Source organism: Mesorhizobium sp. M6A.T.Cr.TU.016.01.1.1 (assembly GCF_003952585.1).
GTDB lineage: Bacteria > Pseudomonadota > Alphaproteobacteria > Rhizobiales > Rhizobiaceae > Mesorhizobium > Mesorhizobium mediterraneum.
In genome coordinates this window covers 3,305,440-3,420,782 of sequence record NZ_CP034452.1, presented here as the reverse complement: position 1 = coordinate 3,420,782, position 115,343 = coordinate 3,305,440, and the positions used below count along the sequence as shown (strand labels likewise).

At 58.6% G+C, this 115,343-nt stretch carries 91 protein-coding genes and 26 pseudogenes (2 of these 117 only partly in view); 45 read left to right on the top strand and 72 right to left on the bottom strand.

From position 1 onward, the window contains the following. The 7 genes and pseudogenes from EJ075_RS34020 to EJ075_RS16490 all read left to right on the top strand — a co-directional run. Positions 1–510, top strand: a pseudogene (locus EJ075_RS34020) (transposase); its annotated part reaches 147 nt to the left of the window's first position; the annotation flags it as partial. Continuing rightward, a complete protein-coding gene (locus EJ075_RS34015) occupies positions 458–652 on the top strand; it encodes a transposase (protein ID WP_281033424.1) in 195 nt (64 codons plus the stop codon). The pseudogene EJ075_RS34020 and the gene EJ075_RS34015, both read left to right, overlap by 53 nt. An 82-nt stretch (positions 653–734) precedes the next feature. Further along, on the top strand, positions 735–1,001 hold the full coding sequence (locus tag EJ075_RS33685; RefSeq protein WP_245457936.1) for a helix-turn-helix domain-containing protein: 267 nt from the start codon (positions 735–737) through the stop codon (positions 999–1,001). After that, a complete protein-coding gene (gene istA / locus EJ075_RS16505) occupies positions 965–2,269 on the top strand; it encodes an IS21 family transposase (protein ID WP_348627378.1) in 1,305 nt (434 codons plus the stop codon). The genes EJ075_RS33685 and istA overlap by 37 nt, the downstream gene beginning before the upstream one ends. A gap of 15 nt (positions 2,270–2,284) precedes the next feature. Then, positions 2,285–3,040 carry an IS21-like element helper ATPase IstB gene (gene istB, locus EJ075_RS16500; protein WP_126105014.1) on the top strand — a complete coding sequence of 252 codons (756 nt, stop codon included), beginning with the start codon at positions 2,285–2,287 and terminating at the stop codon, positions 3,038–3,040. 149 nt (positions 3,041–3,189) lie between these two features. Then, a pseudogene (locus tag EJ075_RS33680) lies at positions 3,190–3,374 on the top strand (IS256 family transposase); the annotation flags it as partial. Positions 3,375–3,649: 275 nt separating this feature from the next. Beyond that, the gene (locus EJ075_RS16490; protein WP_126105013.1) at positions 3,650–4,033 is read left to right on the top strand and encodes a transposase; all 384 of its coding nucleotides are present in this window, start codon (positions 3,650–3,652) and stop codon (positions 4,031–4,033) included. An 816-nt stretch (positions 4,034–4,849) separates the two neighbouring features. Here EJ075_RS16490 and EJ075_RS16485 read toward each other — a convergent pair. After that, positions 4,850–6,076: an acetyl-CoA carboxylase biotin carboxylase subunit family protein gene (locus EJ075_RS16485; protein ID WP_126105012.1), complete on the bottom strand. Its 1,227-nt coding sequence runs from the start codon at positions 6,074–6,076 to the stop codon at positions 4,850–4,852. A 339-nt stretch (positions 6,077–6,415) separates the two neighbouring features. Continuing rightward, positions 6,416–6,856: a transposase gene (locus EJ075_RS33675; RefSeq protein ID WP_245457935.1), complete on the bottom strand. Its 441-nt coding sequence runs from the start codon at positions 6,854–6,856 to the stop codon at positions 6,416–6,418. 23 nt (positions 6,857–6,879) lie between these two features. Between EJ075_RS33675 and EJ075_RS33670 the strand changes: the two are divergent. The 3 genes and pseudogenes from EJ075_RS33670 to EJ075_RS16475 form a co-directional block, all read left to right on the top strand. Next, positions 6,880–7,101, top strand: a pseudogene (locus EJ075_RS33670) (transposase); the annotation flags it as partial. 58 nt (positions 7,102–7,159) lie between these two features. After that, on the top strand, positions 7,160–7,318 hold the full coding sequence (locus EJ075_RS33665) for a transposase (protein ID WP_245457934.1): 159 nt from the start codon (positions 7,160–7,162) through the stop codon (positions 7,316–7,318). Positions 7,319–8,413: 1,095 nt separating this feature from the next. Then, a pseudogene (locus EJ075_RS16475) lies at positions 8,414–8,566 on the top strand (IS110 family transposase); the annotation flags it as partial. A 327-nt stretch (positions 8,567–8,893) separates the two neighbouring features. Here the strand turns inward: EJ075_RS16475 and EJ075_RS16470 are convergent. From EJ075_RS16470 to EJ075_RS16455, 4 genes are all read right to left on the bottom strand, one after another. Next, on the bottom strand, positions 8,894–9,892 hold the full coding sequence (locus EJ075_RS16470) for a succinylglutamate desuccinylase/aspartoacylase family protein (RefSeq protein ID WP_126105011.1): 999 nt from the start codon (positions 9,890–9,892) through the stop codon (positions 8,894–8,896). A gap of 575 nt (positions 9,893–10,467) precedes the next feature. Beyond that, positions 10,468–12,219 (bottom strand): ABC transporter permease subunit, encoded by a 1,752-nt coding sequence (locus tag EJ075_RS16465; RefSeq protein ID WP_348627323.1) that lies wholly within the window; start codon positions 12,217–12,219, stop codon positions 10,468–10,470. Positions 12,220–12,265: 46 nt separating this feature from the next. Beyond that, positions 12,266–13,264: an ABC transporter ATP-binding protein gene (locus EJ075_RS16460; protein WP_126107352.1), complete on the bottom strand. Its 999-nt coding sequence runs from the start codon at positions 13,262–13,264 to the stop codon at positions 12,266–12,268. A gap of 256 nt (positions 13,265–13,520) precedes the next feature. Further along, entirely contained in the window at positions 13,521–14,624 is a 1,104-nt protein-coding gene (locus EJ075_RS16455) for an ABC transporter substrate-binding protein (RefSeq protein ID WP_126105009.1), read from the bottom strand. A 406-nt stretch (positions 14,625–15,030) separates the two neighbouring features. On the opposite strand from EJ075_RS16455, the pseudogene EJ075_RS16450 reads away from it, so the two are divergent. Then, positions 15,031–15,417 (top strand): annotated as a pseudogene (locus EJ075_RS16450) (IS481 family transposase); the annotation flags it as partial. Here the strand turns inward: EJ075_RS16450 and EJ075_RS34155 are convergent. From EJ075_RS34155 to EJ075_RS16440, 3 genes are all read right to left on the bottom strand, one after another. Continuing rightward, the gene (locus tag EJ075_RS34155; RefSeq protein WP_348627377.1) at positions 15,348–15,623 is read right to left on the bottom strand and encodes a hypothetical protein; all 276 of its coding nucleotides are present in this window, start codon (positions 15,621–15,623) and stop codon (positions 15,348–15,350) included. The pseudogene EJ075_RS16450 and the gene EJ075_RS34155 sit on opposite strands and share 70 nt — an antisense overlap. A 166-nt stretch (positions 15,624–15,789) precedes the next feature. Further along, positions 15,790–16,131 (bottom strand): ATP-binding cassette domain-containing protein, encoded by a 342-nt coding sequence (locus EJ075_RS34005; protein WP_281033423.1) that lies wholly within the window; start codon positions 16,129–16,131, stop codon positions 15,790–15,792. Further along, positions 16,124–16,453, bottom strand: coding sequence for an oligopeptide/dipeptide ABC transporter ATP-binding protein (locus EJ075_RS16440; RefSeq protein WP_245457933.1), 330 nt, complete (start codon positions 16,451–16,453; stop codon positions 16,124–16,126). The genes EJ075_RS34005 and EJ075_RS16440 overlap by 8 nt, the downstream gene beginning before the upstream one ends. Positions 16,454–17,379: 926 nt before the next feature. On the opposite strand from EJ075_RS16440, the gene EJ075_RS33370 reads away from it, so the two are divergent. Then, the gene (locus EJ075_RS33370; protein ID WP_206437492.1) at positions 17,380–17,739 is read left to right on the top strand and encodes a hypothetical protein; all 360 of its coding nucleotides are present in this window, start codon (positions 17,380–17,382) and stop codon (positions 17,737–17,739) included. Between the two features lie 173 nt (positions 17,740–17,912). Here the strand turns inward: EJ075_RS33370 and EJ075_RS16430 are convergent. From EJ075_RS16430 to EJ075_RS16370, 12 genes and pseudogenes are all read right to left on the bottom strand, one after another. After that, positions 17,913–18,232: pseudogene (locus EJ075_RS16430) on the bottom strand (transposase); the annotation flags it as partial. 47 nt (positions 18,233–18,279) lie between these two features. Further along, entirely contained in the window at positions 18,280–19,305 is a 1,026-nt protein-coding gene (locus EJ075_RS16425) for an NAD(P)-dependent oxidoreductase (protein WP_126105008.1), read from the bottom strand. An 852-nt stretch (positions 19,306–20,157) separates the two neighbouring features. Then, positions 20,158–20,846, bottom strand: a pseudogene (locus EJ075_RS16415) (IS6 family transposase). A gap of 178 nt (positions 20,847–21,024) precedes the next feature. Next, positions 21,025–21,269 (bottom strand): annotated as a pseudogene (locus EJ075_RS33660) (IS5/IS1182 family transposase); the annotation flags it as partial. A gap of 279 nt (positions 21,270–21,548) precedes the next feature. Further along, a complete protein-coding gene (locus EJ075_RS16405) occupies positions 21,549–22,169 on the bottom strand; it encodes a class II aldolase/adducin family protein (RefSeq protein ID WP_126105007.1) in 621 nt (206 codons plus the stop codon). Positions 22,170–22,351: 182 nt separating this feature from the next. Continuing rightward, positions 22,352–23,488, bottom strand: coding sequence for a serine hydrolase (locus EJ075_RS16400; protein WP_126105006.1), 1,137 nt, complete (start codon positions 23,486–23,488; stop codon positions 22,352–22,354). Positions 23,489–23,587: 99 nt separating this feature from the next. Then, entirely contained in the window at positions 23,588–24,631 is a 1,044-nt protein-coding gene (locus tag EJ075_RS16395) for an ABC transporter ATP-binding protein (RefSeq protein ID WP_126105005.1), read from the bottom strand. Next, positions 24,628–25,644, bottom strand: a complete 1,017-nt coding sequence (locus EJ075_RS16390) for an ABC transporter ATP-binding protein (RefSeq protein WP_126105004.1) — start codon at positions 25,642–25,644, stop codon at positions 24,628–24,630. The genes EJ075_RS16395 and EJ075_RS16390 overlap by 4 nt, the downstream gene beginning before the upstream one ends. Beyond that, positions 25,641–26,534, bottom strand: a complete 894-nt coding sequence (locus EJ075_RS16385; protein WP_126105003.1) for an ABC transporter permease — start codon at positions 26,532–26,534, stop codon at positions 25,641–25,643. The genes EJ075_RS16390 and EJ075_RS16385 overlap by 4 nt, the downstream gene beginning before the upstream one ends. Position 26,535: 1 nt before the next feature. Continuing rightward, positions 26,536–27,474 carry an ABC transporter permease gene (locus EJ075_RS16380; RefSeq protein WP_126105002.1) on the bottom strand — a complete coding sequence of 313 codons (939 nt, stop codon included), beginning with the start codon at positions 27,472–27,474 and terminating at the stop codon, positions 26,536–26,538. A 24-nt stretch (positions 27,475–27,498) separates the two neighbouring features. After that, positions 27,499–29,082, bottom strand: coding sequence for an ABC transporter substrate-binding protein (locus tag EJ075_RS16375; protein WP_126105001.1), 1,584 nt, complete (start codon positions 29,080–29,082; stop codon positions 27,499–27,501). A 234-nt stretch (positions 29,083–29,316) separates the two neighbouring features. Beyond that, positions 29,317–30,555, bottom strand: coding sequence for a RidA family protein (locus EJ075_RS16370; protein WP_126105000.1), 1,239 nt, complete (start codon positions 30,553–30,555; stop codon positions 29,317–29,319). 250 nt (positions 30,556–30,805) lie between these two features. On the opposite strand from EJ075_RS16370, the pseudogene EJ075_RS16365 reads away from it, so the two are divergent. Both EJ075_RS16365 and EJ075_RS33155 read left to right on the top strand, forming a co-directional pair. Then, positions 30,806–31,010, top strand: a pseudogene (locus EJ075_RS16365) (helix-turn-helix domain-containing protein); the annotation flags it as partial. A 23-nt stretch (positions 31,011–31,033) separates the two neighbouring features. Next, positions 31,034–31,276 (top strand): hypothetical protein, encoded by a 243-nt coding sequence (locus tag EJ075_RS33155; protein ID WP_164547118.1) that lies wholly within the window; start codon positions 31,034–31,036, stop codon positions 31,274–31,276. A 414-nt stretch (positions 31,277–31,690) separates the two neighbouring features. Here EJ075_RS33155 and EJ075_RS16355 read toward each other — a convergent pair. Beyond that, a pseudogene (locus EJ075_RS16355) lies at positions 31,691–32,045 on the bottom strand (IS66 family transposase zinc-finger binding domain-containing protein); the annotation flags it as partial. A gap of 348 nt (positions 32,046–32,393) precedes the next feature. On the opposite strand from EJ075_RS16355, the pseudogene EJ075_RS33655 reads away from it, so the two are divergent. Next, a pseudogene (locus EJ075_RS33655) lies at positions 32,394–32,666 on the top strand (tyrosine-type recombinase/integrase); the annotation flags it as partial. Between the two features lie 229 nt (positions 32,667–32,895). Further along, positions 32,896–33,657 (top strand): tyrosine-type recombinase/integrase, encoded by a 762-nt coding sequence (locus EJ075_RS16340; RefSeq protein WP_245458172.1) that lies wholly within the window; start codon positions 32,896–32,898, stop codon positions 33,655–33,657. A gap of 415 nt (positions 33,658–34,072) precedes the next feature. Here EJ075_RS16340 and EJ075_RS33650 read toward each other — a convergent pair whose 3' ends face one another. Further along, on the bottom strand, positions 34,073–34,255 hold the full coding sequence (locus EJ075_RS33650) for a hypothetical protein (protein ID WP_245458171.1): 183 nt from the start codon (positions 34,253–34,255) through the stop codon (positions 34,073–34,075). 469 nt (positions 34,256–34,724) lie between these two features. Between EJ075_RS33650 and EJ075_RS16325 the strand changes: the two are divergent. Next, positions 34,725–35,924, top strand: a pseudogene (locus tag EJ075_RS16325) (IS256 family transposase). A 37-nt stretch (positions 35,925–35,961) separates the two neighbouring features. On the opposite strand, the pseudogene EJ075_RS33645 reads toward EJ075_RS16325, so the two are convergent. From EJ075_RS33645 to EJ075_RS16305, 4 genes and pseudogenes are all read right to left on the bottom strand, one after another. Then, a pseudogene (locus EJ075_RS33645) lies at positions 35,962–36,195 on the bottom strand (IS110 family transposase); the annotation flags it as partial. A gap of 234 nt (positions 36,196–36,429) precedes the next feature. After that, positions 36,430–36,699 (bottom strand): annotated as a pseudogene (locus EJ075_RS16315) (transposase); the annotation flags it as partial. A 52-nt stretch (positions 36,700–36,751) separates the two neighbouring features. After that, positions 36,752–38,107, bottom strand: coding sequence for an LLM class flavin-dependent oxidoreductase (locus tag EJ075_RS16310; RefSeq protein WP_126104999.1), 1,356 nt, complete (start codon positions 38,105–38,107; stop codon positions 36,752–36,754). Between the two features lie 58 nt (positions 38,108–38,165). Next, a pseudogene (locus EJ075_RS16305) lies at positions 38,166–38,796 on the bottom strand (DDE-type integrase/transposase/recombinase). A 143-nt stretch (positions 38,797–38,939) separates the two neighbouring features. Here EJ075_RS16305 and EJ075_RS16300 point away from each other — a divergent pair. From EJ075_RS16300 to EJ075_RS16275, 5 genes and pseudogenes are all read left to right on the top strand, one after another. Continuing rightward, positions 38,940–39,746 (top strand): annotated as a pseudogene (locus tag EJ075_RS16300) (IS256 family transposase); the annotation flags it as partial. Positions 39,747–39,861: 115 nt separating this feature from the next. Beyond that, positions 39,862–40,872 (top strand): annotated as a pseudogene (locus EJ075_RS16295) (IS110 family transposase). A gap of 498 nt (positions 40,873–41,370) precedes the next feature. Then, positions 41,371–41,576 (top strand): annotated as a pseudogene (locus EJ075_RS16290) (IS481 family transposase); the annotation flags it as partial. A 1,428-nt stretch (positions 41,577–43,004) separates the two neighbouring features. After that, entirely contained in the window at positions 43,005–43,670 is a 666-nt protein-coding gene (locus EJ075_RS16280) for an SET domain-containing protein-lysine N-methyltransferase (protein WP_126104998.1), read from the top strand. A gap of 184 nt (positions 43,671–43,854) precedes the next feature. Next, positions 43,855–44,501 (top strand): annotated as a pseudogene (locus tag EJ075_RS16275) (helix-turn-helix domain-containing protein); the annotation flags it as partial. 1,214 nt (positions 44,502–45,715) lie between these two features. On the opposite strand, the gene EJ075_RS33145 reads toward EJ075_RS16275, so the two are convergent. The 6 genes and pseudogenes from EJ075_RS33145 to EJ075_RS16240 form a co-directional block, all read right to left on the bottom strand. Continuing rightward, entirely contained in the window at positions 45,716–46,342 is a 627-nt protein-coding gene (locus EJ075_RS33145) for a hypothetical protein (protein ID WP_348627375.1), read from the bottom strand. A gap of 214 nt (positions 46,343–46,556) precedes the next feature. Beyond that, positions 46,557–47,732, bottom strand: coding sequence for a Xaa-Pro peptidase family protein (locus EJ075_RS16260; protein WP_126104997.1), 1,176 nt, complete (start codon positions 47,730–47,732; stop codon positions 46,557–46,559). A gap of 359 nt (positions 47,733–48,091) precedes the next feature. After that, positions 48,092–48,353 (bottom strand): annotated as a pseudogene (locus EJ075_RS16255) (transposase); the annotation flags it as partial. A gap of 981 nt (positions 48,354–49,334) precedes the next feature. After that, positions 49,335–50,174: a hypothetical protein gene (locus tag EJ075_RS16250; RefSeq protein WP_126104996.1), complete on the bottom strand. Its 840-nt coding sequence runs from the start codon at positions 50,172–50,174 to the stop codon at positions 49,335–49,337. After that, positions 50,167–51,423 (bottom strand): diaminobutyrate--2-oxoglutarate transaminase, encoded by a 1,257-nt coding sequence (gene ectB, locus EJ075_RS16245; RefSeq protein ID WP_126104995.1) that lies wholly within the window; start codon positions 51,421–51,423, stop codon positions 50,167–50,169. Before ectB ends, EJ075_RS16250 begins: the two co-directional genes overlap by 8 nt. A 1,051-nt stretch (positions 51,424–52,474) precedes the next feature. Continuing rightward, positions 52,475–53,191: an SPASM domain-containing protein gene (locus EJ075_RS16240; RefSeq protein WP_245458170.1), complete on the bottom strand. Its 717-nt coding sequence runs from the start codon at positions 53,189–53,191 to the stop codon at positions 52,475–52,477. A 719-nt stretch (positions 53,192–53,910) separates the two neighbouring features. On the opposite strand from EJ075_RS16240, the pseudogene EJ075_RS16235 reads away from it, so the two are divergent. Next, positions 53,911–54,146, top strand: a pseudogene (locus EJ075_RS16235) (transposase); the annotation flags it as partial. Positions 54,147–54,162: 16 nt separating this feature from the next. On the opposite strand, the gene EJ075_RS16230 reads toward EJ075_RS16235, so the two are convergent. Continuing rightward, entirely contained in the window at positions 54,163–54,906 is a 744-nt protein-coding gene (locus tag EJ075_RS16230; RefSeq protein WP_126104993.1) for a LuxR family transcriptional regulator, read from the bottom strand. A 636-nt stretch (positions 54,907–55,542) separates the two neighbouring features. On the opposite strand from EJ075_RS16230, the gene EJ075_RS16225 reads away from it, so the two are divergent. Further along, on the top strand, positions 55,543–57,342 hold the full coding sequence (locus tag EJ075_RS16225; protein ID WP_126107350.1) for an ABC transporter ATP-binding protein: 1,800 nt from the start codon (positions 55,543–55,545) through the stop codon (positions 57,340–57,342). A 598-nt stretch (positions 57,343–57,940) separates the two neighbouring features. Here EJ075_RS16225 and EJ075_RS16220 read toward each other — a convergent pair. From EJ075_RS16220 to nifH, 22 genes are all read right to left on the bottom strand, one after another. Further along, positions 57,941–58,147 (bottom strand): exopolysaccharide production repressor protein, encoded by a 207-nt coding sequence (locus tag EJ075_RS16220; protein WP_095489408.1) that lies wholly within the window; start codon positions 58,145–58,147, stop codon positions 57,941–57,943. Continuing rightward, on the bottom strand, positions 58,144–58,461 hold the full coding sequence (gene fdxB / locus EJ075_RS16215; RefSeq protein WP_174800308.1) for a ferredoxin III, nif-specific: 318 nt from the start codon (positions 58,459–58,461) through the stop codon (positions 58,144–58,146). Before fdxB (EJ075_RS16215) ends, EJ075_RS16220 begins: the two co-directional genes overlap by 4 nt. Next, positions 58,458–58,661 carry a CCE_0567 family metalloprotein gene (locus EJ075_RS16210; RefSeq protein ID WP_029356497.1) on the bottom strand — a complete coding sequence of 68 codons (204 nt, stop codon included), beginning with the start codon at positions 58,659–58,661 and terminating at the stop codon, positions 58,458–58,460. The genes fdxB (EJ075_RS16215) and EJ075_RS16210 overlap by 4 nt, the downstream gene beginning before the upstream one ends. Before the next feature lie 46 nt (positions 58,662–58,707). Beyond that, a complete protein-coding gene (locus EJ075_RS16205; protein ID WP_126104992.1) occupies positions 58,708–59,145 on the bottom strand; it encodes a DUF269 domain-containing protein in 438 nt (145 codons plus the stop codon). A gap of 323 nt (positions 59,146–59,468) precedes the next feature. Beyond that, complete coding sequence (locus tag EJ075_RS16200) at positions 59,469–60,626, bottom strand: TlpA disulfide reductase family protein (RefSeq protein ID WP_126107349.1); 1,158 nt, start codon at positions 60,624–60,626, stop codon at positions 59,469–59,471. A gap of 599 nt (positions 60,627–61,225) precedes the next feature. Further along, positions 61,226–62,239, bottom strand: coding sequence for a 1-aminocyclopropane-1-carboxylate deaminase (locus EJ075_RS16195; protein ID WP_024505903.1), 1,014 nt, complete (start codon positions 62,237–62,239; stop codon positions 61,226–61,228). Between the two features lie 401 nt (positions 62,240–62,640). Then, complete coding sequence (locus EJ075_RS33635) at positions 62,641–62,832, bottom strand: exopolysaccharide production repressor protein (protein ID WP_127230899.1); 192 nt, start codon at positions 62,830–62,832, stop codon at positions 62,641–62,643. A gap of 79 nt (positions 62,833–62,911) precedes the next feature. Continuing rightward, entirely contained in the window at positions 62,912–63,235 is a 324-nt protein-coding gene (gene fdxB / locus EJ075_RS16185; protein WP_126104990.1) for a ferredoxin III, nif-specific, read from the bottom strand. Further along, positions 63,232–63,390, bottom strand: a complete 159-nt coding sequence (locus tag EJ075_RS16180) for a CCE_0567 family metalloprotein (protein WP_224571204.1) — start codon at positions 63,388–63,390, stop codon at positions 63,232–63,234. Before EJ075_RS16180 ends, fdxB (EJ075_RS16185) begins: the two co-directional genes overlap by 4 nt. Positions 63,391–63,480: 90 nt before the next feature. Beyond that, positions 63,481–63,924 carry a DUF269 domain-containing protein gene (locus EJ075_RS16175; protein WP_245458169.1) on the bottom strand — a complete coding sequence of 148 codons (444 nt, stop codon included), beginning with the start codon at positions 63,922–63,924 and terminating at the stop codon, positions 63,481–63,483. 320 nt (positions 63,925–64,244) lie between these two features. Continuing rightward, positions 64,245–65,390 carry a TlpA disulfide reductase family protein gene (locus EJ075_RS16170; RefSeq protein WP_126104988.1) on the bottom strand — a complete coding sequence of 382 codons (1,146 nt, stop codon included), beginning with the start codon at positions 65,388–65,390 and terminating at the stop codon, positions 64,245–64,247. A gap of 272 nt (positions 65,391–65,662) precedes the next feature. Further along, positions 65,663–66,043, bottom strand: coding sequence for a hypothetical protein (locus EJ075_RS16165; RefSeq protein ID WP_126080606.1), 381 nt, complete (start codon positions 66,041–66,043; stop codon positions 65,663–65,665). A gap of 10 nt (positions 66,044–66,053) precedes the next feature. Next, on the bottom strand, positions 66,054–67,352 hold the full coding sequence (locus EJ075_RS16160; protein WP_126104987.1) for a SidA/IucD/PvdA family monooxygenase: 1,299 nt from the start codon (positions 67,350–67,352) through the stop codon (positions 66,054–66,056). Positions 67,353–68,194: 842 nt separating this feature from the next. After that, on the bottom strand, positions 68,195–69,067 hold the full coding sequence (locus EJ075_RS16155) for a universal stress protein (RefSeq protein ID WP_063169369.1): 873 nt from the start codon (positions 69,065–69,067) through the stop codon (positions 68,195–68,197). A gap of 95 nt (positions 69,068–69,162) precedes the next feature. Next, a complete protein-coding gene (locus tag EJ075_RS16150; RefSeq protein ID WP_224571202.1) occupies positions 69,163–69,867 on the bottom strand; it encodes a response regulator transcription factor in 705 nt (234 codons plus the stop codon). A gap of 107 nt (positions 69,868–69,974) precedes the next feature. Beyond that, positions 69,975–70,454, bottom strand: coding sequence for a NifX-associated nitrogen fixation protein (locus EJ075_RS16145; protein WP_024505267.1), 480 nt, complete (start codon positions 70,452–70,454; stop codon positions 69,975–69,977). 16 nt (positions 70,455–70,470) lie between these two features. Next, a complete protein-coding gene (nifX, locus tag EJ075_RS16140; RefSeq protein WP_126097324.1) occupies positions 70,471–70,968 on the bottom strand; it encodes a nitrogen fixation protein NifX in 498 nt (165 codons plus the stop codon). Beyond that, complete coding sequence (gene nifN / locus EJ075_RS16135; protein ID WP_126104986.1) at positions 70,965–72,317, bottom strand: nitrogenase iron-molybdenum cofactor biosynthesis protein NifN; 1,353 nt, start codon at positions 72,315–72,317, stop codon at positions 70,965–70,967. Before nifN ends, nifX begins: the two co-directional genes overlap by 4 nt. An 8-nt stretch (positions 72,318–72,325) precedes the next feature. Further along, positions 72,326–73,801 (bottom strand): nitrogenase iron-molybdenum cofactor biosynthesis protein NifE, encoded by a 1,476-nt coding sequence (gene nifE, locus EJ075_RS16130; protein ID WP_095489376.1) that lies wholly within the window; start codon positions 73,799–73,801, stop codon positions 72,326–72,328. Positions 73,802–73,862: 61 nt separating this feature from the next. After that, positions 73,863–75,404 (bottom strand): nitrogenase molybdenum-iron protein subunit beta, encoded by a 1,542-nt coding sequence (gene nifK, locus EJ075_RS16125; RefSeq protein WP_024505263.1) that lies wholly within the window; start codon positions 75,402–75,404, stop codon positions 73,863–73,865. A gap of 129 nt (positions 75,405–75,533) precedes the next feature. Continuing rightward, positions 75,534–77,036 (bottom strand): nitrogenase molybdenum-iron protein alpha chain, encoded by a 1,503-nt coding sequence (nifD, locus tag EJ075_RS16120; protein ID WP_024505262.1) that lies wholly within the window; start codon positions 77,034–77,036, stop codon positions 75,534–75,536. Between the two features lie 86 nt (positions 77,037–77,122). After that, complete coding sequence (nifH, locus tag EJ075_RS16115; RefSeq protein WP_024505261.1) at positions 77,123–78,016, bottom strand: nitrogenase iron protein; 894 nt, start codon at positions 78,014–78,016, stop codon at positions 77,123–77,125. Positions 78,017–78,595: 579 nt separating this feature from the next. Between nifH and EJ075_RS16110 the strand changes: the two genes are divergently transcribed. Both EJ075_RS16110 and EJ075_RS16105 read left to right on the top strand, forming a co-directional pair. After that, positions 78,596–79,159: a type II toxin-antitoxin system prevent-host-death family antitoxin gene (locus EJ075_RS16110; RefSeq protein ID WP_240992587.1), complete on the top strand. Its 564-nt coding sequence runs from the start codon at positions 78,596–78,598 to the stop codon at positions 79,157–79,159. Then, positions 79,141–79,569 (top strand): hypothetical protein, encoded by a 429-nt coding sequence (locus EJ075_RS16105; RefSeq protein WP_029356531.1) that lies wholly within the window; start codon positions 79,141–79,143, stop codon positions 79,567–79,569. The genes EJ075_RS16110 and EJ075_RS16105 overlap by 19 nt, the downstream gene beginning before the upstream one ends. A gap of 575 nt (positions 79,570–80,144) precedes the next feature. Here EJ075_RS16105 and queE read toward each other — a convergent pair. The 3 genes from queE to queC are packed head-to-tail and all read right to left on the bottom strand — an operon-like array spanning position 80,145 to position 81,930. After that, positions 80,145–80,870, bottom strand: a complete 726-nt coding sequence (gene queE / locus EJ075_RS16100) for a 7-carboxy-7-deazaguanine synthase QueE (protein ID WP_164547284.1) — start codon at positions 80,868–80,870, stop codon at positions 80,145–80,147. A 5-nt stretch (positions 80,871–80,875) separates the two neighbouring features. After that, positions 80,876–81,232 carry a 6-carboxytetrahydropterin synthase QueD gene (queD, locus tag EJ075_RS16095; RefSeq protein WP_126104984.1) on the bottom strand — a complete coding sequence of 119 codons (357 nt, stop codon included), beginning with the start codon at positions 81,230–81,232 and terminating at the stop codon, positions 80,876–80,878. Next, positions 81,232–81,930 carry a 7-cyano-7-deazaguanine synthase QueC gene (gene queC, locus EJ075_RS16090; protein WP_126107348.1) on the bottom strand — a complete coding sequence of 233 codons (699 nt, stop codon included), beginning with the start codon at positions 81,928–81,930 and terminating at the stop codon, positions 81,232–81,234. Before queC ends, queD begins: the two co-directional genes overlap by 1 nt. 399 nt (positions 81,931–82,329) lie before the next feature. Here queC and EJ075_RS16085 point away from each other — a divergent pair. Beyond that, a pseudogene (locus EJ075_RS16085) lies at positions 82,330–82,648 on the top strand (transposase); the annotation flags it as partial. Positions 82,649–82,725: 77 nt separating this feature from the next. Here EJ075_RS16085 and EJ075_RS16080 read toward each other — a convergent pair. The 3 genes from EJ075_RS16080 to EJ075_RS16070 all read right to left on the bottom strand — a co-directional run bounded on the left by EJ075_RS16080 (position 82,726) and on the right by EJ075_RS16070 (position 86,106). Beyond that, entirely contained in the window at positions 82,726–83,760 is a 1,035-nt protein-coding gene (locus EJ075_RS16080; protein WP_126104983.1) for an LLM class flavin-dependent oxidoreductase, read from the bottom strand. 78 nt (positions 83,761–83,838) lie between these two features. Beyond that, positions 83,839–84,969, bottom strand: a complete 1,131-nt coding sequence (hisC, locus tag EJ075_RS16075; RefSeq protein WP_126104982.1) for a histidinol-phosphate transaminase — start codon at positions 84,967–84,969, stop codon at positions 83,839–83,841. Between the two features lie 825 nt (positions 84,970–85,794). Further along, the gene (locus EJ075_RS16070; RefSeq protein WP_206437555.1) at positions 85,795–86,106 is read right to left on the bottom strand and encodes a hypothetical protein; all 312 of its coding nucleotides are present in this window, start codon (positions 86,104–86,106) and stop codon (positions 85,795–85,797) included. Positions 86,107–87,280: 1,174 nt separating this feature from the next. On the opposite strand from EJ075_RS16070, the gene EJ075_RS16065 reads away from it, so the two are divergent. Both EJ075_RS16065 and rpoN read left to right on the top strand, forming a co-directional pair. Continuing rightward, a complete protein-coding gene (locus EJ075_RS16065; RefSeq protein WP_126104981.1) occupies positions 87,281–87,814 on the top strand; it encodes a peroxiredoxin in 534 nt (177 codons plus the stop codon). A 68-nt stretch (positions 87,815–87,882) separates the two neighbouring features. Next, positions 87,883–89,316, top strand: a complete 1,434-nt coding sequence (gene rpoN / locus EJ075_RS16060) for an RNA polymerase factor sigma-54 (protein ID WP_126104980.1) — start codon at positions 87,883–87,885, stop codon at positions 89,314–89,316. On the opposite strand, the gene EJ075_RS16055 is transcribed toward rpoN, so the two are convergent. The 6 genes and pseudogenes from EJ075_RS16055 to EJ075_RS16035 form a co-directional block, all read right to left on the bottom strand. After that, complete coding sequence (locus tag EJ075_RS16055) at positions 89,313–89,939, bottom strand: nitrogen fixation protein NifQ (protein WP_126104979.1); 627 nt, start codon at positions 89,937–89,939, stop codon at positions 89,313–89,315. The genes rpoN and EJ075_RS16055 overlap by 4 nt on opposite strands. Then, on the bottom strand, positions 89,926–90,978 hold the full coding sequence (locus tag EJ075_RS16050) for an LLM class flavin-dependent oxidoreductase (RefSeq protein ID WP_126104978.1): 1,053 nt from the start codon (positions 90,976–90,978) through the stop codon (positions 89,926–89,928). Before EJ075_RS16050 ends, EJ075_RS16055 begins: the two co-directional genes overlap by 14 nt. Before the next feature lie 137 nt (positions 90,979–91,115). After that, a complete protein-coding gene (locus tag EJ075_RS16045; protein WP_126104977.1) occupies positions 91,116–92,717 on the bottom strand; it encodes an SDR family oxidoreductase in 1,602 nt (533 codons plus the stop codon). A gap of 148 nt (positions 92,718–92,865) precedes the next feature. Next, a complete protein-coding gene (locus tag EJ075_RS16040; protein ID WP_050580531.1) occupies positions 92,866–93,453 on the bottom strand; it encodes a nuclear transport factor 2 family protein in 588 nt (195 codons plus the stop codon). A 138-nt stretch (positions 93,454–93,591) separates the two neighbouring features. Beyond that, positions 93,592–93,714, bottom strand: a pseudogene (locus EJ075_RS33630) (ferredoxin); the annotation flags it as partial. A 29-nt stretch (positions 93,715–93,743) separates the two neighbouring features. Beyond that, positions 93,744–94,922: a cytochrome P450 gene (locus EJ075_RS16035; RefSeq protein WP_164547283.1), complete on the bottom strand. Its 1,179-nt coding sequence runs from the start codon at positions 94,920–94,922 to the stop codon at positions 93,744–93,746. Positions 94,923–96,410: 1,488 nt separating this feature from the next. Between EJ075_RS16035 and EJ075_RS16030 the strand changes: the two genes are divergently transcribed. Continuing rightward, positions 96,411–97,643, top strand: a complete 1,233-nt coding sequence (locus EJ075_RS16030) for an MFS transporter (RefSeq protein ID WP_126104975.1) — start codon at positions 96,411–96,413, stop codon at positions 97,641–97,643. Between the two features lie 261 nt (positions 97,644–97,904). On the opposite strand, the pseudogene EJ075_RS16025 reads toward EJ075_RS16030, so the two are convergent. Continuing rightward, positions 97,905–98,936 (bottom strand): annotated as a pseudogene (locus EJ075_RS16025) (ChuX/HutX family heme-like substrate-binding protein); the annotation flags it as partial. Positions 98,937–99,522: 586 nt separating this feature from the next. On the opposite strand from EJ075_RS16025, the gene EJ075_RS16020 reads away from it, so the two are divergent. From EJ075_RS16020 to EJ075_RS15950, 15 genes and pseudogenes are all read left to right on the top strand, one after another. After that, positions 99,523–99,843: an iron-sulfur cluster assembly accessory protein gene (locus EJ075_RS16020; RefSeq protein WP_029356570.1), complete on the top strand. Its 321-nt coding sequence runs from the start codon at positions 99,523–99,525 to the stop codon at positions 99,841–99,843. Positions 99,844–99,860: 17 nt separating this feature from the next. Continuing rightward, positions 99,861–100,178: a hypothetical protein gene (locus EJ075_RS16015; RefSeq protein ID WP_126038026.1), complete on the top strand. Its 318-nt coding sequence runs from the start codon at positions 99,861–99,863 to the stop codon at positions 100,176–100,178. Between the two features lie 12 nt (positions 100,179–100,190). Then, complete coding sequence (nifS, locus tag EJ075_RS16010) at positions 100,191–101,402, top strand: cysteine desulfurase NifS (protein WP_126104973.1); 1,212 nt, start codon at positions 100,191–100,193, stop codon at positions 101,400–101,402. Between the two features lie 181 nt (positions 101,403–101,583). Continuing rightward, on the top strand, positions 101,584–101,961 hold the full coding sequence (gene nifW / locus EJ075_RS16005) for a nitrogenase stabilizing/protective protein NifW (protein ID WP_095484277.1): 378 nt from the start codon (positions 101,584–101,586) through the stop codon (positions 101,959–101,961). A gap of 186 nt (positions 101,962–102,147) precedes the next feature. Continuing rightward, a complete protein-coding gene (locus EJ075_RS16000) occupies positions 102,148–102,999 on the top strand; it encodes an electron transfer flavoprotein subunit beta/FixA family protein (RefSeq protein WP_095484276.1) in 852 nt (283 codons plus the stop codon). A gap of 16 nt (positions 103,000–103,015) precedes the next feature. Continuing rightward, complete coding sequence (locus tag EJ075_RS15995) at positions 103,016–104,125, top strand: electron transfer flavoprotein subunit alpha/FixB family protein (RefSeq protein WP_024505237.1); 1,110 nt, start codon at positions 103,016–103,018, stop codon at positions 104,123–104,125. 10 nt (positions 104,126–104,135) lie between these two features. Next, positions 104,136–105,440, top strand: coding sequence for an FAD-binding protein (locus EJ075_RS15990; protein ID WP_126104972.1), 1,305 nt, complete (start codon positions 104,136–104,138; stop codon positions 105,438–105,440). Between the two features lie 12 nt (positions 105,441–105,452). Beyond that, positions 105,453–105,752, top strand: a complete 300-nt coding sequence (locus EJ075_RS15985) for a ferredoxin family protein (protein WP_024505235.1) — start codon at positions 105,453–105,455, stop codon at positions 105,750–105,752. Positions 105,753–106,018: 266 nt separating this feature from the next. Continuing rightward, positions 106,019–106,735: an alpha/beta fold hydrolase gene (locus EJ075_RS15980; RefSeq protein ID WP_126104971.1), complete on the top strand. Its 717-nt coding sequence runs from the start codon at positions 106,019–106,021 to the stop codon at positions 106,733–106,735. A 446-nt stretch (positions 106,736–107,181) separates the two neighbouring features. After that, a pseudogene (locus EJ075_RS15975) lies at positions 107,182–107,538 on the top strand (helix-turn-helix domain-containing protein); the annotation flags it as partial. Positions 107,539–107,811: 273 nt separating this feature from the next. Beyond that, positions 107,812–109,293, top strand: a complete 1,482-nt coding sequence (gene nifB / locus EJ075_RS15970) for a nitrogenase cofactor biosynthesis protein NifB (RefSeq protein ID WP_126104970.1) — start codon at positions 107,812–107,814, stop codon at positions 109,291–109,293. 29 nt (positions 109,294–109,322) lie between these two features. Continuing rightward, entirely contained in the window at positions 109,323–109,517 is a 195-nt protein-coding gene (locus EJ075_RS15965) for a 4Fe-4S dicluster domain-containing protein (RefSeq protein WP_126104969.1), read from the top strand. Positions 109,518–109,602: 85 nt separating this feature from the next. Continuing rightward, positions 109,603–109,923, top strand: coding sequence for a nitrogen fixation protein NifZ (locus EJ075_RS15960; protein ID WP_024505231.1), 321 nt, complete (start codon positions 109,603–109,605; stop codon positions 109,921–109,923). Then, entirely contained in the window at positions 109,920–110,132 is a 213-nt protein-coding gene (gene nifT, locus EJ075_RS15955; protein WP_024505230.1) for a putative nitrogen fixation protein NifT, read from the top strand. Before EJ075_RS15960 ends, nifT begins: the two co-directional genes overlap by 4 nt. Before the next feature lie 34 nt (positions 110,133–110,166). Next, positions 110,167–111,060, top strand: a complete 894-nt coding sequence (locus EJ075_RS15950; protein ID WP_126104968.1) for an SIR2 family protein — start codon at positions 110,167–110,169, stop codon at positions 111,058–111,060. 307 nt (positions 111,061–111,367) lie between these two features. Here EJ075_RS15950 and EJ075_RS15945 read toward each other — a convergent pair whose 3' ends face one another. From EJ075_RS15945 to EJ075_RS15935, 3 genes and pseudogenes are all read right to left on the bottom strand, one after another. Beyond that, positions 111,368–111,934: a sugar O-acetyltransferase gene (locus EJ075_RS15945; protein WP_029356595.1), complete on the bottom strand. Its 567-nt coding sequence runs from the start codon at positions 111,932–111,934 to the stop codon at positions 111,368–111,370. A gap of 586 nt (positions 111,935–112,520) precedes the next feature. Next, a pseudogene (gene nifA, locus EJ075_RS15940) lies at positions 112,521–113,564 on the bottom strand (nif-specific transcriptional activator NifA); the annotation flags it as partial. Between the two features lie 761 nt (positions 113,565–114,325). Beyond that, positions 114,326–115,343: the 3' portion of a beta-ketoacyl-[acyl-carrier-protein] synthase family protein gene (locus tag EJ075_RS15935; RefSeq protein ID WP_126097316.1), read on the bottom strand. Its footprint extends 191 nt past the window's final position; only the last 1,018 of its 1,209 coding nucleotides appear in the window; the start codon falls outside the window, past its right edge; its stop codon occupies positions 114,326–114,328.

Here is a 115,343-nt window from a genome sequence, read left to right as displayed (position 1 = left end):
CGGCAAGGTCAAAGCGTCCTTCAAAGCCCCATCGAGGGCGACTCGCCCTACCTATGGATCCACGCTACCTACCTGAAGGCGCGCCGCGGCGGTCGGATCGTCTCAGTCGCCGTGTTCATCGCTGTCGGCGTCAATGCAGACGCCCGGCGCGAGGTGCTGGGCATGAAGGCCGGCACCTCTGAGGCCGAGCCGATCTGGACGGAGTTTCTGCGCAAGCTGACCCGTCGCGGCCTGCGCGGCGTCAAGCTCGTTGTCTCCGATGCCTATGAAGTCATCAAGGCGGCCGTGCCAAGGTGCTGTGCGCGACGTGGCAGAGGTTGCCGCGTCCACTTCAGTGAGGAACGTGTTGGCCATGCGGGTAGAGCGGGCGCCGCGTCGTCGCCACGCCTTCGCCTAGGAAGCGCCCGAGGCCGCAAGCACGCAGTGGCGAGCCTTCGCCGACCAGATCCGACCGAAGGTGCCGCGAAGGTGCCGAAGCTGGCGACAATCATGGACGACACCTTTCCCTAAGGAGCACCGCGCCAAGCTGCTTTCGACCAACCCGATCGAGCGCCTCAATGGCGAGATTGCGGATTCCGATGATTTACCGGACGGCATTCCGATCAAAAACCGGACGCGATTCCGAGAATTAGCCGGACGCGATTCCGATTAAATACCGGACAGTTTTGAAGCCTGGATAGTGCCTTTGGGTCAGCAACCTGGGCATGCATTTCCTCACGGTAGAGGAGAGACGCATGCCGAAGAGAAGAAGGCTGACCATGAGACAATTGAGACAACTGCTTCGACTAAGCGCGGACGGCATAAGCGTTCGCGACATTGCCACCATGCTTGGGATTGCCCGCACCACGGTGCAGGACAACATAGAGCGAGCGACTGCCGCTGGCCTTTCCTGGCCGTTGCCGGCGGAGCTGACTGAGATGTTCTCGAACATCGGCTCTTCTCCCGTCAGGGCGTCAAGCAAGGGATACGCCGACGCATCGAGCCTGACTGGGGCGCGCTGACCGTCGAACTGAAGAAGCCGGGCGTGACGCTGTCGATCCTGTGGGAGGAGTATCGGGCCGTTCATCCCGATGGTTACGCTTATAGCAAATTCTGTGATCTCTTTAGAGGCTTCGAGCGGCGGCTGACGCCGACGATGCGCCAGGTGCATGTCGCCGGAGACAAGGTGTTCGTCGACTATTCCGGCAAGAAGCTGCCGATCGTGGACCGCAAGACCGGCGAGATCCGCGAGGCCGAGATCTTTCTCAGGGTGCTCGGCGCGTCGAGCTACACCTTTGCCGAGGCGACCTGGAGCCAGACCCTGCCGGACTGGATTGGCTCGCATGTGCGCATGTTCCGCTTCTTTGGCGGCGTCCCGCGCCTGATTGTTCCCGACAACCTGAAGTCCGGTGTGAACCGAGCAAGCTTTTACGATCCGGAGATCAACCGCAGCTTCGGCATGATGGCTTCTCACTACGGTGTCGGCGTTCTGCCGGCGCGACCGAAGCGACCGAAGGATAAAGCCAAGGTCGAAAGTGGAGTCCGTTTCGCGCAGAGCTGCATTCTAGGCCGGCTGCGGAACCAGACCTTCTTTTCCCTGGACGAAGCCAATGCCGCTGTCCGAGAGGCTGTCGAGCGGATCAACACCCACGTCATGCGCCGACTGGACCAGTGCCGTCGCGACCTGTTCGAGACGATGGAACGGCCAGCGCTCGCCGCACTACCAGCCGAGGAATACGAGTTCGCCGAGTGGCGGCTGGCGCGAGTATCGACAGACTATCATGTTGAGTTCGAACGCTATTTCTACTCCGTGCCACACAGCCTCATCCGAGAGCAGGTGGATGTCCGGGCAACGAGCCGAACGATCGAGGTCTTCTTCAAGGGCAAACGCGTCGCTGTCCATCAGCGGCGCTATGGCGGGGCCCGTTTTGGAACCGATCCGGACCACATGCCCAGTTCGCACCGCCGCTACGCGGAATGGTCGCCCGAGCGCTTCCGGCGCTGGGCTCGTTCGATCGGTCCACAGACCGAGGGGCTCGTCATCGCCATTCTTGCCAGCCGGCCGCATCCGGAACAGGGATTCAGAACATGCCTCGGCGTTCTCAAGCTCTACCAGGCGATCGACACGGCGCAGGCCGAAGCCGTTTCGGCCCGTGCTCTCGAGATCGGCGGCCTGAACTGTAAAAGCAACAGCGCCCTCATCAAATCCCACAAAGCCTCGAGGCACACCGCCGAACCTGCCGCCGTCGGCGAGCACGCCAATGTTCGCGGCCCTGGCTACTTTCATTAAGGAGATAATCAACAAATGCTGACCAATCCCACCATCGACATGCTGCGCGAACTCGGCCTTTCCGGCATGGCAAACGCGTTCCAGGAACTGGAGACGCAGCCGGAGGCAAGAGCGCTCCAGCATGGCGAATGGCTTGCCCTCTTGCTCGAACGGGAAGCGACAACGCGCCGTCAGAAGCGCTTCGAGGCCAGAGCGCGAGCCGCCAGACTCCGTCATGACGCCCAGATCGAGAACGCTGATTTCCGCGCAACTCGCGGTCTCGATCGCAATCTCTTCATGAAGCTGACGACATGCGACTGGATCAGGCAGCGCCATAGCTTGCTCCTGATCGGACCAGCCGGCGTCGGAAAGAGCTGGCTGGCCTGCGCGCTCGGCCACAAGGCATGCCGCGAGGATCTCTCGGTTGCGTACCACCGTGTGCCGCGCCTCTTCGCCTCGCTCGCCCTTGCCCGCGGAGACGGCCGTTATGCGAAGCTGCTCAAGAGCCTGGCCAAAACGGACTTGCTTATTTTAGACGATTGGGGGCCGGAGAAGCTCAACGACGAACAACGCCGCGATCTCCTGGAAATTGTCGAGGGTCGCTACGAGAAGCGTTCCACCATCGTCACAAGTCAAATTCCCGTGGATCACTGGTATGACATGATCGGCAATCCGACCATCGCCGATGCCGTTCTGGACCGCCTTGTTCACAACGCCTATCGCATCGAACTTTCCCGCGAAAGCATGCGCAAACACAAGGTCCTGCCAGTCCCAGACACAACTCCCGCTTGACCGAAAACGAGTTCGTCGACAAATATCGATAAGACCCAGAGGCGCCCTAAGCCGTCCGGCTTCGTCTTGGAATCGCGTCCGGTATTCTATCGGAATAGGTGTCCGGTTTCGTCTCGGAATCACTGTCCGGAATCATTGGAATACGCAGCGAGATCAAGCGGCGCACCCAGGTCGTTGATCTTCCCAAAGAATGACGCCTCGTCTGCCTGGTTGGCCCAATCCTGCTCGAACAGAACGACGATCGGCCGTGCAGCGCGCCAGATACATGACGCTGGAAACCATCAGCCAAATGAGCGATGATCCTCTCATCAGCCTGCCAGCCCTGGCACGCTGATCAGCCCGGCGCTATGCCGGAGAGTGCAGCGACCAAGTCGTCAGCTACACCCCTCCCTGGGACACGATCCTATGGAGGGAGTCAGGTCCGTCGCTCCGTGGTCGGGGTCATTGTTGTCTTGGGAGCAGGAGCTCGCTGCCCTGAAGGCGCGGTTGGGCGGGTGCTTCCTCGTCGTGAGCTGCCAGAGACGGTCGCAAGTTCCTTGACGGTCTTCTTTCGGGCGTGAACGCAAGACGGGCTGGTTGACCAGTCCGGAGCGGAGCGCATCCTATCGGATGCAATCGCTGTTGGGGCGCAGCCACTGGGACGCGGATCGGCTGCGAGACGAGGTTCGCGATTATGTAGTGGAGGCGTTGGGCGATGAGGATGGCGTCCTGATCTTCGATGAGACAGGATTTGCGCATAAGGCGATCGTTCCACCGGTGTTGCGCGTCAATACTCCGGGACGGCGGGTCGGATTGAGAACAGCCAGATCGGCGTACGCTACGGTCAAGCTCTGGTCGATCATCGACTACCTGTCGGAGAGCTGGACAAAGGATCGAGCGCGATGTGCCAAGGCCCCGATACCGGCGACGGTCGAATTTGCGACCAAGCCAAGGATGGCGCGCCATGGTCAAGGCGGCGCTCGATGCGGGCGTCCCATGCGCTTACGTTATTGACGACGCTGTCTATGGCCGACAGTAGCCTTCGCCGGATGCTGGAAGCTCGCGAGCAGCCCTATGTCCTGGCGGTTCGAGGCGCTCACTTCATGCGCCGTGGAGGATCGTCCGTTTGAGGGAGCTGGCTTCGAGCATTGGCTTCTGGTCCGCCGCAAGCGATCGACAACCGCAGAAAATGCGTACTACTGGGTCTTTGCCCCGCTCGGTTCCTCCTTGGCCGAACTGGCGGCAGTGGCTGGCCTAGTGCTTTGAGCGCTCCAAGGATGATCTCGGACTTGATCTTTGCGCGGCTCGGTCCTGGCGGATGGCATCGCTACATGAGCCTGTGCATGGCCGCCCAGGCGTTCCTCTCCAAGCTATCGGCTGACTTCGGCGCAGCGCATAGGGCAAAGCGAACGAAACGAGCCCAAAGGAGCCAATCGCCGCCTGATTCGAATGACTGCACTCGTCCCGAGCGTCCCCGCGATCCGCTATCTCCTCGCCCTGATCCTCATCTTCTTATCGACACAAAGCCCTTCATTATCGCCTGGTCGCTATGGCCGCGGCCATCATCCGTCATTACAAACAATATCCGCAACTTAGTATTAAGCGGCATGTTTTAAGTTGGCGCATAGCCGGCCTCGACCAAGTGATTTCCGCATTCGCTTGACGTGACAGTGCCAAGGAGCCCTGCGATACAGGCATTTCCCTTTGCAAGTCCATCGCAAGCCTCGCCACAGTTAAGATCAAGGCTACGCCGCTACCCCGTCGTCGCACCTTCCTCGAATGGCCGAATCTTGACGCTCGTACGAAACAGAATGGCGAAGATTACTTTTCCTACTCGCCTTGAGTCGGAGATGGAACGATCGACCAGGAGATTAGACTTACGGCATGCTGAAGAACTGCAGCAGTCTCGGCAAGCGTGGGTGCAACGGCCAAAACATCCGCAATTGTGTCTCGGTAATCGCCCCTTCTGACAATCGGCGACTTGGGTTTAATAAACAATTTGATTTCGGCAACACCTGTCGCAGCAGCCGCACGACTAACATCAATCCAATCGAGGATGCCATCGCGATCAGGAAGTAGAGACCGAGTGGCCGCAGTCCAGGAGTGCTTCCTTCGCAAATCACATTCATCGCCGGTGACAAGCTTGATGTGCTCGGTAACGAGATCGATCCCGTAAGCCAGCTGAACCGGTTCAGGGCCGCCAAAAAGACGCGGATTGACTTCAATGACAACTGGACCACGCTTGGTCCACCGGAGTTCGATCGTCGTCGGCCCCCAGCCAAGGTCGAGAGCTCGCAGACAACTCGACGAAACATCGGCAATCCGTTCTTGCTCGTCACCACTGAGCGGAGCCGGGAAGATGCTCTCACGAAATACGAAATGCGGTGGTGGGCCGAATTCAGAAACCTCGATACCAATGAACCGGCTTTCCATAGTATGGGCGCTAAAAAAGGGACCCTGTGCGAACTCTTCGACCAATATCCTAGGCGAGGACCGCCATTCATGCTTCCCGCTCAAAAGATAGGTCGTGTGTTCCGCCAACTCATCGGCATTGCGGCACAATCGGACACCGATGCTGCCGCTACCGATGGCTGGCTTAAGCACCACAGGCAGGCCGATCTCAGCGGCAAAGCATTCAGCCTCCGCTGCATTCGCTGCCAAGCGATAAGCAGGTATTGGAATGCCGGCCTCCGCGAGGACCTGGCGTTGAGCGAATTTGTCACAGCATCGTTCAATCGATGCAGGGTTCGGTCCAGGTAGATCGAAATACTGACAGAGCTTGCCAACTGTCGCAGAGATCGACTCGTCGTTGCCCGCAAAGCCAGTGATGCCAGCGATCTCATAAGTCGCACTCAGCTGGGAACATTCGCGAATCAGCGCATCGAGATCCTCTGTATCGACACGAACTGTTTCATTTCTATCCTCCGCCAGGTATTCGTACTGAGCTGGATCTGTCGACAAGGTAACGGGATGAAGGCCAAGATGCCGAGCCGCTTGGACGTAGAGCGGACCATTACCCCTATGACCTTCCACCAGAACGAGCGCTCTTCTTGACATTGGCTGCGGACTCCATCGATGCATTTGTACACTCCGAGCGTAATAGGCAACTCTTGCTGGCCGGGCTCGGACACGATAAAAGTACCACTGTCTAGGGTGTGTTTTCGTCAAGAATTTGTAAATTTGCATGAAGCTTCGCCGCGACTAAGCTATGCTAGCTATGTTTACTGGAGATGGGGCTGCTTAAGCAACTCCCACGCCGTAGGTTCGTGCACTCGGCCTGCGGAGTTGTGGCGAGCGGGAGCTCTAAAGCGTGTCGCGATTTAAGGGATTCAGGATTCCCTTTGATTTGGGTTCGTGATTCATTGCGGTTGAAAGGAGACCGCGATGGGCAAGCCGCTACCGCTTGAGTTGCGTCGGCGTGTTGTTGCGTATGTCGATGAGGGACATGGTCACCGCGATGCTGCACGCCATTTCCGCGTTTCGCCTCGCTTTGTGAACAATCTGATCAATCTGCGCCGGCCGACCGGTTCGCTTGAAGCGCGCCGGCAGGGCCATGTGGGCGGCGGGAAGCTTGAGGCTCATGCCGAGTTTGTCCGCTTGCGGTTGGCCGAGACCGGCGAACTGACGCTGGACGAGCTTTGCCTTGAACTGGAGGGGCGCGGTGTGAGCGTGCACCGCTCCAATGTCGGGCGTCTGCTCAATCGCCTGGGGCTCAGTCATAAAAAAAACTCTACAGGCCAGCGAGCAGCGGCGGGCCGACGTGCGCCAGGCGCGTGAACTGTGGATCGGGCGGCGAAAGCGCTTCTTCAACAAGGCATTGGCGCGGCTGATCTTCATCGAAGACGTCGACCAGCACCAAGCTGACCAAACGCACAGGCTGGGCGCCGAAGGGCGAGCGCTTCAGGACGCATGCACCATTCGGCAAATGGCAGACGCAGACCTTTATCGCCGGGCTGCGATACCATGGTCTTGTCGCGCCATGGATCGTCAACGCGCCGATGAATGCCGCCATCTTCGAACACTACGTCGAAACGCAGCTCGCTCCCGAACTGTCGCCCGGCGATGTCGTCATTCTCGACAATGTCGGCTTCCACAAGAACGAGCGCGCCGCGCGACTGGTTCGCCAAAGGGGCGCATGGCTTGCTCCTGTTCCTGCCGCCATACTCGCCCGACCTCAACCCGATCGAGATGGCCTATTCAAAACTCAAGGCGAGGCTGCGAAAGAAGGCGGCCAGAAGCTTCGATGCACTCCGCGAGGCTCTCGGCGATCTCTGCCATCTGTTCGAGCCAACCGAATGAGGAAAACTTCTTCAAAGCGGCCGGATATGAGGCCGATTAATCGCGATACGATTTTAGAGTATCATCGCGGGGGCGTTGTGTATGGCGGCATTGGTCGCCGTGCTCTCCGGCACGGCCGCGCACCAGGTTGTCCTCGCTCATTTGGCTGATCGTGTCCAAAGGCCATATTACTACCGCTGCACTGCCCACCTTATTGTTGTGTTCAGCCAGGATTGCGCCCCGACGAGGTGCACGATGGCATCCTCGTTGTTGTTTCGGGAAGCTCCATGCAAGGCAGCCATCTAGGGCTGAACTGTTCCCTGACTGTCGCCCAGCTTCCTGCTTCGGCACTGTAGTTGGATCTGGTCGGCGACTCCGTGCCGTTGTACCGACGTTACCTCTACGTATCCTGTTGATAATGGAGGCTGAGAAAACCTGCTGCTCAGCAAGTACGGTCCTCATGAGTGGGTCCGGCAGGGTTGCTATGTCGCGCACACAGCATCTTGGTAACGACTGCCTTGAGCCTTCGTGCCCATCGGAGCTTACGATTTGTCTGCCCGCAGGCTGAAATCTGTCTCGCTCAGGACTCGGCCCAGATACGCTTGGCCTCAGCCCTGCCGATCTCCAGGCCGAGGGGGTAAAACCCGCCGTCAGCATTGAAGGCCACGGGCAGCGAGACGATCCGGCCACAGCGACGGACCTACGTGGCACCGATTCACGGTGCCAATCGGCTAGGATCGCAGATCGAGAAAGGCAGGAGTGAGACCCGACTCTGGGAAATAACCGCTCTCATGTCCCATCGCCTTGATCGGCCGTCGAACAACCACGTCGAGATGCCCTGCACATAAGCTTCCTGGATGACGGCGGTGGGTGCCATTCGGCCATGGCGCTGTTCGAGCAAACCTGGGAAGTAAGAAGCATCTCCCGGAACTTGGGAGCGCTCTGTTCGACAGCTCCCGCTGGCATCTCCAATCGCGTAGCTGCGTTGAGCGACTCGGACCAGCGTCTTCCGGCCCCACCTCCAGCTGCATCGGCCGGTGATCCTCTTTAGCGTTTTCTTGAGCGCGGACCGTCTGCTGTAGCTCTCGACATTCATCACGAAAATCGTTGCGTGATGAGAATGGCGACGTGCGCCGCTTCGAAAGCCCGCGCCAGCTCATGGGCTATCTTGGCCTTGTTCCTGGTGAGCGGTCGACCGGAGAGACAGTCAGACGGGGCGGTATCACCAAGGCAGGGAATGGCCGCGTTCGTCATATGCTGGTCGAGAGCCGCCATTGCCCGCCCCCCGGATGAGCCGGCGCAATGGCCGAGAGACTTTGCAATGCTGCAGGTATCTGGCTAAGCAAAAGGATTCGATCCAGTTCAGGAATTCCTTCTCGTTTAGGTTCGAAAGCGCAGAAGCGCGGCGATTCAGTTCGCCGACATAAATGCACGCGTCTTGGGGCACGCCGGACCTAATGGCAGCTTAATCGTCATAGAAAAGCGCCGGCACCAAGAGCAACGACAACGCCTTTGATCTGCAATTCAGTGCACACTATGCGTCCTGGCGAGATTTCGGTAATGACACGCGAGGTGCTGGGGGGGGTCTGCAACTGATTATCGAATCGTTAACGGCCGCGCAAGGAGAGCTACCCCTTCGTTGATTTCGACATGCGCCCCCGATCCTATGCCTAGCACGATCGCTGGCTCGGGCGCGCGGATGTTAATGGACTCAGCGGTCAGCGAATTCATCGGATGCAGAACACCTATGATATCCCCCCGCTTCACTTCATCCAACACCGAGCAGCGAGGTTCGAAAATGCCCGTTGCCGGCGATTTCAACTCGTCTGACGGACGGGTTTCGAGTGTTTTGCCGGACTTCTGTTGACGGTACGTTGGATATTCGGGTTCACCATCGACCAGCCCGAGCGCGAGGAGTGCGTTTCGTACACCAGCTTCATAGATCGCGAGACTATTCGCGCCGACTGTACCGCCTCCGAGTTCAGCGCAAACAAATACCTTGCCCTGGTTTTGGGCCACCATATCGAACATTCCAGCCGTCTCGTTGTGTTGCCAGACCAATGTTAAGGGCAATTGGAACGCTTCCGCCATTCTTACCGTCCTGGCCATGAGATCGGGATCGGAGATGGGGTGCGTCGTGGCGGCGGCTGGAAAATTCCACGTTGGTCCGAAACTGTGCAGATCAAATATCGTGTCGGCCGCTGGCAACAATATGCGCGAAACCGCATCCGCGATTCGTTCGGTCACTGACCCGTCGGCGCGGCCCGGAAACACACGATTGAGATTCAACCCGTCGAGCGGAGTATTGCGGCTCCATGCCTGCACGGCCAATGGATTGAGCACCGGCAGGACGATGACCCTTCCACAAGTTTGCGCTTCTGGCAGCCAATCGATAAGTCGTCGCGCGATAAGTGGCCCCTCCAGTTCATTGCCATGATTCCCGCCCGTAACAAGAAGGCGCGGCCCCTCTCCTTCATTGAGACTGAAGACCGGGAGCGATAGCTCTCCGCGGTCGATACCTCCCGGAACAACAAGGTACCCCCTGCTCGCGCCGCGCGAATCGAGGTCAAATGTAAGATGTGGTGCTTCGCTCATTGTCCAACCTATCGCAGGCAACCTGGCGCCGGGTTACGGTAGCTCTTGCGCACTGCATTCTCCCGCTCTGGAAGTATGCGCCACGCGGTATGCAAATCGCCAATATAATGTCCCGGATGGTACCATCGCGTTTTCAGATGGCCCGCGGCCTGGTTTGTTCGAACTACAGCCGCTCGACGTTCATGAGGAAACAAGGGAACCGTGACGAATAGCCAGTTCACGCGCCTACAGCATATTGCCCGTTACCGTGCCCTATCCTGGCCCTACATTATCAGCGGCAAGATACAGTGATTGCTCTAAAAGCCCAGCTCGTGCAGGATGAAGATGAACGCGAAGCCGAATTCAATGGGTATGCGCCAAAACCCAACTTTCATTCCGCTCTCATTAGGAGATATCTCCGCCTTCGAACGTTGAGATCTCCAATAATTCGAAGACTCCCCATGCGGCACAGTAGATATTTACTCTCGCAGTATTATCATTCTGTGGCCAACCCTTGTGGCCGTGACGTTGCCAGAACCTCTGAGCGTTGCTTGACGTGACATGCTGTTGGGCAAATGCTTGCTCAACTCCGACGCTCAAGTCGGGGGATTTGCGAGCAGTCGCTGAGCGCCCGGACTCGACCGCCACCAGGTGACATAGAGGACGATCAGCGAGAGAACGGGCAGGAGCATTAGTAGCGACGACACTGCAGCAATTGTCGGGTCGATCTGATGGCGAATGTCTTCCCACATCTTCAGCGGGAGGGTGCGGATCGCGAATCCGCCTACCAGCGATGTAACGACGACCTCATCGAAGGAGCTGAGGAACGCAAGCACGGCACCGCCGATTATGCCTGGCCGAATCAGCGGTAGCGTTACCCTTACAAAGGTTTGCAACGGCCTGGCCCGCATGCTCTTCGCCGCCTGCTCCAGCCGCTGGTCAAAATTTGCCAGAGTAGCAGCCACGATCACGACGACGTAGCCGAGAGCGCCAATGCTATGCGCCAGGATGATACCAGCCATCGAGCCCAGCAGTCCGAGTTTGAGCAGCCCGAGATAGGCCACGATACCAACGACGATAACGGGCACGGTTATTGGCGTCAAAATAACCATGGTTAGGGAGCTTCGGAGCCGCGGAAGGGTGCGGTTGATGCCGTAGGCCGCAAGCGTCCCCACAATGGTTGACAGGATAGCGACCACGATGCCGATCTGTATGCTGACCCAGGCGGCGTTGTACCATGACGGGTCGCCAAAGAAGGAGCGGTACCACTGCAGTGAAAGGCCGGACGGTGGGAATTCCAAAAACCTCCCGGCGCTGAACGACATGACGACGACGAGGAGTTCCGGAAACAGCAGATAGAACATGACGAGCACCAGGAAAATTGTGCCGACGATGTTCGACCAGTTGCTATCGCCGCCCGCCTGGTAGAGCTGTGCCGTCCAGCGCTTCGCCCGGAGGGTAGTGAGAAGCTCGCCCGGATGGAGTTTCATCACGAAGGATGAAGGGAGCCGACTTCGCCAAGCATTCCGCGTCGATTGGGCCGTTCGGCCCTGCGTGCCTGAAAGATCGACACCGAACATCGAGAGCACGACAACGGCGACTCCCAAGAGGATAAAGGCCGCTGCGCCAATGCGCCCGATATTAAAGGAAGCCTGGACCTGCGACGCGATGAAGGTTGACAGCATGGCGTCTCCCAACCCGCCCAGGGCGGCCGGCGTAATGTAAAAGCCGAGGCATATTACAAAGACCAACAGGGAGCCGCTTCGAACACCCGGCATGCTGAGCGGGAAGAAAACGCGCCAAAACGTGTCAAAAGGCCGTGCACCCATGCTGCGGCCCGCCGCCATCAGCGACCTGTCAATGCCCATCATCACGCTGATTAGAGGCAAGATCATCATGGGCAGCATAATGTGCACCATCCCGATATAGACGGCCGTGCGGTTGTAAATTAGCGGCAGCGGACTAGAAACAATCCCGAGGTCGAGTAATAGATTGTTGATTAGGCCGCGATCGCCAAGGATCACGATCCAGGCATAGGTCCGTGCCAATCCACTGGTCAGGTATGGGATGATGACGAGCACGATGAGCGCCACTCGCCGGTGCTTCGAGGCGCCCACGATCAGATAGGCCGTCGGATAGCCTATGAGCAGGCAGATGGCGGTAGCCACGACGCTAATCTCGATCGTTTGGTATAGCACGTGGACATTGGCCGGCTGTCCGAAAAACATCTGATAGTTGGCGAGCGAGAAGGCTGGCGCATTGATGCTAGTCAGGAACAGCAGTATGAGCGGTATCCCGAATACTACGAGTAGGACTGCGAAGGCAGGCACAGTGAGCACAATGGGCATTCGGCCCACTTTCCGAAGCAGCTTCATCCGCGTTCCTTTCTGCGCCTCACGTCCTGACAAAGCGAATGTCGGACCGCAGCCAGTCAAGACGTACCCTGTCGCCAGACAAGAAGATCTGCTGTCCCGAGGCGGCCTGCTCGCGCGCGACGATTAGGTCATTGCCGACGCGCACATGGTATTTTCGGAACGGACCAGCATAAATCATGTCCTCAACCGTGCCGGTGATAAACTGTCTTAGGGCGTCATCGGCGCGCTTTGGGGCGGCGTCGGACGCGACGCAGATACGTTCCGGCCGCAGCATCGCGACTGTTCCGGATGGCGGCGCAGCATCGGATTCGATCCTGAACCTAGCATTATCGAGGATGTTAGCTTCCCCTAGAAAAGTCGCGACGAATCGCGTTTCGGGCCGGTCATATAGGCCCGCCGGTGTGTCGGTCTGCTCGATTATTCCGGCTCGCATCACGACGATGCGGTCCGACAGCGTGAGCGCCTCCTCTTGATCGTGGGTGACACATATAGTTGTCGTGCCAAACTCCCTGTGCAGGCTCTTGAGTTCGCCCTGCATCTGCTCGCGAAGGTTGCGATCGAGTGCACCCAACGGCTCATCGAGCAGGAGAAACGGAGGATCAGCGATCAGTGCTCGGGCAAGCGCCACACGCTGCTGCTGGCCGCCACTCAGTTGCGATGGCATGCGTCCACCAAAGCCACTGAGATGCACACGCTCAAGCATACGATCAACCTGCCTTACCCGCCCAGCGGCCTTGATCCCGCGCATCTCAAGCGGGAATTCCAGGTTGCGGTGCACCGTGAGGTGTGGAAAGAGCGCGTAGTTTTGGAAAACGATGCCCTGGTCGCGCCTGTAGGACGGCACCGAGGCGACCGACCTCCCAGCGATCAGGATGTCTCCCTCGCTAGGCGCTACGAACCCCGCCAGCAGCATCAGCGCTGTGGTCTTGCCCGAACCGCTTGGACCCAAAATAGTCAAGAACTCACCGCGAGGAACTATAAGGGATAGGGCTTTGACCGCAGCGACCGCACCATACATCTTTGTCACGTTGCAGAATTCAATCCGCGCAGGACCGGAACTTTTCTTCAAGTCTTGATCCTCGGCAATCGGAAGGGTGGTGCTTATAAAATGCAAGGTCACGAATAGTGCTCCAGTAGACTACAAACGGCCACCCCGACCTAACTGCTTGCAAGAAGCGTGGGGCGTCGATCAAGGCGGCTCAATCCATTGTCCGAGTCGAACCAACGGCCAATATTCCTGGCCGCGTTCAACCCTCAATCTGCGAAACACGGACCTACTGAAGAACCCACTCGTTCCAACGCTGCATAAGCCGGTCGGCGTTTGTAGTACCGTCAGCGCCCTGTTCAGCGTACCACTTGTGATTCATTGTTATACTAGATGCCAGATAGGCAGGGTGACTGGCGGATTTTCGTGCGACATCTTCCGGCATCAGTTTGAGCGCATTTTGGTTCGCTGGCCCGTAAGGCATGAGCTGCACAAAGGCGGCCTGCCTATCAGCGCGGGTGATAAACTCAATGAATTTTTGTGCGTTCTGCTTATTCGGGCTGCCCTTCGGGATGCCCCAGCTTTCCCAAGTCACCACTGATTGATTTCGATTAATCTCAATAGGCGCGCCTTCATCGCTCAATACAGTCGCACGGCCGTCGAAGGCCTGCGCAAGATCCACAACCTTATCGTGCATCATCTGCTGAATCTCGGACCCGCTTGACCACCATTTGCGGATATGCGGTTTGATCTTGTCCAGGCTAGCGAAAACTCTGTCGATGTCCATCGGATAGAGTCCGCCAGCAGGCACACCGTCCGCCAGCAGAGCTTGCTCCCACGGACCTTCGCTTCCGTATTGACCCGAATATAACGTACGAACGCCAGGATACTTGCTGACGTCCCAAAACTCTGACCAAGAAGTCGGTCGAGGCCTGCTAGCCGGGTACTTCTCAGAGTTGCAGACTAAACACCACGCGTACACAATTGACCCGACACTGTACTCGCTCCTCGTGAAGTCCAGGATACCGTCTAATTCGTGCTTCTTATAGATGGAGTAATCGATCTTTTCAAGATAACCCTTCTTTTGAGCTTGTACATCCATGGACGCGCTCACGGGAATCACGTCAATCGACACGCTATTGGTCGAAATCATTAGATTAAGTTGTGTTTCGCTGACTTCGTCGCTGATCGGAGTTACTTTGATTCCCATCTCGGCTTCGAACGGCTTGACATAGGCTTCGATACACGCCTTCGCGTACTCGCCACCATTGAGCGCGACCCTCAGTTCCCCCAAGGATTGAGCAGTGGCACGGCTGGTTTTGCAAGACACTGCGCCTAGAGCGACGGCAGAGCTCGCCTGAATGAAACGCCTGCGGTCTAGCAACATTCTCATTGATTGTTCTCCCTCTTGTTGCTTCCATAGGCGGATTTCGCTGTTCGCCTTCGCCCTGGTTATGTCGACTCATATCAGTCTCTCAGCTGATCCCGTTTTGTTGTGATTGAAGCCGGTCTCTCTGGCCACAAACCGCGCCGTTTTATCTAGCGCAGTCCCGGGACTTTATGCAGGTAGCGGCGCCACTCGTTGCCTGGTGCGCAGATGCCGGAATGGCCTCGACGCGCATCTTATTCCCACATCTTTGTTGTGCTTCACATATTCTTTCGGCCGATGCATTCGATCAAGCATCATTGACCCAGCGAGTTTCGTCAAATGCAGTTTGTATATTAACGTCATCTAGAAGCGAGATGGATGTCCAGCGTTTTAATGGTGCGATGTTTTCTTCCGAATGGAAGGATGCGCTATGGGACAGGTTCTACACGGCCGCGCCACAACGACAGAGGCAGTGCGTCGAACAATACAGAATAGTCAAGAGAGCCTGAGGACGCTGGCCAAGCGTTACGGCAATCAATCAGAAGACGGTTGCGAAGTGGAGGAACCGGACGTCGGTTGCCGATCTTCTCACGGTCCCAAAGAGCCGAAATCGACGGTATTGTCTGTGGAGGAAGAGGCGACCGTCGTCGCCTTCCGCAGGCATACGCTCTTGCCGCTCGATGATTGCCTCTATGCCCTAGCCCGACAATCCCCGCGTCTGACGCGCTCGTCATTGCATCGTTGCCTTCAGCGTCCTGGCATTTCTAGTCTGCCGGAAGTGGACGCTGACAAGCCGGCCAAGAAGAAGTTCAAAGCCAATCGACCAAGATACAAGACCGCAATCCGGTCCGCGATCAACCAGGCAAGCGGCAGGTCATGGGTGATGAACAGAAGCGCCATCTTGTGTTTTTCGCGTACGTCCACCAAGACCTGAAGAATCTGTGCGCGTATCGGGACATCGAGCATCGAGACGGGTTCGTCAGCAACGATGAGCTCCGGTTTCACGGCAAGTGCTCCAGCAATTACGACCCGCTGGCGCTGCCCGCCGGATAGTTCATGTGGGAAGCGGGTAAAGAAATCACCGGGAGGACGGACGCAAGCGCTTCGCTCACCCGTCGGCGAGTTTTGTGGTGTTGTCGACCAGCCGCAGTGACCGCAATGGCTCCGCCACGATATCGAACACGGTGCGTCACTGGTTGAGTGCCTGATAAGCGAAGATCATCTGCACGCGATGCCGGTAAGGACGCAAGGCCGAGGAGCCTCGCTTCGCAGTCATGTCGCGGCCTTCGAACAAGTTTCTGCCGCCCGTCGGCTGGGCAAGTTTGGTGATGACGCGGCCCACCGTCGTCTTGCCGCTTCCCGATTCCCCAACAAGGGCGATGATCTCCCCCCGTCCGATGTTGAGGTCGATACCATCCACCGCGTGCACGGCGCCAGCAGGTCGGCCCAGGACACGGGCGAACAGCCCGCCATGGATAGGAAAATGAACTTCCAATCCCTCAAGACGCAGCATGTCGGCGGTGTCAGGCATGAGCTGCGACCTTGTCTTCTTGCGAGGACCAGTGAAGGTGACAAGCCAAATGTCCCTGCCCGAACTTATCGAAGGTGGGAACTTCGGTCGCGCAAACCCCCATGGCCAACGGGCAACGCGGATGGAAGGCGCAGCCCGAGGGTCGATTCACCAGGTTGGGGGGATCACCCGGCATTGGCCGGATCATCTTTTTGCCGTTCGCCGGGTTCGGGATCGAGTCTATCAGCAGTCTGGTGTACGGGTGCTTAGGTCTGGCGAAGATCTCAGCGACAGTGCGTCCTCGACGATGCGGCCGGAATACATGATCATGACGCGACCACAAGCCTCAGCCACCACATCAAGGTTGGGCAAGGTTAAGCCGCGATCGCAAGTCACCAAGCAGTTTTATGGACATTTGAAGCTCGAGGAGGAGATACGCCGGAAATTCTGTCGATGAGCGCCGCCACGATCGACCGCTTGCTCCAGATGCCGAGGCGCACGGGCCGTACGAAAAAGCCGAGAGTTGTGTCAGAGCCGCGGCGGCGCATCAAAATGCGCACCTTTGCTTACTGGAATGAGCCCCTTCCCGGCAGCATGGAAATGGACCTGGTGGCTCATTGCGGGGAGGTCCCCGCGGCAGCTACGTTCATAGCCTGGTTCTGACCGATATCGCCAGCGAATGGACGGAGGCTGCGCCCATCATCGTTCGAGAAGGCATCCTCGTGGTTGAAACGCTCGAGGGTATCCGCGCAGGCTTACCCTTCGCTCTGACGGCGCGAAGATGGCTACGCGCTATCATCCGCCAGACGCCCTGCGAGCGTCTTCTACAAGCGGAGGGTGTCCCCATGGCCAGCAAGAGCAAGTTGCGCGAGATCGCCGCCGACCTCGATCCGCTAAAGCTTCTGGAGGAGATTGCGTGCTGTGCAGGCTTATCTGGCAGCATTGGCTGACGGCGAAATACCGCCCCCGACGACATCCGAGCCGCCTAACTTGGCGGCGTTCGTGGCAATTATCAAGGGCCTGCCACGCCGGCGAGATCCGTCCGACATTCTCCTCCGAAGCAACCATTTTATCTGCGAAGCCTCCAAAAGGTCTCAACGCAAGCTCCTACTTCGAGTCCGTCTGCCGCACCCATGGTGGCGATCCCAACCACGACCGCAGCACCGCCAGCGAAGACATCGGAGAAGCCAAAGCCGGTCTACGCCGAACCTGGCCAACGTGATCGGCCAAGCCATGCGGAGCGCCTGGATCCGACCCAAGATCAACGCCATGCAGCTCTTCGAAGAGTTGTGCATCCAGTTTCCAGGTCGATTTACCCGCAAGCAATACAAAACGTTCGCCCGACGGGTCGGTGTCTGGCGCCAGGCAGCTCGAGTGCGCGGCGTTGTCATCGGGCCTAAAACGTATCGCCTGCTCAGCGACAAACCGCGTGGCCGACGTCCCGATATCTTCAAGGACGATTGGGAGGAGATGACACAGTGCCTTGAGGAATTCCCGGATCAGACCGCACTTGAACTGCTCGTCGAGTTCCAGGCCCGTTACCCGGGACGATTCAGCTTGCACGCTGCAGAAGCGAGTAAGGGCATGGCGACAACTAGCAGTGAAGCGGCTCATCGGCGAGGCCAGTAGCCTAGCGCCATATGCTGCTCTGAATCCCGCATGCCGGGCGAGGAGGTAACACTCTCGATGAGGCAAACGGTAACAAAATTAGGAGAGGCAACACGACACGCATATGATCCCAAAGTGCCCGCATGCCGACCTGTTTGGCGGCCGAGGACGAAGCTGGCTTGGATGCCAGCCCGGACGTGCTGCCAGTTGCGCCGCCAGCTTTGCGTGATCGCTCGCTGCCTCCAGTAGCTGACTTCGAAGTCCTCAAGAGCCTTCATGCCTGCTTCAGCGTCCTTGACACGATAAATCGCGCGCAGCGCCGCACGACGGGTTTGCGGTCCTTCCAGGAGACGAACTCCAAGGAATGGCAGTTCAGGTGCACGATGCAGGTTTGCACCACGGTCTGGGGAAAGACGGCGCTGATCGCCTCGGGAAAGCCCTTCAGGCCCTCGACGACGGCAATGAGGATGTCGCCGACGCAGCGGTTCTTTAATTGGTTCATCACGCGCAGCCAACTTGTTCCTCGCGACGCTGTGAGCCCATCTAGCTGTCAGCGCGGATTTAGTATCCGAGGTCTAAATTGACTTGACGCGTAAGCGGTTTGTCCGCTGCAAATTCGGCCAAATTTTCGGTGCCCCATTCGATGTATCGTTCTAGCTGTCCGTCAGCATCATGGCTTTGATCGTTCGAGCAAACAACGTTTGGAAGCTTCTGAATGTTCAAACGCGGAGTGAAGTTTGCCGGAAACGTCTTCCCGTACTCATAAACCGGCCACACATCTGCTCCGTAGCCGCGCAAGCTCCCAGACTTGAGCGCGTCGTATAGCGGCTTTTCCTGGATCAAGTTCCCACGAGCGATATTCACTAGAAAAGCCGTCGGTTTCATGGCCTTTAGTTCAGCATCACCGAAGAAATTGTCCGTCTCGCCGGTAATGGGGGTCGCCAAAATGACATAGTCGGATTGTCCAAGAACCGCATGCAGTTCGTCCATGCCGTGCACAGAATCCACGAACTCGGCTGGGCGCTCCTTATTTCGACGCACTCCAAGAACGCGCATACCGAATCCTTTTGCACGTTTGGCGATCTGACTGCCGATGCTTCCAACGCCGATCAAACCGAGCGTGCGCCCGTCCAACATGGCAGATCGGTGCTCTTCTCCGAAGAGAGGAAAGAATGCGCCCATCTCCCGCCCAACTTCATGCTTCAAAAGAGTTTTCTTTGCGAGGGCGAGCATAAACATCATCGCCTGCTCGGCAACAGCGATTGCGTTGGCACCGCGAATGTTAGTGACTTTGAAGCCACGCTGTTTCGCAAGTGAGAGCACCCCATTTTGACCAAGGTCGTCGACACCGGAGTGTAGCCACGACAGTACCTTGAGCTTCGTCGCAATCTCAGGGATTCCCTGAGGGAGAGTCCAGCCGATGAAGGCATCCGCGTCGACTGCATGATCTTTCAACTGCTGATATGTCCCTTCGAAGCGGGAAAAATATTCACCTTCCGGGGCCACGACTTCGGTACCACGCGGCATTGCATCCTCAATGTACTTAATTTCGCCGCTCGTCGCATGCCACAGGCACAGAACCTTCATTTCGACTTCCTCGCTAAGTTAAGAGCGTGCTCGTTCGTCAGCTCTCAGTAAGTAGGTCGTTCCTTCTGGTCCAATACCGTGTTTAGATTTCCGCCATCTTTGATCAAGATGGGCCAGATCCCGCGTTTGACCCGTACGGCTGGCAGCAGCCGATCATCGGTAGCCGCAGCGTAGCGCGTTGGCGCGGATTCCTCAGGGGATGCCTCAGTGTATGCGGAGAAGAGAAAGGTGCGGACGGCACGACCCGCTACGCATCACAAGCGGGCAGCACGTACCTGCATCGAGTGGTCCCCCGCAATGGACTCCCCGATCCTGAAGTCGCCATGCGCAACGGACGATCGCTCTTGCGAATCGTCGACTTAATGGAATTGGCCCCTTGGTGGATCGTCGTCGATCGGCCTTTGCAAAAATGGGTAGTAGGGCTGTGGCGCAGGAGATGCGCACCGGCGACCCGCCCGAGTTCAACCCGACATGCCGCGACCGCTTCCGCACGATCCTTGAAACAGGCGCCGCATACTTGAACCGTCCCACCGGCGGCGTGACGACAGGAACAAATACGGACTATCCACCTGCGGTCGAGCGCGCAGGATAAATCGGCGAGTGCGGCGCCGGTCTCCTCGAGGAGTGGCACCACCCGATCACGCTTGCCCTTGGGCAGCAGGACGCCTCGATCGCGGATGTCGACGGGCGTCGTTGCGCCGATTGCAACGATCGCGTGCCGAACGTCATTCCATGCAAAGCGAGCCGGAAAATGGGCCAAACGCCAATAGGGCGTCCTTGGGACGACCCGAGGGAGATCGGTTCCGTTCCAAGTTTTGTCTGGTCAGAGAATTTGCCAGAGTGATGACAACCTCATGCGGCAGCAAGGAGTTCGAACTGCTCGGCGAGAGACGGGTTCGGATTGAAGGCGTACCGCGCCTGTCGTTTGCGCATCATGGGGACCATCTCGATGCCGGACAGCGTGACTGCAGCAGCGTGCGTCGATTTGAAACCGAGCATCGCCGCACCCGGCGCTTGATGCGCCGATGATCCTGCTCGATGCGGATATTGAGGTATTTGGCGGATGCGGATCGGCTTCGACCGGCGCCGGGAACAATCCTGCAATCGACTTGTGGCATCGCAGGAAACGTGGCTTCCCGGTTGGTCTGACTGTCGATGACGATGCGATCGGGGCGGCCATGGCGTGCCAACGCTTTTGTGAACAGACGCTTGGCGGCCGGCAATCCCGGCATTCCCTAAACCAGAACTCGACGGTGTCGCCGACGCTGTCGATGGCGCGATAGAGGTACATCCATCGCCCGCGCACCTTGATGTAACTCTCGTCCGCATGCCATTTGCCGATCACGGCGACTTGCGCCGGTTGAAGCGTTCCATCAGCAACGGCGCGAAATGAATGACCCAGCGATGGATCGTTGAATGATCGACACTCATGCCACGCTCCGCCATCATTTTTCGAAGGTCGCGTAGCTCAGTCCGTAGGCCAGATACCAGAGCATGCAAAGAAAGATCAAAAGATGGTCGAAATGGCGGCCTTTGAACATCTCAACTCTCCGGGGAACACCGGTGCCCAATGCCATGCGCCTCGTACCAAAGAGTCTGCAACAGATCCATGTGGATCCCCTAAAAAATCATGAAACGGACGTGCTCCCGCTCTAAACTGCGAGAAATGGTATTGGCACCAAGATGATGTTGACATTCGACCGTGAACAATCTTGACCGCTAACCGGCAAGCTGCTTCGGCCGGTTCAGGATCGCGGCGATCAAGAGCCACAAAAACGCCTCAGGCACCTGAGCAGGAGGGAGAAGTTGTAACCGGCTGCGGCCAGGATGGCGTTGATCGCATCGCCTTGGGTGTGAGCGAGGAAAGTGCGGCCCATTCTGTGTTCGTTCTTGATGTAGCCGATCACCGGCCCGACGGGCGATAGCCGCCGCATCTGGCGCTTGATGGCCGGTGTCACGCGGCGTGGTCGGCTTTCGCGGGCCGTGTTGGGGACGAGGAACCGGGTCGCTCTGATGACCACCTATACGGTGGGCTCACGCGCCGCCGAGGCGGCGCGTTGAGATCGCCTTTCAGAACAAGGCCGCGTTCTATGCGATCCTGTTCAAGGCCGCATCCGAAGCCTTGAGGGTGGCGGCGGCCGATCCCAGGCATTACGTATTCTTCACGGCCGACTTGACAAGAGATGATGGAGCTTCGCATTAAGCTGCGCCAGAACGGCCTTAGCTCACGAACACTTACATTCTCAGCTCGCGTAATCCGACCCTTGGGCGTTCAGCACGCGCTTGACAGCTTCGAAATACAGGTCCACATCGGCCCGAAATTCCGCCTTCCCCGCTTGCAGGATACTCCGCGACTTGTCGAGTACGGCTTCTGAGATCAATTTGCGTTTACCTGCAGCCATTGCGAGCATTTGGGTCGTCGCAGCGCGTTCGAGGAAGTACAGCCGGTAATAAGCCTCACTTACGCTTTCGCCGGTGGCAACGACACCATGATAGGCAAGCAGGAGAATCTGTTTGTCGCCGAGCACATCCGCTATCCGCTCGCCCTCTTCTCGTTCGTTGCCAAAGCCGTTGTATTCGAGATCATAGGCAATCATGTCATGCAAAACCATTGCGTTCTGACTTGACGGTTCCAGCCTCATGTCTTCCAGCTGGGTTAGAGCTGTTGTGTAGGGCATGTGGGTATGGAGGACGCAGGCAATGCCACGCCGGTGCAAGGGCGCATGGATGCAGACGGCCGAGAAGTTTGCAGGCGCCTCACCCCTGAGAACTTGTCCTTCAAGAGACACTTCAATCAGGTTCGAAGCCTTTACCTCTGACCAATGCAGCCCGAATGCATTCAGATAAAACGACCTGGGTAACATGGTACCGTGAGCGTGAAGTGGTTGTCGATCCCTTCATGAACCCGTCGTTGACCGCCTAGCGATGCGCCGCAGGCAGGTCAACGCGGGCTTTCATCTGCTGGTGATTCTGGAAGTTAGATGTTCTTTCGTTGTTTTCTGACATCTGACAGTGATCCTTCAGTTTCGGCCGCCTGGCGACCAAATCATAGTTGTGCTGCGAGTTCGGCCATCATCCTCACCAGAGAGCCGCTGAAGTCGGCGTCGAAGGCGCTCCGGTTCTCGAGCACGCTGAAATAGACGACGACGGTGCCGGTGTCGGGGTTCGCGAGCATGAATTGCCCGCCGTAACCGCCGTGACCGAGCCACGTCCCGTCGGTGTACGCATGGCTGCTATAGCGCATCCAGTCACGCGGCTTCTGTAAGGCCGGGCCGGGATTCAGGCGCGTCTTTTCGATGAAGGCGGCATCGCCGACGCGGCGACAGTCGATACCCTCGCCCTTGCGCGCGAACAACAGGCCGTAACGCGCGAGATCGCGGGCGGTCAGGCAGGCGCCGCCGGAGACTAGCGGCACACCCTCGCGGTCGCATGTGATATGGAAGCATCCCTCGATGCCTGCCGCCTCGACAATCTCGATCAGCCAGTCGCGTAGTGGCTGGCCGCTGGCGCGTTCGATGATCCAGCCAAGTACATCGCTGTTGGTCGACTTATAGAGAGCCTCTCCAGTGCGATTCGCCAAGTCGCCGCCGGTGATGCCGCAGGTAAAGGAACGGGTCATCTCTTCTTTCTGCCCCTCCGGCGGCAGGCGCCAGCCGATGGCAGCCTCCATATCGTAGGACGTCGCCTGAGGGTCGCTGTAATCCTCGCTGAAGTCGTTGGCGACGTTCATGTCGGCGACCGCTTTGACAGTCGCCTCGGCATAGCCCGCACCAATCTCCGGTAGATAGGTGCCTACTCGCTCATCGAGACTAACCAGGCCGTCGGCCACCGCGCGGCCGAGCATCAGGTTGAGTGTCGTCTTTGTGATAGACATGATGGGATGTGGTCTCTCCGGTCCGAAGTCCGGCGAGTAGGCCTCGTAAAGGATGTGATCGCCGCGTACCATGATGAAGGCGGAGAAATGGGGCATGGCGAGGAAACGTGCGACGCCGGGGCGCTCACCGATGGTCCAGTCGATCTCCTTCCTGAGTGGCAGGACGCGGGGTGCCCGCAACGACATCGCGTAGCGCATCGTGGTGTGGAGGTTATGGAAGCCGCGCCGGCGGTAGTCGGGCAGGTTCCAGCGCGGCTTGTTAGCGAACAGGGTTACGAGGTCGGGATTGGGGATTGAGGAGAGCGTCATGGGCTACCTTCCAAAACAAGTGTTCGTGGGACTCATCAAAGAGCAAACAACCAGCGCTCGCCGCGCTTTGCACGCCTGGAAAAAGCGATGGTGTTTTTTTCATTTCAGGGTTGGTCCGCCTGAAGAAAGCCGTCTCTGCTCAAATGGCATCGCGGTTTCGCGCTCCAGCGGGAAGTGGCATCTGAAGCTGTGCTCCGTACCATCTAGGCTTGGTGAAGTTTCAGGGAAGACGCGGCTGCAGATATCCTGCGCGTAGCGACAACGGGTGTGGAACTCGCAGCCGGATGGCCGCCGCAACAGGCTCGGCACCTCACCCTTGAGCTCGATCCTATTGAGCACCGCATCGGGATCTGGCTCGGGATTGGCCGCAAGCAGCGCCTCGGTGTAGGGATGACGCGGGTACTCAAAGATACGCTCGGTCGAGCCGACCTCAATAAAGCGGCCGAGATACATGATTGCCATGCGATCGGTCATGTGGCGCACAACGTTAAGATTATGCGTGATAATCAGGATCGCCATACCGAGTTCGTCCTGAAGCCGCGCGAGAAGATTGAGCACCTCGCCCTGTACAGAGACATCGAGGCCGGCGGTCGGCTCATCGGCGATGATCAAATTGGGTTTGAGCGCGAGGGCTCGCGCGAGACTGACGCGCCTGGCCTGTCCGCCGGAAAGCTGATGGGGATAGCGGCCAACAAAATCTGCCGGCAAGCCCACCATACGCAGCAGACGCGTCGCTTCGGCTCCTGCGTCGCGATCCATTAGCCCGTGGATGCGGAAAGGCTCCGTCAGGAGCGATCGCACCGTCAGCCTGGGCGAGAGTGAACCGATCGGATCCTGGAACGTCATCGCCATGCGCCGCAAATAGGGCTTGCGTTCGGCAGCGCGGAGCGCCGTGAGCTCCTGTCCCTCGAAGCTGATGGTGCCGCTCACCGCCCGCTGCAAGCCGATAATCGTGCGCGCGATGGTGGATTTGCCCGAGCCGCTTTCGCCGACAAGGGCCAGCGTCTCGCCCTTGTGGATTTCAAACGAGACGCCGCACACCGCATCTATGAAAGGTGCTTTTGTGCCGGTCGCGAGCGCCTTCAGCGGACCCATGGTGCGGAAGCGGACGCAGAGGTCCTGAATGCGGAGAAGGGCACTCATACCAAAACCACCCGCTTTTCATCGAGCAGATGGCATCGCGCGGTCTGCTCCAGGCCGATGGAGTACTCGATTGGTATCTCACGGTGGCAGCGATCGAACGCCTGCGGGCATCGCGCGCTGAAGATGCACCCTTTTTTGTAGCCGAGGAGACTGGGCACCTCGCCGGAAATAGTCGGCAAAGTGCGCGTCTTTTGCCTGATCCGCCCCGGATCGCACTCAAGCAGCGCGCGGGTGTAGGGATGACCAGGATTGTGGAAGATGTCGCGTACAGTCCCCTGCTCCACCACTTCGCCCGCATACATGACGACGACCCGGTCGCACAACTCAGCCACAGCGCCAAGATGATGGGATACGAAAAGGACCGAGCAACCAAACTCTCCTTGCAGATCTTTGAGGAGATGAATGATCTGCACTTCGAGCGTTGCATCTAGTGCAGTGGTTGGCTCGTCGGCGATGAGGAGCGCCGGTCTTACAAGAAGCGCCATTGCGATGCATACCCGCTGACGCATTCCGCCGGAATAGTGATGCGGATATCCGCCGATGCGGCTTTGCGGATCGGGAATTCCGACCCGGTGAAGCATGTCGATAGCACGAGTACGTTTTTCGCTTCGGCTTCTTTGCTCGTGGTGCTGGATATCGATCATCTGGTTCTCAATGGACCGCACGGGATTGAGTGCAGTCATCGGGTCCTGGAAGATCATGGAAAGTCGATCGCCGAGCAGGCCCCGACGCGCATGAGCGGGCATGTCGAGCAGGTCTCGTCCTTCAAACAGGATGTTGCCAGCTGTGACCTCGGCATTTTCTGAAAGCAGACCCATCACTGCATAGGCAAGCGTTGATTTTCCAGATCCACTCTCGCCGACGATACCAACCACCTGTGCGGCTGGAATATCAAGGGAAACGTTTCGCAGCGCATGAACGCGCCCGCGTGGCGTACCGAAGTCGAGATTGAGCCCACGGATTTCCAAGAGCGGAGAAGCCGGACGCGATGACTGATCGTCTGGTATCATCATAGATCACTCCGCAGCTTTGGATCGAATATGTCGCGTAGCGCCTCCCCCAGGAATGTGAAGCCTAGCGTTGCGAGGACGATCGGAATGCCGCCGGCAACGACCAGCCAAGGCGTCTGCTGGATAAAATTGTAACCATCGTTGAGGATAGCTCCCCAATCGGGCGTCGGTGGACGTACGCCCAATCCAAGAAAACTGAGACCTGCCTCTATGGCGATGACGGCTGGCACGTCCATGCTCACGAGAATTATCAGCGGCCCGATGACGTTGGGCAGTACGTGGACGGTGAGGATACGCGTCGTGCCGGCGCCCATGCTGCGCTCCGCGGATATATATTCACTGTTGCGAAGCGCCTCTGTCTGGGTGCGTGCGACTCTCGCATAAATGGGCATCGAGGTTATTGCGATGACGAAAATGACGCTGGCCAGACTGGGTCCAAGCAGCCCGATAATGGCCAATGCAAAGATAATGCCGGGAAAGGAGCGGATGGTATCGAAAAAAAGAAGGAGCAAATTGTCCAACCACCTCGGTCCGAAGCCTGCGATAAGGCCAAGCGCCAGGCCGATCAACAGCGAACTGCCAAGGGAGGCGAAAGCGACAAGGAGCGGAATCCGGCCGCCCATTATGACGCGCGAGAATGTGTCGCGGCCCAGTTGGTCCGTGCCCAGCAGAAAATCCAGTGAAGGCGCAGCCAGACGCGGCCCGACCATGATCCGGGTCGGATCATGCGTGACAATCAGCGGAGCGAAGATCGCGCTCGCGAACACGAGCGCCACGAGCGCGGCTCCAAGCACACCCAGATGGTTCTTTTGCAATTGTTCGAGAAACGTGCGAAAGGCGCCGGGGTCCTTCTCTCCATCGGATTCGCCGCGGATGGCTTCAACCTCCGTCATGTTAAAGTTTCTCGCGGGTTCGAGGATCGAGAGAGGCCGCGATCAGATCGGAGACCGTGGTGGCGACGACTGTCAGAAAGGTGGTTACGAGCACAACCCCCATAACGATCGGATAGTTACGCGTATTAACGGCCTGCACGATCAAGGCACCGATGCCAGGTCTCGCGAAAACCACCTCAATAAAGACAGCCGACGAGAGCAGCCACGCTATGCCTACGCCAATAATGGTCACGGTCGGCAGGATCGCAAGCGGTAGCGCGTAACGCGAAACGATACGCCATTCGGAAATCCCGAAGGAGCGAGCCATGCGTACATGGTTCTCCCCCAGGATCTCGAGCATCGATGCCCGTACCAGTCGGGAGATATAGCCAACCCAGCCAATGCCGATGGCGAAGGCCGGCAGAATAAGGTGGCCGAGTCCCTCCCCCAAACCCTCCCCGGCCCCGATTGCTGGCAACCAATGGAGCGTAACAGCGAATATCAGAAGTGCGTAGACTGCCATGACGAAGGAAGGAATAGCGATCGTGGCGACCGCGACTACGCCGACAACCTGATCGATCACACCGTTACGACGCATCGCCGAGTAACAGCCGAGTGGCACCGCGATCACGACCGCCCATAAGATCGAGACCAAAATCAGTTCGATCGTATAGGGCAGTTGCTCGAACACGATATCCGCAACAGGTCGCTGGCTGAACACGTCGTAACCGAGATTGCCATTGAGCAGCCCTCCGAAGAAGGTGGCGAGCTGTACGATAAACGGCTTACCCAGCCCCATCTGCTGGTGAAGCTGGGCTATCATCTCTGGCGTCGCGCGTGGGCCGAGCAGAGCTGCGGCAGGATCGCCCGGCGCGGCATGGATCATCAGGAACACAAGCGTCACCGCGATCACAATAATTGCAACCCCGAGGACGATCCGCTTGAGGATATATAGCCACATGTTCTCAGACCAGGTCGTTCTAACCTAAACCGGCGTAAACTCTAGAAACAATGGGACCCCGTCGGGGCGGCATGCGGCACGCGTTTTCGTGCTTCGATACATGATCGGCGCCCCGAGTGTGGTAAGGAACCGGTAGGCCCCAGACTCTTCCATGAGATCCTGCATCTCATGATAGAGCTTGGCGCGCTCCACGGGGTCGCTGACGGTGACCGCCTTTGCGTTAAGCTCGTCAAAACGTTCGTTGTGGAAACGCTCCCAGTTCCAAACACCAACCTGATCGCTCACGAAATAGGTGGTTGAAAAATACGGATCCGGCATGATGAATGAGTAGTTGATGATGAGCTGCAGATCTTTCCAGCGCTCGCCATCCGATTCCATTCCAAGCGTCCAAAACGAGCCGGAATCCTGCACTTTGACTTCAAGGGAAACGCCGATTTGGGATAATTGCGCCTGTACCGTTTGGGCAATGGTCGTAAAGATGCTCTCGTTCAGGCAATCGATGGTTAGGGTCAGATCGCTCACAGCGGCCTTGTCCAGAAACTCCTTAGCCTTTGCGAGATCGCCTTCCGGTGGAACGAGCGCCTTGTCGCGATGGCCCACCATACCTGGAGGAATGAGCCCCGTCGCGACGGTTGCCTGACCGGCAAAGGCGGCATCCAGGACCTGCGGCACATTGATCGCCCATTGGATCGCCTTGCGCACATTCTCATCCTTGAGCTTCGGGTGATCCACGTTCATGCCAATCCAATAGTAATAGCGCGCGGCCTTTTCCTCGACCTTGGTATTGGCGGGCGGATTACTCTTAAAGGTCGCAAGCGAATCCACACTGAAAACAGTGAAATCGACGTCGCCCGCCTGGTAAGCCCGTTCCGCCGTCTTGTCGTCGAGGATAGGAACGATCCGGATTTCGTCAAAGCCCGGTTTCGGGCCTGACCAATCCGGATTGCGCGTCAGGATTAGATACTGGTTCGGCTTCCAGTCAGCGAGCACATATGGGCCGGAAAAGGCCGGCGGCTTCATGCCGAAATCGCCGCCATCCTTGGTGGCCTTCATGACCGCATCCTCGGAAACGATGTGTCCCACCCCGTAAGGGAGGGAAATGTTCCAGACCGGAACGAACGGCGTCTTCAGCACGATGACCCCGGTATACTCATCCTCGATTTCTACATGATCGAGCGGACCCCAATCGGGCTTCACCGGCGAGTTATGCTTGATGACACGCTCGAACGAGAACTTGACGTCCTTCGCAGTCAACTCGCCATGGCCGCCGGTGAATTTGATGCCTTTCTTGAGACGGAAGCGGATATGGGTGGGATCGACCTGTTCGATCTTTTCTGCCGACTCCAACTCCCACCCCCACTCGGAACCCGGCTTGAAGTGCGTGAGCTTGGAATAGCAGCAGTTCGATACGTCCACATCGACCGAATTCTGGTAGAAGCCGGGGTCAAGGGTTCCGAACGCAGTAACGGAACGCGCTTTGAGAACCTTGCCTTCCGCGGCCCAGATCGCCTGCGACAATGGCAGGCCCGCAGCGATGATGCCGCCACCAAACGCGGCGCCGGCCTTGATAAAGGCTCGGCGGTTCACGCGGTCTACAATAGCATTCATGATCTATTCCTCCCTCCGTTGATTTCCCGTTCAGAGCGGGACTACTTGTATTTTGGTTACATCATGCATGGTGCGGGCAGACGTACTTTTCGATCGCTTGGCGCCCACCACTGGTACACCGCCTACCGCGAAGGCGGAGAGGGCGCCGGGAAAGACGACAACGAGTTGGTTTCGCGCTGCATCATGGCGACGAAAGGCATAGCGATTCTCCTTTCGGGGCGCACCAAGGCGCCCTCACCACCCCTGCGCAACGCCCCAAATCTCCACTGTTGCCTCACCGTCCATATTTCCAGAGTCCGTCTTTGACTTCGGTACGAGCGTCAGCGGCGGAAGCGTTCCACCCACGCAATCGGCGACGGTATTGACGAAAGCGGCCGTCTCGGCTTCGCTTCCGGTCGAAGCGAAATAGCAGACCATGAGTTTCAAGTCTGCCGGGGTTCGGCCGAAAGGACGCAAGAGATCTTGGATTAAGCTCATGGTAAAGCGGGTTTGGGGGATGAGCTGGCCTTTCATGACGGCCAGCCCTGTGTTGTCGTGGGGGAGGCCCGGCCATTGGCCGCCGAGCCAGACGGTATCGCGCAGCCGGATGGCTTGACGGTAGGGCACAGGGATCGCCCAGTCCCACACGCGCGTCGGCCAATGGTCCTCGCGCGGGATGTATTTGTCTCGGCCATTCCGGACCTCGCGCATGGCTATAACCTCGACCTTGGTCAAGGCCCCCTTTGGGTTGAGGTGGTGGCAGGGAACCACGGTCCCAGCCGGTCCCGGCTCGCGAAAGTGGCTCGCCCGCGCCTTGGCGAGCGGCGCCCACTCCTCATGCGTGGAGCCAAAGTAGTAGCCCTCTAACTTGACGCAGTCCTGGAAGGACGCGCCGAGCGCGGCCAGCGTCTCGGCATGTCTCTCCATAATGAAGTGGCTCTGGGCCACTCCGTCGTCCGGATGGCGCAGCGCGCCGTCGGCGTCCTCCGCTGTGCGGTTGGCGAGGGCGATGAACTCGCCCGCTCGCAAGCCCCCGATGGCCGTCCGACCGTCGAAGAGAGCCCGTCTCTCGGGTGGCACCGGCCGCGGCACCGCTCGCACGTCGGAGTGCGCTCGCCAACCGCGCTGGGCGATGGCCTGGATCTGGATCGTCTGGCCGGAGAAAGGCTGCAAGGGCTCTGGCATAGTGCTGATCACAGGCATGGGGTCCGCCTTGAAGAAGCGGGCCAAGGCCGCGATCATTTCCCAGTCGTCGCGCTCGGCGGTGTAATGCGCCTTCAGCCGCACCACGTCATCGAGGGCGCACCCTTCGGTGGCAAGGGCCTCCGCTATGTTCGCCATCGCGCCCTCGATCTGCCTGTCGAAGTCCCCCGGGTTGCGAATACGACCAGCATCATCAAAGTCGCCAGCGCCGCCGACGAAGCTCAACACGCCTGCGCTGGCGGACAAATTGTGGGTGTCCGCGATCGGTAGATTCCAGATTGTCGACGTCATTATGCCCTCCAATTCGGCCACCACGACCCGTGTCCAACAATTCCGGCTGACTGTAAGGTGTTAGATAGCTCTGGCTTTGAACCCCTCGTTTTCTGTACATGGGGCGCATAAAAAGCCGAACGAGTCCTTTTCTCAAACCGGCTAACTATCTATTTTCATGTCGTTGGTCAGGAGAATGTTGCGTCTCCTACAACAGCCGCAACACTGTCGGAGACTGGTAATGGATGATCTTGGCGCGCGACTATGATACATTCGGCAGCTCCATAGGCTCTCAAAGGCAATTGGCGAAGCGTGTCGGCATTACAAATTCCACCCTCTCGTTGATCGAATCTAATCAGACCAGCCCCTCGGTTAGCGCCCTTAAGCGCATTCTCGACTCGATACCCATCCGCCATGGCAGAATTCTTCGCCATCGAGCCTGAGAGCGGCAGCAGATCTTCTACCGCGCGGATGAGCGGCGGAGCAGGCGGCGAAGAGCATGCGCGCCAGGCCAGTGCAGACCTTTGTAAGGGTAACGCTACCGATAATTCCGCCAGGCATTATCGGTGATGCCGTGTTTGCATTCCTCAGTTCCTTCGATGAGGTCGTCGTTACATCGCTGGTAGGCGGATTCGCGATCTGCACCCTCCCGCTGAAGATGTGGGAGGACATTCGACATCAAATCGACCCTACGATTGCCGCAGTGTCCTCACTGCTAGACTGCTGCCCGTCCTCTCGCTGATCGTCCTCTATATCACTGTGGCGATCCAGCCCGAGCGCTCAGCGACTGCTCGCAAAGCCCGCGGCTTGAGGACCATCCCTGATGCGCGCGTGTGGCGGGCAAACACGCTAGCGGCCTGGGGAGTTGGGCCGTGGGCCAGCTTCGTCACGGTCCCGTCTTCCTTCTGAACATCACGCAGCGGTAGTTCTAAACGTACCTCGTCTCTCAATCTAACCGCCATCCACAATCAGCCCCGGCTCGGCGGCGGTCAAATACAATTTTGCGATGTGATTCATCTGAAATTGCGATCGCAAACGAGTATAGCGGCGGTTGCCGATCGTAGTCCGGGATATGTTCCATCCGTTGGATGACCGCGAGTGGCAGAAAGGAAAACTTAACAGCCCGATACGAAAATCAGGATAGGCATCGTCAGACCGCCGGAACGATGTCGAGCCGCTCGCTCACGTCCTCGCCGATCCGGTGAAGGCCATTGCGACAGCACGGACATGGTCCTCTATCTCGACCACCATCTCCACGCGCGGAAGATGGACCGGCAGCGCTCCACGGTTCGTCCGGCACTTCGCAGCCTTTGCTTGATTCTCGGAAGGAGCGGTCTGTTCCTGCTCTTCCTCGCCGGCGGCATTAATCTGTTCGGCTTCTTCGAGCCCCAGCAGGAACTGAGCCGGAAGCGTCTCAGCTCTTCGGCCAAAGCGGTGACGCTGCAATTCCTTGATGATCTGGATCAGCCGGGGCATTCTCGACATCGCGCGCCAGGACCATCGCCCTTCAGCGCATCCGGATCGACGGGAAGCTGGTCAGCGGTCACCGGCACCCGCACGGCGGCGACTTCTCACATCCGAACATTTCTTCAGTTTTTATGTTGGGCTGGCCACCATGACCAGGATCTCGAACGCGTCGTCCTAAGGACGCCTCATTGGCGTTTGGCGCATTTGCCGCCGCGCCTTGCATGGGATGACCTTCGGCGCGCAATCGATGCGATCGGCGCAACGATGCCGGTCGACGTCCGCGATCGAGCCGTCCTGCTGCTACTCGCCACGACGGGCTCTCAGCGAGGCTGAGTTGACGTCACTTATCGAAGCATGCGCCCGCGTTTCGCCTAGCATCCCGAGGGCGGACGTTGGCGACGCTGATCGGATGGTTGGCGAGTTCGGGGCTGCGATCGGGGGAAGTAGTCGGGCTTGATCGTTCCGACGTTGATCTCACCAACGGGGTTCTCCTCATTCGGAAGACAAAGTTCCGCAAGGATCGTCTCGTTCCACTTCACACGACAACCCAGGGTGCCCTTGGTTGCTATGCCCGTGAGCGCGACGCCGCTTTTCCCCTCAGTTCCCGGGGCAACCGCCTCTCGGCGACCGGCCTGCAAAACGGCTTTGCCGAGGACCCTAAACTCGCCGACTTTGATGGCGGTAAGCCGTTAGGGCCGCACGATCTCAGGCACCGGTTTGCCGTGACCCGCCTCAGCCTCTGGCACCAACAGCGCGCCGACGTTCAGGCGCTATTGCCTTTGCTCGCCACATATCTCGGCCACGTTAGTACAGCGACACGGCCTACTACCCCACGGGCTCGGCGGAGCTCCTCGCTATCGCGGTTGAGCGTGCCGCCCTCGATGGAGGCGCAGCATGAGCGAACGACTGCTCCTGGCGCCGCTCCTGGAGTCCTATTTCCGCCGGCGCCTCACGAAGCAGCGCAATGCGACTCCCGCGACCGTGGCCAGCTATCGCGACGCCTTGCGCATGCTGATCCTCTTTGCCGCCGACCGGTTGCGTAAGAAGCCGGCGGCGTTGGCGCTCGAAGATCTCGATCGAGACCTCGTTCTCGCTTTTCTCGACGAACTCGAGGAGAAGCGGAACAATTCCGTCACCACGCGCAACGCCCGCTTGGCCGCGATCCGATCGTTCTTCCGCCACGTCGCTGCCGCCGACCCGGCATCCTTCGGCGTCGCCCAACGCGTGCTGACGATTCCCATTAAACGGACGCACATTGACGTGACGTACCACCTCACCGCGGCCGAAGTGGACACCCTCGTCGCGGCGCCCGATCCAAAGACGCCCCGTGGTCGGCGCGACCGAGCCTTTCTGCTCTTCTTGGCACGGACCGGCGCCCGGGCCTCCGAAGCCACCGGCGTCAACGCAAACGACCTTCAGTTGGAGCGGCCGCACCCACAAGTGCTGCTGCGCGGCAAAGGGCGTAGAGACCGCGTCGTCCCCATTGCTAAGGACCCGGCTGCGGGCGCTGACATCCTTGTTGAGCCAGCGCGGGATCGCCCATCACGAGCCGCGACCGAAATTCCTTGGCGCCCGCAACGAGCGCCGGGCCTACCAGACCGGCTTTGGCCGACAAGCCCATATCGCCGCACATCTTCCGGCACTCCCTCGCCATGAAGCTTCTCCAGTCCGGCGTGGACCTTTTGACGATCTAAGCCTGGCTCGGGCATGCACGGGTCACCACGACCCACCTCGTCGACCTTCTTCATTGGGATCGCCCGGACCCGGTGTGCCCTGGTCCAGACAGGACGGGAGCCGATACTCGAGGAAGCGGAAGAATGCTTTGATGGCGGCAAGACAGTGCGCGCCGAGTTGCCGCGTCCTTCCTCGATGTATTCCAGGAAGGCAAGGAGGAGTGGCGGATCGAGCTGCTCGATGTCGAGGCCGGATGGCGTAGTCCGCAGTCGGTCAGCCGCGAAGGAGAGTAGCAGTTGGAAGCTGTAGGCGTAGGCCGCGCAGGTGTGCGAACTGGCCCGCCGCTCGTGCGGCAGGTGCTGGCGCAGAAAGGCGGTGAGATGCGGTGCCAGCGCGGTCATGCTACGGCTCCTTGGTGCAAGGCTTCGCCGGCCGCCGCGATCTGCCTCATCAGGATCGGCGTCGCCTGCAGATACCAGTAGGTGTCGGTGACGTGCGCGTGGCCGAGGTAAGTGCTGAGAGCGACGATATGGCGGCCGACGGCATCGCGATCGTGCCGGCATTGCTCCAGGGAGCGCACGGCGAAGGTGTGCCGCAGATCATGAAAGGGGGGGTCCCGCTTGGCCGAGGTCTCCGCGCAGGCCGATCGATCGCGCCAGGCAAAGGAAGATAGCGACCACCGTATGGTAGGACGGTGGTGTACCTGCGGGCGAGACGAACAGCGCGCTGTTTAAGGGCCCGACGCGGCGACGGGCCGCCAAATACCGGTCCAGGACGACCCATGTCGTGCGGTGGAGCGGCAGCAATCGGGCTCTTCTGGAATTTGGTCTGTCGGATGATCAAGCCATCGGTGGTCACGTCATCGATCTGAAGCGTCAAGGCTTCGGAGATGCGCATGCCAGTGGCGGCGTGCAAGCCGAACAGGGTCTCATGCATTAGTGGTCTGATCGTACTCGATGGCTTGAGGGAGGCGGCCGCGTGCATCGGCGCAGGGACTGTCAGGAATTCTGTGCGCGAGGCCATGATGATGGAAAGGAGAGAATCATCACATGGCTATCGAGAAGGAACTTCTGGACCAACTGCTTGCCGGCCGCGATCCGAATGAGGTGTTTGCCAAGGATGGATTGCTCGACGACCTGAAGGAGGCGCTTTCGGAACGGATTCTGAACGCTGAACTCGACGAGCACCTCGAGGACGACCGCACCGACGGCAGCGCCAATCGCCGCAATGCCCATTCGAGGAAGTCGGTTCTGACGGGCACGTCGAAGATGACGCTGTCGATCCCGCGCGACCGGGCCGGGACCTTCGATCCGAAGCTGATCGCCAAATACCCGGCGCCGCTTTCCCGATTTCAACGACAAGATCATCTCCATGTACGCGCGCGGCATGACGGTGCGCGAGATCCGCGGCCATCTGGAGGAGCTCTACGGCACCGACGTGTCGCCGGACCTAATCTCGGCCGTCACCGACGCCGTCCTGGAGGAAGTGGCCGAGTGGCAGAACCGCCCGCTGGATGCGATCTATCCGCTCGTCTTCTTCGATGCGATCCGGGTCAAGATCAGGGACGAGGGCTTCGTGCGCAACAAGGCCGTACATCGCGCTCGGCATCCTGCCGGACGGCACGAAGGAGATCCTCGGCATTTGGATCGAGCAGACCGAGGGCGCCAAGTTCTGGCTGCGCGTCATGAACGAGCTGGAGAGCCGTGGCGTCGGCGACGTCCTGATCGCCGTGGTCGACGGCCTGAAGGGCTTCCCCGAGGCGATCACGCCGTCTTCCCCCAGACCGTGGTCCAAACCTGCATCGTGCATCTGATCCGCCATTCGCTGGAGTTCGTGTCGTGGAAGGATCGCAAGCCGGTCGTGCCGGCGCTGCGCGCGATCTACCGGGCAAAGGATGCCGAAGCCGGCATGAAGGCCCTGGAGGAATTCGAAGCCGGCTACTGGGGCCAGCGGTATCCGGCGATCAGCCAGAGCTGGCGGCGCAACTGGCAACACGTGGTGCCGTTCTTCGCCTCCCCGAAAGCGTGCGCCGGATCATCTACACCACGAACGCGATCGAGGCGCTGAACTCGAAACTGCGCCGCGCCGTCTGCACCCAAGGCCATTTCCCCAATGACGACGCGGCAATGAAACTGTTATATCTGGTCCTGAACCACGCCGCCGAGGATTGGAAACGACTGCCGCGCGAGTGGTTCGAGGCCAAAACCCAGTTCGCCGTCGTCTTCGGCGAAAGGTTCGTTAGCCAATGACGAAACCGGCCTCGCGCACAGAATTCCTGACGTTCCCTCGGCGCATGCTCTCATCCGAGGCGTTGACCTCGCCGAAGAAGCGAACTTCTCCCTCCCGGCCGGCATCCGCAATCGCGATAGCGTTCCTAAGCTTTGCGACATCGATTCCGACAAATGCTTCCCTATAATCTGACACGGCTCGTCCTCCTGTGATGAGGATCGGCTCGGCCCGCCCGAGCAACCCTCGGACGCGCAGTGTAGGGCGAGCCACCTCACCGGCAGAAGCGGACATACGGTCTTAATATCATCTCAATAAGTTGCAGCAGATTTGACGATCGATTCCGCGAAGAGCACGCACCCAACCAAACTTGTTCTGTCAAGCTTTGCCGCGGCGAAGACCTAGCCGCGCAGCCGATTGTAGGCCGAAGAGGAGCAACGCGGCTGTGACGGTTGCGGCGATCGTGCTGCGGTGATCGGACCAATTCCAGGGTTATCTCTAGGCGTCGGCTCAGGCCACACTCAGCGCCACGTCGTGGATGGTCTGGAACAGAAAGCGCCGCGCCAACGCACGAAACCAGCCGCAGACCGTCTGCCAGGCACCGAAATGGATCGGCAGCATCCGCCAGCCGCAACCCGAGCGCACAAGGTAGCTCACCGCGTTGATCACCTCACGGAAAATCAACCTCGCGCGGACGGCCGCGACCCCCAGGCTTGGGCATCAGCGGAGGATCTGTTCGCCGGACCGGTAGCGCTTAGTCCTCTTGGCCATCCGGCTAGGGCTCGGTTCGGTCCACATCCACAGCTTGAAATCACAAACCAACCTCCGCCGGAAACCCGATTTTCAGATTTTACAAACGGCCTCTTAAATCGGCCCGCGTGAACCGATTGGCTGGCCGTCTGAGCCCGAGGTTCTCTCTTAGCGTTTGTCCGGTGTATTTGGACCTGAATTTTCCTCGTTGGCGCAATTCGGGAACGACGAGCTCAATAAATTCCTTGAGCCCGCTAGGAGCGGTCGCCGGCAATACATTGAATCCGTCGGCCGCATACTGATCAAATACATCGACCATGGTGCCTGCAATTTCGTCTGGCGTTCCAACGACCATTAGATGGCCAAGGCTGTCCGATACCGACCGGATTAGTTGTCTCCAAGTGAATTTCCGGCGAGCGGCCAAGTCGAGGAGCAGTTTCTGACGACTTTGGATGAAATTCGTCTGCGGTAAAGCCTCGGGGACTAATGAGTCGAGATCTATTGACCTCAGGTCGACAACAGACCCGAGCCAAAGATGGGCATTCCCAATTAGAACGTCGATGTGCGTAAGCGATTGTAGTTTTTGGAGCTTCTCAGACGCTTCTTGCTTGGTCCTCCCAACGATCGGGACAATGCCCGGCATGACTAGCAGCTGATCATCCTCCCGCCCAAGTGCGCGCGCTTTCTCTTTGAGATCTCTGTAGTATTGTTTGCCGTTCTCTAAAGACGGTTCGGCCGTGAACACGACCTCGCCAACTTCTGCAGCGAACGCAATTCCGGTATGGGATGCGCCAGCCTGAACCAACACGGGATAGCCTTGCGGCGGCCTCCCGATGTTCAGTGGGCCTCTGACTGAAAAGTGGTTCCCTCGGTGGTCAAGCAAATGCAGCTTCGCAGTATCGGCGTAGATTCCGCTTTGCCTGTCGTGAATGAAAGCGCCGTCTTGCCACGTGTCCCAAAGACCTTTGGCAACCTCCACGAATTCCCTCGCTCGAGCGTAGCGTGTGTCATGATCTGGAAGTTCCTTTTCACCAAAATTTTGCGCTTCAAGATCACTCACCGACGTGACAATGTTCCATGCCGCCCGTCCCCGGGATAAGTGGTCAAGTGACGCGAACATACGCGCGAGATGATAGGGTTGGTAGTACGTCGTGGTCGCCGTCGCGACAAGGCCGATGTCCTGTGTTCTGGATGAAAGCGCCGACAACAGCGTAATTGGCTCGAAATCATCGCTACCGCTTTCACGAGCGATGGCCGTATGATCACATATTATGCCTTGGTGATCGGCGAGAAATACGAAATGAAACGCCGCATCTTCGGCGAGTGCTGCCAGACGAGCATATTGATCGATATCGACTCCGCCATCCGCTGGCACGCTCGGATCGCGCCATGCACCTCCGTGATATCCCGCCCGAGCGAGATACAGTCCCAGCTTCATTTCATCATTGCGTCGCATCTCGCATCTCCATCTCCGTTTACGGCGCCTGTCTCCGAAAGTGCCGTCACTCTCTTACTTAAGAACCGACAGCAACGAACCTGCCAAACGTGGTAGTTGTATTCTGGGTGTAGAACTTCGATGAGCTGTTTCCGAGCTGCGGAATTGGGAACGGGAAGGCGACCCTCGCGTGTTGCGTACGCATTAAGCGAACCATTTCGATGCCGTTTAGGATAATCGCGGCAGTTTGATTTGAAGCTGAGCATTGATCGGCTGCGGTGCTTGCGCCGATGGTCCTGTTCGATCCGGCTATCTAGATATTTACTCTTGCGGATCGGCTTCAGCCGACGCCGGGAACGATCCTGCAAGCGATTTGTGATGTCACAGAAAAGGATAGCCTCGTGGTTGGTCTGGCTACCATCGATCACGACGCGGTCGGGCCGGCCATGACGTGCCGGCGCTTTTCTGAAGAACCGCTTGGCAGAGGGCGGGGGCCGCGGACCTTGATGTACGTCTCGTCGACATGCCACTTCCCCACGCTACGCTTGCGCCGGTTGAAATGCTCTCCAGCGTTAGCGGTGGGAAACGAAATCGTCCGGCGGTGAATGGTCGTGTGGTCGACGGCGATCCCCCCGCTCGGCCATCATCTTCTCAAGATCACGCAGGGCTGAGATTGTAGGACAGGTACCAGCGCACGCAAGCAGGATCATTAACTATTCGAACTGGCGGCCCTTGAACACCTAATCCTCCAAAAGGGCGCAGGGGTCTTGCCACAGCGCCCGAAATTGAAGGTGCCGGGCTCCAGCCGCGCGAAGATGCGTCTGTGACCCCCTGGCAGAGCCTCGCGCCGGGCGCCGCCTCCGCTAAATCTCGGCCATCAACAAACGCCTGGACGAGAGCCTGAAAGCGTTTGCCGAGCGCCCGCTTCAAGAGCTTCTTGCCTACCTTTGATGCTCGCTACGAGAAGGTGCGCGAAACCGGCATCGTCATGAGCCAGGCGGTGCTGATCGCCGGTTGGCATCGGCTGGGACGGAAGGCTGCAGATCCTGGCCGTGGAGATGGCCAATCGCGAGAGCCGCTCGGCCTGGAGGGACTTTCTCGTCGGGCTTGAAGGCGCGCCGCCTCAAGGGCGTCGAGTTTGTCGTGTCAGACGATCATGCCGGCCTGGTCGCGGCGATCGGCGAGGTGATCCCGGAAGCGGCATGGCAGCGCTGCTACGTACACTTCCCCAGGAACGCGCTCGATCACCTGCCGAGAAAGCATGGCGACGATTGCCTGCACGAACTGCGCTGGCGCTACGACCGGCGCGATCTCGCCGAGGCCAAGGCCGATCTCGCCGCATGGCTTTCCAAATGGTCGGCCCGCTACCCACGACTGACGACATGGGTGGAGGAGACCATCGAGTACACGCTGACCTTCTTTCGTCTGCCACACCAGCACCACAAGCATCTCAAGAGCACCAACATGCTTGAACGGCTCAACGAGGAAATCCGACGGCGCACCTATGTCGTGCGCATCTTTCCAAACTCACAGAGCTGCCTGCGCCTCGTCAGGGCGCTGGCCGTCGAAACCAACGAAAGCTGGATGGAGGCCAAGGCGCTACATCAACATGGACGACCTGCGCGAGCACAAGAAGCTCGCTCTGCGCCAAGCCGCATGACCAGCACCATGGCCGCCCCTTTTTGCTGATGGGGCGGATGCCAGCCTTCTCCGACGGCATCGCAATGTGCCAAAGTTTGTGGTGTTAGCGCCACGCAAAGAAGAGGCAGGCATCCATGCAAAAGGTTGGGGTCGATCTGGCAAAGAACGTCTTTCAGCTGCACGAGGCGGCAGCTGATGGATCGGTTGTGTTCCGCAAGAAGCTGTCGCGCCTGCAGTTTTGCAAGTTCATGGCGAGTCAATCGGCATGTGTCGTGGCGATGGAAGCGTGCGGCAGCTCGCACTACTGGGTCCGTCAGATGGCTCGACTTGGCCATGAGCCAAGACTGATTGCCCCGGCCTATGTCAAAGCGTTCGTCAAGCGGCAGAAGAACGACGTCGCAGATGCGGAGGCGATCGTCGAAGCAGCGCAACGACCGACAATGCGCTTTGTCGAACCGAAGACCAAGGAGCAGCAGTCCCGGGCTATCGTGTTTCGCACCAGAGAGCAGTTCGTGAATCAGCGAACCGAATTGGTGAATGCGCTGCGCGCGCAGCTCTATGAGTTCGGTTATGTTGCTCCGCAAGGCATCGGCCACCTGCCACGTCTGGCAGAGATCGTCGAGGACGAGAGCGCAGACCTGCCGGATCTGGTCCGCGACATCTGCAGCGCTCTCCTTGACCAAATCGACCAGTTCAGCAGCCGGCTCGCGGCATTGAAGAAGACGATGGACACGCTGTCCAAGCAAGCTGCAACATCTCGGCGGTTGCAAGCCATGCCCGGTGTCGGCCCTATCGCTGCCCTTGCCATTGAAACCTTTGCGCCGCGCGATGGAGGCTTTCAAGTGCGGTCGCGATTTCGCCGCCTGGCTCGGGCTGGTCCCTCGGCAGAACTCGAGCGGCGGCAAGCAACGATTAGGGAAGGTATCGAAGATGGGCCAGCGAGATATTCGGCGGTTGCTCATCATCGGCGTCCATGGCTGTGGTTCGATGGGCGTCTCGGAGGCGCGCGCCCGACGGTTCCTAGCTTGCCCGCTTGACTGCGCATGCTGGTGGCAATCGCGCTGGCCAACAAGATGGCGCGTGGCATCTGGGCCATGCTGACGAAACAGGAGGACTACCGGAATCCGGCGACGGCGCCTGCGTGATTTGCAACAACGCACCTGAGACCGGGACGTCGGAGATGTGAGGAAGGCATGAACTGCAGGGGCAAATGATCGATCAGATCGGGGTCAGGAAAACCAGAGTCAAGTTGAGAGCCCACGCAAGCTCGCTTTGCTGATTTGGACCTGATCCGCGCATCACCATACCGGCCCGCGGCACATGGAACGACCGCAAATCAAGGCCTGACACATGACCGCACTCGATCACACGTCCAATGCTTCAGGTTCTTCCTTGCAAAATGGCTGGCATCCACACAAGAACTTGACGCACACAACCTTCTGTTTCTGCCGACAATCACGGCTTGCCCGGAAGTGGGACTGAAGCGGGGGGGCGGCGAGTTGCGACCGGAAGGCCGCCGTCCAGGCGGACCGCGTCCGAAGGACCAAAACGAAGAGAAGGACCCTAAACGAGAGCGAAGGGTTGCGGGTGCCGCGGCGGGCCTATTTTGCGCGCTTGAGTGCCAGCACGAACTGCAGTCCTGAACTCCAAAGAAAGGCAAGGTCGAGCGCCTCATTCAGACTGCTATGCGATATGCCAAGGCCTACGACACCTCAGACCAACCCGCCGCAGATCTCCGGCTTTGGCTCCACCGCTACTATTGGCACAGGCCTCATGGTAGCCTCAAAGCAAATACGCCCATCAGCAGACTCGGTCCGGAAAGGGAAACCTGTTGAGGCTCAACATCTAGTCGCCGTGCTCTCCGGCAGGGGCCGGGCTGATCAGGGGATCACCGCTCATTTGGCTGACCGTTTCCAAAGGCCATATATCTTGCCGCTGCACTGCCCACCTTATTGTTGTGCTCAGCAGGATTGCGGCGACGACGCCGCACGATGGCATCGTCGTTTGGAAAGATTCCGACTGGTACGCCGCTAACCTCGCCGTTCAGATGCCCGATCGGATTCGTCGAGTGGGACTTGGCGCGATGTTCTTTCCGGAAGCTCATGTAAGGGCAGCCACCTCGGGCTGAACGTCGTCCCTGATTGTCGCCAGCTTCGGCACTTTGGTTGGATCTGGTCGGCGACTTCGCGCCATTGTACCCGCGTTGCCTCTGCGAATCCTGTCGAATGGTGAAGGCTGAGAAAAACCTGCGGCGCAGCAAGTGCGTTCCTCATAAAGCGGACCCGGCAGCGTTGCTATGTCGCGCACAGCATCTTGGTAACGGCTGCGTTGAGTGTTCTTGCCCATCGGAGCTTACGATTTGTCGCCCCGCAGGCTGCAAGCTGTCTTGCGCAGGAACTCGGCCCAGATAGCTTGGCCTCAGCCGAGCCGATCTCCAGGCGCAGGACGTAGCGCCCGCCGTCAGCATTGATGGCCACGGCGGCGAGAATATCTGGCCACAGCGGCGGAAAGGTAAGTGGCACCGATTCACAGGTACGGACAATCGCCTTGATCGGTCGTCGAGCAACGCGTCGAGATGCCCTGCACATAGGCTTCCTGGATGACGGCGGTGAGCGCCATTTCGGCCATGGGCGCTGGTCGAGAAAACCTGGGAAGTAAGAAGCATACCCTGAGCTTGGGAATGCTCAGTAGGTTCCCCGCTCCCTCTCCCAATCCCGTAGCTGCGTTGAGCGAGCCGGACCAGCGCCTTCTGGCCCCCACCTCCAGCTCCATCGCCACTCGGGGGAAAGCCATTTTCGCGAAGGAGGTCGGTATCCGGGGACGTTCTCCACGAGCATGCGCAGGTTCATCATGTCATCGGTCAAGGGTGGTCCTCCGAAATGGGTTGGCATCAACACCAAATGTCGGAAAGCACTCATGCCACCGACGCCGCTCACTCACTACTAACGGCGTGCTCGCGGGCTGCTTGGTGACCCCGACCTAAATCACCTGATCGGACAAACTGTAGAGCGCACAGCGTAGCCGCGGCATACGTTTAACCGCCCAAGCACATCGGACGCTGACGAATCGTTTCGTGCCCTCTCTTGGCGTTGCAGGACCCCGCAGCATCGACTTCTCGTATGTTTTGTCGGTTCTGCGCCGCAAGCTTATTAGCTATTTTCTCGAGTCAAATAGCTGAAACCACTCACAAATTTGTCTCTTAGCGTTCCAGTCAAATTGGCACGACGTTTGATACGTTCGAGGTCAGGCAGCTGTACTGCCGAGTGAGTAGCGGGGAATGAAGCTCCGCAAACGGGAAAGGCCTCCTTGTGTCGCTGCAAGCGCAGCTGCGCGCCCGCAATCCTGTGCCATCGAAAGAAAGGAACTGGCTGTGTCAAGTCCACAAATAAACAAAAGCTTATCCATTTTAACTGACGATCTCGCCTGTGCACGACAACTGAACGCCCGCAACGTCACAGTGCTCGACACAGGCAGCGAAAAGGGACGCGGCGTATTCGCCGCCCAGAGTTTCCTGCCAGGGGAAATTGTCATAATTGGCTTACTCGATCGTATCGAGACGATTCGGACGACATACTCCATTCAATTGGACTGGAATGTTCATGCGTTATTTCAAGAGCCGGCTTCGCTCACTAACCATTCTTGTGACCCAAATTTAGCGATTGTGCCTAACCGCTTCGGAGCCTACGACTTCGTGGCCATCAAGCAGATCTCTTCTGGTAGCGAACTAACCTGGGATTATGCTACCTCAGAGTTCGAGTCGATCGCCGTTCAAGTGTGCCTTTGCTCATCGAAAAATTGCCGAGGGGCAGCTGGAGGCTTCTCCAAGTTGCCTCGCGATCATCCCTTGATCGTATCAGGATTCTGCGCACCATACCTTTTTCAAGAAAACCCAGGGCGGTTCCCGAGAAAAATAGGACTCTTTTCAAGGTTCGTCGGTTCATAGGAGTTGGAATGGTCCCGGTTCATACCATACTGAACCCGTTCACGGTTTAACCGAGCAATCCAATTCCTTTTGGCCCCAGCTCACCGTTCCAGCTGGCAAGCCTTTACCAAACCCAGATGGCATCGAATGCGGCACAGCGAAGGTCGTGGCGCGTTGGCCTCCCACGATGATGTTCCGAGGGGCCATGCCGAGACGGAAGCAAGCGAGACGAACGAGCGTGAGGGCCATATACGCGATCTTGCGCCTGACCCATGAGCAGGGTCTTTCGGTGCGTGAAGTGTCGGAACGGCTGAAGATCAGCAAGACGACAGTATCGACCTATTTGCTAGGGCGCGGGAGGCCGGGCTGTCATGCTGGCCTCTGCCGCCGGGCCACGACGACGCGACACTTGAGCGGCTGCTGTTTGGCCGTGCCGGTCGTCCGCCGCAAGACCTGAGCGAACCGGACTTTGCGCTGATCGCCAGGGAGCTGAAGCGCAAGGGGGTGACGCTGACGCTGTTGTGGCAGGTATCGCGCCGCCCATCCCGGCGGCTACGGCTATACCTGGTTCTGCGAGCACTTCGCCGCTTTCGAGCGCCGGACGAGCGGGACATTCCGCAATCGGCATGCGGCGGGCGCGGTGATGTACACGGACTATGCCGGGCACACGGTGCCGATGATCGATACGGCGACCGGCGTCATTTACCCGGTGCAGATTTTGTCGCGGTGCTGGGCGCGTCCGATCTTACCTTCGCCTTTGCCAGCTCCAGCCAGAAGCTGCCGGACTAGATCGAGGGCCAGGTGCGAGCGCTCGCCTTCTTCGGCGGCGTCACCAGAGCGATCGTGCTCGATTACGTGCCTGGGCATCGTAATCGCACTTTTGTGTCCCGAGCGGTTATATGCCCCGGCGGGCATAAGTATCTGTGATGAGACGACCTGATTGCTGTGGCAGCATACCCTCCAACTGTTCCTAATTCAGCATGGAGGTTGCCATGTTGGAACGCTTTTTTCGTCCAACCAAAAACTGTCGATCGGATTGGATTGCTGCCTCGGGCCGCATCGAGCAAGTATGTGAAGGCTCTGTGCGAACGTGCCTATACGCCTCGAAGCATCTATCGTCGTGTTCCCGTCCTCGTGAAGTTCGCGGCATTCACTGCCGGCCAGAATGTCGAACCTATCGAACAAGCGGAAAGGCTCTTCGAATCATTCATCGCAGACTGGCTGTCAAATCGTCATCCCAATCGATTGGCTGATGCACGAGGCGACAGGGGACGATCGCAGTAGACCTTCGCTGCCCGATCCATTTGCGATACAAGTTCCCGGGTTCTTCGATTATCTCCGCGATGAGCGAGGGTTGCGGCAAAGCTCCATCGCGCATTTACCGGCATTACCTACGCGTCGTTGAGCGGCATCTCGGTCCCATAGGTTGTGATCCGAAGTCGCTTACTTTGCCGGTGGTGACGGCCTTCATCACGACACAGGCCCTGTCATTTCGGCCGCACCGCGATGATTAGTCTCGCCAGCATCCTGCGGGTCTTCCTACGATACCTGCATCGGGAACATGTCCTTATGGCCACGATGCCCAAACTGGGCTAACGGGGCGATCTGAATGGTAGGGTATTCTTTGGCGATCTGGGGCAGCCGCAAGATTGAAGAGCGGCTTGTTCTACGCGACGATGGGTATGGGGCTCCGTGCATCCGGCCGCCAAGCGTGGCGCAAAACGCGGGGCTGCCTGTCGATCCCCGAAGTGCGCAGGCTGGGCGCGACGTCCGGACGATGCCAAATGTCCTTTCGCCACATGAACTTCGCTGACGGAACGGCTGCTTTTCTTCCGTGTGGAATCTCGCGTCCGGATGACACCCCTCCCGCAAAAGCCTCCCACCGCATAAACGAACGCGATCTGCGCCGCCGCTACTTGAGCTATTCCATTATCCTGCTTCCTCCGACGCCGGCCCCATTCCTGGTCACGACGGTACGAAATGCGGAGTAAATGTGTTCCTACCAAGGACTGCTGCTGTTGGACGTCTCGGCAGCAAAAGAGACGTCGCTTTCTCCAGAGGCCGAGCTATGGAACGCCTCCAGCGACAGACGAAAGGGTGAGCCGGCAGAGATTCGTGATATCGTAGATGGGTAGCCCCGTACCATGTCGGATCGCCGCCGTTACCACGGGGAATGCCGTGCATTCGAACAGGATCGCAGAGATCTCGGGATGCGCTGCACGGAGTCGAGCGATGCAGGCACCGACCTCTTGCTCGATATCGGCGATGTCGGTCGGGATTGGCGGCCGCACGAGCTCGTTTCGCAGCAGCTTGCCGCCCTCGATCCCGCCGACAACCACCCTCGCCCGGTCGGTGGGGTCGTCGACCCCGAGCAAATCTTCGCTGCAGTTATTTGAGTCGGCGGTCACGACGGCGAGCTTGGAACCGCGAGGCACCTCTCGGAGCAGCGCCGGCACCAGGAGCAGGCTTGAGAGCACCACAGGGACATTCACCGCCACAGCAACGGCCGCCTGGTGCCGGATAAAAAAACCGCAGTCTGCGCTTATTACGATCGCGCCTCGTTCAACTAAGGTCTTGGCAGCTGCTATGCAGGCTGGCTCAAGGGTTGGATCGCCTCTGATGACGGTTTCCGCCCAGGCTCCCTCTATCGTCTCGGTGATGATCGGGAAATGGTAGGTCGCCGGATTCAGCATACACCCGGGCTCCGGCGTGGGCGCAATAGCGCCAGGCGGGAACCCATAGTCAAGGCTTAGAATTCCAAGTGAACGGGGAGTTCGTGATCTCATATACCAAGCTCCTTCGATTGCGTTCGGAAAGGGCTGACGGCGCCGGACCAGCCGCTCTGTTGATTGAACTCGCACCAAGTCTTATTATCGGCCGGCCCGGTCATTGCACTTGCTAACGTGACTATGCTCGATAGAGCGTATGTGGTGTGCGGCTCAGTATTTCCGCGCCACGTTCTGTCACCAAGACGTGAGCGCCGGTTCCAAACAAGTAGCCGCTTTCGCTGCACAAAATATTTGGCATGTGCAATGTCATGCCTGTTTTGAGGATGTCCTCCGCGCCTGGTTCCAAGCTCAGGTCACCGCGTTCAGTCCAGTTAATCCCGGTCTGGTATCCGCTCCGTTGGCGGAACGCGCCCTGCCGCCCCGAGCGCTTGAGCACCTCGCGGCCGGCAGCGTCCACCGCACCCGCGGAGGCACCCGGCTTGACCGCTGCGACTAGGGCCTCAATGACATCTTCGGCCAATCCGTGCAGAGATTCGGTCTCGGCATGCCTGCCAAGCACTGCGCACCGGACCAGTCCTACCATATACCCGTGCTTCGATGCGCCGACTTCCAAGAAGGCGGGCTCGTTCTTCTTTATCCGATGCTGGGTCGGGGCGCCGTGCGGTAACTTCGTTCGTTCCCCGAACAGAATGTTAGAGGGAGTCATTGAAACTTCACCACCAGCTTTGCTGGCCTCCGCCTCGATTGCCGCCGCCATTGCCGCCGCCATTTCCAATTCGGTAACGCCCTCACGCAGCGAGTTCTGGAAGGTTCGTACTGCCACGTCAGTCATGCGCATAGCGTCGCGCATAAACTCTAGCTCTAACCCACTTTTGACCGCAGCAACCGAAGAGACCAGCCGAGTCGCGTCGCAAATCTTCAACTCGGGAAGCTGCGCCTGAAGTGCACCCACATCGGCCGGTGCAAGGCTCCAGCAGCCAAGCTCAAAACCGACTCGCTTGCTCTGCAGTCCATGCCGACGAAGGACTTCGGCACAAACCTTACCAAAATCGTGTTGCTGGGTATAAGTAACGATCTCGTTAACACAACTATACGCGCGAACTGCCTGCTCGTCGTATTCTCGAATGACATACGTGGGCGGTCGACCCGGCACCACGATCAACGGAAATGGCGCGAAGTATCCACCACTTCCATCATATCCGCTGAGATACCGAAGATGCCCGTGAGCGCTCACCACAAGGGCATCTAACCTGGCGCTCGCCACTGCTTCGAGAACCTCATGCTGCCGACGCTCGTACTCTGATCTCGGGAACGGGAAACCCGTCAGAGGAATCGCTGAACATTTGGTGGCCATTTTTTTCCTCAATAAGTTGCAACACATTTGACGGCCGCGGTCCGCTACGAGTACGCACACGGCCGAACTTGTTCAATCAATCTGATCGGCCGCCCAGCGGCCTTCCGTCAAATGCAGTTTCCATATTATTGTCATCTCAAAGCGAGATAGACTTGCTTTGAACGGTGCTTCGTCTTCTAGATCGCTTCTCGCCGAACAAGCGGCAAAAGCCGTCATTGCGGCCCTTGATTTGGATTGTGGTTCACCCGGATCCGTCAAGACTGATCAGGTCCTGAGGATTGGTAGAATTGGGTGGCACATATCGTCAGTCAGGGCAGGATTCATGACGACGCCCCTTCGATGACGGCGCCTGTCGTAACTTACTTCCAGAGCGCGACCAGGAGTTTGCGGGCGAGCGCCACGATCGCTGCCTTCTTGAGCCGCCTGCCATTACGCGCGACCCGTTCGTTAAACCAGCGGGCCAGCATCGCATCTGGTTGGCGCGCGGCCATAGCCAGCAAGCTGGACCATCGTCGTTCGCAGCCGCGGATTGCCCACTTTTGAGACGCCCTGCTCACGATCAATAGTACCACTCTGCCATGGCGATGCGGCGAGACCAGCATAGGCGGCGACCTGCCTTCGCTCAGCATCGTCATGTGAGCCTGGGATCAAACATCTAGCCTCGATCAATTGTGCGGGGCGCGTTTCCATTCCTCGGCAGCGTGGTTGAGAACCAGATAAACAGCTTCATTGCGGCGTGGCCATTGGGAAAGTGACCGCGGCCGCTTCGGGCAGGAAGCCAATTGCGCCGCCATCTCTGAGCAATCGCCGGATAACCTTTTGCCCAGTAGCCGGGTCGAGGGCATCGAGCGCGGCGAGGCCGGGTAGGCGACCTTGGTCCGGTAATCGCCCGCAGCTCTGGCATAATCGTGAGCTGGTCTACGAAGCCCTGATTGCGACGTTGCACGCCCTCAGCGACTGCCTGTGGATCGCGACGAGCGTCTAGATCGGAGCACAACTGCCAGCCTTGCTTCGCGGCTTCTACTACGAGGGCTGGCCTACCGGACATCGCGTCATAAAGAGCAACCAAAATTCGTCTCGGCCGGATCCACGACTGCGTCGCCCCGCGGCGGTCCAGAAGAGGTTCCCCGGTCAGCTCAACGGCGGACGTCAGGGAAATGCTTGCATCTGGCTCCATATCCTTTGCGATGATCCGTGGTTTGTCACCGACAACCACCCGACGCCGGCCACCAGCACCGTTGATCACCTCGAGAGTTGCGCTCCCGGCCAAGTAGCCGAGGCGAATCGGCTTTTAAGTAAAGCAGCGGTCAGGAGAAGGTCAATGATATGGAGGCGAATGAGACCGCCGCAGTTGAATGCACTTTACGTGCTCATTTCACTTCCTTTAGCATTGTTTGATTGACGTGCGTTCAATCTGATCGCGATATTACAGGCGAAGTCTCTCGTGAGCTGATCGCGACGCGGCTTCGAAAAATTACCGGCAACGCCTCCAGCCTCAGGCCAGGCGCTAGAGCCAGGCTGCACAATGATTATACTGGCAATCTCGCTGAGGATTTAAAGAGTGTGCCGCACAACTCCCGGTCAGTCGCTTCGATATCCATCTCAGGTCCACCAGAGCACAAGATCAGGCCGCGCAAATCCGAAAAAGCAATTCAGCAGCACGCGACGCTTTCCGTTGCCTGATTGACCGGTAACCCCGTGAACGAAGCCGCCATCGATTAGGGCGATATCCCCAGTTTTGAGCTCGAACTCGCGGCAAGGGACGGCCTCCAGATAGGCTGCCGAATAGGGGTATCCAGTGGTCTCCACACCTTGCGATATCCGGTCCGCAACCGTCGGCTTGTGGCTCCAGAGCTTCAGATTGCCGCCTTCCTCAGGCATGCTGGGATAGAGGTTGAGCGCTGCGACCGTATTGTGCGCCACCGCAGAAAGCTCGTAATCATCGCCAGCACGTAAGACTTGAGCGACGTCGTCGTGGGGATCCAAGGAAAACGTGCCTGTGCCCGACCAACTGAGGCCGCGACAAACATTGGCCTGGCCGTGTTCGGAACGCGCCAGCCGCAATTCGATGCCCTGGTTGTGAAGCTCTCGCTTCAACGCCCCGAATACCGCTCGAACCGGGTCAACCAAATTCTTAAAAAGGGCATCGACGTACGGCCGCGCGTTTTCGGCGTCTGCGAAATAGGTGGCTGCATCCTTTCTGTAGTGAGATGCGCCGACATATTGTCCGGGCACACCATCTTTACGCTCTCTGAGACCGGAGCTTCCAATAAAGTTCGTAGTGATCTCCTCGGCTACTTCGGTGCTGAAAGCTTGCTTGATGTGCAGAGCGGTGAGCTCACCTTTCAGGACCGAGATGATTTCCGCAGTGTTGATCGAGCCGGTCCGTTCTTTGATCGAAACCGGCGAGATGGCTGGCACTTGAGACATCTGACTAGGCATTGTCTTGCTCCTGTAGTGCGTGTTCAAGGATGGTGATGCCACGATCGAGTTCGGCATCGGTGATGGTTATCGGTGGGAGGACTTTGATAACGTCGCGATTTGGCCCCGAGGATTCGATAAGAAGGCCATTTTCGAATGCGACATCGTGCACGCGGCCGACAACTGCCGGTGAACGGCATTTCAGGCCGGCCATCAGACCGCGGCCGCGCTTCTGTTCGATGTATCTTGGAAATTTCGCAACCAGGCGATCGAGGTGCGTTTGCAGCCTGACGGCTGTCCGCTCGACACCTGCAGTAAATTTCCTATCCGACCACATCTTGCACATGGCTCCTGCCGTCACGAAGGCGAAATTGTTGCCTCTGAAGGTCCCGCTATGTTCTCCGGGCTTCCATATGTCCAAGTCGGGTCGAATCAGAACGATGGACAGCGGACTACCTGAACCGCTTAGTGACTTGGAAAGACACACAATATCCGGTTCGATTTTCGCGGACTCGAATGAGAAGAAATCGCCAGTTCGGCCCGCACCCGCCTGAATATCGTCGACGATAAAAACAATGCCGTGAGTACGGCAAATGCGCTGAATTTCCGTGAGCCAAGCTGCGGATGCGGCGTTCATGCCGCCTTCGGCCTGGATGGTCTCCAGAATGATTGCGGCAGGCTTTTCTATGCCGCTCCCCGGGTCGCTCAAAACGCTGTCGATGTAACTGGCGGAATCGAAAGCTTGGCTCGGATAGCCGTCATAGGGAACACGGATCACATCGTGGCGAGCGACGCCTCCCAGTTCCCTGGTTGAGGCCGAGCCCGACACCGCTAGAGAGCCGAGCGACATGCCGTGGAACGCATTCGTAAAGGCCATGACGCTCGAGCGGCCGGTGTATTTTCGCGCCAGCGCCAGAGCCGCTTCGTTGGCGTTCGTGCCGGTCGGCCCAGGAAACTGAATCTTGTATGAAAGGCCTCTGGGTTTCAGGATCCAATCGACGAACCCTTCAATGAAGTCACGCTTTGCCGCCGTATGCATATCAAGCGACAGAAGAATGTTCTCACCGACGAGATATTCAATCGCCGGCGCCATGATATCCGGATTGTTGTGCCCGTAATTGAGCGCCCCGGACCCAACGAGGAAGTCGATGTATGCGTTACCGGTCTCGTCCCAGATGGTGGCCCCAAGTGCCCTCGCAAAGACGGCGGGAAACGACCGACCGTAGCGACGAACGTTGGACTCATGGGCCGTGAAAGGGTCGGTGTTCATATTGAGTCCTCTGCACTTGGGTCGTTCAAAGAAGAGAGCGATTAATCGCTGGTTGCTCGCGGTAGATGTTCGTCATCTAACATTGAGAGCAGAATGCCGGAGGCAGCCTTGGTTAGTCTGGTGATGCCGGCATCCTCATCAAATATTGTTGGGTTGCGTTGCCCTCCATTCGGATGCTTTCGGAGAATGTGCTGCAACAGGATGGCTTCTAAAGCTTCCGCGAAAGCATCGCTACTATGGCATCAGGTAGTTGACGTACCACCCATCGCTGCCCATAGCGCCTCCGGACAAATGTCCAAGGAGATCAGCAGGGTCGCGTCGCCAGAGGTTGTGTCGCTCGGCGGTAGCGAAGCCGCTCGCGAGCGCGCTCCTCAATAGCGCCGTAGCGAGCGAGCGGCTTCGCGGCGGTCATCAATATTCGCCGTTCAACCTCGGGCTGCGGACACCAACCTGATTCAAGAAACTATTTGATGACCGATGACACAGCGAAAGCCACGCTCTCTTTGAGAAGAATGCGGATTCCGATCTCTTGCGCGATGACTGGCCCGAGCCGCCGGATCAAGAGGGCGGGGCCGCCGTGGACCCCCTTGACGGAAAGCCCGTTCGTAGGCCAGGCGGAAGCAACCGGGAGACGCGCTGGCGAAGGGCCGCATCGGTTTCGAGAACGTCCACTACCGCGACGGCAACCATCCCCGGCCGCAGCTGGGCTGCTGCCTTCAGGCGAGTCGAAAAGGAGATCGTCCGGGAGGGTGAAGGCGTTGACGAGGTGAGCCGTGAGTAAGCAATCAAGCTCTGATCGGGATCGACTAACACTGTTTCCATCCGACCGATGGTTGACCTGTGATCGGCGTTACCTCAAGCTAGGCAGGCCGACAAGCTCGGTTGGAAGGCGAAGACCTTTCGATGAGCTCGTCTCCGAAATGCTCGAGGCCCACTGCCGCGCCTACAGGAACATACTGGCGTAACGTGAAAACACGATGGCGTCGCGGGCAGGTGCATCTGTCGTGGGGCCATCCGCACTGCCAGGCACGCCCTCTCGGCCGGCATGCACTCAGTTCCGGTCGTTTGGGTCGGCGAATTCACACATCCTGCAAAGCAGAAAACCATCTGCTCCATTCATGCGGTCGACGATTTCGCGAAAAACTGGCTTTTCAAACAGAGCGGAGTAACCCTCATATAAAAGGTTGCCCAATACGTGACGCCGTTCAAAATCCATAGAGCACAGGGTAACGTCGCCGTTTGGAAGAAGAACATTCCGATACTGTCGTGCGTCCACGCAGGTTAGGGCTCCGACCACTGGCTGACGTGGTGCAACGATCTTAGGGTCGACGCTTCCACCCCTACTGCTCACCGGCCGCGCTTTTATCAGGGCTTCGGTAGGAATAATGTCGGCTATATCTGGGTGGGGCTCGCCCAAGGCCACGAATCGGATCAAGGGGATGTCCGCGTCGACGAGTTGACGAACCAGACCGCGATACTTGTCTCCGACCAGGCGGCTGTTCATGTAGGTGCCGTCATCGAAAACATGGACCACGAATACGCCTATGCGCAAGGCTTGCAATCGCTGCAGGTCCTGCCCGTTCATTCCCACCAGCGTCGTAAAAATCCTGATGCCATGGCCTTTGGCGAAGGCGTGCTCCACCATTTCGGTACAGTCCGGATTGAGCCAAGGTTCGGAGTATCCCGCAAAACCAATGTCGACGGAAGTCGGTACGCGGGCCAGACACCGCTTGAAATCTTCAAGATCCAGATGACTCGCATGAGACACTTTTCTTTGCCGGACCGCGAACTTGTCCTGGGGACAATATGAACATCCTACGACGCATCCCGTGGTCGTCGTTATCTCCAAAACCCTGCCGGCTGTGTTTGCTGAGCGAAGTTCCGGTAAAATCACTGGTGATTACTCCCATCTACTTCCTGCGAAGCGCCACGATGGTGTGCGTGTGCCTTTGGCTTTCTGATACCGCCTGCTGATCTACCGAGGCAACGCAGACATCTACCCTTTTTGGCAGCCTAAGCCGCCCGGTTCACCGATTTGCCGGGCCGACCCTTCACAAACTTCCAGCGCGTCGGACCAGAGACAGCATTGCATCTTTCGAGGCATCACTCGCTCCGGAGATGTAGCCTCAACCGTTGGTCGCTGGCCCGTCGCCGAGATGCGCGCGCAGCACCCTCGAACCCGCCGGAGAGAAGCTTTCTGGATGCCGTCGATCATCCTTCATCGAGCGAGTTCCGTGTTCTCATGCGGGTCAGCCCTCACACTATATTGCCGCACATCGACCAGCAAAGGCCGAGCTAGTGCGCCTGGCGCGCAGTTACTGCGAGATAGGCTTCGAAAAGCCCGACAGGGCTAAGACGCTCCGCTGTATTGAACCCGACATGTTTTCTGACGGCTGTCAGATTTTGGACACACATCACTCATCGTCAGTCGCTTAATACGGATGGTAGTTTCTTCCAGGAATCGGTGACATTGAACACCACCCTGTCATGACCGCCCAATCTCAGCGAAGCGAACTCAGCATCGCCACCAGGACCAAGCCTGAAGATAAATCCGCCATAGCAGCGTCAACGACATTTTGCTTTCGAACCCGGATGGATTGCACGAGGTGATTCGCGCCGTGATGCAGGAGGTGCTCGAGGCCGAGATGGACGAGGCGCTGGGTGCTTCGAAGAGCGAGCGCACGCCGGAGCGTCTCGGCTATCACGCGCGCTACTACGGGCGGAGAACTAGCTGCGCACCTACGGCGGTTGGATAATCCCAAGTTTCAAAGCTTTTACAACAGCTACCGTTCTGCTGGTCGCATCCAACTTCCGCATTACATTTTTTAAATGGAAATCTATCGTATTTCGTGATCTGCCTAAAATAGTTCCTATTTCCCATGACGATTTTCCTTTCGACACCCAATCAATGCACTGTATTTCTCTCGGAGACAGGTTATGTACTCGTTCCGACGCAGTCGTAGTGTCGAACTTCGTAACCATCAGATGAAACCGCAGCGCGGCCGTTTGCAGGTAGGCGATCGTTCTATTCTGCAATTCGCAGTCCGAGGATTGAGCAAAACTCACAAACCTAAAGCTGTCACCAGGGCCATGTAATGGGACGGTAACGCCTGACCTCAAGCCGAATGTTGCTGCTTCGTCCAAGACGCGGCGTCCATCTTCAGTTATGCTTTCATCGGTATACACCTCGCTCCATCGAAAGGGCCCCGCCTCCTTTCGACCTTTCTTGATGAGTGGGTCTATTTTGGCATAGCCCATTGTCGAGTAGCGCTCCTGCCATTCAGCAGGATAATTCCACATCATCACAGAACCCTCTCGGTTCGGCTTGAAAACCCCCTGTTTTGATGCGAGCGGGCCATAGGCAATCCACGGGCAATCGAACTTCAGCGCAAACGCAGATATCCGTTCGAACAACTGTTCGGATTGAGCGATATCATCAGTCATCTCGAGGAATAGGTCTAACTCCACCCGCGGGAGTTCCATGATGCCTCCTTCATTGCGTTCTCATTGGTGCAAAGTTTGCTCCAGCCCAGCCTCGCAACATGCGAAGTCAACGGGACCGAGCCGGAGTTCCTTCCGCCACCTGGAGTACCTTCAAGAGTCGTGCCAGCTTGCGAGCGAAGCTTCTTCTTCAGGTTGTCAATCGACTGGGGAGGTACCCAGGAGGCGAACCGAACAGCACTGTGTCGGGGAGCGCACAATCCGACAGTCGAGCATTCGATTGACGGAATATGGGCAGGAAAGTATTCGCGGCGCGCTTTTGAAATCAGCACCTAAGTCTCGGGCCTGAGAGAGCTGCATTGCCTGTACTTATTTGATCGAGGCAAGAACAAGTTAGAATTCAATCGATACATCGACCTTCTTTTCCAATCTCCCGAGTTGGGCAGCCGAAGCAATAGTATTCGACTGAATCGCGGCTGACTTTCTCCAGGCTCGGTAACCTGCTGAATTTGTCCTTCGGACGTTCCCGCTCAGTTGGCACGACTTTTGAACATCACCGTCGTGAGGCGGCAGGAGCTGCCCGCCAAAATTGATGCTGTTATGGGGGAGGTCGAAAATTCCAGTTTTGTCTTTTAACGTCTTTGGGACCGAGCGTGTTGATGCGCCCGCTTGGAAACTATGAAACGTTTACCCGTCCATGGACGCGGCGCCACTGGTCGCGAAGTACTCGCCTTCACTGTCCGCCACTGGAGCCGGCAGCCGGCCCGGCTCGCGATCATCATGACCGCGATGCTCGCCTCCACGCTGGCTGACGTGTTGATGCCGCTCTATTCTGGCCGACTTATCGACGCTGTTTCTCGTGCTGCTAATGCGGCAGCACCAGCTTCGGCAGCTGTTGTAGCATTCTCTGTACCGATTGCATTGGCACTCGGTTCCATTGCCATGCGCCACGTCGCCTTAATTGGCCTGAACGACTTGGTGTTGAAAATGATTTCCGATGTCGCGACCGAAGCGTTCCATCATGTGCAGCGCTTTTCAACAGACTGGCATGCAAACAGCTTCGCCGGCTCGACAGTGCGCAAGATAACGCGCGGCATGTGGGCGCTCGACCTCCTCAACAGCACGATACTCGTCACGCTGCTCCCGTCGTTTGTCATCTTGATCGGCTCGACGGTGCTGCTCGGCTGGCACTGGCCGGTCATGGGCGTGATCTTTGCTTGCGGCTCTCTCGTCTACCTTGCGTTTTCGATTTCGCTGTCGCTCGGCTATGTCGCGCCAGCGGCGAGCCTTGCCAACCGATGGGACACAAGGCTCAGCGGCACGCTTGCGGACGCGGTCAGTTGCAACGCTGTGGTCAAGGGCTTCGGCGCAGAGGTTCGCGAAGACGAGCGGCTTGCAAATATCATGACGAAATGGCGGCACCGCGCGCGCCGGAGCTGGGTGCGCGGAACGATCATCGGCTCAACCCAAGGCGTAACTTTGGTTGCGCTCAGGGTGGCGGTGGTCGGATATGCCCTGCTTCTGTGGTCGCATGGACAGGCAACGCCGGGCGAGATAGCATATGTTCTCACGTCCTTCATCGTCCTGCAGGGCTATCTGCGTGATGCCGGCATGCATGTCCGCAACGTGCAGCACTCGGTTAATGATATGGAAGAACTGGTGGCCATCCACAATCAGCAGGTGGATGTTGCCGATCGTCCAGAGGCCAAGCCGATCCGGATCACGAACGGCCGTATCGATTTCGAGAACGTCCACTTCCGCTACGCCAACCATCCCCTGCCGCTCTATAGCGAATGTTCGCTGTCGATTGAAGCTGGCGAAAGGGTTGGGTTGGTTGGACCCTCCGGTTCCGGCAAGACAACATTCGTGAAGCTGATCCAGAGACTCTACGACCTGAGCGGCGGCCGGATCCTGATAGACGGTCAGGACGTCTCCGAGGTGACCCAAGAGTCCCTTCGTTCGCAGATCGCGATCGTGCAGCAGGAGCCGATCCTGTTTCACAGGTCGCTTGCCGAGAACATCGCCTATGGCCGGCCTGGCGCGAGCCAGGCCGAGATCGAGCAAGCGGCACGACTGGCAAGTGCCCACGAATTCATCGCGCCCCTGCCGAAGGGCTATGGGACATTGGTCGGCGAAAGGGGTTTGAAGCTCTCCGGCGGCGAGCGCCAGCGCGTGGCGATCGCGCGCGCCTTCCTCGCGAACGCGCCGATCCTTATTCTGGACGAGGCCACATCGAGCCTCGATTCGGAATCCGAGGTGCTCATTCAACAAGCGGTGGATCGGTTGATGGTGGGCCGAACCACACTCGTCATCGCACACCGGCTGTCGACGGTCCGCTCGCTCGATCGGCTGCTCGTCTTCGACCGTGGCCGCATCATGGAGGACGGCGATCATGCCGCCCTGATCAATCTCGATGGTGGCATTTACCGCCGCCTCTTCGAACGGCAGGCGTTGGAACTCGCGAAGGGCCTGGCCTGATCGCTAAACCGGCTTGCGCGATGCGCCGAGCCGTTGCCGGAGAGGGGTGTGGCAGTGACGAGCGGCGGGCGTTAGGCCGGCAAAACCAGCACGGCCGGAACTGTCCGCCAAACGGGCGAGCGGGAATGCACCACGTCTAAGCTTCGGCGAATGCGCGCAGTTACACGCGGGCACCGAATTGTCGCGCCTAACGGCGCACGCACCAAAAGGGCGGGAATGTCGACGGCCCGGGAAGAGTGCGGCCCTCGCCGTTACCCACATTTCGCCAAAGGAAGCGAAGTCAACGCACATTGAGAGGGCGGTGCTTCCCGGCCGGCTGGGATCCCTGTCGCTGGCCCAACCTACCGCACGCCGGCCACGTCAACGGTTCAAAGTCCCTTCGGTTCGCAAATTCGTCCCCTTGGAGACCCGGAAGCGCAGGAGCTCCGACCGCAGTCTTCGCTCAACTCTGGCCATCTGCTCCGGGATTGGATTCCGTTCCCTTGCTAGCACAGTGGCAGCTGAGCACGAACTCGCCGGCCCCGTGTCTTTCGATTACGGCCAACGGGCTTAGGAAGAGATTGGATTCGCCGGCCCTCTGCGGAGCGAATGAGCAGTTCTACAGATCATCGACGTCCGCGAAAAAGAGCACGCAGCCGAAGTAGCCGGCCTGAAGCAGCAGCGAACAGGCCAGCGTCGTGACGACTGCCACACGGAGCGAATCCAAAGCGAAGTAAACCATCGACGCATTGCTGCACAGGACCAGCCCCACGAGCCGACAAAAAGATGAAGTGCAACGCCGTTCTCCTGGTTTTCGCCAGATCATGTTGCGAGCTCGTCGGCCGCAACATGCGTCTGGCAGTTCTTGGGGCAGACGCGGCCGCAGGCTCCGCAGCCGATGCAGCGGCCGGCATCATCGACAACCATGATCATGCGATTGAGCTTGCCGTCGAAATCGTCGTCCTCGTCATCGCAGGGGCCGAGGATTTCACCCGCATCATCAACGCCGTGAAGATGCATGACATCGCGCGAGCAGACCTTGAAACAACGGCAGCAGCCGATGCAGGTCTTGCTATCGATGGAGGTCAGGTACGACGGCATCCAAATGGAGCCGTCACGGGTGGTGAATGTGCGCATCATCCTAAATTCTTCATTGAAGCGAGTTCTCTCTTGGCAACATCCAACTCGGCATAAACGGCGTGGGTTTTCTCGGCGACTTCCTGTATGTCGGCCCACTTGCCCGGCAGACCCTCGACAAGGTCCTGCAATGCCATCTTGGCAATAGCTGCACGCAACTGGAGCTTTCGGACTTTCTTCCTCATCTTATCTAGGTCTGACATAGATCCTTCCTGGAACAATGGTTTTGTTGATGCGCTCCATCTCGGGCTAGGCTTCAATGGCTGCAGTCGCATCGTCGACCAGTTTCGTACCGGCCTCAGCAAGTTTGCGGAAAGTCTCGAAGCCGAACCGGTGGACGTCTCGACAGAACGCCCAACCGCTGGAAGCCCGCAGGGGCTTCATTCCAATTATTGGCGACGTCGACACGCCGGAGCGCTCCTCGATCGCAAGCGCTACGGCGGTGTAAAACATGTCGAGCCTCCACAGCGCGTCAGGATCGGGATCGCCGCCAAAGGGTACCGCACGTTGCTGTTGCTTGGTGATGATGAACTCGGCCAGCAGCTCGGCATCCGAATGGCCTTCCCATAAGCCGAAGGAATCCTGAGTACGAATGAGCCGCAGGAGGCATTTGACGAACGGGGAAGCAAGGGCCTCGTCGTCATTGTTGACAGCAGGGCCAACCGGAGGAATTTCGTTGTTCGTCATTTCAGCTTCGTCTTCGAGGTACGATTTCCTTTTCCTGCGATGCCCACTCCGGGTCGGCTTGCGTGGCCGACGAATGGCTTGGGCGGGCCAACCCCAAGAGTGCCCCGTGGCCGACCTCGACATGTCCACGAGTGCGAGACCTGCGGCGCGAATTCGCGGCGCACATCGTCTGCGCCGCGATCCGACCGGTGGTCAACGCAATTGAAATCCAACCTGCCGCAAGCCGCCGCCCTGCTGCATCGACATACTTGCTGCGAAGAGAGCCTCGATGGGCGGATTGGCCAGTGTTCAATTCCAATTGTCAGTCCCTTCGCGATTCTTGCTCAGGAAGTGACTGCGTTTTGAGTTTGGGGTGCCTTCTTTTGCGGAGCCACACAAAGATCCGCGTGACAGGCAGGCTCACCCGTGTAGTTGGCCAGGGCTTGGAGCAATGGGGTAAGATAGTACTGTTTGGTGTGGTCCGGAATTGGCCCCAGCCGGTCCACCGATTTCAGTGCCACCTCGATCAACTCGATTGCGCGATCTTTGTTGCCGCTCTCGTAATAATACTGAGCTACCGGGAGGTACCGGCGGTATTTAAACGGGCCATCGCCGTTCGGGGGATTGAGTGCCAGTATCTGTTCCGAGAGCTCGTTGCCCATCGCAAAGCGCTCCGAGCGCGGAAGATGGGAATTGTCCATCGTGGGATCGAAGAGTTGGTTGAGGGCCAAGGCCATCCACGACACCGCGTCGGACGTTTTGTCGATCGCGTCCTCGACCAATTCTCGCATGACCGGCATGCCGGTCTTGATGTCGCGCAGCTTGTGAAGCAGAAGATCCGCATGAATCTGCCGGAACTCACAAGAGTCTGGCATCAAGGCGAGGCCTTCTTCGATGGCCAAGAGCGCCGCCGTCCAATCCTCGGCCTGCATCGCCGGCTCAAGTTTGGCGTATATCGGCCCGGTAAGCGACATTTCGCGCGCTGCAAGTTGGTTATGCGCGATGCGCTTTGCATCGGCGGCTTTCGCTTCATAGCTGCTGCGCCAGCTGCCGTTAAGGACTTTCGGCAAAACGTCATCTAGTTCCGCCGGGTGGCCGATAAAAGCGATGTGGCCGTCGCGGTCGACCACGAACGAGGTGGGAATCCCAATCGAAGAGCTGGGATCCATCCAGAGCTTGTTCATTTCGCCAATGTAATCGAACCCGATACGATAATTCAGATTCGGGAACTTCTCGGTCAGCCAGGCATCCACGTTGGTCCGCGCCTCGTCTGCGGTAGGACCCTGTTCGCAGGCGGCAACTCCGACCGCCTCAAATCCGCTGCCTTCATATTTCTCCTGCAGTTCGATCAAATGGGGCATGGCGTCGACACATGGTCCGCACCAAGTCGCCCAAAACTCAACGAGGTAGACCTTGCCGGGCCGAAAGTTCGTGAGGGGCTCGCCACGCAGCCAGTTCTGCACTTTGATCGCAGGAGCCGGGGACCCCATACGCAGTTCCATCTTGGTGTCCAAAGTCATTCCACACCTTTCGTCTCTTTTGTCGCGGAATATTTTCCAGTCAAAATCGGACACGGTCTCGAGGGCATCGCTCCCTCTGGCTTGCTTCAGCGAAGCTCTCACCGTGTTGCCGCACATCAAGCTGCAACGGAGGTGCCAATTCCCTCAGCTCCGGTAAGCGGCGGGAAATGCTTTGAAATTCTCCACGAGCCCAAATGCGGCCGATTGTCGTGAACCCGACATGTCTTCTGCCGCTGTCGGGTTTCGCCCTATCACTCTTGAGAGCTTGGACGGCTCGCCTGTGATTAGACTGGCCTCGGTCCTCGAGCAGTGGCAGTTTGGCGCCAGTTCGAAAGCGCGAACTCGCCGGCTTGGTCCTCGTGCCGCCACCGCCGCCTGTGGATTCTTGCCCCGGAGTCAAAATTCGCCTCGCGGTTGCCAACGGCGGCATGCGCTCAATGCGCGTGGCGTTGAGCCCCGACAGCACGTAATGGTACCAATTAGTGGATGCCCGTCGCTGCCTCCACTTCTCCAGCCAAGCGCTCGAACGACGCTACCTACCCACGTTCGAGCGCGACCGCGGAATCGCAGACTGCCGAACGTCAGCCGTTGCGAAAGGTGTAGCCGTACCCGTTGATCGCCGGCGCGCCGCCTAGATGTGCGTAGAGGACCCTCGATCCCTGTGGAAAGAAGCCCCTCTGGACGAGGTCGATCATCCCTTGCATCGATTTGCCCTCGTAAACGGGGTCCGTAATCATGCCCTCGAGCCGCGCGCACAAACGGATTGCCTCTTTGGTTTCCTCCGATGGAACGCCATAACCCGGGTACGCGTAGTCCATGAACAACACCACGTCTGCCTCGACAATTTCCGCTCCGAGGTGGACGAGCTTCGCTGTATTTTGGGCGATGCCAAGCACCTGAGCCTTGGTCTTGGCGGGCATGGCGGAGGCATCGATACCGATCACGTTGCGCTGTCGACCATCCTTGGCGAACCCGACGAGCATGCCGCCGTGGGTTGAACCAGTCACCGTACAGACGACGATATAGTCGAAGGCAAACCCAAGCTGCTCTTCCTGGGCACGCACCTCCTCAGCGAACCCCACATAGCCCAGGCCGCCGTATTTGTGGACAGAGGCGCCGGCAGGTATCGCATATGGCCTGCCACCCCTTGCCTTGACTTCATAAAGTGCCTTTTCCCAGCTGCGGCGGATGCCGATGTCAAAGCCCTCGTCAACCAGGCGCACCTCTGCCCCCATGATGCGGCTCAAGAGGATATTGCCGACCCGGTCGTAGACAGCATCATCATGTGGGACCCAGCTCTCCTGGACCAGGAGGCATTTCATGCCGATCTTGGCGGCGACCGCAGCGACCATGCGCGTATGGTTGGACTGCACGCCACCGATTGTGACGAGCGTATCGGCATCTGACGCGATCGCGTCGGGCACAATGTATTCGAGCTTGCGCAGCTTGTTTCCGCCGAACGCGAGACCGGAGTTGCAGTCCTCGCGTTTGACGTAGATTTCCACCTTGTCGCCCAGATGCTTGCCGAGGCGGTCGAGCCTCTCGATCGGCGTGGGTCCAAAGGTGAGCGGATAACGTTCGAATTTTTCCAGCATGCTATCTCCAGCAAAAAAGTACCTGAACCGGCTGCGCACCGGTCAGCCCAGGGGTATGTGTGATCAAAGACACCCGTCTTTCGAAGCGGGTGCAGAAGTCCGGTAGTGCAGCACCGAGTTTGTCATTGCGACAAGCACACCGCATCCAGCGTGCTGCGATGACTCTTATGTGCCTAATCGACCAACCACCCGCATCTCCCGGCCTAAGGACAAACCGAATGTGGTCGCGTGTTAGCCGAACACAGATTCCCTATACGATCAGCTCAGTCATCAGAGGGTGACCAAAATTGGTGTGGGTCTGAGCACTGATCCTGTCATCCGCGCATCAAAGCAGCAGCACATGCTGGGCATTCGACCAAGCCGGGACACAGCTGAAAATTGCATTCCGCAGTTGATCAGAGTCAGACGACTGGTACCCGAGCTTTCCTGTAACCATCGGCATGCTGGCCCCTGTGGCGAGTTCCACGAGCGCGGCTAGAGGACTGCCAGATCAGAAAGAGCACGCGGCCGAAGTAGCCGGCCTGAAGCAGCAGCGAACAGGCCAGCGTCGTGACGACTGCCACACGGAGCGAATCCAAAGCGAAGTAAACCATCGACGCATTGCTGCACAGGACCAGCCCCACGAGCCGACAAAAAGATGAAGTGCACGCCGCTCCCCTGGTTTTCGCCAGATCATGTTGCGAGCCCGTCGGCCGCAACATGCGTCTGGCAGTTCTTGGGGCAGACGCGGCCGCAGGCTCCGCAGCCGATGCAGCGGCCGGCATCATCGACAACCATGATCATGCGATTGAGCTTGCCGTCGAAATCATCGTCCTCGTCATCGCAGGGGCCGAGGATTTCACCCGCATCATCAACGCCGTGAAGATGCATGACATCGCGCGAGCAGACCTTGAAACAACGGCAGCAGCCGATGCAGGTCTTGCTATCGATGGAGGTCAGGTACGACGGCATCCAAATGGAGCCGTCACGGGTGGTGATGGTGAATGTGCGCATCATCCTAAATTCTTCATTGAAGCGAGTTCTCTCTTGGCAACATCCAACTCGGCATAAACGGCTTGGGTTTTCTCGGCGACTTCCTGTATGTCGGCCCACTTGCCCGGCAGACCCTCGACGAGGTCCTGCAATGCCATCTTGGCAATAGCTGCACGCAACTGGAGCTTTCAGACTTTTTTCCTCATCCTATCTAGGTCTGACATAGATCCTTCCTGGAACAATGGTTTCTTGATGCGCTCCATCTCGGGCTAGGCTTCAATGGCTGCAGTCGCATCGTCGACCAGTTTCGTACCGGCCTCAGCAAGTTTGCGGAAAGTCTCGAAGCCGAACCGGTGGACGTCTCGACAGAACGCCCAACCGCCGGAAGCCCCCACGGGTTTCATTTCTATTGTCGGCGACGTCGACACGCCGGAGCGCTCCTCGATCGCAAGCGCTACGGCGGTGTAAAACATGTCGAGCCTCCACAGCGCGTCAGGATCGGGATCGCCGCCAAAGGGTACCGCACGTTGCTGTTGCTTGGTGATGATGAACTCGGCCAGCAGCTCGGCATCCGAATGGCCTTCCCATAAGCCGAAGGAATCCTGAGTACGAATGAGCCGCAGGAGGCATTTGACGAACGGGGAAGCAAGGGCCTCGTCGTCCTTGTGGACAGCAGGGCCAACCGGTTCATGAGGAATTTCGCTTTTCCTCAATTTCAGTACTCCTCTTGAAGGACGATCTCTTTTTCTGCGATGTGTGGTTCGGGCGCTTGCGTGGGCGGGGAATGGCTTGGGCGAGCCGATCCCACGCAACAGTGTCCCGTGGCCGACCTCGAGCACGTCCACCAGTGCGAGACCTTTCACCGCGGCGCGAACGCCTGCGCCGCGGTTCGACCCGAGGTAAACGCAATGGAAATTCCACCTGCCGCAAGCCGCGCACTTTTGCGGCATCGACGTTCTTGCTGCGAAGTGCGCCTGGGCGGGCGGATTTGCCGGTGTTCAATTCCAATTGTCATGCCCTTCGCGATCCTTGCTCAGGAAGTGACAGCGTTTTGAGTTTCGGAAGTCTTGTTTTGCGGAGCCACACAGAGACCCGCGTGACAGGCAGGCTCACCCGTGTAGTTGGCCAGGGCTTGGAGCAACGAGGTGAGGTAGCGCTGTTTGGTTTGGTCCGGCACTGGCTCCGAATGGTCCAGCGATTTGATTGCCACCTCGATCAACTCGATCGCCCGGTCCTTGTTGCCGCTCTCGTAATAATACTGAGCGACCGGGAAGTAACACCCGAATTTAAAGGGTCCATCGCCTTGCGGAGGATTAAGTTCCAGGATCTGTTCGGAGAGCTCCTTGCCCATCGCAAAGCGATCATCATGCGGAAGATGGGAGTTGTCGATCGTGGGATGGAAGAGTTGGTTCAGCGCCATCACCACCCAAGACATCGCTTCGAACTTTTTGTTGATCGCGTCCTCGACCAATTCGCGCATAAGCGGCAAGCCGGTTTTGATGTCGCGCAGCTTGTGAAGCAGAAGATCCGCATGAACCCGCCGAAAATCAAAAGAGTCTGGCATCACGGCGAGGCCTTCTTCGATGGCCAATAGTGCCGCTGCCCAATCCTCGTCCTGCATCGCCGGCCCAAGTTTGGCGTATATCGGCCGACTCAGCGACGATTCGCGCACACGCGAGATTCGCTTTGCATCGACGGCTTTCGCTTCATAGCTGCTGCGCCAGCTGCCGTTAAGGACTTTCGGCAAAACGTCATCGAGAGGTGCCGGGTGGCCGATATAAGCGATGTGGCCGTCGCGGTCGACCACGAACGAGGTGGGAATCCCGAACGAAGAGCTGGGTTCCAGCCAGAGCTTTTTCATTTCGCCAGTGCAATCGAACGCTGTCCGATAATTCAGATTCGGGAACTTCTCGGTCAGCCAGGCATCCACGTTGGTCCGCGCTTCGTCCGCGGTTGCAGCCTTTTCGCAAGCTGCGACTCCGATAATCTCAAATCCGCTGTCTTTATATTTCTCCTGCAGTTCGATCAAATGGGGCATGGCGTGGACACATGGTCGGCACCAAGTCGCCCAAAATTCAACGAGGTAGACCTTGCCGGGCCGAAGGCTCGTGAGGGGCTCGCCACGCAGCCAGTTCTCCACTTTCAGCGCAGGAGCCGGGGACCCCATACGCAGTTCCATCTTGGTGTCCAAAGTCATTCCACACCTTTCGTCTCTTTTGTCGCGGAATATTTTCCAGTCAAAATCGGACACGGTCTCGAGGGCATTGCTCCCTCTCGCTTGCTTCAGCGAAGCTCTCACCGTGTTGCCGCACATCAAGCACGGCAAAGGGCATGCCAACCCTTCTTAGCTTCGGCAAGCGCCGGTACCGCCTTGAATAAGCGAGCCCTAACATGGCCAGCTGACGTTAACCTGAATGTCGGCTTTCGACGGCTCACCTTAGCGGCTGCCGTTTAGGAAGGTGAGAGTTTGGCTGGCCCGCTGGCGATAAGACCGGCTTCGGCGTCCTGGAGTAGTCGCACTTCGGCGATGGGGTCGAAAGTGCGGGAGAGGCTCGGTACCCTTGCAGCCACCGCCGCATGTGGCCCGGCGTCATAATTCGCGTCGCGGTTGCCAACGGCGGCGTTGGGCTCGATCCACGTGGCGTTGAGCCCGACAGCACGTAAAGCTGCATCGTGATTGAATGCCCTTTGCTGTTTCACGCCGAGCAGGAGTCGCGCGACGCTACCTTGCTCAAGCGCGAGCAGAGCGATCTGACGCCGTAGGAATATTGCTCGTCCCGCTTTTGCCGCCAGAGGCGGAAATCTTTCCTGAATGCCACCGCCGATCATCAATATCGACGAATCATATCCCGCTGCCCATTTGTTCGACTCCGAGGTCGGGCCAGCACTCCGTCAAGGGACGGTTGATGAACCCTAGATGCTCGGGATTGGCGCATGGCGCGCGCCGCAGAAGGCTGTCAAGGATGCGGCGCGCTCGCCAGGCCAGCAGCCCAAAGTTCGGATCAGCCAGCCCGCGCTGTCCAAGGCAGGCGTTCTGAACGAAAAGGCGTCGGTCTCGCGGTCCGTCCCAGTACACCGAAAAATCCTCGCCGATGGCGAGCTCATTGCCGATCTGTTCGAGGCGATCTGCGATCGGTTCTAGGAAACCCGGCAGCGGTTTCTCGTACCCGGTGGCCAGGATGACGATATCGGCGGTTACTTCTCCGATGTTGTCCAAGCCGCGTTGCAGCGTGAGCCTGTGCCCTGCTCCGGCATTGATGCAGCGCGACACGTTGCAACTTGGCCGCAATGTGATCTCGCATTGGTGTGGCTCGAGAAAGGCGTGGTGGTAGAGCGCCTGATAGACCGCGCGCAACTTGCTTTCTGAAATGCCCTCGGAGGCAAGCGCGAAACGCCGCAGGAACAGCTGTCGATGCACCTCGCTCATCGCAGCAAAACGATCCGAGAAGCATGGCGTGAACAGCCCGTTTGTGAACGCGTGGTCGTCGAAAGGCATCTCGCGCGTCAAGACCCATGTGATCGCCGCGGGCCGCCGTTCTTTCGGCCGGCTTACAAGGTGCAGTAGCAGCTCGGCTCCCGACTGTCCGCCGCCAACAACGCAGACATGCTTTTTTTGCACCTCAGGATTGATGTGGGCCAACTCAGATGAGTGGAACAGGTTGGGTCCAGTCCAGCCATGAAACTGAGGCGGAATTTGCGCCTGCTTGCCTATGTCGATGACGAGGTTTCTTGCATCAAGGACCGCGTTGTCCGTCCGCACGCGAAACTCGCCGTCAAAGCGGATTTCGCGAACGGCCTCGCCGCCACGGACAAGCGGATTCTTCTGGAACGCCCAGTTGAGATATTGGGCGAACTCGGCTCTAAGCACCCCGTGAAATTGCGCATTGAGGAAATTGTAAAGACGCCCGTTCTCGTGGAGGTAGTTTACGAATGTGTAGGCTGATCGCGGATTGACCAGAGTAACCAGATCCTGGAAGTGGCCGACCTGGAGCTCCGCGCAATCGAAAGCGCTGCCTGGATGTCCTCGGAAATCGACCTCCCGGTCCAGGAACAGTGCCCCTTGCGCAATCTCTTCCTGTATCTGACACGCAAGGCTCAAATTAGATGGTCCAGCACCCACACCAATACAAAAGAGGTCCACTTATCCTTACTCCTCTAGGAGTGTTTTCCAACTCAGCGGCATGTTGACGTCGATCGCCGGGCATTGAGCAATGCGAACCTCACAAGCATGCTTGAGCCGCGGTCCCGACTGAGAGGACAGCAAAAGCGTGTGCCGCCTTCCAGGTCTTGGGCTCAATGTCGGCGGCATCGACAGCGGCGCGGCGTGATCCGAACCCAAGAGCAGAAGGAAAGTGTGCGATGCTGTCGCGCGGCTCTTCCGGATCTTACGGCGGCTTCTAGCGCCGGCCTCCACCCCAGGAGTGGCTGTTTCCCTGCCACGACGGAAGCGGCTCTTTCTTTCGAGGGGCGTAACCATGGATAACGGCTCTTAATGCTTTCGGAGACTCCCATGCATGCGGCGTGCCGGATAAAGACCTGTCAAACCAACGAGTTCGCGCAGTTCCAGCTCGTCTGGAATCCGACATTGTCGCACGCCCGACGGTCGGGCAGGGGAAGCTCCGCGGCAGCGGCCCTTGCACACCGCAGGCTGACAGGGACAGCCGCCGATTTGACGCGCGTCCGGGTACTGATAAGGGGCCTTCCAACAGGGTTCGCGCACGAGGCGGGGTCTCCTGGTACACCCGCCCTGTGGCTTGGCTGCGGTCTGCTGCAGCCGTTCGTCTTTACTGCCCGTTGCGGACGATCTCGCACGAGTTGGTTCACGAGAGCGTCGTGAAGCAGTCGAGGCGTCCGGTTTGGCTCTGACAAGCGTCGCAAGATGTTCGCGGATCCAGCCATGTCTCCGCAATCCGACCGGTAACCGACGACGACTTCGGACTGGTTGGCGGTCCTACGACCTGATCGGTGTTCCTACGGAGCTGATCAGCGAGCCAAAAACAGCGGCAATGTGGTCTTCCCAAAGCTCCAGCTCGGCGGACCGCCGAAAATCCGCTCACGCAGCCCACGGCTGCCATAAGCACCCATGACCATCATGTCAGCACAGATGTCGTTCGCGTGCTGGGTCAGCACTGTGCCCGCCGATTTGCCGGCGCTCTTAAGCAGGTCAACGGAGACCCGAGCACCGTGCCGAGTAAGATAGGCAGCGATGTCAGCTCCAGACTGCGCGCCTTTCCCGTTGTTTTGCGCCTTTGGATCGACCATAGCGACACAGACTTCCTTGGCAGCGGATAGGATACTAAGAGCTTCCCGAACCGCACGCGAGGCCTCTACACGCGAATCCCAGCCGACCAGCACGCGTCGAGGCGACAGCGTCGCCTTAACGCCCTTCGGCACGATGAGCACCGGCTTTCCGCTATCGAACAAGCAGCCGTTGACAACAGGAGGTCCGAGAGTCTCATCGTTGAGGAGGTCTCCTCCAACGATCGTCAGGTCAGCGCAGAGCGCCCGCTGTCGTGCCACTTCACCGAGGCTAGCCGGATCGCAATAGTCGGTGTCAACGTCACAGGAAAGCGACATAGCTTTCAGCCTTTTGAGGATATCCGCGGACCGTCTTTCCATTCTGGTCACGTCCTGTGAAAATTTCTCGATTTGCTGAAATCGATAGTTCGGTACTGCAATTGCCTGTGCACGTCCTGTATTCCATTCGGGGGGCGGAGACGACATCAAGAGCAATGGAGGCGGTATAATGAGTACCGATAGGTGCGCGCCGACCTCGGCACACAGTCCGGCAGCTGTTGTGAGGTCCTCATCAGAATGATCAGCACCCGTCACACTGAATATGCTTTTAAATTCCATTTGCCTGCTTCTCCTGGTCTTCGTTAGGAGCGCCTCAAAGCGGCAACACCGCTCTCAGGAGGAAGAGAGAGCGGCACCACGTTCGATCACCGATTTCAGTCGTCCGGCTTCTCGAGCGAGTAGCCGGCCGACCTGACGGTGCGAATGACGCTGCCGGGCAAGGCCGTTTTCAGCGCCCTCCTGATTCGGCTGATATGGACATCGACGGTGCGTGCACCGACATGAATGTTGGGCAGCCAGGCCGCCCCGATAAGCTCGTCCCGGCTGAAGACCTTGCCGGGGGCCTCAATCATAAGCCGCAGCACGTTGAAATCGATCCGTCCGAGATGGATGTCGTGGCCATTACCGCGAACCCGATGGGCATCGAGCTTCATCTCCAGGCCTCCACAACAAATCCAACTGTCGTTTTCAACCCCGTTCGGACCACGCTTGGTCAGCCCGAGCCTCGCCCGCAGGCAGTCGAGCAGCTTGGCCGGAGCCACCGGCCGCACAAAGCTCTCAACGCCTGCCTTCAAGAGATCGAGGTGCTGGTGCTCGGCGCCAGGCGCGATCAGGGCGATGATAGGCAGGTCGGTGGTGCGCGGTTCCCGCTTGAGGTGGGCGCAAATTGCGGACCCGTTTATGCTGGCTGGGTCGCAATCCAGCACTACGGCCTGAAGCTCCCGTTGTTCGGCCAAGGCCAGCGCAGCCTTCGCGCCGTCTGCCGTCTCACTGCTGAAACCGTCAACCTCCAGTATGTGGCTGTAGAGCAGATAGAACTCGGCATCTTGCGAGCAGATCAGGACCAGCGGCTTCTTCATCGGCGATACCCCAACAACCTGGTCGGCCTCGAGTCCCTGGATCGAGGGGACTGGCCAACATAGTTTCTCGGGTCCGTCATGATGGCCTTTCTCGAAAATCGCGCCCATCATGCCAGCGCCACGTGGGGAAAGGTTTCGATGACTGAAATCGCATCGTCGACCAGCTTCGTACCGGCCGTGGCGAGCTTCAGGAGCGTCTCGAAGCCAAACCGGTGGACATCGCGCAGCGTTTTGGACAAAACGACCAGCCGTCCGGTCGTGAAAAGCACCCGACCAAAACCCTCATGGCTCACCTGGATCATCGGCGATGCCATAAGGCCGCAGCGCTCCTCGATCGCAAGCCCGATGGCGGCGTAGTACTTGTCGAGCCTCCACAGCACGTCGGGATCGGGATCTCCGATGATTGGGATCCCTCGGCGCTGTTCCTTGGTAATGATGAAGTCGCCCAGCAGCTCAGCGTCCGCTTTGCGTTCCCACGAGCCATAGGAATCCTGAGAACGGATCAGCCGCACGAGGCATTTGACGAACGGGGTGCAAAGAGCCGCCTCGTCTTCGGCGACAGCTGGGGGGATTGCGGGGTCAGGCATTGGCGTCCTCCTCTTTTCAGTCCTCGTCCTCGAAGGACGGTTTCTTTTCGGCAATGCCCGCTCGCGCCAGCACCTTGCGCAGCCAAGGCGGAGGACACGTCCTGAGCATCATCTGCGTGCGCAAGAGCACCTGTGGGATCGATTGGGGCTCCGCCACTTTGATCGGGTGGATTTTTGCCGCGACAAGCTTGGCTGCCGAAGGGCCGCCAATTGCCAGACAAAACAGGATCTGACAGCCCTTGAGCGCATCCACCTTTGGCGTGATGCGATCATCGCGCTCGGCCCGATGCTCCCCGCTTTCATCGGACACGTCATCGAAGGCCACGGCTTCTACGAGATTCCATTCCTCGCGCGTCACGTCGTAGACAGCAAAGCGCCTGGCCGACCCGAAATGGGCATTGAGGTCCTGCATGTCCTGAGTGGCGATCGCAACGCGCAATGCGCCCTTACGTCGTTCAGGCATCGGGGCGAAAACCTCATTACTGACCAGCGAGAGGCGGCGAACAGCGTTCATCGTGATATTTCTCGATTACGGAGTGGATCAAGCGCCTCAGGAGTGGGCGCGTGTTGGTTGGCCTGGAAGATGCTGGCGACCTCGAAGATCATGTCGCGGGTGCCCTGATAGAGAATTGCGAGCTTGTGCTGGCTGCCTAGTCGATCGAAGACCGGGAACCCGATGCGCATGAGCGGAATTCCGAGCCGCTCCGATGCTTGGCGCCCGTGCGAATGCGTGACAAGCAGGTCAGCACCGACGGCAAGACTTTCCAGATCGCCGAGATCGCCGATCTGAACCGAAACCGCCGGGACTTTCTTGAGAATTTTAGACCTGTCGGTCGTTGTGACGGCCGCGGCTATCTCGGAGCCGAGACCAGCAAAGAAGGTTGCAAGTTGGAACAGCTGGTCTGGTTCGGCAGCGATGGCAATTTTCTTGCCGCCGAAATGGAAATGTCCGTCGAGCATCGCGTCCTGCAATTGCGCCCGGCGCCGGCGCACGCGGGCCGGTACCGCCGCGCCCGAAATCGAAGACAGCAGCGACACGAAGCGGTCCGTGTCCTGCAGCCCAGTCAGTGACTGGAACAACACGTAAGGCACGCCGGTCAACCCGAGCAGCGCTTTCGCCGGGCGGCGCATGTGCTCACCGATGGCGATGCATCGCATGGCCGTACCCAACTCGCGAATGTCTTCGACGCTGGTGCCGCCGTATGTGGTCGCTACCCAGCGGTCAGGAACCGTACCGTCGAGCGAGCCTGAAATGTCGGGCAGAATAACCGGCTTGAGCCCAAAGCTTTCAACCATGTCCCGCATATGCTCGATGTCGGCGACAGAGAGGTTGCATCCGGGCAGGATTGCGATCTTCTTCGGGTGCCGCGCCCGTTCGCCCGAGCGCGTAATCCCTTCGATCATTGCGGTGACTGCCTTGGCCCAGCCCTCTTCGATCGCGCCGTCAAAATCCGGCGTGTTGGCCAGCACGACCTCCGTACCCGCAAGCTGTTGCGTGTGCTTCCGCATGATGTTGGCAATATCACCCGCGCAATCTTCGCCACGCGTCTCCACCAGCGCGGTCGTGCACACCCCGATCAGCGTTGGCTTCGTGCGGTTCTTGAGGTTGAGGATCGCCTCTTCCAGATGGTCGGCTGCGCCGAGGATGGTCGCCACCTCATCCATCGCCGTAGTCTGCAAGGGAATCGCTTCTTTGAAGTGCCGCACGAAGAGAACGAGCGCAAAGCTTGTGCAGCCTTGGCTGCCGTGGAACAGCGGCATCGCACCGTCGACGCCAAGAAAGGCAAAGGCGGCACCCAGCGGCTGCGACGACTTCAGCGGGTTGACTGCCGCCGATTTGCTCTGGGGAAGGATGCGGGCCATCGGTCGCCTCAACACTCGTGTGCCGTCGCGCAGGCGAATTCATCAAACAGGTACGCGGTCTCGTTCCTCGTGCACGGCAATTCGCCTATCAGCTCAGGCTGGCAATCCCACGGGGCCGGCTGGCGCACCTGAGACCAGATCGGATTGTGAATGGCGAGGTCGATCTGGCGTACGAGTTCCACCATGCCGTCATAGCCGGCATAAGGATGCTGGCGCTCCTGGTTGATATCGAGCCAGGGCGTCTTGGCCTTGAGCGCAATGAATTGCGTGCGACCGCCCGACAGCATGATATCGGCCCTGTGTTCAGAGAGCATGGCGTACAGCTCGCTCGCAGCCATGGATTCGAACATGTGCTTGTCGTGCTTGAGAACTTGTTTGATGCGCTCCTTGTCCTGCACCGTAGATTTCTTGATCGAGGTGCCGACGATCTCGATTCCGATCTCCATCAGCGCATGGACAACCGACCAGGACTTCACACCGCCTGTGTTGAGCAGCACGCGCTTGCCTTGGAGCCTTTGCCGGTAGGATTCGAGTTTCTTCCACGCGATCGCCTCCTGCTGCGCGATCAGCGTCTCTGTGCGCTCGAGGATCTCCGGATCGGCGCCCTTCCTCACCAGCAGCCTGACAAGGTTTCGAAGAGCTTGCGATGTGTCGGAGATGCCATAGAAGGAGCCCTCGAAGAACGGGATGTCCCAGCGCTCCTCCATCTTGCGGGCAAGACTGATCAGCGCGGTCGAGCACACCATCATTGCCGCCCGGGCGCGGTGCGCGGAAGCAATGTCGCGGTAACGCGCATCGCCGGGAATGCAGGCGCGCACCCGGATCCCGAGCCGATCGAGGAGCGGCTTTACAAGCCAGAATTCGCCCGAGAGGTTGAATTCGCCAAGGATGTTGATGTCGTAGGGTCCGGGGTCGTCGGGTTCGACCGTGCCGATGACATGATCGAGCAACGCCTCGGCGGCGAGCTTATTGCCGAGGTTCTTGGAGCCTGCCAGGCCAGGCGCATTGATCGGCACCACGGCCAAACCGAACTTTTCCGTGGCGCGTTTGCACACGGCCTCGATGTCGTCACCGATCAGCGCCGTTACGCAAGTCGAGTAGACGAAGATCGCCGGCGGCGCGTATGTGTGCTTGATCTCGCGGATCGCCTTGAAGAGTTTCCGCTCGCCCTGCCCCATCACAAGGTCGAGTTCGGTGAGGTCGGTCGTGAAGCTTGTCCGCCACAAGGTCGGCCCTGACGAAACCGCACCACGGTTGTCCCAAGAATTGCCCTCGCAGGCGAGCGGCGCATGGACCAGATGCGCAACGTCGGTGATCGGCTGCAGGACGATCTTGGCTCCGTCAAAGGCGCAGCCGCCGGCTGCCGCCCCTGGTGTCAGCGACTTCGAGCAGCCCTCCTTGCGCGCCTTGGCATCTTTGCCACGGTTCTTATCGCAGGCGGGCTCATCGAAGGCGTCCTTGATTTTGGCGCTGAGGGAGGACATTGCTCAGCCTCCCCAGTCCATTGGGCAAGAAATGGCCTCGGCGAAAAGCCGGCCACGGCTCTTAGCGCGTGAGGTCATAGGAATAATCCGTCACACCCGTCTCGCTCGTCTCGCGATCGAGTTTGTCGAAGATCTTGTCGAGGATCGTCGTCAGCACGCGCAACGCTCCCTGGTAGCCAAAGAGCGCAAAGCGGTGATGATGGTGCCGATCGAAGATCGGAAACATCAGCCGGATCAGCGGTGTTCCGGTGTCGCGCTCCAGGTACTTGCCGTAGGAATTGCCGATCAAAAGGTCCACCGGCTCGGTAAAGAGCAGTGAGCGCAGCGCCCACAGGTCCTTGCCCGCCCAAACCTGGGCAGCCTTGCCGAAAGGCGAGGATGCTAGCAGCTTCTTCAAATCGGCTTCCCATGCCGAGGTGCCATTGGTGGCGAGGCAATGGGTTGGCTCGCCGCCGGTCTCCATGACAAAGCGGGCCATTGCGTGAACGAAGTCGGGATCACCGTAGATGGCGTATTTCTTACCATGCAACCAGGATTGGCTGTCCGCCATGGCGTCTACCAGTCGGCCGCGCTCGAGGCGAATTGCCTCGGGAATCTCCTTGCCGGAAATCGCCGCGACCTCCATCAGGAATTCGTCCGTCGCCTGAACGCCGAGCGGATAGTGGAACGAGGCCGTCGCCTGCCCGACCTCCTCGCAATAGCCCAGTGTCTTTCGGGTGTTGTGATGCTGCAGCGAAAGCGTTGCCTCGGCGTTGAGGGCCTTCTTCACCTCGTTGATCTTCGTGCCCCCGTCATACATGCGGTATTCACCGTCCGAAGGCGTATCGAACTGGTCAGAGGCATCCTGGATCAATGTATAGGACACGCCCATTACATCGAGCAGGCGCTTGAGCTCCCGGTTGTTGCCGACGCAGAAGCCGTCGAAGCCCGGAATGATGTTGATGGTTCCTTCGATTTGCGTACGCTCCTGACCTTTCCAGAAGTGCTCCAAAATGCCTTTGACCATGTTGTCATAGCCGTCGACATGACTGCCAACGAAGGCCGGGGTGTGGGCAAAGGGCACGTCGAAGTCGCGCGGGACTGAATCTTCGTCCTTGGCGTTCTGGATGAAGCTGTGCAGGTCGTCGCCAATGACCTCTGCCATACAGGTCGTCGACACGGCAATCATCTTGGGGTCGTAGAGCTGGTAGGTGTTGGCGAGCCCGTCGACCATGTTCTTCAGGCCGCCAAACACCGCCGCATCCTCGGTCATTGAGGAGGAGACCGCCGCGGCAGGCTCCTTGAAATGGCGCGACAGGTGCGAGCGGTAATAGGCGACGCAACCTTGGCTGCCGTGGACGAAGGACATGGTTCGCTCGAAGCCGGCGGCAGCGAATACCGCACCCAGCGGCTGGCAGGCCTTGGCCGGGTTCACGACAAGCGCTTTGCGGGCGAGGTTCTTTTCGCGGTATTCCCACGTCTGGGTGAAATCGCGCTGATCGGAAACGATTTCATCGGGGTGCGGACATTCGAAGTTTAGCTTCTTCTCAGCGAGCATCTTTCTGTATTCCGGCTCGCGGAACAGGGGAGCGTGATCGAGAATTTTTTCAGCCGACTGCGGCATGATGATTACCTCTTTTGCATCTGGCTGCGCGGGACGGCAGCTCAGGACGTCAAGACGTTCCAGGCTCCGGCGGATCAGAGGCCGCGGGAGTTCACCGTCTCAGTGGGAGACTGGGGCTGAAGCAAATGTTTATTCGGCAGCCATCGCCCGCTCATCGCCCCGGCTTCTTTTCCAAGGCGCGTGGAATAGGTCCCAGACCGGGTTGTTAATGGCGAGATCCACATCACGTGCGAAAATGGCAAAGCCATCGTAGCCGTGATACGGGCCTGAATAATCCCAGGAATGCATCTGGCGGAACGGTATGCCCATCTTCTGCACCGGGTATTTTTCTTTGATTCCCGAGCCGACCAGATTTGGGCGAATCCCTTCGATGAATTTCTCCAACTCATAGCCGGTCACGTCATCGTAGATCAGCGTGCCGTTCTTCACGTAGTGGCCGGTGCGCTGATAGTCGTCGCTGTGGGCGAATTCATAGCCGGTGCCCACGATGACCATGCCGAGGTCCTCGTAGGCCGTGACGACGTGGCGGGGGCGCAGGCCGCCGACATAGAGCATCACGGTATTTCCTTCCAGGCGCGACAGGTACTTGGCGATGACCGCATCAACAAGCGGCCTGTACTTGGCAATGACCTTTTCGGTCTTCTCCTCGATTTCCGGCCCAAAATGCTTGGCTATGTTGCGCAGAGAGGCTTCGATCTGGGAGGGACCGAAGAAATTGTACTCCATCCAGGCGACGCCATACTTTTCCTCCATATGCCGACAGATGTAATTCATCGACCGGTAGCAGTGGATAAGATTGAGCTTAGCCTTCGGGGCGCGCTCGATCTCTGCGAGTGTGGCGTCACCCGACCAGTTGCCAACCACGCGCAGCCCTATCTCCTCAAGCAGTATGCGCGAGGCCCAGGCATCGCCGCCGATATTGTAGTCGCCGATGACGTTGACGTCGTAGGGGCCGGCCTCGAACTTGACATCCTTTTTGTCGAAGACCCAATCCCGGATTGCATCATTGGCGATGTGGTGGCCAAGCGACTGCGAGACGCCGCGGAAGCCCTCGCAGCGTACCGGCACGATCGTCTTGTCATACTCCTTGGTCTTTTTGCGAGAAACGGCCTCGGTGTCATCGCCAATCAGGCCGATAGGGCATTCGGACTGCACGGTGATGCCGTTGTTGAGCGGAAACAAGACTTCAATCTCGTCAATGATCTGTTCCAGCTTCTTGTCGCCGCCGAAGACGATGTCCTTCTCCTGGAAATCGGAGGTGAACTGCATTGTCCCGAACGTGTCGACGCCCGTCGTACCGACGTAGTAGTTGCGGCGCTGCGACCAAGAATATTGGCCGCAGCCGACCGGGCCGTGCGAGATATGGACCATATCCTTGACTGGCCCCCACACCACGCCTTTCGAACCCGCATATGCACAGCCGCGAATCGTCATCACCCCGGGAATGGACTTGATGTTCGATTTGACGTCGCATTCGGAAAGGACCTCGCTTTCCCCGCCAGCCTCGTTGCCGCTCTTTGCGACGTTGAGGTGCTTCTTGCGGCGCTTCGCCGCCTTGTCGGGATAATGCGACAGCACCTCTTCGATAAGCTTCGCATGAAGAGCACCGTCATTCTCGTATTCCCGGCTCATGAGTCCCCTTTCAAGGTTGGGTGACGCCTCAACGAATAGGCGCCGTTCTCTGCAAGGCGCGCCGATTCATGGCAGCGCTAATGTCACTACTGGGCCGCCGCCTTCGCCGCTTCCTTGGAGTGAAGCTCGGCAAGCATCTGCTCGTCGGTCTTCATGATGCCGAAGTCGAGCAGCATCTCCTCCAGCTCCTCCATGGTGATCGGCGTCGGGATCGTACCCTGGCCCGAATTGGCGTGGATCTTCTCGGCCAGAGCGCGGTATTCCCCTGCCTGCTTGGAGTCCGGCGCGTACTGGATCACCGACATCTTCCTGAGTTCGGCATGCTGGACGATGTTGTCGCGGGGCACGAAGTGGATGAGCTTGGAATTCAATCGGCCAGCCAGTGCTTCGGCCAGATCGAGTTCACGGTCGGTTTGACGTTCATTGCAGATCAGCCCGCCCAGCCGCACACCGCCCGAATGGGCATATTTGAGGATGCCCTTGGCGATGTTGTTGGCGGCATAGAGCGCCATCATCTCGCCGGACATGACGATGTAGATCTCCTGGGCCTTGCCTTCGCGGATCGGCATGGCGAAGCCGCCGCATACCACGTCGCCGAGGACGTCATAGGAGACATAATCGACATCGTCATAAGCGCCATTCTCCTCGAGGAAATTGATCGAGGTGATGACGCCGCGGCCGGCGCAACCGACACCCGGCTCGGGGCCGCCGGACTCCACGCACTTGATGCCTCTGTAGCCGACCTTGAGCACGTCCTGGAGTTCGAGGTCTTCCACCGAACCTTCCTGTGCGGCGAGATCCAGGACGGTATCCTGAGCTTTCGAATTCAGGATCAAGCGTGTGGAATCGGCTTTGGGGTCGCATCCTACGATGAGGATTCTCTGCCCGAGGTCGACAAGGGCGGCGAGCGTATTTTGGGAGGTGGTGGACTTGCCGATGCCGCCTTTGCCGTAAAAGGCGATCTGACGCAGACCTGACATAATAGCTTTCCTTCCTTCGTTCTAATCATCGCGACTGCCCGCGACACAAGTGCCGATAGGCAGCTCGTGCCGCCTCACACCAAGCATCGCAAAAAGCGTACCAGCGTGATCGGCCGATCCGAGAAGAAACTTTGTTATTAAATTCCAGCCACTTAGACGGCGGCAAAACGCGCGAGCGGGCCTTTCAGGCCTCTGTCACGGACACGACAAAGCCGACACAGATTGTCGTGCGCCATCGAAACCGCCCTGTGTCGAGCTCGAAGCGGGATAATGGGGAGCTAGCCCAAAGCTGATGGCGAGACCATCGGAAGACGTCGGCTATTGTCTTTCCGGCCTGCTATTGATCGGGCGGTCGCTGGATGAGCAGGAGCCTGGGGCTTGACCGCCGCGCGGAATAGTTCAGGCAGGCTTGCGGAGCGGGAACGCCGGCGGCCGATAGACATCCGCGCTTAACCTTTCATAGCCCGTCTACGAGTTGGTTCCGCCGAAGGCAAATAATTCAGTACCTTAGCACGAGATCATTGATATTTTCAAAAAGATACGTATTATACGGATATGACGGATTATCGGGACAATTCTATGTCGGTCATTAGCTCGGTTGAATTTCAGCGCAACTTTGGGGTGTATCAGGACAAGGCGCTAGCGGAACCCGTGATCATCAGCAAGAATGGCCGCGAACGGCTTGTGCTGCTTTCGGTCGATGAATACCAGCGCCTAAAGGCGCATCGTGACGGCACTAGCGCGGGGCCTGAGAACGCAGCCCCCCCTGCTTTGCAGAGCACGGCGCACTTTTCACTTAAGAACCAAATACCAACCGAGCCACTAAGGGAATTGCTGTCGCACTTTCATTCGATCAAATCTGCCTTCGTGTACGGTTCAGTCGCCAAAGGCACGGACACAGAACGCAGCGATATCGATTTGATGGTGGTCGGCGATAACCTGAACCTCTCTGAACTTTATTCAGCCGCACAAAACGCGGAACTGAGACTAGGCCGAAAGGTCAGTCCGACATTTCTGTCGCCGGAGGAATGGCAACGAAAGGCGTCGCAGAAAGGGTCGTTTGTCCGCAAGGTAAGTACCCTTCCAAAGATTTTCCTCATCGGCTCGGAGAAAGATTTACAAGCGTGGGCAAGCAAGAACTAGACAACCTCGTAAAGATTGGGCTGATGAAAAGTGAGCCCCCATCGCTGTCCGAATATGACGGCATGCTGGGTGGCGCGCGCAAGAATTTAACTGACGCACAGAAAGGTCTCGACCCCGACAGCCAATTCACTCTCTTATATGGAGCTGCGCATCGGCTTGCCCTGGCAGCCCTACGCCGCGAAGGCTATCGCTCGGACAATCGCACTTCGGTGTTTCAAGCGCTCGTTCATACCGTCGGAACCGACAAGGCTGACATTCAGATTTTTCTAAAGGCGCACAACGAGCGAAACCTCTCCGAGTACGAGGGGCACACAGACATTGATGCCAAATTGCTAGCTAACCTTATTGAGTGCACCACGAGGCTAGAGGTTTCGGTTGGCAAACTAGAACCGCCAGAAGATGACGAGTGAGCGGCAATCGAACACGCGCGGGCAAAGGGTCCGACGGTGGGGTAGCGTATGCCCCGACCGGAACGAAGCCGAGCCGAGTTGCGCCGTAATCTCGGACGGCTTCACCTGTTGCGTGAACAAATCCATGAGATCGTTGGGCCAGTGAGGAAATCGATCTTCTTTATGGAAGGCATTTAAGCAACGGATGCATTCCCATGCACATCGCCGTTCTGTTTAGCAGCTGCCGTTGACCGGCGGGCCAGCCCCTTTGGCGTTCTGGTGTCTGACAGTCGAGCGTCAGGCCGGACCATGAGATACATCGATAAGGGCTGGACAAGGATGAGAGGGATGACGTGCTTGCGACGGAGGAAACAGTCAAGCAGCTGGGGCGAGAAGGCCAGTTCTTGCGGATTTCAACTTTGCGTGACGACCGCTCATCGGAGTCAAGGACACACGCCGGCAGCGGGCGTCCGGGCGGTTTCCAGCCGCACAATCGCGAGACCGCTGGCGCGAACAAAGCTCGGCTGTACTCGGCACGCGAAGAGAGCCTGCCAAGCCGGCGGAGCCCGGCCTTCCGGTGCGACGCAAGCCGCAGACTAGACCGCCCTCTTGTTACCCCAAAGCAGAACGTGCAGCTGCGGCAACACGCGGGCTTCGAACCACCTGTCGCTGGTCACCCTTTCGACAAGCCATTCCATTCGCATCATTATTCCGTCCAAGTCGACAGAGGCGTCTTCACTGCCGGGGCGCGGCGGCGTGTGATTGCCGGGTTGCAGATAGATCGGAAGGTGCGGATATCGCGCCGCGACTTCTTTGGCGTAGGCATAGTCACTCTCGTCGAAAACGACGAGCTTGAGCACGATTTGCGGCTTCTGTTGCGCCGCTTCGAGGCACGCCTCAAACGCAGCCCAACGGGTCGTCATTTCGCTGGACGGCGGCTTTGGGCTAAGGATCAGCACGTCAAGATCCGCAAACCACTCCCTCACCACGGAACCCTGCGTTTCCAGTGCAAAACGATAGCCCTCGCGATGGCCTCGTTCTATGAGGGGACCGAACGGCTGAATGGCCGGGTTGCCGCCTGACAAGGAGACCATAACCGGCCTGCCGCCGGAAAGCGCATGGACGGTTTGCCACACGGCATCGATCGGCATCGGTAGCCATTCATGGCGATACTGGTTGTCCACCGCGTGAAGGCTGTCGCACCATGAACAGCGATAATCACATCCGCCGGTTCTGATGAACACCGTCGGCAAGCCGATGAGCACGCCCTCGCCCTGGATCGTCGGCCCGAATATCTCGCTCACACGGATAAAGGGATGCATGTCGGTCACGGACGGTATTCCGCCCAAGTTTTCGGTGTTTCGCTAACGCGCACGGCCGCGGTCTGCGGCAGACGTGCCTTGCACCATTCATAGAAATGTCTGGCCAGGCATTCCGCCGTGACCTTCTCATGTCCCAGCACGTCGTTGAGGTGCCGATGGTCGAAGCTCTCGTCAATGTAGCGTTTGAGCGGCGCCAGATCGTGATAGTCGCGCACGAAGCCGTGGGCGTCCAATTCCTTGGCCGACAGCTCCACTACGACGACATAGTTATGCCCGTGCAGGCGCGCACATTGATGGTTGGGAGGCAAGGAGTTGAGCTGATGCGAGGCCGAGAAGTGGAATTCCTTGCTGATGCGGAACATTACGCGCGCCTCCTGCGCAGCGCCTCGAGCCAGAAATCGGCGTCCTCGTAGTCGGTGGGATCAGCGTGCCCGGCGAGATGGAACGCTTCGCGCCGCTCGACGCAGGTCCCGCATCGCCCGCAGTGACGCACGCCGCCCTTGTAACAGGACCAGGTCTCAGCAAACGGGGTGCCGTATCTTGCGCCATCCGCAACAATGTCAGCTTTTCCGAGATTCACATACGGTGCATAGAGGCGTATCTGCGCATAGCCGTCGAGCGCGCGGTCTTGCATTGTCTGGAAAGCTTCAATGAAGGCCGGACGGCAATCGGGATAGATGAAATGGTCCCCACCATGCACGGCCGCCGCCACCGCTTCGGCGTTGTGGGCGGCGGCGAGACCGAAGGCGATTGCCAACATGATGGCATTGCGGTTCGGCACCACCGTAATCTTCATCGTGTCTTCGGCGTAGTGGCCGTCCGGCACGTCGACGACGTCGGTCAGCGCTGAGCCGGAAAGGCCACGGCCGATTTCGCCGATGTCGATTATCTGGTGCGGGACCTTCAGTCGCTGCGCGCAAAGAGCGGCGAAGCCCAATTCCTTCCTGTGCCGTTGGCCATAGTCGAAAGATAGAAGGCCGGTGAGTTCATGCTCCGCTGCCACCATGTGAGCAAGGGAAACGGAGTCCAATCCGCCAGAGCAGACGGCGAGAGTCTTCATCATTGGTATCCTTGTTTTGACCGGGTAAGGCTGCGACCGGAGATTTCTCTGCGCCCCCACTACTCCAGCGACGCAATTTTGTGAACCGGGAGAATTTGCGCTCAGCCCGATTGGAACGAGAATGGGTCGCGTCCAACACGCGTGATCAATAAGAGTTGAGCGCTTCAGCAGTTTGTTCGTGTCGCGCGCACTTTCGCAACCTGCTGTCGGATTCGTCGACTTCGAGACAAGGTGATGTTCGGCCGACATCGGCTGCCTCTCAATTAAGCCGTAGAAACACAGGTTGGCTTTCTGGCCTTCGCTTGCGCGGTTGGCACGACAATTGATGTTCTATTTGTGGGGCGGCACACCCCGCCGACCGCCGGCGTGCCACATGCCACTGGAAGACCACGGCCTTCACCGACATTGTCGCGGGGCGACGTAGTCGTCATGGGCAACCAGCCCGCCCACAAGGCCGCCGGCGTGCGCGACGCGATTGAGGCCGCAGGCGCGAGCCTGCTCTACCTGCCGCCCTACAGTCCCGACTTCAATCCGATTGAGAACGCCTTCGCCAAACTTAAGGCGCTGCTGCGAGCAAAGCCGAGAGAACCATCAAGGCTCTATGAGACGCGTCGGCGCGGTCGTCGACCTCTTCACCCCAGCCGAATGTGCCAACTACTTCAAAGCCGCAGGATATGAACTGGATCAAACAGGACGTGCTCTAGTGGTTTACGCCTGACACAAGAGTTCGGCCCCCACAACCGTTTCGGAATGAGGAGCAGCGCTGCCGCTGCTCCTCCAATCACGCAACGGATTTCACGATGCGCCAACTCGAGCCATGATTTCGGATCGAATGGTCGATGCGGTGTATAGGGACGCATCCAGCGGCAAATCCCCAAATGCCAGTTGACACAGAAGATAATTAGCACCTGCCTCTTCCAACTGATCAAGGAGAGCTTTTCGGACAGAAGCTGCCGTTCCCACGACGCACAATTCACTTTCAATTGCTGCATCGAAGTTCAGAGGCAAGTTTGGTGGAGTGGGAATGGCATTTAGTTCGTATAGAAATTTGAAGCTCTTGAGCCATCGTTCATAGGCAGGTGCTGCGAGCAAATACGCATCTGTTTCAGAACGCTCTATCACCACCATTCGGAGCAATCCAAGAAATGGCGCTTGCTGGCCAATGTCAGCATCGTGAATTCGGGCGGCGCGGAACGCGTCGGTAACGCTGCGAACAGAAGTGGAAGGTCCGACGCAGGCGATGTTTGCCCCATTTGCGGCGGCCCAGCTAGCCGGCTCGGGTCGATTGGTGGCGATCCATGTCGGCGGATGGGGATATTGGTGAGGTCTCAACGTCAGCGGAACGTCTTTCAACTCAAAGTGGCGGCCCTGATAAGAAAGCGTCCCGCCTTTCATCGCATTGATGAGAATCTCGCTGGCCTCCGCATACTGTTCTGGTGCTGCTTCTACAGCAACCCCGAAGTATCCCAATTCTGTGGGAGCAGAGCCGCGCCCTATGCCGAGTTCAAGCCTGCCGCCGCTCAACTGATCAAGCATGCAGATCTCCTCGAAGGCACGCAGCGGATGATAGAGCGCAAGTAGCATTACCATGGGACCAACACGAAGACTGCGGGTTCGCTGGGCGACGCTCGCTAAGAACAAATTCGGTGATGGACCTCTGCCATGCGGCGTACAGTGGTGCTCGGCGAGATGATACGCATAAAAGCCATAGCCATCGCACGCTTCTGCTAGGCTCAGCCGATCTGCATATTGTTGTGCGATGTCATCGCCGTTTTCGTCCAGATGATCGAAGATGCCGAAGGTCAGGCCAGAAGCGGAAATTTTCTTCAATTAATTGTTCTCCAAATTACCTGTTATTATTCACTAAACATCATAGCTTTCTACAGATCGACACCTATTACTTGATGCTTAATGTGAATTGACTTCATGCTTGTGCACACCGCGTTTCTTCTTAAAGTTCATACAGACTCGTTTGGCGGCAGCAAGGAATTTGTCCATCTGCTCTGTGGTGCCAATGCTGACGCGAATACAGTTCTTCAAATCTACGTCGGGAAAGCTGGCGATGAGGATCGCCTGCTCTTTCAACGCGGCTTGCCAGCATGAGCCCTCCTGTCCCGCCGGCACACGGGCCAGCAAAAAGTTTGCGTGGGAGGGTGTTACGGAAAAGCCAAGTTGCAACAGCGCCAGGGTCACTCGCTGTCGTTCATGCTTGATGTGCCTGTGGTTCTCTTCGTAGGCGTGGCGATGCGCAAGAATGCTTTTCCCGACCGCCTGCCCGATCACGTTCATGTTGAAGACATTCTGGATGTTGCGCAGCCTGCCAATGATTTCTGGGTGACCGAAACCGAAGCCGACTCGCACGCCAGCGGCAGCATAGCTCTTTGAAAAAGTCCTCAAGATCAAAAGATTCGGATGTCTATTGACGAGGCGCAGGGCATGGTCGGGTGCGAAGTCAACGTAGGCCTCATCCAAGACGATCAAGCGATCTGCTTGCTCCACAAGGCGTTCGATTTCGGCCACCGGCACGAATGTTCCGGTCGGATTGTTCGGATTAGCCAACAGAATGAACTTCGCGTCTTTTGCGGGGCCGGACAGCAGTTTTTCTATCGGCAGGGGATGAGCTTCGCTCGATGCGATTTCGAGAAACTCGGCACCCTGCAACATGGCAAGTTTACGGTTGAACGAAAATCCGGGCGACAGCATTGCCACTCTATCTCCTGGGGCGAGGAAAGCTCTGTAGATGAGTCCGAGCAGCTCCGACGAACCGTTGCCGGCAATCACCTGATCTTTGGAAAATCCGTAAGCATCGGAGGCAGCTGCCCTTAAGCTGAGATTGTCGTCTTCCGGATAAAGATACTGGTGTTCGATCGCAGCAATTGCACTTTGCATTACGCTCTTCGGCAACGGAAACGGGTTCTCGTTCGTATTTAGCTTAACGCAATTTGCATCCGTCGCTGGTCCGTTGGACGAGAGAGCATCTAATTTGCTGGCCACCGGCGAAAAAAGCGAAAGCACGGTCTTCAGTTTTGCATCGCACATGTTCTTCTCCGTTTTTCAGTCCCGCAGGGCATGTGACATGAGGCAATCGTTGATCGTGACTTGATCGACGTTCGGCTATATCAGCGCTGCCTTCCCACGGATCGCCGACCACGGTTTGGATTTGACACCGGGAAGCTGTCGAGAACCTGATGACGACCCAACGTGTGGCCGACGGCCGATTCGGCGCAACAGACGGTGTTTCAACATCGCATCGTCCTCAAAGCCGCATGCAGGGCCTGCACGACAGCCCGTCTCCAGCGCCCGCAGATAGGTGGAAGCCGAAGTCTTGCCGAACCTCAGTTGCTCTGCCACCTGGCCCACCGGACTGCCCTGTTTATGGGTCAGGCGCAGGATATCTCTGACGCTCGTTCGTCTTGCTTGCTTCCGTCTTGGCATGGGCTCTCTCGGTTTGCTGATGAGAGAGCCAAATACCGGCTCATCTGAGCATGAGACGCAGGCCTGACGATATGGAGCGTCGCTGGTGGCGCGCGTAGCCAAGAGGGTTCGCCTCGCTGGCGGGGCATGCAAGACGGCGCACCTCCTTAGCCATCCTGTCCCATCGTCTCAGATCGTGAGGCGCACCTTATAGTCGGTGAGGAGATCTTGCAGGGTCAGGTTACGCCCTAGCGCTTAAGGTTGTTGGTCGCACCGAGCAAGCGCGGGACCTGTCGACGGACAACAGCGGTGCCACTGCCGGCACTAGGTCGTCCAGCATCACAGTGAACCGCGTACGTAGTATTTTGTCGTAGGCGGCATTCTGGATAGCCGGATACGGGCTCTTCACCCGCTGCACCACCGATTGCGGGATGATGTCGCGAGAAACATTCACGGATTTCGTGAAAAAAGTGTACCCGCCGAAGAGCCCCACTCGCGGGGGCGGTGCAGCACCACCTCGGTGTCACTGCTCGTGTTCATGCGATGGACTAGGCCGGCCAGCTGTTGACGCAGCTCGCGGTAGTTGTAAGTCTCACCCGTGTAGACGAGCACCAAGTCAGGTCGGCCATCCTCCTGGAGCATCCTCGGCTGACGGCCGCCCTGGATATCGATGATTGCCAGGCGGTGGTGTCCCAGCGCCGCAGGCCCGCCGATCCAAGTCCCCTCGTCGTCCGGACCGTGGTTCGCTATGGTGGCCGTCATATCGGCAAGCTCCCTTCGCGCATCGGGACCTCCGAGGTCTCGATTGAAGTCGATCCATTCACAGATGCCGCACAGGTTATGTCGCCGCATTTGGGGCGAAGCAGATATAAGGCCAGTGGGAAACCATCGAGGCAAAGTGACGGATCTAGCCCAGCTACGATCCGCATCCGACATTGTCGGACATCGGACAGCACCGCGATTCGCTGCATAGGAAGCCTGGAGTCGCGATTTCCCTTGGGGGAATCAGCGCATGAAAGGAGAGCTGGGTCGTGTCTGCCGAAATGAGAAATTGCTCCCCCTTATCGCCTCACCGAGGAATGTTACCCAGCGCGATAGACGGACATGCCCTATTTCCCCCCGTTGCAGCTGAGGGAGATAGGGGCCAGCTCTTCATTCAACCCTCATGGAGGATGATCAGCCCAGCCATTTCCATGCGCCGGCCTTCACAAGCCGTGCACCATTCAGGTTCTTTTCCTTGAAGCGCGACGATCCTTGTCAGACGTCGCAACACTTGCTGCCGAGAGCACGAGCTCTTCCTCGAGCATGCCTTGATCTGCGCCTCGAACGGCTCGCACATGCTGGGTTTCAACGACTTCGCAGAGGTTGATATTCTGCAGTGACTTCGTCTCGCTGCTGCACGGCATTGACGCTGGGAGCCATGCTCGCGTGGCGCAATTGTGCTGAAGCCGGTGCCCACGGCAACGTTTCTTAACCCGCCCCAGATCCTGGCGTTTGGCTATTTGCGACATTCGTGTCCGGCTTCGGACAAAGGCCGGGTTTGCCGAACGGAGTCGCACCCAATTTCCAGTGCTGCTTGAGCAATAATATCGACCGGCATTACTGCACAACACGAAAGTTGCTGCAAAAACCGAAGTGAACTCAAGGCATCGGGTCAATTGGCATGGCGCTTGCGACTCGGTCGATAGAACGCAGTCAAAATCACGGTTGCAGACCATGCCTACCTCTCAAAGCTCGATAAAGCACGCGAGCAAAATTCCCCGTCTCCGCGGAAGCTCGTCGCCGTTAAACGTGCCTGCTCGGGGGCGGTCTTGCACAAGACCGGTCCGAGGCAACCACGCCAAGGCGCGAGGCTGCCGGAACTGTCGACCGAAGTCGATGCCGCTTCAGTTTAACCGAAAAATGCACCGTACCACTTTGGCCTGAGAGCAAATCAATGACCTATAGAAAGAACGTTCCTCTCGTGACCTTTCGCACGCGTGTTCGCGATGAGTCGATCGGGGGGCCAAATCCTTATCGGTGGGAGAACAAGACCTCCGACGATTATTTCGGGGGCAAGCGCGTCATCCTGTTCTCGCTGCCTGGCGCCTTCACCCCGACCTGCTCGACCTTCCAACTGCCCGATTTCGAAAAACTCTATGATCAATTTCTGGAACTGCGAATTGACGCGATCTACTGCGTCTCGGTCAACGATGCTTTCGTCATGAATGCGTGGGGAAAGTCCTTGGGGCTGCAGAAGATCGAGCTGATCCCAGACGGGTCGGGCGAGTTCACGCGCAAAATGGGCATGCTGGTCGCGAAGGACAATCTGGGCTTTGGCATGCGCTCCTGGCGATACGCCGCTCTGATCGACGATGGCGTGGTGGAGCAGTGGTTCGAGGAGGAAGGCTTCTGTGACAACTGCGAGACGGACCCCTATGGCGTTTCATCCCCGCAAAACGTTCTCGACAAATTGAAGGCGGCGGCATGACCCAGAAGTGGAAAGTCTCACACAACCCAAGCACACACTAGAGCCTCCTCGGCAGATTACGGTTCAACATGCATCTCTCAGCAAGCCTGGTTCAACGCCAGAAGCAACGTATGGTCTTATCGCCTCAAGCCATTGAAGCTATTCGCTTGCTGCGATTGACGCATACTGAACTCCATCAGCTCGTGCAGCAGGCACTCGAGAAGAACCCCGTTTTGAAGCCTGACCCGTTTGACGACGATTCGCCGCTGTCAGGGGTGGATCAGCGGAGCAGTCAAAGCAGAAGCGAAATCGGCGAATCGCCCATTGGCGGGCCGTCTGGCGGGCGCGGGCAATGGAAGTCGCAACGCAGTAGCGGCAACGATCGACCTGCCGTCGAGGAGTTTACCGCCCACACCGAAACATTGCACGACCATGTCGCCCGCCAGGTCGCCCTCACCCCGTTCACCCCCCAGGAGCGGCTGATTGCCGGACAGCTCGCCGCCCATCTGGAGGACACTGGCTATCTTCAGGTAAACCTTTTCGATCTGGCCAGGAGGTTAAACGTTCGGCAAGCTGATGTGGAACGGGTCATCGGAATCTTGCAGCAATTTGATCCGCCGGGCATTTTTGCGCGAACTCTCAGCGAATGCCTGGAGATTCAGCTGCGCCAGCAAGACCGGTTCGACCCGGCTATGGCAGCTTTGGTCGCCAATCTCGAGATGCTTGCACGGGGGGATTTTCAGGGATTGAAGCAGCGTTGCGGAGTCGACGAGGAGGATCTCCTCGACATGAGGAACGAAATCCGCGCGCTCGATCCCAAGCCTGGAGACCGGTTCCAGTCCGGGACGCCGGAAACCATCGTACCGGACGTCTGGGTAATGCCCAAGTCCGAAGGTGGATGGCGGGTGGAGCTTGATCCGGCCACGCTGCCCAAAGTGTTGATCAACCACACCTATGTCGCCGAAATCTCGCAGCTGACCAAGCAAAATCCGGAAGGCAAAGCGTTTCTCGACCATTGCCAGGAAAAAGGGAACTGGCTGATCAGCAGTCTCAAGCAGCGCGCTAAGACGATCCTTAAGGTTGCGACCGAAATCGTGCGCCAGCAGGATGCCTTTTTTACACACGGCGCCGCCCATCTGCGGCCTCTCTGTCTCAAAAATGTCGCTGACGAGATCGGCATGCACGAGTCGACGGTAAGCCGGGTGACTTCGAACAGGTACATGTTGACTCCGCGCGGGGTGTTCGAGCTGAAGTATTTTTTCGCTGCGCCAATCGCATCCTGCGAGGGCGGCGACGCGCACTCCGCCAAAGCTGTCCGCCATCGGATCAAGGCAATCATAGCCGAAGAATCGCTCGACAAGGTACATTCCGACGAAGACATCGTTGCTCAACTCAAGGAGACCGGCATCGATGTCGCTCGCCGTACCGTCACCAAATATCGCGAGGCGATGAACATCCCTTCCTCCATACGACGGCGCCGCGATAAGCGTTTGTCCGCAGCTGCGATCAAGCGAAGTGACTAACCGGCATTCCTGGTCGGCGAGAGGCGACTCTCAACTTCCTCCGGGCCGAAGCAGCTTTCGAAGTCCTGGCATTCCCGACAACTGGGTGCAGTGCATGACGAAAAGCCTTCGGCCTCACACAGCTTGCGGTAAAAGTACTTTTTCCATTTCATGTTTTCTGTGTTGCCTGCCGCCAGCGCGGGAAAATGTCTGGCAAGCAGGCGGCTGAGCTCAGCGCGATTTGAGAGGCCAAGATCCCGCCAAAGATGGTCCATGCGCATGGCACGCCGGGCGATGATCTTGGCCAAGCGGGCGCTCGCCGGGTCGGCCGGCGCAGCATGCGCTAGCAGCAGCCGGCGTAGCAGTTCCTCTTCCAGTTCCGGCTCGGGCTCGCTCAACTCCTCCAAAGCGAATACGCTGCTGGAGGTAGACGGGAAAGTTGCGGCCAAGACATCACGCAATTCGACAGACGAAAGGCCTGTCCCCTCCGTCGCCAACACCTCGCCCGCCTGGACCTCCTCAAGCGAACGTGAATGTACGCAGGGCAGCACATGCTGATCGAAGCTCCTCCCTAGCTCGGACCCACGCCATTGCGCGCTGGATAGGCAGCCATCATCGTAACGGCCGGCTTCAGCTTCCGGCATGACAAAGCGCCTTGTTGACCGCAGGGATGATCTTGTCGCCCCAGAGCTCGATCTGGCGCAGCATCGTCTTTTGGTCGAAGTCGCCCAATTGAGTCTGAACTGCGATCTGGTCCGGTTTCAAGATATCGATCTCTTCCAGCAGGCGATCAATCACGCGATTTACGCTGCCAATCGGCAAATTTTTGCGCATGGTCTCGAAGGACAGATCCTGCTGGGTCGGTGTCTCCTGCAGCAGGTAGCCATCGTGGCTCTGTTGGCGGCGCTGATGCAGGGCTTCAGAAAGCCGGCGCTGGAAGCGGGCATTGTCGAGATAGCTGTTGATCTCCAACTCGTCGTGGCTGGCATAGCAGCAGCGCAGCAGCGATATCTTGACGTCGGTGACGTTCTTTTCCTCGGATGCCGCCGCCCTCTCGACTGATTCACGCAGTGTGGTCAAAGTCTCTAAGCCGTCGTGGAAGGCTGTGACAAAAAAATTGTGCCCCTCGCGGTAGGCCCGAGCCATCCGTGCGGCTCCGCCAGCGATCCAGATAGGCGGCGTCGGCTGCTGGACTGTGCGGACCGAAATCGCTGTTGGGGGGATCTTCTCATACTGGCCGTCGTGTTCGAAGACGTTTTGGTTGAGGCCCTTGAGAATGATGTCCAGGTATTCCGAAAAGACGGCCGGCGCCTCATTGATGTCCACGCCGAACCGTTCGAACTCGAACTGCTGGTATCCCAAGCCTACGCCGAGCTCGAGACGGCCGTTCGCAACGATGTCGGCGAAGCCGATCTCGGACAGCAGGCGCTGCGGTTGGTAAAGCGGCAGCACGCAGACGGCAGTGCCCAGGCGAATCGTGCTTGTCAAGCCGGCGCAGTGCGCCACCATCATCAGCGGGGATGGTATGAGGCTGTAATTGTTGAAGTGGTGCTCAGCAAACCACGCGGTGTTGAACCCAGCCTGCTCCGAAGCGACGGCCTGTTCGATGGAGTTGCGGATGACGCTTTCTGAGGATTGGTGATAGCCACGCTGGGCGGCCAGAATGAAAGTGGCAAATTCCATGATTTCTCCTCGTTATAGACACGTCAGCCGACCGGGAATGTGCTCGGCATGCACATGCTTGGATCTCAAGCACCTCGGGTGCGTCGTGGAGCCGAGGCTTCATAATGCTCGGCCGGTCGCCTGCGAAGGCCTGGCAATTAACCTGCGGCCTCCGCAAAACATTCGTCATAGAGTTCGCTGGCGTTTCCCGCATCACCGAACGAGGTCCAGCCGCCGTCCACGTAGAGGATCGAGCCGTTGATGTATGAGGCGTCAGACGAAGCAAGGAAGAACGATGCATCTGCGACGTCGTCTGGCCGTCCCATCCTGCCCATGGGGATGCGTCGTCCGATTGCTGCCAGGTCGATGCGGCCGGCTTTGGCCAACTGAGCAAGTGCGGGCGTGCGGATGTGGCCAGGAGCGACGGTGGCTGTCCGAATTCCGACCGGCCCGAGTTCGGCCGCCATGCAACGGGTCAGCATATCCATCCCCGCCTTGGAGGCGCCGTAGGCATGGCGCGGCGCGAACGGCAGAAAGCTGTCGATCGACCCGAGATTGAGGATCACGCCGCCCCGGCGCATAGCCTTGATCGCTTCGCGCGCGCAGGTGAAAGCGCCGGTAAGGTTGACATCCAGGACGTGTTCGAGCTGTTTCGACAGTTGCTCGATCGCAGGCACAATCCTGTCGGCGGTATCAGCACTATTGACCAGAACATCGATATACCCGAAGCGTCCCCTCAGTTCTTCGAACACCGACACCACATCGCTCTCGACGGCCACGTCCAGCGATTTCGCCAGATGCTTGCCGGGGAGCGATGTAGCCAGCTCTGCCGCTGCAGTGCCATCTTTATCAGCAATCACGACGGTGTCGCCGTTCGCGGCAAAGCGGCGAGCGACGGCCGCGCCAATGCTTTTTGCGCCACCGGTGACGAGCACGATTCGCGCATCTGTGCATTCGGCCGGACAGGAGAGCTCGGCTTGGAGCGCACCATCCACCGGCGGGTGAGCATCCCCCGGCTGGTTGAATGACATCCAGCCTCCGTCGACTGCCAGCACCGAGCCGGTGATGTAGCGCGCCTGCGTGCTGCTCAGAAAACGCACGACCCTGGCGATCTCGTCGGGGCGAGCCAAGCGCCCCATCGGCACGCGGCGGCGTATCGCCGCGAGGTCCATTTTGCCAGCGCGTGCCAGCTCTGTGACCATTGGGGTGCGGACGGAGCCCGGCGCCACCGCCGTGACGCGGATTCCTCGCATAGCCCACTCGCATGCAAGGGACTTTGTCAACGAGATCACGCCAGCTTTCGAGGCTGCGTAGGCGTTGCGCCTGGGATTGCCGACCACGCCCGCCATCGAAGCCACATTGACGATCGCACCGCCCGGCCTCATTCGCCGCGCCGCTTCCCTGGCCATAACGAATGGCCCAATAAGGTTCACTGTCACGCCGCGTCGGAAGGTATCGACAGCGGTGTCGATGATCCTATCCATCGTGGGTCCAACCGCCGCATTGTTGATGAGGACATCGATTTGCGCGAACCGTGCTTCGACCTGGCCGAAAAGTGAGAGCATGTCCTTCTCTCGCGACACATCGCACTCCAGACCGACGTGCGGCGACCCGAGATCCCGAGCCAGTTCAACCACACCACTGCCCGGAAGGTCCACCGCAACTACAGTGTCTCCGTCCGCGGCAAGGATATCGACCAGGGCACGGCCGATCCCGCCCGCAGCGCCTGTGATGATTACGGTGCGTGCTGCCAGTTTCACGAGAGCTTCTCCACGATGACCGCTTGTGATCTCAGCCCATCAACCTTGGGCGGAATGAAGGGTCGAGCCAAATCGTTGCAGTGACCGCCAGTTGCGGCCCCACACAGATGTCGTTCCCGTAAGGCGCTCATCCTCCATTTCTACCCACTTATGCAGCTCCCAGTTGGGGACCCTCGACGCCATCTTGGTCGGTGGGGATGTGACCCTTGAGCAACTGGTAGATGGGATCGTCTGGATGTGGTGCTCCAATCGGCTGTCGCCGGCCGAACCTATCTGCCTCAAGAATCGCTGGCGGGATTTGCTCCTCAACCCAATCGTAGACGACTGTCCGTTCCGCAATTCGCCACTCGTCCTGCCTCTTCTGAAACAGATCGCAGTAACGGCCGCAAAGCAGCGTCTGACGTATTTCTTGGTCTGTATCCGGTCCGCGTTGCAGCGCGGTGAAATAGCTCTCGACCGCGGCCTCTGCTGAACTGATGAAGTCGATCAGGCTGTTCGTGATTTGATGGATGTTACGGTGCCCCGGCAGACCGAGAGCAAATTGGATGAAGTCCTCTGCCGGTCCGCAATAGGGACCGTGCCTGTCATACGCTTCGGGCCAGTATGCGCTACGCAGCGCCGCCTCATCGGCGCGGTCTATCCCGCGGCAGTACCGATACAGGCAGTTGCGGATCGCCTCTCGGTCACGCAGTTCGGTAATTTTCGCGTGGTCGACAGGGTCTGTCGCGAATTGTATGATTGTTTTGTCCTTCCCGACGCCAGTCTGCACTTTGCGGGTGTCTCTCTCTACAATTGAGTTAGCGGGGGGCTCGTCAACTTCCAGAGCTTGTTCGGGGCACGCTCTTACCCCTTGTGAGGCAAGCAGTTGCTCCCCATCGGCAACATCAATATCACCGGGCAAGATGTAGCCGTCGTCATCAAGCTTGAAGACTCTCGGCGCCCGCGCCAAGCAGCGCGCATGACCCTGGCATCTGGCTTTGTGTACGATGACACGCATAGCGAACTCCAATGTCGTTGGCGGAAACTTCAGGACCAGTCCAGGATCAGATTCTCGATCCCGAACACATGGCCGCCGAAGGTGATGGGTTCAGTCCCTGTCTTGATCCGAAAGGCTGGGATGCGCGCCAGCCACTCCTCCAGGCCAATGACAATCTCCCGCCGGGCAAGGTGTGAGCCAAGACAACGATGGGGACCATAGCCAAAGGCAGCGTGCCGGTTGTCCTCGCGCGCCAGATCGATCTCATTCGGGTATTCGAATTCCGCCGGGTCACGATTGGCAATCATCGTGGCACAGGAAACATAGTCTCCCTTGCGGATCGGCGCGCCTTTGAAGTCGACATCCTTCGTTGCCACTCGGATCATCTGAATGGTCGAATAGGCGCGCAGCAATTCTTCCGCGGCGACGGCAATCCGGTCCGGTTCGCTTCGTAGCAATTCCTGATCTTTGGGGTTGCGCGCGAGATGGGCCAAGTCGAAGCATATGGCTGCTGAGACCGTGTCGAGCCCCGCGACGAACACAAGCACGCCGATGCCACGGACTTCTTCGTCACTGAGCAGACGGCCCTCGACCTTTGCCTTCACGATGAAGGTCATGAAATCATCGACCGGCTCCTTGCGGCGCTCGGTGGCAAGTTCGTCGATGAAGGCCACGATCGCCCGGGCTGCGGGTGGTCGTTGCTCCTTATCGCCGTGGAGCAGATCTCTAGCCCAGCCGACAAATGTTTCTAGTCCGTCGTCCGAAAGCCCAATAAAGCGAAGGAAGATATTGACCGCGAACGGAACTGCAAAATCCTTCATGATGTCGCAGCTCGTGCCTGATGCGGCGATCCTGTCGATCAGCTTGATCGCTCGTTCCCGGACAGCCGGCTCCAATGCCATTACCCGCTTTGGCGAAAGCAGCGGATTGAGCAGTGAGCGAAAAACACCGTGGAATGGCGGATCGAGCTCAAGCGGGATCATCGGCCAGCTCTCGCCGAGCACAGAGGCGAAGATGCTGCGATGGCTGGAAAACGTTTCGGTGTCCTGCAGCACCCGGCGCTGGTCGCTCGCGCGAGTGATGACCCAGGTACCCCGACCGTCGCGCGTGTTGCTGGTTGAATAAAAGATCGGAGGCCCGGCATGAACGCAAGCAACCGCTGCATGCGGATCCCCGTTAGCCGTCGGCAACATGCCGGGCGACGTAAACAGGTTGAAGTCCCTCACCATTTCGGGCGGGACATGATCTGGAACCGGCCGCGATTTAACCGCGCCAGAATCGAGAGACCGTTCATGAGATGCTGTCGGCATTTGCATGCAATCGTTGGTGCAAGCTCCGTGCCGAATTCGTCTTTCGATAATCCTTGCCGTTTGCTGGGCAACAGGTGGCGCCTGTGCTGACTTACTGGTCGGGATTGCAACATTCTTGTCCAGCGTCGGACACAGAATGTAGAAAGCTAGACACCGACTTGGAGCTACTCAACTGGTGGGATCGCTAGCCGATCATGTGCCCGGGGAGCATCCAGTTCGAAAGGTTGCGCTAAGCGGCTTGGTGACTTGGCCGAGGTCACCCAGGTGGAAATGACCAACACTTGGGGTGAGCCTAGTGGCGCTCCCCTCGATGATGTCTGGCGGGGTGGTTAGCCGCCTCCGTGGGACAAGATCAGTCTACACGAATGGACTATAGCCTCTCCTCGCCTGCCTCATTGGCCGTCCTTCAGAGCCGGCCACACGAGCTTTTGTCTTTCAGCAGGGCGTTTTTCTCGCCAGCTACAGAGCCACACCGACGCCATTAATGAGCGTCCAGTCGACGGGTTGGATGGCCCTGTCCATCTTGCCCAGCACCTTGGCTTCGCATTTGCCGGTGCGGCGGAAGCCTTCAAGACGCAGTTCTTGACCTTCTCCAGATCAGCCTCGGACGGATATCGGCAAGGGTTCAGCTCGTCCTTTTGAACTTGCGCATCTTCGTGTTGGCCAACCCCAGGCCGCCCGACATATTTGCGGTCTATCCGGCACCTCAACTTCGAACAACCTTGCGGCAAGCTCTTGGGATAGCCCACGCTCGTGCCTCCACCACCCGCTCAGCAGAGCCAGATTTGTCGTTGATGGCACGGAACTTGCGCAGTCATTCGCAGATGCGTCACGGACCGAGAGTGTCGTCCCATGAATTCGATCACCAAAAAGGCCGCCCGACGTTGCTGGGACCGCCTGCAATTACCTTATCCCAAAATTGGGAGCAACGGCTTCAAAAGGGATAACTCATCACCTCAATTTTGTCGATCGCGCGGCCATCGAACCGCAGCCATCGATCAGACTTCCGCCTCGTTGCACTCATTGCGACCGCCTTGGTGCTTGCGACAACCGCTCAATTCTGGCTGCCAGGATAACCACATATGGCGACGGAACTTCCTGCTTCAAAGCAATATAGATATCGTCGATCATCCCCCCATCAAGGCCTCGATCGAGGACACCGCGTTCGGCTTGCTTGGTTCGCAGTGAACAGGCCGCACTTCGACGAATGCGATCGATGCGACCGCGCCGAGAACTCTCCCGCATTGTCGACGGTTGGGTCCGTCGGCCCTCCGATGAGGCCTCGGATGCGTCGGGCGCCGAGGCCTCGACTGATGCCGACTGGCCGCCGCCGGAAGATCTCGCGGCTTTGATCCCCGGCGATGTAGCCACCCCTGCTGCAACAGCTCCTAGCCGGAGAACTCATTCATGACCGAATCGGCGACAGATTTAGTGGACGCGGCTTTGTTCGACCGAGATCGGCTTGACCCAGAAAGTCCCTATCAACGTTCTGGCCCTGCATGGGGTGCCATCATTTCGCTTTCCTTCGGCACCTTCGGGCTTGTGACGGCAGAGTTTCTGCCCGCCAGCGTTCTGACACCGCTCGCGCATGATCTCCGTATCACCACGGGCACGGCTGGACAGGCGCTAACAGCGACCGCAATCGTCGCGGCGATCTCGGCACCGATAATCGCCATCGTGACAAAGCGTCTGGACCGCAGGGTCGTCATCTGGGCGATGACGCTCCTGCTGATCCTGTCGAACGTTCTGGCGGAGGTTGCGGGGTCGCTGCCGGTTTTGCTGGCGGCACGCGTCGTCCTTGGCATATCGCTTGGTGGTTTTTGGTCAATTTCGGCAGCGTTGGCGATGCGGCTGGTTCCAAGTCACCTCATGCCGCGCGCCATGTCGATCATCCTCACCGGCGTTTCTGTCGCCTCCGTCTGCGCGGCTCCAACCGGCGCCTATGTCGGTGACATTTGGGGATGGCGAGCCTCGTTCAAGGTCGCCGCAATCGTGAGTGCCGTTGCGCTGCTCGTGCAACTCGTAACCATTCCGCCACTGCCTCCGATCGAAGTGCGCAGATTCCGCAGTCCGCTGGATGTCGCGAAGAATCCGGCGATGAAGGTTGCGGTGCTAGTCGTGCTATTGGTCGCTTCCGGCCATTTTGCCAGCTTCGCCTACATCCGCGCCTTTCTCGAGAGCGTTCCTGCGCTCGACAAGAAGTCGATCCCGCTCGTGTTCCTTGCTTTTGGCACGGCCGGCGTCTTCGGCAATTTAGCCGGCGCATTCCTCACCAAACACAGTCTCAAGGCGGTCGCGGCCCTGCCGCCCCTGCTCATTGCCGTAGCCGCTGTCTCGCTCCTGACTATGGGAGCATCGGCCTTGACCTCGGCAATTGCAGTTGCCGTATGGGGCTTTGCTTTTGGCGCGGTCCCGGTCGGATTGCAGACATGGATGGTGCTACGCGCCGCTCCGAAACAGGCCGAGAGCGCTGGTGTACTGATGGTCATAACCTTCCAAGTGGCCATCGCAGCCGGCACAACTTTCGGTGGCCTATTGGTGGATCACACGGGTATTGCCAGTGTCTTTGTCTACAGCGCGGTTGCCACGTTCCTCGCTGTCTTGACAGTATTTTTGCTCGGCCCGAACCGCAAAACCTGACCGCCTGGTGGGGAGTGACGGTCGGCGGCGTTCACGCTATTGTCACCTCTGAGCTCGGCCCAAAGGCCGCGGCTTCGTCGTAACCATGCGGTCGATGGGGCAGCGCCAAATTGCTTCCTGCTCATCGCGTTGCGATAATACAGCGCGCTTATTGCGTCATCGTGTCCCCGGTCTCGGCTTCAATGCCCGGCTACTGGCTGCGGAGGCAGATGGGCGCCGGCGTCCCACCGACGACGATCGGTCTTTTCTCATGTAGCTGTCGGGGAAACGAGGCAGGTTTTCCGCCAGAACCCGCCAGTCGTCGCGCTCGCGTTCGCCTTCCTTGCGCGCACCGAACAACTGGATGATGATCTTGCCGTCGGACCCATATGCTTCGAGCGAGGTGACGTGACTGTCATTGGTCGGCTTGCGCACGGCCCAAACCTCACGGATTTGGTGGGTCCTGAGATGCAGCCGGAACGTTTCATCCAGCACATGGATGCACGGCCCGATCTGCTTGACCGACTTGATTAAGCCGGAATGGGTCTGGATAGAACCTCGGTTGCCGACGAAGCACATGATCGGCAATTCGTCTTCGGCCGCACGCTGGAGCACGGCGCCAACTGCGGCATTGTCGAGCAGCCAAGCGTAATCCTGGCCGACCATGCGCAAAGCCTGGCAGCGGCTGAGCTTGAGCGTCTTTAGAAGGTTGACGTCAGTCAGCCGGCTCCAGTGCTCGCGTAGGTCGTCCACCGTGCCGGCCCAGTCCGCAGTCCTCGCGCCCAGGTCGGCTACTCTCGCCTTAAGCGACATGGTCGGCTCCTGGTTGGCGGATACGAGCTCGGCCACCAGCTTTCGATAGGCATGAAGGTTGGAGACCGGCCTGAGATGCACCTTATGCACTGCTGCGCCGGTGGCGTCGAAGAATTGCAAACTGCGCTGGATTCCGCCGCGATGGCGCCTTTCAACAGCGAAACCATACCTCCAAGCCTGCGGGAAGACGCGAAGGTCGAATTCGTCACCAAGGACCATGGCGTGATTGTTGCCGGTTATCACTCTGTTGAAGACGCCAATCTTTTCGTGCACGGCACCTTGATTGCGGGTCAGCGCCGTCACTTCGCCCACGAATTCGAGGCCCGTCAGAAGGTGATTGACGCGCGGGTCGATGCGTGCCGCGCCGAAACCGCAATGGGCCGCGACCAGTTCCGCTTCCGAAATGGCCAATTGGGCGGCGAAATCACGCGCGGGAATGTTCGGACAGACTTCCCACGCACGCCGGATTTCGTTGGGCGACCGCTTCTTGCGCTGATCCATGTTTTTACCCCCGCCCCGTTCTTCTTTTGACGATCGATCGAAAAACGGGCCTCAGGGGTGTGCACGGCGGACGCGATCGATCGTCAGGCACATGCCAGTCGAATCCTGTCTCCGGGCGGTCAGCGGCCAATCGCCGGTAGAGAGCGATTGTTGGGTGGTCGGCGCCAATCGGCCGATCGAGCATTCGGGTACCACCGGCGGTGCTGCTTTCCCACTCAAGGCGGGTCTGATGGATCATATTGCTTTCCTTCGTTCTTCGATTGCGAGGGCAACCCAAAGGTGAATCGGCCGGCAATTTTGCCGCCGCAACGAAGGCTTCACAAAAATCGTGCCAGTTGCTCCGCGGCAAGCTCTGAACATCTTTGGCTCTGTTCATTGCTTTACGCGTGAGTGCATCGCGAACTCAGGCGCCCTTCCTGTGACGCGGACGCGACAAACCCGACAGTAAGTGTCGGTTGTCGGACGTCTCCCCAGCAATCGAGCATAAGAGACGTCGGGATGTCCTACGGTTTTTGACACGTCTTCCCTTTGGCACGGTCCATGCGAGATGATCCGCGAAAACGTCGGACCGAGGAGAAATCGAGCCATGATTACGCTCACCGACAACGCTGTTGCCGCCATCAAGGCCGCTCTTTACCGCGCCAGCGAGCCGGCGGAAGGATTTCGCATCATGGTCCATGCCGGCGGCTGCGCCGGCTTCCAATACTCAATGGGCCTGGAGAGCGTCTCACGTGAGGGCGATGCGATCATCGAGCGAGATGGGCTCAAGGTGTTCATGGATAGAGGCTCCCAACCCCATGCCGCCGGCATGACCGTGGACTTCGTCACTGGGCTCGAAACATCCGGCTTTGTTTTCGATAACCCTAATGCGCGTGAGACGTGCGGCTGCGGCAAGTCCTGCAAATGATTGCGAGGGAACAGGCTATGTTCGACTATAGCGACGCCAAGGAATACTGCGTCGAACCGGTAACCGCCGGCGCTCTGGAACCGGCCGACACGCACTGTCGGCCCGGAACAATTGCGTTCGGTGATGCTCGAAATCGCGATCATCGATCGTTGCCGTGGGCAAGCAAACAAAATTGCCCGAAACAGCTGAATTCCCGGCGGATGCCGCCACCAAAGGGCAATGTCGACAGCGACCGGTCAGCCAAGCCATCGCTCGCCCGGCCGCCCACCTTACCAGATACGATATGCGCCAGAGGTTCAATGGCCCGCCTACCCTTGAATCATTTCAGCAGTTGAAGGATCACTCCCATGAGCCCTGTCTATCTCGACAACAACGCAACGACGCGGGTTGATCCTGCAGTCGTTGGAGCGATGTTGCCTTTCTTTACGGAGCAATTTGGCAATCATTCGTCCATGCACGCCTATGGCGCATCGGTTGCTGAAGCCGTGAGAAAGGCGAGGCAACAGTTGCAAGCCCTCATCGGCGCGGGATTCGAGGACGAGATCATCTTCACCTCGGGCGGGACTGAAAGCGACAGTACAGCCATCCTTTCGGCGCTGGAGGTGATGCCCGACCGAACGGAAATAGTGACTTCCGCGGTTGAACATCCGGCCGTTCTGAAGTTGTGCGCGCACCTTGAAAAGACGCGCGGCGTCAAGGTGCACATTATCCCAGTCGATCACCACGGCCGGCTCGACCTGGACGCCTACAGAACCGCCCTCACCCCACAAGTGGCAATCGTCTCGATAATGTGGGCGAACAATGAGACCGGTACGATCTTTCCCGTGGTTAAGCTTGCCGATCTAGCCAGGGAAGTCGGCGCGCTTTTCCACACTGATGCAGTGCAGGCGGTCGGAAGGCTTCCGATTGAGCTGAAATCGACCGCGATCGACATGCTGTCGCTCTCCGCCCACAAGCTGCATGGTCCAAAGGGGATAGGCGCGCTTTATGTAAGACGTGGCGTGCGCTTCTCCTCCATGATCAAGGGTGGGCACCAAGAGCGCGACCGGCGTGCAGGCACTGAAAACACACCCGGCATAGTCGGACTGGGCATGGCGGCCGAACTCGCCTTGAAATTCATGGACGAGACAAAACGAATAAAATGGTTGCGCGACCGCCTTGAGAACGGGATCATCCAGCGCATCCCAAACACATCCATCAACGGCGATCCGCAAGAGCGATTGCCAAACACTGCAAACATTGGATTCGAAGGTATCGAAGGCGATGCAATCCCAATTGTCCTGAGCCGGCTGGGAATCGCCTGTTCCGCCGGGTCCGCCTGTGCCTCTGGCTCACTGGAACCGAGCCATGTTCTGATCGCTATGAACGCGGCATGTGGGGCAGTCCGCTTCTCCTTTTCGCGTGACAACGGCGAAGATGACGTAGACCGCGTGCTTGAGGTCCTGCCTGCGATCACCGAGAAGCTACGGGCCCTTCCCAGTGCTGGACTGTGCGGGCGAGGTGCAGAACAGCTTCATTCCGGCCCGGGTCCGAGCGGCACAATAGCCGACGAGCCGTGAGGTCTTCCTCAACGTGACGACCCTGCGCAATGGAGAGCGGTCAAACCCGGGGTCGCCTTCACCACTTCAGAAAAGCTTGAGATCACCAAGTCTCTTGCCCCAGCCGCCGTGTCAGAGGTCGGCACGCCGTCAGCAATGTCACCAACGCATCGACACCACAATTTCGCGCCGGGAGAATACAATGAACTGCTCCGCTGACAGCCGCCCGATCGATCGCACCGATATCCTGGCGCGACTGAAAGGCCTGTCGGCTGCGGAGGACTTCTTCGCCTGCCTTGGCGTCTCCTACGACCCGAAAGTGATGAATGTCTCGCGGCTCCATATCATGAAGCGCGTGGGCCAATACCTTGCCGAAGAAGATTTCTCCGGTCTGCCTGACCAGGTAATCGCCGCGCGGGTGCGCGCCAAGCTGGAACGCGCCTACGAAGATTTCGCGACTTCCTCGCCGCTCACGCAACGTGTGTTCAAGGTGCTAAGGGACCACGATCCAAACATATGTCCCGCACCTGGCCGCGCCTTCGTCCCGCTCGACTCTGCACTGAAGCGGTTCGGAAAGTAATGAGCCCGACACGGCTGCGACGCGACAATGTCGAGAAGTCGACAAATCCAGTCCTCATGACGCTCCTCGGAAGCAAACGAAGCCACCTTCTGGAATAGAGGCAGGAAGAAGACTTGGCATGAACGATGCAGGCATGAGGTGAACCGCCAAGCACGCATCCGGACTGGGAGCTTAGAGAAATCGCCAATGCACATCGTAATCTGCATCAAGCAGGTGCCGGATTCGGCACAGATCCGCGTCCACCCGGTGACGAACACGATCATGCGTCAGGGTGTGCCGACCATCATCAATCCTTACGACCTGTTCGCCCTCGAAGAAGCGCTCAAACTGCGCGACGTTCATGGTGGCGAGGTTACTGTGCTCACAATGGGTCCGCCCATGGCGGAGGACTCGCTGCGAAAGGCGCTCGGTTACGGTGCTGACCGAGCAGTTCTCTTGACGGACCGCTATTTTGCCGGATCCGATACGCTGGCGACCTCCTTTGCTCTTTCGCAAGCAATCGCAAAAATTGGGGAGACTTTCGGCAGGCCGGACATCGTCTTCACCGGCAAGCAGACGATTGACGGCGATACCGCCCAGGTCGGACCCGGCATAGCCAAGCGCCTGGATCTATCGCAACTTACCTATGTCGCGAAGATTGCCTCCATCGATCTCAAAACGCGCGAGATCGAAGTCGCGCGTCGCGCCGAAGGCGGCACCCAGTTGCTGAAGAGCAGACTCCCTTGCCTCATTACCATGCTGGAAGACACCAACGAAATCCGCCGGGGCTCGCTCCAGCAGGCTCTTTGCGCGGCGCGCAGCCAAGTCGTGAAGTGGACTGCAGCCGACGCCGGCATTGACGATCTCACCCGGTGCGGTCTGCGTGGCTCGCCGACAGTCGTCAAGCGTGTTTTCGCCCCCACCGCACGGGCAGAAAGCGCGGCGCAGATCGACACCGCGGAAAGGGGCTTGCAGGACATAGCCGATGAACTCATCGCCGATATCTTAACCCGCCGGCCGGCGCTGGAACATGAGCTGGCCTTCAACAGCGGCACGTGACGGCCAGGAGCAGAAAATGTCGACCGCAAGCCAAACTACCCCTCGCATTGCCCCCGGCCGTGCCGGTGTAAAGAAAGAACTTCCCGACCGTTTCAAAGACTACCGGCACGTGTGGGTCTTCCTCGAGCTCGAACGCGGCAATGTGCATCCTGTATCATTCGAACTGCTGGGTGAAGGCCGCAAATTAGCCGACAAGCTTGAAGTCCAGCTCGCGGGCGTCGTGCTGGGACCGCCGGGCGAGATGGTCGAGGACGCTGTTGCCGAGGCCTTCGCTTACGGGGCGGATCTTGTCTACATCGTCGATGCGCCGCCGCTCGCCGACTACCGGAACGAGCCGTTCGCCAAGGCGCTCACGGATCTGGTCAATACCCATAAACCCGAAATCCTCCTTCTCGGCGCGACCACACTGGGCAGGGATCTTGCGGGCTCGGTAGCGACGACCCTGCAGACGGGGCTCACGGCCGACTGCACAGAACTTGATGTAGATTCCGACGGTTCACTCGCCGCGACCCGTCCGACTTTTGGTGGCTCGTTGTTGTGTACGATCTATACACTAAACTACCGGCCGCAAATGGCGACGGTGCGACCAAGGGTCATGCCTATGCCGCAGCGGGTGGATAAGCCGGTCGGGCGTGTCATGCGGCACAAGCTGTCGCTCGTTGAGGACGATATCGTCACCAAAGTCCTCGGCTTCCTGCCGGATAACCAGTCGGCAATGGCAAATCTTGCCTATGCGGATGTCGTGGTTGCGGGAGGCCTCGGTCTCGGCGCGGCGGAGAACCTTCAGCTTGTGAAGAATCTTGCCCGAGCGATCGGCGCCGAGCATGGCTGTTCGCGCCCCTTGGTCCAGAAGGGCTGGATGCCGGCTGATCGGCAGATTGGCCAAACTGGCAAGACCATTCGACCGAAGCTTTACATCGCGGCCGGAATTTCCGGCGCCATCCAGCACCGAGTTGGGGTCGAGGGGGCCGATCTCATCGTCGCGATCAACACCGATCCGAACGCGCCGATTTTCGAGTTCGCCCACCTCGGGATCGTCACGGATGCAATCCGCTTCCTGCCCGCACTGACGGAAGCCTTCACCCGGCGGCTGTCGCCGCACAGTCGAGACAAGCTTGCGAGTTGAGGGAGAGGACATGATTGAACAATTCGATGCCATTGTGGTCGGAGCCGGCATGTCCGGAAACGCAGCTGCTTACACTTTGGCAAGCCAGGGGCTGAAGGTACTGCAGTTGGAGCGCGGGGAATATCCGGGCTCTAAGAACGTCCAGGGTGCCATAATGTACGCGAACATGCTGGAGAAGATCATCCCGGACTTCCGGGATGATGCGCCCCTCGAGCGGCACCTGGTCGAACAGCGACTTTGGGTGATGGACGACACGTCTCACACCGGAATTCATTACCGGTCGGACGACTTCAATGAGGCGAAACCCAACCGCTACACGATCATCCGCGCCCAGTTCGACAAATGGTTTTCCCGCAAGGTGCGCGAGGCTGGCGCGACGGTCCTGTGTGAGACGACCGCGACGGAACTCGTCCGTGATGGCAATGGCAAGGTGATCGGCGTCCGCACAGACCGGGCTGGCGGAGTGGTCTTCGCGAATGTGGTCGTTCTCGCAGAAGGGGTGTCGGGATTGCTTGGCACTCGCGCAGGCCTGCGCGAGATGCCGAAGCCGGAGACCGTGGCGCTTGCCGTCAAGGAAATGCATTTCTTGCCCGAAGAGGTCATTGGCCAGCGGTTCGGTGTCAAGGGCGATGAAGGCTGCGTAATCGAGGCCGTGGGCACGATCTCTCGCAGCATGGCCGGGCTCGGCTTCCTTTACACCAACAAGGAGTCGATTTCACTCGGCATCGGCTGCCTGGTCTCGGATTTCGCCGCGACGATGGAGAGCCCGTCCGCCCTCCTAGATGCGATGAAAAACCATCCTTCGATCCGGCCGCTGATCGCTGGCTCGGAGGTGAAAGAATATGCCGCCCATCTTATCCCCGAAGGTGGTTACAGGGCCATTCCGCAGCTCTTCGGCGACGGTTGGGTCATCGTCGGCGACGCAGCGCAACTGAACAATGCCATTCACCGTGAGGGTTCGAACCTTGCCATGACCTCGGGTCGTGTCGCGGCTGAGGCGATCCTCAAAGTCAAAAGCCGCAACGGTCCTATGACCAAAGCGAACCTTGCGCTCTACAAGACGATGCTGGATGACTCCTTTGTGATCAAGGATCTTAAGAAATACAAGGACATGCCAGCCTTACTCCACACCAATTCCAGCAACTTTTTTGACAGCTATCCGCGGTTGATGTCGCATGCCGCTCAGAACTTCATGCGTGTCGACGGCACGCCGAAGATCGAGAAGGAAAAGAACACCACGGCCGCCTTCATCAACGCGCGCTCGCGCTGGGGGTTGGTCAGCGACGCGGTCCGCCTGGCATTGGCATGGCGCTGAAGAGGGTACAAGATGACGATCGCAGTGACGAAGGTTCGTGTCGAGGACAAGCTTTACCAGAACCGCTATCTGGTCGATTCCGGCCGCCCCCATATTATAGTGCGACCGCACGACAAGCCAAGCGCGAACTTGCTTGCGTTGACCTACGTCTGTCCAGCGAAATGCTATGAGTTGAATGACAAGGGTCAAGTCGAGATCACCGCCGACGGCTGCATGGAATGCGGCACCTGCCGGATATTGTGCGAGAAAGGCGGCGACATCGAGTGGAACTATCCGCGCGGCGGCTTTGGTGTCCTGTTCAAGTTCGGATGATCAGCCGGGACCGTGCCAAGAGCATGCCGGCAGCGAGCAACTGCGGCACACCATGAGCCTCTCCATCCACTTGCAAAGAGCTAGTGAATATTGGCCTTTCGCAATTCAAATTTCCTCGACTCGTTAGCGGTGTCCTCAGGCCACGGCGGTGCCCTGTGCGCCGGACTTACCACCGGTCACGTGGTCGAGCCCCTTTGGGACAACGTCCGGCCATCGTGCCGGATGGCAGCCACAACGGCCGGTGAGCAAGTGGAACGGCACAACCCATGACAAAGACGTATGTGCTAGTGCATGGTGCCTGGCATGGCGGATGGTGTTGGCGGGACGTGGCCGCCAATCTTCGCAAGATGGGATACCACGTGACCACGCCGACCCAGACAGGTGTCGGCGAACGCGCACATTTGCTGTGCAAGGACATCACGCCCGACACATTCGTGACCGACATCGTCAATCACATTGTGACGGAAGAGCTGAGCGATGTGATCCTTGTCGGTCACAGTCTAGGCGGCATCAGCATCACCGGCGCCGCCGACCGGATACCCGACCATATCAGCCATCTCGTTTATCTCGACGGCGCCATCGTCGAGAGCGGTCAAAGTGTATTCAGCACCATGCCCCCCGACATCGTCGCCGCCCGTCGAAAATTGGTTGCGGAGGAAGGACGGGGTATCTTCATGCCGACTCCGCCGCCAACAGCATTCGGCATTCCCGAGGGACACTCGCTCACGGACTGGGTGCGGCGCCGGATAACACCGCATCCGGCAGGCACCTACGAAAGCGGACTTAAGCTCGTGCACCCGCTCGGCAACGGCAGGCCCCGAACCTATGTCGTCTGCACTAATCCACTCCACCCGCCGATGGCGGGAGCGCGAGAATGGGTCGCGAAGCAGGATGGCTGGGCGTGGCAGGAACTCGCCACTGGCCACGACGCAATGATCCTCGCACCGACGGAAGTTGCTCTCCTTCTTAGCGCTGTCGGCTGAGGAACCAAGTAAAGGGTGAGCGGCGGCCGATTCTCAGGCCGCGGCCTTGAGTTCTGGTGCACGGATGTAGGCCCAACGGGTCGTTCCGGTGGCGCCACCGAAACCACTGCCGGAACAAAGGCGGGAGTGGCCTGTCCTGCGGACGTAGCAAGCTTGCGAGCGTTCCGCCGCGGCCGCAGCCCGTAGCGCCGGGCAACCTCCGAGATCACCGCGTTCGGCTCCAGGGTCTCGGCGATGACTCCGTCCCTTGTCGTCCATCGACCAATGCCGTCGACTAACAGCGCCGTTGATCACCTCGAAACGCCGAGGCTGCCGCTCAGGGTCAATCGTAAGTTCAAGTTCAGACACAAGCCGATCTCCGATCCACCTCAGAATGGCAGGCCCACAGATCGCGGGCACTCCTGGAAGGACACAGCGCTTACCCTTGAAATATGGAGAACCATGGCTTTACGCCGTCGGCAGTTGAGCTGATCTCGCAATGCTATTTCCCCGGCAACGTCCGCGAGCTGGAGAACTGCGTGTAAAGAACAGCCACACTTGCGCGTTCTCCTCTGGAAGGAACCAATCTTTCGGAACGTGGCAATGTCATCGACGAGCTCTCACGGCCCAGCACGATGCCGGTTCGGCGCATCGGCGCCCCTGAACACGAGATAGCCGGTTGCGATTCTAACGATACGGCCGGACCGGCGCTGGGTCCGCGGCGGACGGAGCGTGACCGGCTGATCGACACAATGGAGAAGGCCGGCTGGGTTCAGGCTAATGCGGCTCGAATTCTCGGCCTCACGCCGCGACAAGTCGGCTAGGCGATACGCCGGCATAGCATCGAGGTGAAGGAAATTCTAAGAGCCTGGATGAGCCAATCGTCAGGCCAGTGGTCTTGCGCGCCCTCTGCGCGACAAGGAGTGCTTTGTGCTTCTGAACGGATTTGGACTTGCACTGTCGCAAGCAGGACAAAATTGTGTCGCGCCGGCCTCACACAACCCGACATCGACCCAAATAGTGAACTGAAGCCGCTTTTTTAAGTTGGTATGGCTCTTGCATCTTGAACCGCGACGTACCAGCAACGGAGCCGTTTGATGTCCTCACCGATAATTTCGATTGAGGGGCCGACTAGCACGACATCCGAGGGTTTTCTGGCAGCCGCGAAATCCGGTGGCTGCGCACCGTCCTCCTACGGCTCGTCGCCGACCAGCCCGGGCGATGTGGATCCGGCTATTTGGGACAAGATCAAGGATCACCCCTGCTTTTCGGAGGAAGCGCATCACTATTTCGCGCGTATGCATGTGGCGGTCGCGCCGGCTTGCAATGTCCAGTGCAACTACTGCAATCGCAAATACGATTGCGCCAACGAGAGCCGGCCTGGTGTTGTGTCTGAGAAGCTGACGCCCGACCAAGCGCTACGCAAGGTCATCGCGGTTGCCAACAAAGTTCCGCAGCTTTCGGTTCTTGGCATCGCTGGGCCGGGGGATGCCTGTTACGACTGGGAGAAAACGAAGGCAACGTTCGACCGCGTCATCAGGGAAATCCCCGACATAAAGCTGTGCGTCTCCACCAACGGGCTCGTGCTGCCGGACCATGTCGCCGAGCTTGCCGAAATGAATGTTGACCACGTGACGATCACCATCAACATGGTCGACCCGGAAGTCGGCGCAAAGATTTATCCTTGGATCTTTTATGAAAATCGCCGCTACTTCGGCATCGAAGCCGCTCGAATCTTGCACGCGCGGCAGATGTTGGGCCTGGAAATGCTGAGCGCGCGCGGCATCCTCACCAAAATCAACTCGGTGATGATTCCTGGAGTGAACGACCAGCACCTGTTTGAGGTGAACAAAATGGTCAAGGAGCGGGGCGCGTTCCTGCACAACGTGATGCCTCTGATTTCGGACCCGGCGCACGGCACACACTACGGACTCATCGGGCAGCGCGGCCCAACGGCAATGGAGATGATGGCCCTTCAGGATCGACTTGAAGGTGGCGCCAAGTTGATGCGCCACTGCCGGCAGTGCCGGGCAGATGCTGTCGGCCTGCTCGGTGAAGATCGTGGCCAGGAATTCACGCTGGACGGGATTCCCGACGGTGTCACCTACGAGGCTGGCAAGCGTCAGGCCTATCGGCAGGTGGTCGCACACGAGCGCCGTGATCATGAGGCGGCGAGGAGCGAAGCCATCGGTATGGTCAAGGCAACAGACTCCGAAAAGTCGCTTCTGGTTGCGGTGGCCACTAAGGGAGGTGGACGGGTCAACGAACACTTCGGCCACGCGAAGGAATTCCAGGTTTATGAAGTCTCGCCTAGAGGGATCAGCTTGGTCGGGCATCGGAAGGTCGAGCGGTATTGCCTCGGAGGCGGGGGCGAAGACGCCATCCTCGAGGGCGTCATCGCTGCGCTCGAAGGCATACACATAGTGCTATGCGCCAAGATCGGAAATCGCCCGAAGGAACAACTCTCGCGAGCTGGACTGCGCGTAACCGACGCCTATGGCCATGACTACATCGAGACCGCAGTCAGCGCACTTTACGCGGCAGAGTTTGGGATCAGACCACTAGCGGCGACGGCCTGAGCCGTCTCGTCCGATAACCAGGAGTTAGAATGGCTTTCAAGATCATCGCATCCCAATGTACCCAATGCGGGGCCTGCGAGTTCGAATGTCCCTCGGAAGCGATCAAGTTCAAGGGCGACGCCTATGTGATCGATCCAATCAAGTGCACCGAATGCAAGGAGGCCTTCGATACGCAGCAATGCGTGTCGGTCTGTCCGGTACCGAAAACCTGCGTTCCCGCTTGATTCCTACCGAAACGGTCGGGTTCGCCGCACGAGGACGCCTGCAACCCGCGACCACACCAAAAGCCTCGAGAAAGGAATGGACAGCATGTGGTCCAGACGCGAACAGGAGGTCGAAATCGGCAGACCGCCACGGTTCATGCAGGGTGAGCGGGTCCGTGCGATACGCCACATAAAAAACGACGGCACCTATCCCGGCAAGGAGATCGGCGAAAACCTCGTGCGGAAGGGCGACGAAGGCTACGTGCGCGACATTGGAACCTTTCTCCAGCAATTCTTCATCTATGCAGTCGAATGGATCGATCGTGGCACGGTCGTCGGCATGCGAGCGCGCGAACTCATTAGCCTCGACAAAGTCGAGGTTCCCTGCGGAGCTGAAGGCATTTCCAACGGAGGAACAGCCGGATGAAAGTAATGATTCGCAGGACCGCTACTGGCTTGTCGGCTTATGTTCCCAAGAAGGATCTCGAAGAGCCGATCACCGAGATTGAGAACGCTGACTTATGGGGCGGGACCGTGACGCTCAGGAACGGTTGGCGGCTCATGCTGCCCGACCTTCCGCGCGATACGCGTTTGCCGATCACCGTCGAGGCGATGAAGATTTCCGACGGGGCCTGATGCCGGTGGGTTCAGTGGCGGAGAGGAAACGCGTATGAACACGATGCTGAGCTGGGACCATCTCGTCGTCGTCCGGGGCAGTTTTGCCAAAAAGCTGATTGACCTGCTGAACGGCGCTCTCAAGGCCGATCGAGTGATCCCCTATCTCGGTCCTGGTCTTCTGCAGCTTAACGCACTGGAATCACCTGTACCTTGCACCCCTGAAGATGTCGCCGCGGCGCTCAACAAGCGGGCGCCTGCCCCTTCCAGGATTCGCACCAATATGTGGTCGGTCGCGCAGTTTATCGAGCAGCGCCGACATCGTCGGACTCTCCAAACGTGGATGGCGGAGATATTCGCAGCCCCCGCCGAGCCGACCGTTTTTCACGCCTGGCTCGCAACCCTTCAACTGTCTGTCATCATCGACAGCTGGTACGATGGCGCCATGCGAGCAGCCCTTGCAGAGGCCGGCCAAACAGACGTTGTCGAGATACAAGGAACGACGCGCGCGACCGGAATCGGTAACATCTGGACGAGAACTTACGATTTGTCAGGAACAGAACTCGAGGCCGAACAAGTGGCTAGGACGGTGCTCTATGCGCCGCACGGCAGCGTCAGGCCGGCCGCAAACTTCCTCGTGGCTGATTCCGATTACGTCGAAGTCCTAACCGAAATTGATATCCAGACGCCGATCCCGGACGCGGTGAAGCAACGGCGCGTCAACCGGGGTTTTTTCTTCGTGGGCTGCCGCTTCAACGATCAGATGCTGCGCACATATGCCAGACAGCTGATGAAGCGCTCCACTGGCCCACATTTTGCGGTGATCGATTCGGCTACGCTGACCAGAAACGAACGTCGTTTCCTTGCCGAAGGCGCAATCACGGTCATCGACATGCCGATCCGCAACGCCGCGGCTCGCCTCGTCGGGGTCGATGCTAGCCAGGATTAATGGCCGGCGATTGCTGGTGAGTCGCTGCTTGCCTCCAAGGGCGAAAACTCAGTTGGGAATACATTCGTGAGCAGTAATGCTAGTGGCAGCACAACGGAGGCTCTGAATTCGTTGGGCCATGTGAAAGGGTCCGCTGCTGCGGGACGTGAGCACGTTGCGGCGGCATTATGCACATGATCTTGTGACCCCCGTGGCAAAAGAACTGAAGCGCCCGAGTCGCGACAACATATGCAGCGCTCAATGGCTTCGACAAAAATTCGGCACAGTTTCGACAGTTCGCATGCACCTCCAGGGTCAACGAGGTTGATTATGCCTGTTTATGTGGGTCGGCCACGCGAGCAGGAATTCCCACTACCTTTGCCCCGGCGGGAACATCTCGTGTGACAACGCAGCCAGCGCCTACCACTGCATTATCACCAATCGTGACGCCAGGCAGAATGATTGCTCCACCGCCGATCCAGACACGGCTGCCAATGCGAACAGGACGCCCGACCTGCAGGCCGGCCTGCCGCTGCTCGGCATCATGTGGATGATCGGCGGTATAAATCTGCACAGCAGGCCCAATTGCCGTTCCTTGCCCGATTTTGACCTCTACCACGTCAAGAATAACGCAGTTGAAGTTGATGTAGGCATTGGCTCCAATGCGGATATTGAATCCGTAGTCGCAAAAAAAGGGCGGACGGATGACCGTTCCGCGCCCAACCTCTCCCAGCCGCTCGGACAAAAGCTCATGCCAATGCCCCGTGGTCTGCCCCAGCGTATCATTGTACCGCTTGAGCCAAGCCCCGGTGGCCAACAGGTCAGCTTGGATCTCCGGATCCGCCGCATTGTAAAACTCGCCTGCGAGCATCTTTTCTTTTTGGCTACGCATCATAGTCTCCCGTCAGGTTGTGTCCCGTACAGTGATGCAGGAACGCACATCAAACTGCCTCGGCAACTTTGTAACTCGGTCTTGCCGGGCGCGCGGTCGGTCACGAGCCGGGGCGACAGTTTCGTCTCGACCAACTTCCAAGAATTTGGATATCGCAGATCAACCGGTCGCAGGGGCCAATACCTGACGAAGTCGGCAACTGTCCAGCGGTCGAACTCACTTTCATGCCCATCTCAGATTGCGTGATATCGAGCGGTAAGCCATCAGCTAATGTATCGATCAGGTCCCGCCAGCGGAGATCTGCGCGTCGCCTCTACGCATGCTGGCGTGTCACCAATGATACATCGATTATTTCTGGATTTCAGGCACGTCGAATTGATTTGCCCTTGCGGTGTAGAGCGAAGTTACTAGCCATAGGATTACTCCTTTTTAGTTTGTCAGTCGCAGAGCCCCAGTACGACTGGTGGTAGAAAGCACACGGCCGGAATCTTGGCAGCGCTGTTCACACCCACTTCGTAAGCCTGGCCGATGGGCTCGGCGCCAGAGCACCAATGCTTGACCTGCTCCAGCTCTTGCTCGGCGGGTTGTTTCAGAGACGCTTGATCTCGATACCGCGTTTTCTCAGCACGTAGCCGATCTGGCGCGGGGTCAAACCGAGCAGGCGCGCCGCCTTTGCCTGCACCCAGCCACACTTTTCCATGGCAGCAATGACCGTATCGGCATCGGGCACCCTACCACGAGTCGTGGCAGGGCCTATCGGCGCTTGCCCGTCGCCGACGGGCGGGGCGGCACAGGCGGCGGAAGGCTCGATCGTAGTCGACTTCTCTGACGTCGGCGGTCCGTTCTTCCACAGCGCCGCGGCCAAGCACTGATCCGCATAACAGGCAAAGTCAGTTCTGAGGATTGATGGACCCGTCGCCAGAACTGCCGTCCGTTGAACGCAGTTTTCGAGCTCTCGGATGTTACCTGGAAATTCGCAGTTCATTAGCACCTCAATCGCTTCGGGAGCGAAGGTCAGCGTGTGATCATTCTCAGTATTGAAATTCTTGAGAAACTGAGCGGCCAAGAGCGGAATATCACCTCGCCTTTCGCGCAATGCCGGCACGCGTAAAGTGACGACGTTGATGCGATAATAGAGGTCTTGCCGGAACTCCTTGCGTTGAACTGCCGTTTCCAAGTCCCTGTTCGTTGCGGCAATCACGCGAACATCAACTTTAATGGTGTGGTTGCTGCCGACGCGCTCAAACTCCTGCTCCTGCAGGACACGCAGCAGCTTAGCCTGGAACGAACCTGATATCTCGCCAATCTCGTCCAGAAACAATGTGCCTTTGTCGGCAGCCTCAAAGCGCCCCTTGCGCAAACTGCTCGCGTCGGTGAAGGCACCCTTCTCATGACCGAACAAGTCAGATTCCAGAAGCGTCTCGGTGAGCGCCGCGCAGTTGACCTTGATGAAGGGCTGCTTGGCGCGAGGCGAGAGCTCGTGAATGGCTTTGGCAACCAGCTCCTTGCCGGTTCCGGATTCACCTCGCAACAGGACCGTAGTCTTCGCCTTGGCCACCTTGACAAGGTGCTCACGCAGCTTGCGCAGTGCCTGGCTATCGCCAAGCATCTCCTTGCTGATCTTTTTACGTTCCATTTGGCAGCCCATCCCACTCCGCCACCCGCCGGTAGAACTGCACTGGACGGTGAGCTGTGTTGTATTTCGCCATCATCATTCTCGATCTCACCTTTGTTGCTTCGAAATTTCCGGCGCGCGGACGCCCTCGGCAAATGGCAATGGCGCCTGAGCATCGTTGTCTTTCACCAGGACGAGCGTCTTCTCCTCCGTGCGGGCGCCCGCAATATGCGCGCTTGTTTGCGCAGGCCTTTACTCGACCGGTCGCCGTTCTGTCCGGCTTCTGCCGCACCGCAGCCTGCAAACCCATCCTTGACAAGAAAGGAGGGGAGTCAATCGAGCTCTCCTTGCATTCGTGCAAGGAAAATTGTCAGTTTGATAGAATTCTATCAAAACGGCAGAAACGCCCCGCCCCCAATTTGGCTGTACCTGCGGCGTTCAGCGTACGTGACGACATGTGCGGACTTGTCCCAATTGCCGTCCGAGTTGTGCGGGAAACAGTAGCCGCTGCGCTGTTCGCTTCAACCGCGTGACAGTAGAGGCGGCGGCTCGTCGAGCGAGGCTTCATTGTTCGGCTACTAAAGCGGCTGTGCTTTGGTGGGAGTTGGTTTCGCCCAAGTTCTGGGCCTGGGGGCGTCGGCCCGTTTCGCCGCACAGGCTCCTTCCACATCGTCGAGCCGAGAAAGAGGGGCCACATAGCTCCCCCTGTTTCACAATGCCCCGCCCCTCAAGCAGCTAGATACGACAGGTGACCTCAAATGAGGCGTCTTGCATGGCTTCTACACCTGCCTGAATGCCAGAACTGCGTTCGTGCCGCCCATGGCGAAGGCGTTGCTCATGGCGACGCGCACCTTGCGCTCGCGCGGCACATTGGGTGTGATGTCGAGGTCGCAAGCGGGATCTGGCTCGCGATAGTTGGCGGTCGGCGGCACGACGTCCTCTTGGATTGCCATCACGCAGGCGATCATTTCAAGCGCGCTCGCTGCGCCGAGGCAATGCGCGTGCGTGGACTTGGTGGAAGAGATGGACATCGAATAAGCGTGGTTTCCAAACACACGCTTGATCGCCGCCGTTTCAGTCTGATCATTGCTCTTGGTACCGGTGCCGTGCGCGTTGAGGTAGTCGACGTCCTCGGCATTCAGCCCGGCATCGGCAAGGCAGGCGCGCATCGCCGACGCTGGCCCCTCGACAGATGGCGCGGCGATGTGGAAGGCATCGGCGGAAAGGCCGACGCCGGCGATCTCGGCAAGAATTGTGGCACCACGCCTCGTGGCATGCTCGTAGCTTTCCAGCACGGCCATGCCCGCACCCTCGCCCAGCACCAGGCCCTTCCTATCGGCGGAGAAGGGCCGGCAGGTATCGGGTGAAAGCACGCGCATTGCTTCCCATGCTTTCAGCACGCCCCATGCGAACGGCGCGTCGCTGCCCCCGGAAACCATTACGTCGGCCCGGCCCAGCTTGATCTGATCCACCGCCGAGGCGATCGCATGGTTGGCCGAGGCACATGCGGAGGTCACCCCGAAGACCGGCCCGCGCAAGCCGAGGCGCAAGCTCACCTGGCCGGCGGCGGCGCTTGGCATCGTTTTGGGTACAGCGAGGATGCCAACTCGCCTCGCGCCGTCCAAAAGGAGGGCCCGGTAAGTTTCCTCCATTACATCCCAGCCCAAGCCGCCGACGCCCACTGTCGCGCCGAAGCGATGGGCATTCCCTTCGTCGCAGGAAAGTCCGGCCTGCCGCATGGCTTCGCGCGCTGCAAGCACGGCGAGCAAGCTGAAGCGGGCCATAGAGACGAGCTGC

Excerpts from the sequence above, each read along its gene's own strand:
- EJ075_RS16230 (WP_126104993.1), bottom strand. The coding sequence starts at position 54,906 with ATGGAACTCCCGCGGGTGGAGTTAGACCTATTCCTCGAGATGACTGAT.
- nifD (WP_024505262.1), bottom strand. The coding sequence starts at position 77,036 with ATGAGCCGGGAATACGAGAATGACGGTGCTCTTCATGCGAAGCTTATC.
- nifE (WP_095489376.1), bottom strand. The coding sequence starts at position 73,801 with ATGTCCTCCCTCAGCGCCAAAATCAAGGACGCCTTCGATGAGCCCGCC.
- EJ075_RS15990 (WP_126104972.1), top strand. The coding sequence starts at position 104,136 with ATGATTGAACAATTCGATGCCATTGTGGTCGGAGCCGGCATGTCCGGA.
- EJ075_RS16210 (WP_029356497.1), bottom strand. The coding sequence starts at position 58,661 with ATGTCAGACCTAGATAAGATGAGGAAGAAAGTCCGAAAGCTCCAGTTG.
- EJ075_RS33145 (WP_348627375.1), bottom strand. The coding sequence starts at position 46,342 with ATGCTGAATCCGGCGACCTACCATTTCCCGATCATCACCGAGACGATA.
- EJ075_RS16390 (WP_126105004.1), bottom strand. The coding sequence starts at position 25,644 with ATGATGATACCAGACGATCAGTCATCGCGTCCGGCTTCTCCGCTCTTG.
- EJ075_RS33155 (WP_164547118.1), top strand. The coding sequence starts at position 31,034 with ATGCGCGCCAGGCCAGTGCAGACCTTTGTAAGGGTAACGCTACCGATA.
- EJ075_RS33675 (WP_245457935.1), bottom strand. The coding sequence starts at position 6,856 with ATGAAGATCAGCCGCGCCAATGCCTTGTTGAAGAAGCGCTTTCGCCGC.
- EJ075_RS16385 (WP_126105003.1), bottom strand. The coding sequence starts at position 26,534 with ATGACGGAGGTTGAAGCCATCCGCGGCGAATCCGATGGAGAGAAGGAC.
- EJ075_RS16055 (WP_126104979.1), bottom strand. The coding sequence starts at position 89,939 with ATGCCGGAAGCTGAAGCCGGCCGTTACGATGATGGCTGCCTATCCAGC.
- EJ075_RS16155 (WP_063169369.1), bottom strand. The coding sequence starts at position 69,067 with ATGGAATTTAAAAGCATATTCAGTGTGACGGGTGCTGATCATTCTGAT.
- EJ075_RS16375 (WP_126105001.1), bottom strand. The coding sequence starts at position 29,082 with ATGAATGCTATTGTAGACCGCGTGAACCGCCGAGCCTTTATCAAGGCC.
- EJ075_RS16485 (WP_126105012.1), bottom strand. The coding sequence starts at position 6,076 with ATGTCAAGAAGAGCGCTCGTTCTGGTGGAAGGTCATAGGGGTAATGGT.
- EJ075_RS16225 (WP_126107350.1), top strand. The coding sequence starts at position 55,543 with ATGAAACGTTTACCCGTCCATGGACGCGGCGCCACTGGTCGCGAAGTA.
- EJ075_RS16395 (WP_126105005.1), bottom strand. The coding sequence starts at position 24,631 with ATGAGTGCCCTTCTCCGCATTCAGGACCTCTGCGTCCGCTTCCGCACC.
- EJ075_RS16380 (WP_126105002.1), bottom strand. The coding sequence starts at position 27,474 with ATGTGGCTATATATCCTCAAGCGGATCGTCCTCGGGGTTGCAATTATT.
- EJ075_RS16490 (WP_126105013.1), top strand. The coding sequence starts at position 3,650 with ATGCAATCGCTGTTGGGGCGCAGCCACTGGGACGCGGATCGGCTGCGA.
- EJ075_RS33370 (WP_206437492.1), top strand. The coding sequence starts at position 17,380 with ATGCAGCTCTTCGAAGAGTTGTGCATCCAGTTTCCAGGTCGATTTACC.
- EJ075_RS16465 (WP_348627323.1), bottom strand. The coding sequence starts at position 12,219 with ATGCCCATTGTGCTCACTGTGCCTGCCTTCGCAGTCCTACTCGTAGTA.
- EJ075_RS16250 (WP_126104996.1), bottom strand. The coding sequence starts at position 50,174 with ATGCCTAGTCAGATGTCTCAAGTGCCAGCCATCTCGCCGGTTTCGATC.
- EJ075_RS16195 (WP_024505903.1), bottom strand. The coding sequence starts at position 62,239 with ATGCTGGAAAAATTCGAACGTTATCCGCTCACCTTTGGACCCACGCCG.
- EJ075_RS16370 (WP_126105000.1), bottom strand. The coding sequence starts at position 30,555 with ATGACGTCGACAATCTGGAATCTACCGATCGCGGACACCCACAATTTG.
- istB (WP_126105014.1), top strand. The coding sequence starts at position 2,285 with ATGCTGACCAATCCCACCATCGACATGCTGCGCGAACTCGGCCTTTCC.
- EJ075_RS15945 (WP_029356595.1), bottom strand. The coding sequence starts at position 111,934 with ATGATGCGTAGCCAAAAAGAAAAGATGCTCGCAGGCGAGTTTTACAAT.
- EJ075_RS16400 (WP_126105006.1), bottom strand. The coding sequence starts at position 23,488 with ATGACGCTCTCCTCAATCCCCAATCCCGACCTCGTAACCCTGTTCGCT.
- EJ075_RS15965 (WP_126104969.1), top strand. The coding sequence starts at position 109,323 with ATGGCTTTCAAGATCATCGCATCCCAATGTACCCAATGCGGGGCCTGC.
- nifW (WP_095484277.1), top strand. The coding sequence starts at position 101,584 with ATGAACTGCTCCGCTGACAGCCGCCCGATCGATCGCACCGATATCCTG.
- EJ075_RS16145 (WP_024505267.1), bottom strand. The coding sequence starts at position 70,454 with ATGCCTGACCCCGCAATCCCCCCAGCTGTCGCCGAAGACGAGGCGGCT.
- EJ075_RS16470 (WP_126105011.1), bottom strand. The coding sequence starts at position 9,892 with ATGAGCGAAGCACCACATCTTACATTTGACCTCGATTCGCGCGGCGCG.
- EJ075_RS15995 (WP_024505237.1), top strand. The coding sequence starts at position 103,016 with ATGTCGACCGCAAGCCAAACTACCCCTCGCATTGCCCCCGGCCGTGCC.
- nifT (WP_024505230.1), top strand. The coding sequence starts at position 109,920 with ATGAAAGTAATGATTCGCAGGACCGCTACTGGCTTGTCGGCTTATGTT.
- hisC (WP_126104982.1), bottom strand. The coding sequence starts at position 84,969 with ATGTGCGATGCAAAACTGAAGACCGTGCTTTCGCTTTTTTCGCCGGTG.
- EJ075_RS16065 (WP_126104981.1), top strand. The coding sequence starts at position 87,281 with ATGACCTATAGAAAGAACGTTCCTCTCGTGACCTTTCGCACGCGTGTT.
- EJ075_RS16000 (WP_095484276.1), top strand. The coding sequence starts at position 102,148 with ATGCACATCGTAATCTGCATCAAGCAGGTGCCGGATTCGGCACAGATC.
- EJ075_RS16340 (WP_245458172.1), top strand. The coding sequence starts at position 32,896 with ATGAGCGAACGACTGCTCCTGGCGCCGCTCCTGGAGTCCTATTTCCGC.
- EJ075_RS15960 (WP_024505231.1), top strand. The coding sequence starts at position 109,603 with ATGTGGTCCAGACGCGAACAGGAGGTCGAAATCGGCAGACCGCCACGG.
- nifK (WP_024505263.1), bottom strand. The coding sequence starts at position 75,404 with ATGCCGCAGTCGGCTGAAAAAATTCTCGATCACGCTCCCCTGTTCCGC.
- nifN (WP_126104986.1), bottom strand. The coding sequence starts at position 72,317 with ATGGCCCGCATCCTTCCCCAGAGCAAATCGGCGGCAGTCAACCCGCTG.
- queC (WP_126107348.1), bottom strand. The coding sequence starts at position 81,930 with ATGAAGACTCTCGCCGTCTGCTCTGGCGGATTGGACTCCGTTTCCCTT.
- EJ075_RS16200 (WP_126107349.1), bottom strand. The coding sequence starts at position 60,626 with ATGGAACTGCGTATGGGGTCCCCGGCTCCTGCGATCAAAGTGCAGAAC.
- EJ075_RS16425 (WP_126105008.1), bottom strand. The coding sequence starts at position 19,305 with ATGAAGGTTCTGTGCCTGTGGCATGCGACGAGCGGCGAAATTAAGTAC.
- EJ075_RS16280 (WP_126104998.1), top strand. The coding sequence starts at position 43,005 with ATGAAGCTCCGCAAACGGGAAAGGCCTCCTTGTGTCGCTGCAAGCGCA.
- EJ075_RS16170 (WP_126104988.1), bottom strand. The coding sequence starts at position 65,390 with ATGGAACTGCGTATGGGGTCCCCGGCTCCTGCGCTGAAAGTGGAGAAC.
- nifS (WP_126104973.1), top strand. The coding sequence starts at position 100,191 with ATGAGCCCTGTCTATCTCGACAACAACGCAACGACGCGGGTTGATCCT.
- EJ075_RS16110 (WP_240992587.1), top strand. The coding sequence starts at position 78,596 with ATGTCGGTCATTAGCTCGGTTGAATTTCAGCGCAACTTTGGGGTGTAT.
- EJ075_RS34005 (WP_281033423.1), bottom strand. The coding sequence starts at position 16,131 with ATGCCTGACACCGCCGACATGCTGCGTCTTGAGGGATTGGAAGTTCAT.
- EJ075_RS16205 (WP_126104992.1), bottom strand. The coding sequence starts at position 59,145 with ATGACGAACAACGAAATTCCTCCGGTTGGCCCTGCTGTCAACAATGAC.
- EJ075_RS33685 (WP_245457936.1), top strand. The coding sequence starts at position 735 with ATGCCGAAGAGAAGAAGGCTGACCATGAGACAATTGAGACAACTGCTT.
- queE (WP_164547284.1), bottom strand. The coding sequence starts at position 80,870 with ATGCATCCCTTTATCCGTGTGAGCGAGATATTCGGGCCGACGATCCAG.
- EJ075_RS16220 (WP_095489408.1), bottom strand. The coding sequence starts at position 58,147 with ATGATCTGGCGAAAACCAGGAGAACGGCGTTGCACTTCATCTTTTTGT.
- EJ075_RS16050 (WP_126104978.1), bottom strand. The coding sequence starts at position 90,978 with ATGGAATTTGCCACTTTCATTCTGGCCGCCCAGCGTGGCTATCACCAA.
- ectB (WP_126104995.1), bottom strand. The coding sequence starts at position 51,423 with ATGAACACCGACCCTTTCACGGCCCATGAGTCCAACGTTCGTCGCTAC.
- EJ075_RS15985 (WP_024505235.1), top strand. The coding sequence starts at position 105,453 with ATGACGATCGCAGTGACGAAGGTTCGTGTCGAGGACAAGCTTTACCAG.
- EJ075_RS16035 (WP_164547283.1), bottom strand. The coding sequence starts at position 94,922 with ATGGTGAGGGACTTCAACCTGTTTACGTCGCCCGGCATGTTGCCGACG.
- EJ075_RS16455 (WP_126105009.1), bottom strand. The coding sequence starts at position 14,624 with ATGAGAATGTTGCTAGACCGCAGGCGTTTCATTCAGGCGAGCTCTGCC.
- EJ075_RS16460 (WP_126107352.1), bottom strand. The coding sequence starts at position 13,264 with ATGTATGGTGCGGTCGCTGCGGTCAAAGCCCTATCCCTTATAGTTCCT.
- EJ075_RS16070 (WP_206437555.1), bottom strand. The coding sequence starts at position 86,106 with ATGACGGCCACCATAGCGAACCACGGTCCGGACGACGAGGGGACTTGG.
- fdxB (WP_126104990.1), bottom strand. The coding sequence starts at position 63,235 with ATGATGCGCACATTCACCATCACCACCCGTGACGGCTCCATTTGGATG.
- EJ075_RS16015 (WP_126038026.1), top strand. The coding sequence starts at position 99,861 with ATGTTCGACTATAGCGACGCCAAGGAATACTGCGTCGAACCGGTAACC.
- EJ075_RS33635 (WP_127230899.1), bottom strand. The coding sequence starts at position 62,832 with ATGGTTTACTTCGCTTTGGATTCGCTCCGTGTGGCAGTCGTCACGACG.
- nifH (WP_024505261.1), bottom strand. The coding sequence starts at position 78,016 with ATGTCAGGTCTGCGTCAGATCGCCTTTTACGGCAAAGGCGGCATCGGC.
- EJ075_RS16030 (WP_126104975.1), top strand. The coding sequence starts at position 96,411 with ATGACCGAATCGGCGACAGATTTAGTGGACGCGGCTTTGTTCGACCGA.
- EJ075_RS16260 (WP_126104997.1), bottom strand. The coding sequence starts at position 47,732 with ATGGCCACCAAATGTTCAGCGATTCCTCTGACGGGTTTCCCGTTCCCG.
- EJ075_RS15980 (WP_126104971.1), top strand. The coding sequence starts at position 106,019 with ATGACAAAGACGTATGTGCTAGTGCATGGTGCCTGGCATGGCGGATGG.
- EJ075_RS16150 (WP_224571202.1), bottom strand. The coding sequence starts at position 69,867 with ATGAAGAAGCCGCTGGTCCTGATCTGCTCGCAAGATGCCGAGTTCTAT.
- EJ075_RS15950 (WP_126104968.1), top strand. The coding sequence starts at position 110,167 with ATGAACACGATGCTGAGCTGGGACCATCTCGTCGTCGTCCGGGGCAGT.
- rpoN (WP_126104980.1), top strand. The coding sequence starts at position 87,883 with ATGCATCTCTCAGCAAGCCTGGTTCAACGCCAGAAGCAACGTATGGTC.
- EJ075_RS16405 (WP_126105007.1), bottom strand. The coding sequence starts at position 22,169 with ATGTTACCCAGGTCGTTTTATCTGAATGCATTCGGGCTGCATTGGTCA.
- nifX (WP_126097324.1), bottom strand. The coding sequence starts at position 70,968 with ATGAACGCTGTTCGCCGCCTCTCGCTGGTCAGTAATGAGGTTTTCGCC.
- EJ075_RS16310 (WP_126104999.1), bottom strand. The coding sequence starts at position 38,107 with ATGCGACGCAATGATGAAATGAAGCTGGGACTGTATCTCGCTCGGGCG.
- nifB (WP_126104970.1), top strand. The coding sequence starts at position 107,812 with ATGTCCTCACCGATAATTTCGATTGAGGGGCCGACTAGCACGACATCC.
- queD (WP_126104984.1), bottom strand. The coding sequence starts at position 81,232 with ATGTTCCGCATCAGCAAGGAATTCCACTTCTCGGCCTCGCATCAGCTC.
- EJ075_RS16020 (WP_029356570.1), top strand. The coding sequence starts at position 99,523 with ATGATTACGCTCACCGACAACGCTGTTGCCGCCATCAAGGCCGCTCTT.
- fdxB (WP_174800308.1), bottom strand. The coding sequence starts at position 58,461 with ATGATGCGCACATTCACCACCCGTGACGGCTCCATTTGGATGCCGTCG.